Here is an 88,951-nt window from a genome sequence, read left to right as displayed (position 1 = left end):
AGCTATCAGCTATCAGCTATCAGCTATCAGCTATCAGCTATCAGCTATCAGCTATCAGCTATCAGCTATCAGCTATCAGCTATCAGCTAGAAATTTTGCTCATATTAACTTACGTGTCAAGACGAGCTTCTCTTAAACTGACGGCTGACGGCTGACGGCTATAAAAACAAAAAACCCAAGCCGAGGCCTGGGTTTTTAAACAGTTAACTAAAAGAGTTTACTTCTTCTTTTTAACTGCTTTTTTGTTTGGTAAATCCGTGATTGAACCTTCAAAAATTTCAGCTGCAAGGCCAATAGACTCGTTCAATGTTGGGTGAGCATGAATAGTAAGTGCTAAATCTTCACCGTCTGCGCCCATTTCAACTGCTAAGCCGATTTCGCCAAGCATTTCGCCTGCGTTAATACCCACCATAGCACCACCGATTACACGGCCACTGTCTTTATCAAAGATAAGCTTAGTAGAACCTTCAGTACGTGCAGATGCAATTGCGCGACCTGATGCAGCCCACGGGAATACCGCAGTTTCAATGCTTAAGCCTTGCTCTTTTGCTTCTTTCTCAGTCACACCTACCCATGCGATTTCTGGATCAGTGTAGGCAATTGAAGGAATACATTTAGGGTCGAAGAAGTGCTTCTGACCAGAGATAACCTCTGCTGCAACATGGCCTTCGTGTACCGCTTTATGCGCAAGCATAGGTTGGCCAACTAAATCACCAATTGCGAAGATGTGGTTTACGTTAGTACGTAATTGCTTATCAACATTAATAAAGCCACGCTCATCTACATTAACACCTGCCTTATCAGCATCAAGTAAGTTACCGTTAGGCGTACGGCCTACAGCAACAAGTACTTTGTCGTAACGTACTGGCTCAGCTGGTGCGTTTTTGCCTTCAAAAGTAACGTATAAGCCATCATCTTTCGCTTCAACGCCAACAACTTTAGTTGAAAGCATAACATTGAATTTTTTGCTTACGTATTTTTGGTAAATCTTGATGATATCTTTATCCGCAGCCGGAACTAACTGGTCTGCAAACTCAACAACATCAATGTCAGAACCCAATGCGCGGTAAACAGTACCCATTTCAAGACCGATAATACCACCGCCTAAAACAAGTAGCTTCTCTGGAATGTCTTTAAGCTCTAATGCGCCCGTTGAATCAATTACACGGTCATCTTCTGGGATGAACGGTAAGCTTACAGGTTTAGAACCCGCAGCAATAATTGCATTATCAAATGTAATAGTTGTTGTGCCGTCAGCACCTTCAACGTCTAAAGTGTTGCTGCCAGTAAACTTACCGTAACCTGGTACAACTTTAACTTTACGCATCTTAGCCATGCCGTCTAAGCCACCAGTAAGCTGGCCAACAACCGACTCTTTCCAAGAGCGAATTTTGTCTAAATCAATTTGCGGAGCGCCAAAAGTAACACCGTGAGATGACATTTCTGCAGCGTCATCAATCACTTTAGCTACGTGTAAAAGTGCTTTTGAAGGAATACAACCAACATTAAGACATACACCACCTAATGTTTCACGCGATTCTACTAATGTAACTTCTAAGCCCAAGTCAGCAGCGCGGAAAGCCGCAGAGTAACCACCAGGACCACCGCCTAGTACAACAACTTGAGTTTTTAATTCGTTGCTCATGCTATTACCTTAATTGTTTGAACGGGACACTGCCCTAAAATTTAACTGCCATGTTTCTGCATGGGCAGAAAATCAGAGCAATTCACAAATAGTGCAAAGATTGTATCATTGCATATAGTAAAAATCCCAGCTAAAAACAACTGGCTGGGATTTGATTTTGTTCATATTGTAGTGATTACATCACTAATTGACGTATGTCGCTCATGTAGCTAGCAAGCGTTGCGGTAAAGCGTGCAGCTAGAGCACCGTCAATCACACGGTGATCGTACGACATAGAAAGCGGAACCATTAATTTAGGTTCAAAGTCTTTACCATTCCACTTAGGTTTCATTTCAGATTTAGATACACCTAAAATAGCCACCTCTGGTGCATTAACAATCGGCGTAAATGCCGTACCGCCAATACCGCCTAAGCTTGAAATAGTAAAACAACCGCCTTGCATATCAGATGACGTTAACTTACCTTCACGCGCCTTTTTAGAAATATCCATCAGCTCGCGAGATAATTCAATAATGCCTTTTTTGTCCACATCTTTAAATACTGGAACAACTAAGCCATTTGGCGTATCTACTGCAACACCAATATTGATGTACTTTTTAAGGATAAGGCTTTCACCGTCTTCAGACAATGACGAGTTAAACGTTGGGAACTCAGCAAGTACTTTCGCTACCGCTTTCATCACAAACACAAGTGGTGTGATTTTAACGCCAAGTTTTTTCTTCTCGCTTAACACGTTTTGTTCTTTACGGAACACTTCAAGGCTGGTGATATCAGCTTCGTCAAACTGTGTAACATGTGGGATTTGCACCCAGTTACGGTGTAGGTTTTTACCCGACAGCTTTTGAATACGCGATAGTTTTTTCTCTTCAATTTCACCAAATTTAGCAAAATCTACTTTAGGCCACGGAATTAAGCCAAGCTCACCACCGCCCGCATTGCCTTTACCAGCTGGTAATTGGCCTGATTCAACTTGCTTAACTAGGTTTTTAACATAGTTTTGCACGTCTTCTTTTACTACGCGGTTTTTACGCCCTGAGCCTTTAACGTTTGCTAAGTTAATACCAAACTCACGCGCTAAGCGGCGAACAACTGGCGATGCATGGGCATATGCGCTGTTGTTTTCAAAGCTTTCGTTGCTTGCTTTAGCCGCAGGTGCAGCTTGAGCTGGCGCAGACTCGGTTTTTGCTGGTGCAGCCGCTGGCTTTTGCTCAGCCGGGGCTACTGCTTTTGCTGGCGCACTGCCTGCAACTTCAAAAACAAACACAAGTGAGCCAGTTTTGACTTTATCGCCAGCGGCCACTTTAATTTCTTTAACGGTACCTGCAAACGGGGCTGGTACTTCCATTGCCGCTTTGTCGCCTTCAACGTTTAAGATAGATTGCTCTTCTTCAACCGTATCGCCAACAGCAACCATGATTTCAGTTACTTCAACTTCATCATCGCCAATATCAGGCACGTTTACTTCTTTTGTGCTTGGCTCGGCGCTTTGAGTAGTCTCTGCTGGCGCAGATTCTTGCTTTGGCGCATCTGATGCAGGTGCACTTGAGCCAGCAACTTCAAAAACAAACACTAAAGAGCCTGTTTTTACTTTGTCGCCTTCGGCTACTTTAATTTCTTTTACAGTACCGGCAAAAGGAGCTGGTACTTCCATAGATGCTTTATCGCCTTCAACACTTAAAATTGACTGCTCTTCATCTACGCTGTCACCAACAGCGACCATGATTTCTGTTACTTCAACTTCGTCGTCACCAATATCTGGTACAGTTACTTCTTTAGTTGAAGAACCTGAAGCTTCTGCAGGTGCAGATGCCTCAGTTTTAGCTGGCGCTTCTGGCTCACTTTGTGAGCCTGACTCTTCGCCTTCAAAAATCATGATTAACGACCCTGTTGTTACCGTGTCGCCTTCGCTTACTTTAATTTCTTTGACTGTACCTGCTTGCGCAGCAGGTACTTCCATTGATGCTTTATCGCCTTCAACGGTTAGTAGCGATTGATCAACATCTACTTTGTCGCCAACGCTTACTAAGATTTCGGTTACTTCTACGTCATCGCCACCGATATCTGGTACATTAATTTCAATACTCATTGCAAACCTCTTATGCGTACAGTGGATTTAGTTTGTTTGTGTCAATGTCGAACTTTTTAATTGCTTCAACAACCACTGACTTTTCAACATCACCACGTTTAGCAAGTTCAGATAACGTAGCAACAACCACGTAGCTTGCATTAACTTCAAAGTGACGACGTAAGTTTTCACGGCTATCAGAGCGTCCGTAACCATCTGTACCAAGCACTTTATAGTTGCTGCTTGGAATAAATGAACGCGCTTGCTCTGCGTAGTTTTTCATGTAGTCGGTCGCAGCAACAGTCACTGAATCGTTTAATACGCTAGTGATGTAAGGCGTTTTTTGCTCGCTTTCTGGGTTAAGCATGTTGAAACGCTCAACGTCTTGACCGTCACGGGTAAGCTCATTGAATGATGTTACTGAGTAAACATCTGAAGCAATACCGTACTCTTCGCTTAAAATGGCTGCAGCTTTGCGCACTTCAGTCATAATAGTACCTGAGCTTAATAGCTGTACGTTGGCTTTTTTACCTTCGTAGCTTTCAAGCTTGTAAATACCTTTACGAATACCTTCTTCAGCGCCTTCTGGCATTGCTGGTTGATGGTAGTTTTCGTTCATAAGCGTTAGGTAGTAGTAAATGTTTTCTTGGTTTTCACCGTACATACGACGAATACCATCTTGAATAATTACCGCTACTTCAAATGCGTACGTTGGGTCATAAGAAATACAGTTAGGAACCGTATTTGCAAGAATATGGCTGTGACCATCTTCGTGCTGTAGACCTTCACCATTTAGCGTAGTACGACCTGCTGTTGCACCTAATAAGAAACCACGTGCTTGTTGGTCACCCGCCATCCATGCCATGTCGCCAACACGCTGGAAACCAAACATAGAGTAGTAAATGTAGAATGGGATCATAGGTAAATCGTTAGTGCTGTAAGATGTTGCAGCAGCTACCCATGACGACATTGCACCTAGCTCGTTAATACCCTCTTGAAGTACTTGGCCTGATGTAGCTTCTTTGTAGTAAGAAACAATATCGCGGTCTTGAGGGGTATAGTTTTGGCCATGTGGATTGTAAATACCGATTTGACGGAATAAACCTTCCATACCAAATGTACGTGCTTCATCAGCAATGATTGGCACAATGTTTTTGCCAATGCCTTTGTCTTTTAGTAACACGTTAAGTGCACGTACAAAGCCCATTGTGGTAGAAATATCACGTTTTTGCTCTTCAAGTAGCGGCTTAAACGCGTCTACTTCTGGCAGTTTTAGCTCTTCAGTAAACTTAGGAATACGTGTAGGTGTGTAACCTTTAAGTGCATCACGGCGTGCGTGTAAGTACTTGTATTCTTCCGAACCTTCTTCAAGCGTTAAGTATGGAAGATCTTTAATTTGCTCTTCTGATACTAAATCTTGTAGGCCTAAACGGTCACGTAAGTGTTCAACATGGCTCATGTCCATTTTTTTCACTTGGTGCGCAATGTTTTTACCTTCAGCCGCTTCACCCATGCCGTAACCTTTTACAGTTTTAGCAAGAATCACGGTAGGACGGTCGTTGGTTTGCTCAGCTTTTTTAAATGCAGCATAAAGTTTTGATGGCTCATGACCACCACGCTTAAGCGCAAAAATTTCGTCATCAGTCATATCTGCAACAAGTGCAGCTGTTTCTGGGTAACGGCCAAAGAAATGCTCACGTACGTACGCGCCATCTTTCGCTTTATATGTTTGGTAATCACCATCAATTGTTTCGTTCATCAACTGTAGTAATTTACCTGATGTATCTTTAGCTAGCAGAATATCCCATCCGCTACCCCATACAACTTTAATTACGTTCCAACCAGCGCCTTTAAATAGGCCTTCTAGTTCTTGAATAATTTTACCATTACCCATTACTGGGCCATCTAAACGCTGTAAGTTACAGTTAATTAAGTAACATAGGTTGTCTAGCTTTTCACGTGCAGCAAAAGAGATTGCGCCGCGTGATTCTGGCTCATCCATTTCACCGTCACCTAAAAACGCGTATACACGTTGGTTTTTAGTGTCTTTTAAGCCACGGCCGTCTAGGTATTTTAAAAAGCGTGCTTGGTAAATAGACGCAATTGGACCTAAGCCCATAGATACCGTTGGGAACTGCCAAAATTCAGGCATTAATTTAGGATGCGGGTATGATGGTAAACCTTTACCATCTACTTCTTGACGGAAGTTATCAAGCTGCTCAGCCGTAAGACGACCTTCAACAAATGCACGCGCATAAATACCCGGAGAAATATGACCTTGGTAGTAAACTAAGTCACCGCCGTCTACCTCATTTGGCGCTTTGAAAAAGTGGTTAAAACACACTTCATAAAACGCAGCTGATGATTGGTAAGACGCCATATGGCCGCCTAAGTCGAGATCTTTTTTCGATGCACGTAATACAATCATGATTGCATTCCAACGAATAATCGAACGAATACGACGCTCAAGGTTTACATCCCCTGGGTACGCCGGTTCTTGATCTACTGGAATAGTATTAACGTAGTTAGTTGTTGTGCCAGTTGGCATATCAACGCCGTCTAAACGGGCTTGCTCTAACACTTGCTCAAGTAAATACTGAGCTCGTTCAACACCTTCTTCGCGCACAACTGATTCAAGAGCTTGTAACCACTCTTGTGTTTCTAGCGCGTCTACGTCAATTTTATTGACTTCAGACATATGGAGGTTTCCTTATGTTTAAAATACGAATGTTGTTAATTTAATACCACGTATACCTAATTTAGTGTGTTCTAAGTACAGCGTATTAGCTTAATTTTGTTTTGTGCGTCTTAAACTACGTTCAATTCGCGAATGCTCTTTACCCGCTTCAAGTAATGCTTCTTCAATAAAGGCTAAATGGGCATTACTTGCTAAACGGGCTTGTTCTGGATTGCCCTCAATTACGGCATCCATTAATAAGCGCCGGTGCTGGGCTAATTGATTGCTAATATCTGGTTTTTTTAATAAAACCGTTAAGTTTTGCAATACATTTTGCTCCAGTAGCGCTTGCATGCCTCGCACTAAGTGAAGTAAAACCACGTTGTGTGAGGCTTCGGCTACACTAAAGTGAAACGCATTAATTGCTTTGGCTTTTAATTGTAAATCGTTATTAACTTGAGCAATTTTATCAAAGCTTTGTTTAACCTTGGTAAAATCGGTGCTGGTACCACGAAGCGCCGCATAATATGCAGCAATCCCTTCAAGCGCATGACGAAATTCAAGTAAATCGAACTGTGATTCAGGATGCTTACTGATCAAATCGAACAGCGGATCAGTGAGCCCTTCTTCAAGCTGATTTTTTACAAACGTGCCACCACCTTGCCTGCGAGTGACCAATCCTTTTGCTTCTAGCTTTTGGATAGCTTCACGCAGTGAGGGGCGAGACACCTCAAACTGTTTTGCTAGTTCGCGCTCTGGCGGCAGTTTTTCACCTGGCGCTAATGAGCCCTCAAGAATCATATTCTCAAGTTGCTGTAAAATAACATCAGATAATTTTGCTGCTTTAATCTTTAAAGACATTAATCAACGTCCACGTTGCATAAATACTAAAAAGCCTAATTTTTAAGGCCTAGAGCTTGACGATTCACCCAAAAGGTAAATTGGTCATACCAAAAATTTTCAATAAGGTATCAAAAAGGCAAATAACTGTCAATTTACGGGTTATTTGAGCAATTAGAGTAGCGTAACGCATTTTGAACGAAGTTCAAACAATGCACAATTGAGGTTGTTTTATTCAAACGTTAACAAGATGAAAACAAATGGTCTGACCAGAGTGAATTAGAATATTCACTCTAGTTGAATTTATTGGAGAAATTAATTTTTGAATTAGAGAAGGTCGTAGCAGTGGGTTTACCCCGCGACTAACACCCTCCCCCGATACTCATCCTAAACGAGGTACACATTGCGCGATGTAAAATCGCGACTACGATAAACCGCCAAATAAAGTAAGCAGTGCAATCAGTACTAAATAAAAAAGCACGTTGCGTTTAACTAATTTAATCATACAAGTGGCTTCAATAGCACATCCGTAATAACGCTGCTCTACTTGCTCAGCCGCAAGCGCTGTACATGTAACTACTTTGCGATTTGGCGTTTTAAAATCCAATACATAATGTAGCCAGCAGCTTGTACCTTTATTAAAGTTACCAATGACTAAATAGCCAAAGCTTGCAACACGTGCTGGCAGCCAATCTAGCCAAAATAATAATTTATGCAGCAGCGTAAAACGATTTGCAAACACCACTTTATGGTTTTCTTTAACTAAATCGGCCAACGTACGCACTATTGCATACAACACGGCACCTGGGGCGCCAAGCATTACAAACCAAAAAATAACGGCGCAATAAAATCTAAAATTAATCCACGCTAAGGTTTGCCCAAATGTTTCTCCGCCCTCTTCATCCTCTAGGTGTTTTTGCCCCATTTGTAGTGCGTATAATGAGGCCGCGGTTTTATCATCCCGCGTTAGTGCATTTAAATACGACTTATATAAAGCGCGGTGCTTAGCACAACCAAAACAAACCAATAAAACCGCAACATTTATAGCTAACTGCCACAGTACAAAGTCAGAGAGTACATATATAAGCGCAACAGCCACTACCGGCAAAACTAACCAAATTAAAAAGCCAATCGCCGAGCCAAACAATCCGTTTTCACCAAGTAATTTACCCGAACGGTTTAAATAACCATTAACGTAATGGCTTATTTGCCAATACTGTGAGCGCGCACCTAAACGCTCAAGTATTAGTGCAATAATTATAGAAACTAAAATCATGATAGCGACTCACTTAATTTGCTTGTTATAGCTTGCTTATATAAGCAGGCCAATTAAAACTTTCCCCAGGATCGGTTTTTCGCCCAGGTGCTATATCGCAATGCCCTACAACTCGCTTAGTGGTTATAAGCGGGTAACGGGTCATAATTGCCTTTGTTAGGTTATTTAAGCTGGTGTACTGCGCCTGAGTGTAAGGTGTGGTATCTGTACCCTCAAGCTCAATACCTATACTAAAGTTATTACATGCGCTTTGCCCTTCATATTCAGATTGCCCGGCATGCCACGCACGTTTATTAAATGGCACATATTGAATAATCTCACCAGTACGTTTTATAAAACAGTGCGCTGACACTCTAAGCCCATTTAAATCACAAAAACTGGGGTGCGCATTACAGTCAATCTCACCCATAAACAGTGCATCAACGTATTCGGTGCCAAATTGCCCAGCCGGCAAGGAAATATTATGAATTACCAACAGCGAAATATCGGTATTTTCAGGGCGCTCATCAAAATGCGTACACGGCCGCTGCGTTATATTAGCGACAACTCCGCTTGAATCTATCTGCATTATTTTAATACCACGGTATACATAAACTTGATGCTAAAGGATTTATATAAAGAATGATAGCCATTGCGGTTAGCTAACATTCAGCTAGTAGCATTACTTTTAGCAGCCACGCTATATATGTAGGTGTAATAACCCATGCTCATTTAAAAGCGCTTCTATTAGTTATTTAAACATAGTAAAATTTGCTTAATTTATTAACACTTATGAGCCTTCATATGTCAATTTCGCACACGCTTATTACTCAACTTGTCACCCTCGCCTTAGATGAAGATCTAAATTATCAATCTGCACAAGACGGCGACATTACCGCGCAGCTTATTCCACAAAACGAGCACGCAAATGCTAAAGTAATTACCCGCGAAGACTGCGTTTTTTGCGGTAAAGACATTATTATAGAAGTGTTTAAGCAAGTAGATCCAAGCGTTGAAGTAAACGTATTAGTAAATGATGGCGACTTTGTGCCAGCAAATAGCACCTTATTTACAGCTAAGGGCTCTGCCCGCGCTATTTTAACTGCGGAGCGTACCGCGCTTAACTTTGTACAAACGCTTTCGGGTACCGCAACTACAACTGCAAATTATGTAAAAGAGCTTAGCGGCACCACAACCCAGCTGCTCGATACCCGTAAAACAATACCAGGACTCAGAGCTCTGCAAAAATACGCTGTAAAATGCGGCGGCGGTGCAAATCACCGTATAGGCTTATTTGATGCGTTTTTAATTAAAGAAAACCATATAGCAGCGTGTGGCGGAATTGATAAAGCAGTCGCGCAAGCCAAGCAAAACCACCCTACAAAACCCATAGAAGTAGAGGTTGAATCGTTAAGTGAACTTGAGCAAGCTATTAATGCAGGCGCCGATATAATCATGCTCGACAATTTTAGCGTTGAACAAATTCAGCAAGCTGTGGTCACTACTAATAAGCGCGCTAAATTAGAGGTTTCTGGCAATATGACACTCGAAACGCTTAAAACTTACTCGCAAGCAGGTGTCGACTTTATATCCAGCGGCGCACTTACAAAAAATTTACAATCAATCGATTTATCGATGCGTTTCGAGCAATTTTAAAACAGTAAATTTACCTTTACTATAGCTAATCAATTGACAATCTAAGAAAAAAGACTTTAAATAAGCCAAAAGAGCTACTTTGTAACATTTTGTTAAATAAAGTATCCTTTTTAGAAAAATATGTGTGCTTTAAGCATAAAAAAAGTGTTAAACTAACCCAGTTGTATTACTTCCTTGAAAAATATAGTAATAAGTAACTGCTTTTTGTTTTAATCTTAAAAAAATACCTAAAAGATTGAAGCAAATGTTCAGTATCTTTCCTATATTTAGTCTACTTTGTGTTTAGGTAGCCTGTGCAAGTTGCAACATAATGAACTCACATTTAGCTTTTGTGTTTCATACCTAAGGCTAAAAGTACGTGAAAATTTATTTTTAAGTAAATCTGTAAAGTTAATCAGGTAAATTAAGTTTGGCACTTTCGCCACTAACCTGACTACCTTACAAAACATTATCCTTTAGGAGAGGAAACATGAAAACAATGACTCAAAAACAACAGGGTTTCACCCTAATCGAATTAATGATTGTTGTAGCAATCATCGGTATTCTTGCTGCGGTGGCATTGCCTCAGTACCAACTTTATACCAAGAAAAGTAAATTCACTGAAGTAGTATTAGCTTCATCGGCATACAAAGCAGGTGTAGAAACATGTGCTATGAAGCTTGATACTCTTACAGGCTGTGACTTAGGATCTAATGGCATACCAAATACTACTGCAACACCGATGGTAGCTAGCGTTGCTGTTGATGATGGTGTAATTGAAGTAACCGGTACTGCTGCAGTTGATAGCGTTGTTATGTCATTAACGCCAACAAGAGCAGCTTCAGGGCAATTGACTTGGGCACAAACTTGTAGTGATGGCCAATACTGTTAATAAATATAAAGCAACTGCTTGAGAAAAGCAGTTGCGCCCCCCTTTTTTCCTATTCTAGAGTTATATTTACTTCATGAAAAAAGATAAGCTCGATATTTTTCTTTGGGTTGGAGTTAGTGCTCGAGGAAAACGGCTAGAAGGAGAGTTAACTGGGAGCAGTATTGCTTTAGTTAAAGCTCAACTCCGGAAGCAGGGCATTACCCCTTCAAAAGTAAAACGCAAAGCTAAACCGCTATTTGGGACACGCCTACAGAAAATTACACCAAAAGATATTGCGCTAGTTACCCGCCAAATTGCAACCATGCTTATGGCCGGCGTACCTTTAATCCAAGCTATCGAAATGATAGGTACAGGATCTACTAATAAAAGCGTTGCCAAGCTAATGGAAACCATTGGCGATGAAGTTAAAGCAGGTCAACCTCTCTCACAAGCACTTAGAAAACACCCTCGCTATTTTGATGATTTGTATTGTGATTTAGTCGCATCGGGCGAGCAATCGGGTGCGCTTGATAAAATATTTGACCGTGTTGCTTTGTACAAAGAAAAATCAGAAGCGCTTAAGTCAAAAATTAAAAAAGCGATGTTTTATCCCATAGCCGTTTTAGTTGTGGCTCTTATAGTTACCTCAATACTTTTAATTTTTGTAGTCCCACAGTTTCAAGATATTTTTAATGGCTTTGGCGCAGAGCTGCCTGCCTTTACCTTGTTTGTAATCGCCATATCTGAATTTATGCAAGCCTATTGGTGGGTCGCACTTATAATTGTTGTTGCCGCAGGCTACATATTTAAAGAGGCCAGCCTTAGAAGCTTAAAACTAAGAGATGCAACCGATAGAGCTATATTAAAACTCCCTGTAATTGGTATGATTTTAAACAAAGCTGCTGTTGCCCGATACGCTCGTACGCTTTCGACCACCTTTGCTGCGGGTGTACCCCTTGTTGATGCGCTAGATTCTGCAGCAGGTGCATCCGGTAATGCTGTGTATCGCTATGCTATTTTAGATATTAAAGCAGAGGTGAGTTCGGGTAATCAAATGAACTGGGCGATGCGTAACTCTAAAATATTCCCTGATATGGTTATTCAAATGGTGGCCATTGGTGAAGAGTCAGGATCGCTTGATGGTATGCTAGCCAAAGTAGCAACCATTTACGAACAAGAAGTTGATGATGCAGTTGATGGCTTATCTAGCTTATTAGAACCGCTTATTATGGCTGTGCTGGGTGTGCTCGTCGGTGGCTTAATTGTTGCCATGTACTTGCCGATTTTCCAATTAGGCTCTGTAATTTAAAAACATAGCTGTAAGCTGTAAGCTGTAAGCTGTAAGCTGTAAGCTGTAAGCAAAATTGTAAACGCTAATTAATAGCTTGCGAAATAAAATTGGCTTATAAATGGCCTGAAGTTAGGTATTTTAATGGAAAATCTTTTTTTTGATATAACCACTGCGATGCAAAGTCAGCAGTGGTTTTATTTTTTGACCGTGGGCTTAGTAAGCCTGTGTGTTGGTAGTTTTTTAAATGTAGTTATTTACCGATTGCCACTGATGATGCAGCGAGAATGGCAAAGTGAATGCCGGTTATTATTAGAAGATGAACTTACAACTAAATCTTCAAAAGCTAGCTCCAACGAGCCATTTAATTTAGTAAAACCTAATTCTACCTGCCCTAAATGCAAAACCGCGATTAAGCCTTGGCAAAATATTCCTATTATTAGTTGGATCATGCTTAAAGGTAAATGTGCTAATTGCAGTAACCCAATATCAGCGCGTTACCCGATAGTTGAAGCTATTACCGCACTATTAAGTTTAGTTATTGCCTACAGCTTTGGCGCTACTGAGCACGCCCTTTTATATATTTTTGTTACCTGGATTTTAGTAGCGCTCACTTTTATTGATATTGACCACATGCTACTGCCCGATCAGCTCACTTTACCTTTAGTATGGCTTGCACTTATAGCCGCTGTAATGGGTTTAACAATAAGCCCAAGCGATGCGATAGTGGGGGCAGCCTGCGGCTATTTAAGCCTGTGGAGTGTATTTTGGCTATTTAAGCTATTAACCGGTAAAGAAGGCATGGGCTATGGCGATTTTAAGTTACTGGCCGTATTTGGCGCACTGCTTGGGTGGCAGTCACTATTAACCATTATTTTGCTTTCAAGCGTGGTGGGCGCCATTATTGGTATTGCCCTTTTAAGTATTCAAGGTAAAGACAAAGCAACCCCTATTCCATTTGGCCCCTACTTAGCCATAGCGGGTTGGATAACGCTGCTGTGGGGCGCTCAAATTCAAGCTGCATATTTTAATTTAATTGGCTATTAGTATGAATAAGCCAGCAACTAAAACAAACAATTGGGTATTGGGTTTAACAGGCGGTATTGGCTGCGGTAAAACGGCTGTTAGTAATATGTTTGAAGAACTGGGTATTTGCGTTGTTGATGCCGATATTATTGCTCGCCAAGTAGTAGCCCCTAACAGCACAGGGCTAAATGCAATCATTGAACACTTTGGCGAGGGTATTTTACTACCCGATGGCACATTAAACAGAGCAGCACTGCGCACTAAAATATTTACCAACAATGATGATAAAGAGTGGCTTAACGCACTATTACACCCGCTTATTCGGGGAAAAATACTTACCGATTTAAATAATGCAAGCAGTGCCTATGTTGTATTAGTTGCACCATTATTGTTTGAAAATAAACTTAATAAATACTGCAACCGTACTTTATTAATTGATGTACCACAACCGGTGCAGATTGAACGTACTATAAAACGCGACAATATTGGCCTTGAGCAGGTAAATAGCATTATAGCGTCACAAATGCCACGTGAAGAAAAACAACAAAAAGCCGATGATATTCTAAATAATGACCGCGATTTATCACTTGTTCATGCAGAACTTGTTGTTCTTCATAAAAATTACCTACAATATGCAGTATAAAATACAACTAATGCCCCTTAATGCGGTCATAACAACATAAACTCGTAATTTGGTTAGCAAAAAAGGTGTTGATAAGCACAGCGAATTTAATCACCTGCTTTTTTCTGATAAATTGTTAACTATTGAAGGACTAAAATAGGTGCGCAATGAATATTAACTCACCGTTATTGAGAAAATTTATAACGCTTGGCCGCATTGATGCCGATACCGTAAAAGCAAAACAGCAAGAGTTTGCCTCAACCGCTGAGCTTATATCTAAATGTGGAAAAATTGACAGCAACGACTTAGCTGAACAATGTATAGACTTATTTCGCGTACCGTATTTTGATTTAAAAGACTTCGACCCTGCACAAATCCCCGAAGACTTAGTTAAAGAAAAGCTAATACGTAAACACCACATTTTACCGCTGGTTCAAAAAGGTAGAAAAGTATACATTGCCGCCTCAGATCCAACTGACTACGGTGCCTTTGAAAACTTTGAATTTAGCACCGGCTTATCGTGCGAAATAGTCGTGGTTGACTATATTCAGCTAGATAACAAAATTGAGCAACTACTTGATGCTGCAGGCAGCTTAGATTTAAGCGCCGATGAATTTAAAGAGTTTGCCGACCTAGATAGTGAAGGCCCTAAAGAAACCACACCTAAAGATGATGATAAAGACGATGCGCCAATCATTGTTTATATCAATAAAATTTTAATGGATGCCATTAAAAAAGGCGCTTCTGATTTACACTTTGAACCTTACGAGCACAAATACCGTATTCGCTTTCGTATTGATGGTATTTTGCATGAAGTTGCCAACCCACCCAATACCTTAGCAAGTAAACTGTCGGCGCGTATCAAAGTAATGTCGAGGCTCGATATTGCTGAAAAACGTAAACCACAAGATGGCCGTATTAAATTAAAAATTACCGAGCGTAAAAGCATCGATTTTCGTGTAAGTACTATGCCTACGTTATGGGGCGAAAAAATAGTAATGCGTATTCTTGATTCATCAAGCGCCATGCTAGGTATTGACGTATTAGGTTACGAAGAGGATCAAAAAAAGCTCTACATGGATGCGCTTGGGCAACCACAAGGCATGATACTAGTTACCGGCCCAACGGGCTCTGGTAAAACCGTATCGCTTTATACCGGTTTAAATATACTTAACCAGCCAGAGCGTAACATTAGTACCGCCGAGGATCCGGTTGAGATAAACCTTGAAGGGGTTAACCAAGTACAAATTAACCCTAAAGCCGAAATGACCTTTGCTAACGCCTTGCGTGCCTTTTTACGTCAAGATCCAGATGTAGTGATGGTAGGTGAAATACGTGACCTAGAAACCGCAGAAATTTCAATTAAAGCGGCGCAAACGGGTCACTTAGTGTTATCTACACTACATACCAACTCAGCGCCCGAAACCATAACGCGTTTATTAAATATGGGCGTGCCTGCGTATAACGTGGCAAGCTCTATAAGTTTGATTATTGCCCAGCGCTTAGCTAGGCGTTTATGCCCTAAGTGTAAAACTCCAGAAACACTGCCAGCAGAAGAATTGGCTCGTCAAGGATTTAGCACAACACAAATTGAAGACATGACACTATACGCACCCAAAGGCTGCGAAAATTGCACCGATGGTTACAAAGGCCGTGTGGGTATTTACGAAGTAATGCAGATTACCCCTGAAATTGCACAAATTATTATGCGCGGTGGCAACTCGCTCGAAATCGCAGAGGTATCACTGCAAGCTGGGTTTAATAACTTGCGATTATCGGGTTTACGCAAAGCCGCAGATGGTTTAACGTCTTTGGCTGAAATAAACCGCGTTACAAATATGTAGAGTTAGTAGTGTTAAGTACATGTGCTTAACGCGTAATTGTAGAGAGTAAAGTATGCCAACAATTGTTAACTGCCCAACCTGTAAAAATAAAGTTGAGTGGTCACAGCAAAGCCCCCATCGTCCTTTTTGTTCTAAGCGCTGTCAGCTTATAGACTTGGGTGAGTGGTCGTTTGAGAACAATAAAATCTCAACGCCTATAACCTCGGCGAGCCAAATTAGCCAAGATATGATTGAAGATATTGAAGAAATGATGGCTAAAAACGATGATGACTTTTTTAAATAAATCTTTTTCATCTTCTTAAACAACAAAAGCCAGCATTAAGCTGGCTTTTTGATGTGTTGAGTAAAAAATATAATTAGTCTCTTTGCTTACGGTGTTTTTTACCCATGCGCTTTTGCATTTTAGCAAACTTTTCTTGCTGCTCAGCGTTAAGCACCTGCATTACTTGGTGCTGTGTTTTTAGTTTAATTAAACCAATTTCAGTGCCTTTTTCGTGGCGTGCATTTAATAGCTCTTTCGCCGCGTTTTCGTCAAATGTTGGAGCGCTAAGTAGTGCATCCATTTTAGCTTTATGCGCTTCGCGCTGTGCTTTACGGGCTTCTTTATCATCGCCGCGTAGTGCTTTCATTTGCGTTTTTTGCGCTTCAAAAATAGCTTCAAGCTTAGTTTGTTGCTCGTCAGTTAAATCAAGCTTGTCGGCACCGCGCTCAGATAATAAAAAACGCGCTTGAGAATGGCCTTGCTTATCGTGCATGCCGCCTTTTGCTAATACGCTACCGGCACCAAGTGTAGCCGTTGCTAGACCACAAATAAGTACTAATTTTGAAAGTGTATTTACTTTAGTCATAATCATCACCTTAATATTGGATGGATTGAATTTGGTTGTGACTGCTAAGCCAGTGAGTTAACTATACCCCTTGCAACGCAAAGTAACGCAAAGCAGTGTAAAGGTTGTGTAAAGATTCACTTTTACATAATTTACGAAGTAAAATAACCATATAGAAACTGCCTAAGGGTTTGAAATGAAGCTATTAATGATTGATGACGACACAGGTTTGTGTGAACTACTTACTGAGTATTTAGCCGCGCAAGGTTTTGAGGTACAAAGCGTTCACGATGGCGAGCAAGGCTTAAAACTTGCCCAAGCAAACGACTACGCGCTGATATTACTAGATGTCATGCTCCCCACCCTTGATGGTTTTGAGGTACTTAAACAGCTTAGGCAAACCAAGTTAACGCCGGTCATCATGCTCACTGCAAAAGGCGAAGACTTTGATCGTATTTTTGGCTTAGAGCTGGGCGCTGACGATTATATCCCCAAACCCTTTAACCACCGTGAGTTGCTTGCTCGCGTAAAAGCGATTACTCGTCGCATAGAGCACATAAATAGCTTAAATGTTGCAACACCCAGTAAAATAACTATAAACGGCATTACGGTTAATTTGGCAGCGCGTGAGGCAATCATTAGCGACCACCCCCTTACACTTACTGGCACAGAGTACGAGGTACTCGTGCTATTAATTAAAAATGCCGGCGAAGTTGTCAGTAAAGAGCAAATAAGCGAGGAAGTACTGGGCAGGCGCTTAGCCTCGTTTGATCGCTCAATTGATATGCACGTTAGCAATATTCGCAAAAAAATAGCCGAGCACATCCCAGGCGAACGAATAAAAACAATGCGAGGTACAGGCTATGTTTTCATCCAAGGGGAGTAATAAGCATTACTTTGCCTGGCTAAAGCATCCTAGGCATTATTTATTTTTTAAAATATTTGCTTGGTTTTGGCTGACGATAACAGGGACTGTAGCAGCGCTTATATTTTTAAGTAACATTACTGCAATCAATGCTGTAAGCACTGAGTCTCTGCGTGGACCAATGAAAAAAAACCTAATTTACACAGCCAAAAGTATTGAGCGAAGTGTAACTAAGCACAAACGAACGCTTGCCGATGTTTTAACGCACCCTAGGCTTTCAAAACGCAAAATTTTATATTTAGCTACAGCGCAACCCGAAGACGCATTAAGTAATAAAGAGATACCCGCCGAAATAGACTTAAATTTACTTAGCTTTAGCCAAAACTTAGCACCACAGATTATTTTTACCGAAAAGTACCAAGCTTTTGGCCCAGTACTAATCACTGTGCCCGAGGGGCAATTTTACCTTTACGAAATCGATATTAACCATCAACCGCCTTTGCTCATGCGCTTTAAGTTAATGCCAAATTGGATGAAAGTCTTGGTGGCTATTTTTGCCTCTTTAGTACTGAGCTTTATATTTAGCCGTAACTTAATTGCCCCAATTAACAGCCTTAAAAAAGCAGCCATAAAACTGTCATCAGGCGACTTATCAGCGCGTGTTGCCATACCTGCTAACAGAAAAGACGAATTAGGGGTGCTTGGCCGCGACTTTAACAGTATGGCCAATCAGCTTGAGCAACTTATTAGTGCCCAAAAGCGTTTGCTTGCTGATATATCTCACGAGTTGCGCTCCCCACTTACGCGTTTAAAAATGGCCACAGGGCTTGCTCAAATGCAAGCCAACGAGGCAAGCCAATCGTATTTATTACGGATAGAAAAAGAAGCGAATCAACTTGATAAAATGATTGCTGATGTACTGCAAGTCTCACGTTTAGAAGCACAAAGCCAAGCACTGTCTCTTCAAAAGCAGTCGTTAAAAGATATAGTAGAACACGTACTAAACGATGCACAGTTTGAAGCTAAACAAAATACTAAAACACTCACATTTAGCGGCAGTGCCGATGTTATGCTCAGTTGCGATGAGTCGTTAATAGCCAGTGCACTCGAAAACTTATTACGCAATGCAATAAAATACGCACACAGCAATATTAGCTTTAACGTACACTATAACAGCAAAATTTATATTGAAATTTGCGACGACGGACCAGGCGTGCCAAATGATCAATTAAGCAAGCTTTGTGAGCCCTTTTTTAGGCAATCTGACGCTCGCGACCGAGTAAGTGGTGGCACGGGGCTTGGCTTAGCCATCGCTAAAAATGCTATTATTGCGCATGGTGGTAGTTTAGCGTTATCAAATAAAGAAAATGGTGGTTTATGTGCCAACATAACCTTACCAATAACTAAAGAGTAACCCATGTTTTATAGCAGTGAAAGTGAGCTTGAAAATAACCAATCTGCAATTGAAGAATTTTTTGAAAACACACTCATTAAATCTAACTTAAAAACCTTGCATGGCACATTATTTTACGCCTATGCAAAACCCGCTAATGCAAAAATGGCGTTAGTTATTAGTTCTGGCAGAGTAGAGGGTACTGATAAATACAAAGAGCTTTTGTGGGAGTTTTATAACAATGATTACGCTATTTTTATAATCGACCATCAAGGACAAGGTCGCTCTTATCGGCATTTAAAAAACAAGCACAAAGGTTATGTTAAAGACTTTCAAGATTACAGTGCAGATCTAAACCAATTTACTGAACAGGTAGTTAATGCTCACTGGCAAGGCAATAAAGCGTTAATAGCGCATTCGATGGGAGGTGCTATTGCGCTGCATTATTTAGCAACCTATACGCATGATTACAAAGGGGTATTTTTGTCAGCTCCCATGTTAAATATTTTTACCAAAAAGGTGCCTCGTTTTTCGACTACTTTGGCCGTCAACATAGCTAAAATTTTAGGCTTTCAATACAGCTATGCCTTTGGGCAAAAAAACTATATTCCCTTAAATTTTGACCTAAACGTGCTAACAAGTAGTGAAATACGTTATAAACAATTTAGGCAAACCTATCATGCTACACCTTCGTTGCAGCTCGGCGGGGTAACCTATGGGTGGTTGCATGCTGTTATTAAGTTTTTGCCATCAGTAGATAAGCTAAATATTACTATTCCAATGTATGTTGCTAAAGCCGAAAAAGATGAAGTAGTTAATAATACGGCACTTGATAAGCTGGCAAACAGTCATGAAAATGCATCAATTGAAAGCTTCAAAGATGCAAAGCACGAACTTTTTTTTGAACGAGACGAAATTCGTAAACCAGCACTCAAAAGTTTATACACATTTTGCGAGTCGATTAATCTTTAATAACAACAGATAGTGGGTCGAGGTGGATAAGTATATCAACCTCAGATTCGAAACAATCAGCAATCATTTTTTCGACTTCGTCAGCCACATTATGAGCTCGAATTAACGATAAATCGTCATCTAACTCTAAGTGCATTTGTATAAACTTGATCTTTCCACCTTGGCGAGTGCGGATGTCGTGTACGCCATAAACATCTTGATGATTATTCGCTATATCGTAAATGCTTTGCTTTTCTTCGTCTGGCAGCTCTTTATCCATTAAATGATCAGCGCTATCACGTGCTATATCCCAGCTGTTGTAAAGTAAATAACCGGCTACACCAATAGCAAATAGTGGATCAGCATATAACACCCCATAGTATGAGAGCAAAATAGCCAGTAATACCGCAGCATTTAAAATTAAATCGCCTTTATAATGCACCGAGTCTGCTTTTATAGCGATAGACTCGGTATGTTTAACTACTTTAGTTTGAAAAAACACAATCACCAACGTACACGCAATAGCAAATACACTTACCCACACGCCAAGCAATGAATGACTTAATACGATGGGGTTGAATAAACGCTCAATGCCATGAAATGCTAATAAGCACCCAGAGCCAGCTATAAATGCAGCTTGACCAAGCCCTGCAAGCGCTTCTGCTTTACCATGGCCAAAACGGTGATCGTCATCGGCTGGACGTAGTGCGTAGCCAAGTACTAAAAAGCTCATAGCAGTGGCTGTAATATCCATTAAAGAGTCGGTCAACGAGCCAAGCATAGAGGCCGAACCCGATGCCAACCAAGCCCAAGCTTTGGCCGCTATCATTAAGCTCACCATAACCATGGTCACTATACTTGATGTTTTAACCCAAAATTCGTAACTGCGGTGATGCACGTCAATATTCACTATTTACGGTATTCAATGGCGCGAGTATATCATTTTTTTTAACGGTTTCGTGTATACTGCCAAACGTCAAATTATAGATTAATAGAAAGGCGCATTATGCTGGATATCGTGTTATATCAACCTGAAATTCCGCCAAATACAGGCAATATTATACGCTTGTGTGCAAACACAGGTTACTCCCTACATTTAATTGAGCCATTAGGTTTTGAATGGGACGATAAACGAGTAAAACGTGCGGGCCTTGATTACCACGAGTTTAGCAATGTTCAGCGACATGCATCGTTTGAGGCATACCTTGAAAAATGCCAACCTAAAAAAGTCTATGCATGTACCACTAAAGGCAGCCAGCTTCATCACGAAGCAAGCTACGAAGCCGGTGACTGCCTAGTATTTGGCCCAGAAACTCGTGGACTACCCGATGAAATGATTCAAGCATTACCTAACAATCAACGTGTACGTATTCCTATGCAGCCGAATAGCCGCAGTATGAATCTATCAAATTCGGTTGCTGTATTTATTTACGAATCTTGGCGACAACTGGGGTTTGTTGGAGGCAAGTAATACCAATTTGCTTAATTAATTGATCTGTTTTGAGGTTAGAAAAACGTGTGGATGGCTAGGCAAAAATTTTCTATTTAATTTAAAAGAAAATTTTTTAACAAAGGTAGCAACACGTTTTGCCCTGCAAAATGGCATAAGTATTATTGCACATTGGTATCATGCTAGGCTCATCAAATTTAAAACCTAACAAAAAGGCCGAGGTTATTCGGCCTTTTGTTCTCGGCCTAATAGGGCCATAGCAGCTTCTTTCATATCTTTACTTTCGTAAAGTACTTTATAGATTTGCTCTGTAATTGGCATTTCTACACCGGCGCGCTGAGCTAATAAATACACTTCTTTTGTATTTCTAAAGCCTTCTACAACTTGCCCGATAGACTCAATAGCAGCGTCTACTCCTTCACCTTTGCCTAATGCTAGGCCAAAGCGTCGGTTACGTGATTGATTATCAGTACAGGTTAAGATTAAATCACCAAGCCCTGCCATCCCCATAAAGGTTTCTTGCTTTGCGCCTAAGGCGCACCCTAGGCGTGTTAATTCAGCCAAGCCACGGGTGATCAGCGCGGTACGCGCATTAGCACCAAAGCCAACCCCATCCGACATACCCGCGCCGATAGCGATTACATTTTTAACCGCTCCACCTAACTGAATGCCAATAAAGTCATCGTTGTTATACACACGGAACGAGCGCCCACAATGGAGTAAACCTGCAAGTTGTTGCGCAAACTCCGTTGAAGTAGACGAGACCGATATTGCGGTAGGTAACCCCATCGCCATTTCTTTAGCAAAAGTGGGACCTGATAAAACCGCAAGCGGTATTGCATCACCCAGTTCTTGCAGGGCAACCTCTTGTAACAAACGCCCAGTGTTTGGCTCAAGCCCTTTAGTTGCCCACGCCACTTGCGCACCTTCAACCAGTGCTGGTTTTATTTGCTGCAAGGTATCGGCAAAGGCATGGCTTGGCACAACCACAAGTACAATAGCACTACTCGCTACGGCTTGTTGTAAATTGGCTTGTAATACAAGAGTGTCAGGGAATGGTACATCAGGAAGGTAACGTTGATTTTTCCGCTCAGCTGCAAGCGTGGCAACGTCGTCGCTATTGCGACCCCAAAGTGTCACTCGGTGACCATTTCGGGCTAAGCAAATAGCAAGAGCGGTGCCGTAAGACCCCGCTCCCAATACAGTAACAGCTGAAGTTGCTGTACTCATAGATTATGCGTCTGCTGAAACCTGCTCAGCTTGCGCAGTACGTTGTTGCATATATTGTGCAAATAACGCATCAAAGTTCACTGGCGCAAGGTTAAGCTGTGGGAAAGTACCACGGTTAACAAGATTAGATACGGCTTCACGCGCGTATGGGAATAACACGTTAGGGCAGTATGCACCTAGCATATGTGCTAGTTGTACTTCTTCAAGCTCACCAACAGTAAAAATACCAGCTTGCTGAATTTCACATAAAAACGCAGTTTCTTCACCAATAGAGGCAGTAACAGTTAATGCTAAAACAACTTCGAACACACCTTCGTCTAATTTATTAGAGCGTGTGTCTAAGTCTAATTTAACTTCTGGCGTCCATTCTTTTTGAAAAATCGCAGGCGAGTTAGGCGTTTCAAACGATACATCTTTAGTGTAAATACGTTGAATCGCAAATTGTGCGCCACCCTCTTGTGCTGCTGCGTTTTGATTTTCTTCGTTCATTGTGCTTCCTACGTGTTAGTTTTTATATTTAAAATTAAGCGTTTAGCTTAGCGTCAAGTTTACCTTGCGCTTCAATAGCCATCATGTCGTCGCAGCCACCGATATGTTCATCATTAATAAAAATTTGCGGTACTGTGCTTGCGCCACCTGCTTTGGTAATCATTTCGTCGCGAAGCTCTGGTTGAACACCAATATCGATATTTGTGTACTCAACGCCTTTACTGTTTAAAAGTGCAAGAGCACGTTGGCAAAATGGACAATACGCTTTGGTGTATAAAACAACATTACTCATAATAAATCCTCTATCGGTACTACTAAACTGATTAGCGACCTGTTGTAGTTGGAAGGCTGGCTGATTGCCACGACCCCATACCACCTGATAATACATAAACCGATTCAAAGCCTGCTTTATGCATTGCATTAGCAACGCCTTGTGCAGTCATGCCCGTGGCACATACTAGTATAATGGGTTTACTCTTGTGCTTTTCAAGGCTAGAAAAGTCAGATTGTTTTGCTTTTTCAGGGCTTAAGTGTTCAGCGCCCGCTATACGACCAGCGTTAAACTCTTTTTGAGCGCGAATATCGACTACTTTGCCATCTTCACGGTTAATAAGAAGTGTTAATTGCTGTGGATTTATTTCTTTCACCGCTGAAAGTTTACTTTTAATCCAACCACTTACAATAAGAAATACAATACCAACCCAAGCTAGGCTTAAAATAGGATGATTTGTAATAAATTCAATATATTGATCCATTCTACTTCCACTATGAAATTATGTTCTAAACCTAGGGCGTGTTGGCCTTTGTGGATTGAAATTTGTTCAATCTAGGGGCGATTAAATCGCGGCGCGAGGTTTGTAACCTAGTGGGCTAAGTAAAAACCGAGCAAAGCTTCCGCGTCCTGCTCACGCCCTTACCTACATCCATGTAGGCAACAAAGAGGTAATAGTCCCTAGAAAGAACCCAACGGGCAGCGCGTGTTTGGTATTTATGCTACGTTATCGCCTATTTATGGGGAATAACCACACTTCATAGGCTCTGCCTTACCTAAAAACCAAACATACTGCTGCAAATTCAGCCACCAAAGCGCAACACGCCCTAATATTCTAGGTATTTTGTACTTTAGCCACGCAAGTATACCCAAACCAAGTTAAAATGCGAGTTTGCTGCAGTTTAAAAACACATAAAGCGCCCCATATAAAATAGTATGTAAAAATTTAATATCTTGTTTTCAGTGCTGATTCTATCGCTAAAACACGGTATGCTAAAACTAACCAGATAACCTTTCGGCGCACAGTACCCATCAACAGGTGCTAATTTTCAGGAGCGATTATGACAGAGCATAAAAAAACACTGGTATTAATGATTTTAGACGGTTGGGGTTACCGCGAAGAAGAGCAAAGTAATGCAATTCTTGCAGCAAACACCCCTGTTTTAGACAACCTATGGGCAACCCGCCCACATACATTAATTTCAGGCTCAGGATTAGATGTAGGCTTACCTGAAGGGCAAATGGGTAACTCAGAAGTAGGCCATGTAAACCTAGGTGCTGGCCGCATTGTTTATCAAGACTTTACCCGTATTACCAAAGCGATTAACGATGGCGAGTTTGACTCAACACCTGCACTTGTTGAAAACATCGACAAAGCAATAAATACAGGTAAAGCAGTACATATTATGGGTTTATTAAGCCCAGGAGGTGTGCACAGCCATGAAGATCATATTGTCGCCAGTATTGAATTAGCAGCTAAGCGTGGTGCAAAAGAAGTGTACTTCCATGGTTTTTTAGATGGCCGTGATACACCACCGCGCAGCGCTAAAGCCTCAATAGAACGTATAGAAGCCCTATTCGCCGATCTAAATTGTGGGCGCTTAGCATCGTTAGTGGGTCGCTATTACGCAATGGACAGAGACAACCGTTGGGACCGCGTAGAAAAAGCCTATAATGTAATGACACTAGGTGAAGGTGAATTTAACTATGCTGATGGCGTATCGGCATTAGAAGCCGCTTATGAGCGCGACGAAAATGATGAGTTTGTAGCACCAACCACAATCACACCACAAGGTACTGAAGCTGCACAAATTAATGACGGTGACACCGTTATTTTTGCTAACTTTAGGGCCGACCGAGCCCGTGAAATTACCCGCGCTTTTGTAGAGCCTGACTTTGACGGGTTTGAAAAGAAAAAATCACCCCAGCTTAGCGCTTTTGTAATGATGACAGAATATGCAGCCGATATTAATGCCCCTGTCGCATTTGGTCCTACACCACTTGTAAACGTATTAGGCGAATGGCTTGAAAAGAATGGTAAAACGCAACTGCGAATATCGGAAACAGAAAAATACGCTCACGTTACTTTTTTCTTTAGTGGCGGACGCGAAGATGAATTTGAAGGCGAATCGCGTGAATTAATTCCTTCTCCACAGGTTGCAACTTACGACCTACAGCCAGAAATGAACTCAGAAATGTTAACCGATAAACTTATTGAAGCCATTAAAAGCGGTAAGTTTGATGCCATTATTTGTAATTACCCGAATGGCGATATGGTTGGCCACTCTGGCGTATTCGAAGCAGCCGTTAAAGCCTGTGAAGCCGTGGATGCTTGTATAGGTCGAGTAGTAGAGGCGCTAGATGAGTTTGGCGGTGAAGCGCTAATAACGGCCGATCACGGTAATGCTGAGCAAATGGCCAGCCCTACAACTGGGCAAGCACATACAGCACACACCAGCGAACCTGTGCCGTTTATTTATGTAGGACGCGATGCAACACCAAGTGAAGGTAAAGCATTAAGTGATGTTGCCCCTACCATGCTACATCTTATGGGTATGGAGCAACCAAGCGAAATGACTGGCACACCAATCATGACGTTGAAATAACACATGAACAAGCCAGTCAATTGGTTTAGTGTTTATACCTTGGTATTGGTTTCGTTAGTGGTTGCACCTGCATCCGCTAACGAAAACCGCACTAAAAAAGACCTATCCGAAGTGCAATCTGCCTTAGAACAAAGCCAAGCAGAATTTAAAGCACAACAAAAGAAAATTGCTGCACTGCAAAAAAACTTAAAAAAACACGAGCTAGAAATAGCTAAAAATGCCAAAGCCCTCAATATGGCTGAGCAATCGGTAAAAGAGACAGAGCAAAAACAACAAATACAGCAACAAAAAGCACAGCAATTAAAATCCCAGCAGGCAAAATTTCAAGCCGTTTTAGCTGCCCAACTAAAAAGTGCTTACATGGCTGGGGGCGACGACTATCCCAAAATGCTGTTAAACCAGCAAGACACAGCTAAATTTGAGCGTACCTTAAGCTATTACAACTATTTAAATAAAGCACGTATAGAGCAAATTGAAGAGCTTAAAGTACTGCAACAACACATTGCAGATAACCAAGCTGCGCTTGAAAAAACCAAACAAAAGTTAGCCGCTTTATTTGAAGAACAAAGAAGGCGCCAAAATGCGCTAGTAAACGCCCAAAGCGAGCGCCAAACTAATCTTAAAAACCTACAAGCACAGCTCAACAACACCAAAAGCTCGATTAATTACTTAAAAGATAACGAACAAACTTTAATCTCTACTATCAAAGAGCTTGAGCAAGAAAAAAGCCAAAAAATTGAATTACTTGGCCTTAATAAAAGTAAGGGCAAGCTTAATTGGCCCAGCAAAGGAAAGCTAAAGCACACCTTTGGCCAACGTAAACATGGCGGTATAGACTGGAAAGGCGTATTAATCGGCGCCAAAGAAGGCACCAATGTCAACAGTATTAACAATGGCCAAGTTGTATTTGCTGATTGGCTAAAAGGTTTTGGCTGGGTAATTGTGGTTGATCACGGCGAAGGCTTTATGAGCCTGTATGGCCATGCACAAACTTTACTAAAGGATGTAGGCGATATGGTCCGCGAAGGCGAAACACTCGCTTTAGTGGGTCAAAGCGGCGGGCAGTCGAGTTCTGGTCTATACTTTGAAATACGCCACAAAGGACGCGCAGTAAATCCTGTTAAATGGTGCAGACGTATTTAAGTGAATAAAGCAGCTGCACCGCATTAGGAGCAGCTGATGACTCATAAAATACTACAAATCCGATTATTTCCCGCTTCTTGTACGCGCTATTCGTTTTTACTGTGTTCACTTGCCTTTATTGCTTTTTTTTGCTTTAGCAATCCGTTACTTGCTGGCTCAGTTAAAGACCTCAAAAGCCAGCAAATTTCTGAAATACTCTTTAATATTAAAGCCTATTATGTTGATGACCTATCGCTTACAAAAAGTGCAGAGGATGCCTTCAATAATCAACAGGTAGAGATGTTATTAAACCAGCTGGACCCTTACTCCAAATACCTTAATGAAAATGACTTAGACGCCTTATTTAACAATACAAATGGTCAATACACCGGCGTGGGCATAGAAGTAAAAGAGGTTGATGATAACATTACTGTTGTGGGGGTGGTTAAAAACTCCCCAGCCAAAAAAGCGGGTATTTTAGCAGGTGATATTATAGTTAATGTAAATGGTACAAGCACACTAACACGCAGTTTAGAGCAAGTGGCTTCGCTCATAAAAGATGATAGTTTCAGTACTGTTAAACTAACTATAAAGCGTGCGCAGTACAAAAAAACGCTAAGCTTTACAGTCGACCGCAGAGAAATAAATTTAGAAAGCGCCTCTAGCCAATTACTCGATTCGGGCACTGGTTATTTAGCTATTAATAACTTTTCTAATCACACCTTACACGAAGTGGCGCTACAGGTAGCTGCACTTAAAAATGATTATCGCACACCACTTAAAGGGTTAGTGATTGATCTACGCGACAACCCCGGTGGTACTTTACAAAGCGCAGTGGCAGTAGCGGATTTATTTTTACAAAGCGGCACTATAGTCACCACTAAAGGGCGTTATTATGATGCTAACCAAGCTTACTACGCTAAACGGGGCGACATACTCAAAGGTATACCTATTGTGGTACTTATTAATGAAAACTCAGCGTCTGCTGCTGAGATACTTGCTGCAGCTTTAAAAGACAACAAGCGCGCTAAAGTGGTTGGTAATCAGTCTTATGGCAAAGGCTCAGTGCAATCCTTAATACCACTTGGTGATGGCAACACGGCACTAAAATTAACAACCGCCAAATACTTTACACCTGCGGGCATATCAATTGAAGGCGTGGGAGTCACGCCAGATGTAGCAATTGCGCAAGCAACCCTTCCACAATCAAATAAAGCCGTTATAATAAAAAATAAACAGAACAAAAATGCACCACAGTTTGAACATGAAATACTGGGCGACTTGCAGTTAGTAAAAGCTAAACAATTACTTAGTATGCAATAGTAAATCTCAATAAACTAAAAAGATAATAAAAACTATAAACGTGAAAATAATAAAATGGCTGCTGTTGGCTACCTGCTTTATATCTAGCACTGCTTGGGCAAAGCAAATAGCCATCGTAATTGATGATATTGGCTATCATCAGCGAGATTTAGAATTTCTTACCTTACCTGGGCAATTGTCATATTCAATTTTGCCCCACACCCCCTACTCTCAAATTTTTGCAAGCCATGCTAGCCAAGCAAATAAAGAGCTGTTATTACATGTACCCATGCAAGCCTTAAACGGTAAAGCACTCGGCCCTGGCGGGCTTACAGTTAATATGGATAAAGAACAGCTACAAAAAACCTTAGGCACGGCACTAGCCAGCCTACCCCAAGTAAAAGGGGTCAATAATCATATGGGTTCGGCGCTAACTCAGCACAGCCAAGCCATGAAGTGGACTATGGAAGTACTAAAAAAACGTAATTTATTCTTTTTAGATAGCCGCACTACCGACCTAAGTCAGGCACAAAATGCAGCAAATTTTATCGGGGTTGAAAATATTGGCCGCCATGTGTTTTTAGACAATATAACAACGCATGACCAGCTACAGCTGAGATTGGATGAACTAAAACACAAAGCAACAAAGCACCACTTTGCTATTGCCATTGCTCATCCGTACCCTGAAACCATCGACTTTTTACGTCAAGCCCTGCCTAAGCTCACTCAGCAGGGTTTTGAGTTAGTGCCGGTATCGCAGTTAGTACACAAAAAGTATATTCAATTAGCCCAAGGTAAAGGGATTAACGCCAGGTAGCTGTGGGTGGTATTTTAAATATATTTAAGCCATACAACCAAGCTGATAAAACAATAAAATTGATTGAAATACTTACAGCCACAAAGCAAAAGCCCCGCAGATAATGCAGGGCTTTTTAAAATTTACTATTTTTACGCTATTAGCTCATAGCACTTTGCAGCTTTTTCATTGCTGTTTTTTCAAGCTGGCGAACACGTTCAGCTGACACACTGTATTTTTCAGCAAGTTCTTGTAGTGTTGCCTTGTCATCAGACAACCAGCGTGCACTAACAATGTCTTGCGAGCGTTCATCTAGCGTTTTAAGCGCGCTGAACAAGCGTGTATGAGATTGCTCTTGCCATTGTTGCTGCTCAATATCGTCAGCTAAATCAGTTGAACCATCTGTTAAGTATTGCACTGGTGAATACGTGCTTGTAGGCGCGTCATCGTTGTCGTCGCCCGTTAAGTCAAAGCCCATGTCTTGGCCGCTCATGCGCGATTCCATTTCACGAACTTCTTTTTCACTCACACCTAGCTCATTGGCTACAGTGCTTACTTCAGCTTGGTTAAACCAACCTAAACGTTTTTTGTTTTTACGAAGATTGAAAAACAATTTACGTTGCGCTTTAGTGGTCGCTACTTTTACGATGCGCCAATTTTTAAGCACAAACTCATGAATCTCTGCTTTAATCCAATGAACAGCAAACGACACTAAACGTACGCCCACACTAGGGTTGAAACGCTTAACCGCTTTCATCAGGCCTATGTTGCCCTCTTGGATCAAGTCTGCTTGTGGTAAACCATAACCCGAGTAGCTTTTAGCAATATGTGCTACAAAGCGTAAATGCGACATAATGAGTTGCTTTGCAGCACTAAGATCGCCTTCTTCTTGAAGTCGTGTTGCTAGCTCTTTCTCTTGCTCAGCTTTAAGCATAGGAATAGTACTAACCGCTTGAAGGTAGCCGTCCATACTTGCGCTTTGTTGCCCAACTGTAAGTGCCATTGCGTATAAATCTTTACTCATTTTTCACCTCGGTGATAAACATTTGAAACCATCTTAGCACTCTTTCTCTAAGAGTGCTAACCCCAATTTAAAACTTTTTTTAAGCGTAAATCAAGCGGTTTTTTAGTGTATGTTAAGTCTACTACATGCGACTGAATAAGTGATGAACTAAGGGATTGCAGAGATTAGCGTAAACATAACAGCACATTTACAACTAATCTCTTTTAAGGATAATAATATACAAAAATGACAATTTTGAGTCAGCCATTAGCAGGCGTTGTTATACTTTGTCTGGCTCAATCTCTTTAATATACCGGTTAACTGATAAATAAGAACCGACAAAGCCTAAGCTGGTTGCTAATAATACCAATGCTCCAAACTCATTAAGTGTTAACCCAATTAACGAAAAACTTGTTTGATACACGCCAGCAACACTACTTACAGCACTTGTTAACCACCACATCATTAGGGCAATACAAATAAAGGCAAATAAACCACCTATTACACCATACCAAATACCCGTCCATAAAAATGGGGCATGTATAAACGTATTGGTAGCCCCTACCAACTTCATTACCTGTATTTCTTCTTTTTTATCCATAATAGATAAACGAATCGTGTTACCAATTATAAGGGTGACAGAGGTAAGAAGTAACAGCGCAATTGTTATAACACTTTCTTTCAATAAGTCTAACAAAGCATTCAGGCGTTCAAGCCATGCAATATCAAGCTTACCAAAATCTACCTCTCGCTCGTTTTCAAGTTTTGTAAGCAGTGCTTTAGCTGCATTGGGCTGGCGATGTCGTTTAGTAGGTGTAACCAATACAACATCGGGAAGTGGATTGCTATCTAGGTATTCTAAAGCTTGCCCAAACCCCGACACGTCTTTAAATTCAGTTAGCGCTTGTTGCTTAGAAATAAATTCAACACTGTCCACCTCGGCGTAAAGTGCTAAACGCTTTACTAAGGTTTGTGTTTCTTGCTCACTCATGCTTTCTTTTACAAAAAGTGATATTTCGCTAGCTTCTTCAAACCCGCTACTGACTTGCTGTACATTTTTTACAACTAAATACAGGGTTGCAGGTAATGTTAAACTTAGGCCAAGTACAGCAATTGTCATTAATGATGCAAGTGGTGTACGCCACATTTCACCTAAACTGTGTACGCCTTGGCGAAAAATATTAATAATAAAAAAATAACCGCCTGCAATCGCTGATTTTTTTTGTTTATCGTTGGAGTTTTGTCGCCCTTTAAATAACAAGCTCACAGTGCTACCTCCGCAAGTGGGTCTTCAAGCATACGGCCATCTTTTAAAGTCAGGCTACGGTATTTCAAACGAGAAACAAGACCAAGATCGTGCGTTGCTATAAGTACGGTGGTACCGTGTTTATTAAAATCTTCAAACAGCCTTAATATTTCCATAGATAATTCTGGGTCAAGGTTACCCGTTGGTTCGTCAGCTAATAAAATAGGCGGAGAATTTACAATCGCCCTGGCAATACCTACCCGCTGCTGCTCACCACCTGAGAGCGTAGAAGGATGGCATTTCACTTTATCTAATAGCCCGACTTTATCTAACGCCCCATGTACCCGCTTAGCAATATACTTATGGTGTGTACCTTCAATGATCAACGGCAATGCAACGTTATCAAAAACGGTGTAGCGTTCTAACAAACGATGATTTTGAAAAATAATTCCAATATCGCGGCGCGCATAAGGAATTTGCCGAGAATTTACTTTATTTAAATCAACACCGTTAATTGAAACGCTTCCAGCAGAAGGGCGTTCCATCAAGCTAATGAGCTTTAATAAGGTGCTTTTACCCGCACCACTGTGACCTGTTAAAAAGGCCAGTTCGCCAGGCTTAATATGAAATGTAACTTTTTCGAGAGCACGATGTCCCCCCGGATAGGTTTTACTTACTTGCTGAAAATTTATCATTTTTATTATGCCAGTCCCAAATTTGTAAAATGGAATTCCTTGCAATTAAAAAGGGAGTAAGCTCCCTTTTATTTATTAAACGTCGTCCTCATCTTGGCTAAATAAAGCATCAATAAAGTCATCGCTTTTAAATGCGCGCAAATCATCAATACCTTCACCCACACCAATGTAACGAATAGGAATATTAAACTTGTCTGCAACAGCAAATATAACCCCACCTTTAGCTGTACCATCAAGTTTTGAAAGGGTAATACCGGTTAAACCAACACACTGATTAAATAGGTTGACTTGGCTGATTGCATTTTGACCTGTACCAGCATCAATAGTTAGCATAACTTCATGCGGCGCATCAGGGTCAATTTTCTTCATTACGCGGGCTATTTTTTCAAGCTCTTGCATAAGGTTATCTTTATTTTGCAACCGCCCTGCTGTATCAGCGATTAACACATCAACATTGCGTGCTTTAGCGGCTTGAAATGCGTCAAACACTACTGAAGCACTATCTGCGCCAGTATGCTGGGCAATCACAGGAATGCTGTTACGCTCTCCCCACACTTGCAGCTGCTCTACTGCTGCTGCACGGAACGTATCACCTGCGGCCAACATAACTGACTTACCTTCATTTTGAAACTGCTTAGCCAACTTACCAATAGTGGTTGTTTTACCTACGCCGTTTACCCCTACCATTAATATAACAAATGGTTTTTTATCTGTGTTTACAACAAGCGGTTGCTCTGCTGTTTTAAGCATGGTGGCCATTTCTTGCTTCATAAGCTCATAAAGCGCATCGCCATCTTTAAGCTGTTTTCGATCGGCGGCATCAGTTAGGCTATCAATCAGCTTCATGGTGGTATCAACACCTAAGTCGGCGGTAAGAAGCTGTGTTTCTAGATCTTCAAATAGATCATCATCTATTTTTTTACCACTAAAAATAGAGGCAAAGCCAGAGCCTATATTTACACGGGTTTTTAATAGCCCTTTTTTAAGACGTGAAAAAAAGCCCTCTTTTTTAGGCTTTTCAGCAAGTTTAGCCTCTTCTTTTGCAAGCTCTGCCGTAATACGTTCTTGCTCTAAGCGCTCAGCTTCGGCCTCTGCAGCAATACGCGCTTGCTCTAAACGCTCAGCCTCTGCTTGTTCTTGTGCAATACGCTGTTGCTCTAAACGTTCAGCTTCGGCCTCTGCATCTATACGCGCTTGCTCTAAGCGCTCAGCCTCTGCTTGCTCTGCTGCAATACGTTCTTGCTCTAAACGCTCAGCTTCGGCCTCTGCAGCTATACGCGCTTGCTCTAAGCGCTCAGCTTCTGCTTGTTCTGCTGCAATACGTTCTTGCTCTGCACGTTTAGCTTCTGCCTGTTCTTGTGCAATACGCTGTTGTTCTAGGCGTTCAGCTTCTACCTGCTCTGCAGCTATACGTTCTTGCTCTAAACGCATTTGCGCTTCTTGCTCTGCTAAACGAGCTTCTTGGGCTTGTTGTTGCGCCTGTGCTTCAGCTTGCTCTTTGGCAAGTAACTCAGCGTTGGCTTTTTCAATTGCTAATTTTTCATCTTGCTCAGCTTGCTCGCGCTCTTGGTTTAGACGTTGCTGCTCTGCGCTTAGAGCAGCTACACGCTCTTGCTCTAAGCGCATTTGCGCTTCTTGCTCTGCTAAACGTGCAGCGTGTGCTTGTTGTTGCGCCTGTGCCTCAGCTTGCTCTTTTGCAAGCAACTCAGCGTTCGCTTTTTCAATAGCCAAACGCTCTTCTTGGGCTTTTTCAGCAGCGATACGCGCTTGTTCTTCACGCTCTGCCTCGGCCTTTTCTGCCGCTAAGCGCTCAGCTTCTTGTTGCTGAGCTAATGCCTGTTGTTTATCAGCTTCTGCTTGTTTTTTATCTGACTTACCAAAACCGAGCCAAGACATGAATTTACTTTTTTTTGCCATACTTGCTAATAACCACTTATAAAAATCTGATAAACTAAAATTTGAAATAGCTTGGTGTGGCTCAGCAACACGTGCCGGCCAATCAACCGTTCAAAACGTAAGTGCTAAATAGTAACACTTTTAATGCGGTTGAAAAATGAAGCTAAACGTAAACTACGTACAATATTATCTGAGCTAGATCCCATATACCATTTTTTAGTGACCTAAATGAGAAAAAAAGCAGCGAAAAATAAAGCAATTAGCAAATCTACTGACGGCTTTATTAGAGTAATTAGCGGGCAGTTTCGTGGCCGTAAACTACCGGTAAAAAATGTAGAAGGGCTTCGCCCAACAACAGACCGTATTAAAGAAACCGTGTTTAATTGGTTAATGCAAGATACACGCGATGCAACTGTGTTAGACTGCTTTGCAGGCTCAGGCGGATTAGGCTTTGAAGCATTGTCTCGATTTGCTAAAAACACGACTTTTATCGAATTAGACGCATTAGCTGCGAAGCAACTTGAACAAAACATTTGCACATTAGACCTTAACAACGCTCAGGTAGTACAAACCAACTCGCTCTCATATTTAGCGCAAAAGAACATAAATCAACCATTCGATTTAGTTTTTGTTGACCCACCATTTCGTAAAAATTTAGCGCAAAGTAGCTGTGATTTATTAGAAAATAACCAATGGCTTAGTCAAGATGCACTTATTTATGTTGAGGTAGAAATAGAGCTAAGCAACTTTTCACCCCCAAATAACTGGTTGTTAATCAAAGAAAAAAAATCTGGGCAAGTGTTCTGCCGGTTATACCAACGCCAGTCAAATTAACAGTATTTAAGCCGCTGCATTTCTGTTAATATTATCCTTTACATATGGTGCTGCTTCGGATTACAATACCGCACCATTTTTGAACCACTTGATCAATGTTTGATCAACTTGAGCAACGCTCATAATTTAGGTAGGTGAATTTTTAATGCCAGTAATTAAAGTAAGAGAGAACGAACCGTTTGACGTAGCACTTCGTCGCTTCAAGCGTTCATGTGAAAAAGCAGGTATCCTTTCAGAAGTTCGTCGTCGCGAGCACTATGAAAAGCCAACAGCTGAGCGTAAGCGTAAAAAAGCTGCAGCGGTTAAGCGTCACATGAAGAAGCTTTCTCGCGATAACGCACGTCGCGTTAAATTATACTAATCGTATTTGGTCTTGTATAAATGAGCCTTTTAATAACGCTAAAAGATGCGCAAAAAGATGCGATGAGAGCAAAAGACAAACAACGTCTTAACCCTATTCGCATGGTGCTTGCCGCAATTAAGCAACGTGAAATTGACGAGCAAATAACACTCGACGACGCAGGTATTACCTCCGTTATAGTGAAGCTTGTTAAACAACGTCGTGACTCTTACACTCAGTACAAAGGTGCTGGGCGTGAAGATTTAGCCGAAATTGAAGCCAATGAGATCGCAGCACTAGAAACTTTTTTACCTCAACAACTGAGTGAAGAAGAAATTGTTGCCCTTATTGATGCGGCTATTGCTGATACTAATGCAGCAGGTATGCAAGACATGGGTAAAGTAATGGGCATAATCAAAAGCAAAGCCGAAGGACGTGCCGATATGGGCAAGCTTTCTGGTTTAATTAAGCAACGATTAACAGCCTAATACCCCCACATACATAAAGTATGATTCAAGTAAACCGAGCCCTGTGCTCGGTTTCTTCGTTTATAGAGCTAGCACTCATTTTAGAGTGAGCAATACTTTAAACACACTATACCTCTTTTATAAATGCACGCATTGTGTTGAAATTACACCTCACCAATTGTTAGGACTACTTACAAAACATGGCTGGAAAGATCCCACGAAATTTTATTGACGATTTACTCGCCAGAACAGATATTGTAGAGCTAATAGACTCTAAGGTTGGTCTTAAAAAAGCAGGCAAAGACTACCAAGCTTGCTGCCCTTTCCATAACGAGAAGTCTCCCTCGTTTACTGTTTCTCAAGATAAACAGTTTTACCACTGCTTTGGCTGTGGTGCTAATGGCAATGCTATTTCGTTTGTTATGGAGTACGACAAGCTTGAGTTTGTTGATGCCATAGAAGAGCTCGCTAGCCTTTTAAATTTAGATGTGCCTCGAGAGAATGGCAACAGCTCAGCCCCAGAGCGCACGGCAGCACAAAAACGCTCAGACTACGATTTAATGTTACACGCAGCACGCTTTTACCAGCACCAATTAAAGCACCATAGCAACTCTGCTACGGTAATTGATTACGTAAAAGGACGTGGTTTAAGCGGCGAAACAGTTAAAAAGTTTATGATTGGTTATGCGCCGAGCGAATGGGAAGCGCTTTGCCAGCAACTTGGCCGAACAAAAGAACAAAAAGAGCAATTAGTTGAGCTTAAGCTTGCCTCTGAAAAGACACCAGGCAGGCAGTTTGATTTTTTCCGCGACCGTTTAATGTTTCCTATTCGTGATAAACGTGGCCGTGTTATCGCCTTTGGTGGGCGTGTTATGCAAGCCGACCAAGGGCCAAAATACCTAAACTCACCAGAGACCCGTATTTTTCATAAGGGTTTTGAGCTCTATGGTCTTTATGAGGCAAAACAGGCGCATAAAAAACTTGAACATGTACTCATTGTAGAAGGTTACATGGATGTAGTTGCGCTTGCTGAGCAAGGAATAGAATACGCAGTGGCAGCTCTTGGTACAGCTACGACAAGCGAGCATATGCATACGCTATTTAGGACCACCGACAAGGTTATTTGTTGTTACGATGGTGACCGAGCGGGCCGCGATGCAGCTTGGCGAGCACTTGAAAACGCCTTGCCCTATTTAAACGATGGCAAAGCCCTGCATTTTGTATTTTTACCCGATGGCGAAGACCCAGATTCACTAGTACAACAAGAAGGTAAAACACAGTTTGAGCAACGCTTAAGCCAAGCAGATGACTTCACTAAAGTGCTGTTTAATAAACTTAGCCAAGAAGTAGACCTAACACTCGACTCTGGGAAAGCTAAATTATTGAGTGCTGCATTGCCGTTAATTGAAAAAATTCCGAGTGAATTTTACCAAGAGAATATTTTAGAGCAGTTAGGTCGTTTAATTGGCCGTACGCGTGAGCAATTAAACAGCCGATTAAAAACCCCTAAACAGCAACAAGCGGTTGAGCGTAAATTTAAAATTACCCCTATGCGACAGGCTATTGGTATTTTAATTCAGCACCCACAGTTAGCTAAAAGTGTGCCTTACTTACCAGAGCTTGCTCAAATGAACATAGCCGGCATAGGTTTGCTACTGCGCTTACAAGAGCGCGCACTGCAAAAAGATAATGCAAACACAGCAGTTTTACTCGAATCATTTAGAGATTCCGAGGATTACGAACCGCTAGTAAAGCTTGCCACATGGCAGCACCAAATTAGTGATGAGCGTTTAGAGACTGTTTTTCAAAATACTTTTAAATTTATTGAAGATCAGTGTTTAAATTATCGACTAGAGACCCTATTAATAAAGGACAAGACACAGGGCTTATCAAGTGATGAAAAACTCGAATGTCATTTACTTATGACAGCGCTAAAAGCGAGTAACGGCTAGTCAGACTTGATTTAAACTGTTATACTGTGCTATTCACTGCGTCACATTATTAAAGTTAGTTAAAGGCTAATTCTATGATGACGCCTGTTGTATCAACTTATCAGAGTGGAAGAAACAATCTCTATGGATCCAACTCCTCAGTCACAATTAAAACTTCTGATTCAAAAAGGTAAAGAGCAAGGCTACTTAACTTTTGCTGAAGTAAATGATCACCTTCCACAAGACATAATCGACTCAGATCAAGTAGAAGATATCATTAGCATGATTAATGACATGGGTATTAAGGTTAGCGAAAATGCGCCTGATGCTGATGAATTAATGATGCAAGAAACCACGACAGACGAAGACGCAGCAGAAGCTGCTGCTGCAGCCCTTGCAACTGTAGAAAAAGAAATTGGCCGTACTACTGACCCAGTGCGCATGTACATGCGTGAAATGGGTACTGTGGAACTCCTTACTCGTGAAGGCGAAATTGTAATCGCTAAACGCATTGAAGAAGGTATCAACCAGGTACAAATTTCTGTTGCCGAATACCCAGAAGCAATCACTTACCTACTCGAGCAGTGGGATAAGTTCGAAGCAGAAGAAATGCGCCTAAGCGACATTATTTCTGGCTTTTTCGATCCTAACGAAGACGAAGCACAAATCTCTGCGACACACATTGGTTCTGAATTAAGTGAAGAGCAACTTGATGAAGACGATGATGAAGATGACAAAGACAGCGATGATGATGAAGACGAAGAAGAAGTAGATACAGGCCCTGATCCAGAGGAAGCCCGTGTTCACTTTGAAAACTTACGTGATTTATACATTAAGGCTCGTACTACATTTGATGAAAAAGGGCGTTCGCACCCAGATTCTCAAGCCGCTATTTTTGAGATTGGCGAGCTTTTCAGAACCTTTAAATTAGTACCAAAACAGTTTGATCGCATGGTAAATAACATGCGAGAAATGATGGACAGAGTGCGTGTTCAAGAACGTCTTATCATGAAACAAGCTGTACAAATAGCTAAGCTACCTAAGAAAACGTTTATTAAGCATTTTGCTAATAACGAGACAGACACAGCATGGCTAGACCTAGAAATTGCTGCTAACGAAAAACACTCAGCTAAACTTGAGCAAGTGAAGCCTGAAATTATTCGTTGCATTCAAAAGCTATGTGTTATTGAAGAAAGCACAGGCTTAAGCATTGAGCGTATTAAAGACATAAACCGTCGTATGAGCATTGGTGAAGCAAAAGCGCGCCGTGCGAAAAAAGAGATGGTTGAAGCTAACTTACGTCTTGTAATCTCAATTGCTAAAAAATACACAAACCGTGGTTTACAATTCTTAGATCTAATCCAAGAAGGTAACATTGGCTTGATGAAAGCGGTAGATAAGTTTGAATACCGCCGTGGTTATAAGTTCTCAACTTACGCTACGTGGTGGATTCGCCAAGCGATTACTCGCTCAATTGCTGACCAAGCAAGAACAATCCGTATTCCGGTACATATGATAGAAACGATTAATAAACTTAACCGTATTTCTCGTCAAATGTTACAAGAAATGGGTCGTGAGCCAAATCCAGAAGAATTAGCAGAACGCATGATGATGCCTGAGGATAAAATCCGTAAGGTACTTAAAATTGCCAAAGAGCCAATTTCAATGGAAACCCCAATCGGTGATGATGAAGATTCGCACTTAGGTGACTTTATCGAAGATACTACTATTGATTCGCCTATCGACTCGGCAACAATGGAGTCTCTTCGTGGCGCGACAAACGATGTGTTAGCGGGCTTAACAGCACGTGAAGCTAAAGTATTACGTATGCGTTTTGGTATTGATATGAATACCGACCACACCTTAGAAGAAGTAGGTAAACAGTTTGACGTAACCCGTGAGCGTATTCGTCAAATAGAAGCGAAAGCACTGCGTAAATTACGCCACCCTTCTCGCTCAGACTTACTAAAAAGCTTTTTAGACGCTAAATAATTTAGCGCTTCTTATAAACTAAAAAGGCCGCTGTAGCGGCCTTTTTTCTATTTAAAGGAAACAACCATGGCTTGGATCCAAATCCGTATCAATGCCAATGCTGCAACCGCAGATGCAGTGAGTGACTTATTAATGGAAGCAGGCAGTGCCTCTGTTACTTTTATTGACGCTAAAGATACACCTATTTATGAGCCTAAAATTGGCACCGTTGAGTTTTGGGCCGATACCACTGTAATTGGTCTTTTTGAAGCCAATCATGATATGAACAGCGTAATTGCACTACTTAAACGTCATGATGAAATTAAAGACACGCTAGTATACAAAATTGAGCAACTTGAAGATAAAGACTGGGAGCGTGAGTGGATGGATAACTTTCACCCCATCCAGTTCGGTGAAAAACTGTGGATATGCCCAAGCTGGCGCGAAATTCCAGACCCAGATGCAGTCAATGTATTGCTCGACCCAGGCCTTGCGTTTGGTACGGGTACACATGCAACAACAGCACTATGCCTAAAATGGCTAGAAAGCCAAGATTTAAGCGGTAAAACAGTGGTTGATTTTGGGTGTGGATCGGGAATCTTAGGCATTGCAGCCATCAAACTTGGTGCAGAGCGCATGATAGGTATTGATATCGACCCGCAAGCGCTTGAAGCAAGCTTAGATAACGCACAACGTAATGGCGTAGCCGATAAGCTTGAGGTATACCTGCCAGAAAACCAGCCTGAGTTTAGTGCTGATATTGTAGTAGCTAATATTTTAGCGCAGCCGCTGCGTGAGCTTCACAGTGTAATTTTGGGTTTACTAAAGCCTGGTGGCAAAATTGCTATGTCGGGCATATTAGAAGAACAAGCTCAATCCGTTGCCGATATTTACGCACCGTTTATTAAGCTTGATGATATTGCACTAGAGGGTGATTGGACCCGTGTAAGCGGTACAAAAAATAGCTAGCCTCATACATTTATAAATTTAGAGTTTTAACTCAAAACTTGCATGTAAAGCCTGTATTTAACAGGCTTTACTATTTTTTTACAGTTAAAAAATTAGCCCGCATCATTTGGCAAAATTATTTTTTGCTTAAATTTCAAACAAATCAACCCGCTTGTCATGCGGTTATCAAAAGTCAATACGAAAAGGGCAAAAAAAAGTCACTTTTGTTCAATTTATAGCCTTTGATTTTTCCTAAAAAAACCGTAAACTTAGCGCCCCTTGAAAAGAGGCCTATTGAATACAGTGCGTATCGGTTCATACCAACTTGAGAATAATGTAATAGTCGCGCCAATGGCAGGTATTACAGACAGACCATTTAGACAGCTTTGCCGCCGCTTAGGCGCAGGCTTGGCCGTGTCTGAAATGTTATCGTCAAACCCGAAGGTTTGGAAGACTGAAAAATCGATGAACCGTATGGATCACAGCGGCGAATCGGGTATACGCGCGGTGCAAATTGCAGGAGCAGATCCTGAGCTTATGGCGCAGGCCGCACAATTCAATGTTGCAAACGGTGCACAGATCATAGATATCAATATGGGGTGCCCAGCAAAAAAAGTGAACAAGAAACTCGCAGGCTCTGCCTTATTACAGTTTCCTGAACTTGTGGAAGAGATAATTGATGCAGTAGTAAATGCTGTTGATATCCCGGTCACACTTAAAATCCGAACAGGATGGGATCAGGATAACCGTAATGGTGTAGAGATTGCGAGAATAGCTGAGCGTTATGGCATTGCATCACTTGCTGTACATGGGCGCACGCGCGCATGTATGTACAAAGGTGAAGCAGAATATGCCACGATTAGGGATATAAAACGCTCAGTGTCGATACCTGTGGTTGCTAATGGTGATATTACATCACCAGAGAAGGCAAAGCAGGTTTTGGACTATACGGGTGCAGATGCCATTATGATTGGCCGAGCCGCCCAAGGTCGCCCTTGGATATTTAGGGAGATAGACCACTATTTGCGAACTGGAGAACACTTACCACCACCTGCTATTTCAGAGGTGCGAAGTATTTTAATGGAGCATTTAGATAACCTCCATGCGTTTTACGGCGAGCCAATGGGAGCGCGAATCGCTCGCAAACATGTATCTTGGTATTTGCAAACCCATGACAGTGACGGTCAGTTTAGGCGAGTATTTAATGCGCTCGACAACCCAAAAGCACAAGTTGACGCATTAACGCAATACTTTAAAACACTAGCAGCTAACTAAGAAAGAAAGAGATTAAATAATGTTCGAACAAAACGTGACTTCTCCATTTATCACAAACCCTCATGTTCAGTCACACGAGAAACCGCAGCCATTGCGTGATGCAGTAAAAAAAGCTGTTCACCACTATTTAAAGCAGCTTAACGGTCAAGATGTGCAAGACGTTTACGACCTTGTTCTTTCAGAGCTAGAAGCGCCATTACTTGAAGAAGTAATGACATACACACGTGGTAACCAAACTCGTGCGGCAATTTTACTAGGTATCAACCGCGGTACTTTACGTAAAAAGCTTAAAAAATACGGCATGAACTAATACCAATGATATTGAAAGCGTAAGCATTCTAACGAGCTAAACAAGCCCATAACGGCGTTAAAAATTTCTTATGTAGAATAACTACACTGTAAAATTTTTGCCTTGTTATAGACTTGTTTTTCTATCGTAATAACTGCTTACTAATCCAATACAATTGGTATCATGCAAAAAAAGCACCTTTGGGTGCTTTTTTTATACCTGCAATTCATTAACCAAATTGCAAAATGCTCACGCTTATTGGCGCTTTATAAGTCGTTTTTTGAGTAGTAATCAGTTAAAATGCCCGCTTCTAAGCTAGCTCATTAACTGAGGAAATCAAACTACAATGGATACTCATCGTCCCATTCGTCGCGCACTTTTAAGTGTGTCTGATAAAACTGGTATTGTTGAATTTGCCCGCGCTCTAGAAGCGCAAGGTGTTGATATTTTATCAACTGGCGGTACCTGCAAACTCCTTGCTGATAACGGCATAAAAGTGACTGAAGTATCAGATCACACAGGTCATCCTGAAATTATGGATGGTCGCGTAAAAACTCTTCACCCTAAAATTCACGGCGGCATATTGGCGCGTCGCGGACAAGATGAAGGTGTAATGGCAGATAACAACATCTCTGCTATCGATATTGTTGTAGTTAACTTATACCCCTTTGCGAATACTGTCGCTCAAGAAAACTGCAGCCTTGAAGATGCCATTGAGAACATTGATATTGGCGGCCCAACTATGGTGCGCGCAGCCGCTAAAAACCACAAAGATGTAACGATTGTGGTAAACGCGAGCGATTACGACCGTGTTATTAGCGAAATGCAAAACAATAATGGTTCAACTACATATAAAACACGTTTTGACTTAGCCATTGCCGCTTATGAGCACACTGCTCAATACGATGGCATGATTGCTAACTACTTTGGCAAAATGGTTCCTGATTACACTGAAGAAGCCGTTGAAGAGACTAAATTCCCACGTACTATCAATATGCAGTTCACTAAAAAGCAAGATATGCGTTACGGTGAAAACTCACACCAAGATGCTGCTTTTTACGTTGAAAACGATGTAAGCGAAGCATCCGTTGCAACCGCTACTCAGCTACAAGGTAAAGCCCTGTCGTTTAATAACATTGCAGATACCGACGCCGCACTTGAGTGTGTTAAAGAATTTGATGTACCTGCATGTGTTATTGTTAAACACGCTAACCCATGTGGCGTTTCAATTGGCGAAGATATTCTTAGTGCTTACGACCGTGCCTTTAAAACAGATCCAACCTCAGCGTTTGGCGGCATTATTGCCTTTAACCGCGAGCTTGATGCAAAAACAGCACAAGCCATTGTTGATCGCCAGTTCGTTGAAGTGATTATTGCCCCTAGCATTTCAAACGAAGCGGCAAAAATTGTTGAAGCGAAAAAGAATGTACGTTTATTAGCGTGTGGACAATGGAGTGGCAAAGCAACAGGCCACGACATTAAACGCGTAAACGGCGGTGTTTTAGTACAAGACCGCGACCTAGGCATGGTTACTCAAGGCGACTTAAAAGTTGTGTCTAAACGTCAGCCTTCTGAGCAAGAACTTAAAGATTTACTGTTTTGCTGGAAAGTGGCTAAGTTTGTTAAATCAAACGCGATTGTATATGCCCGCGACGGAATGACCATTGGCGTAGGCGCAGGTCAAATGAGCCGTGTTTACTCCGCTAAAATAGCAGGTATTAAAGCCGCTGATGAAAACCTAGAAGTACCTGGTTCAGTGATGGCGTCGGATGCATTCTTCCCGTTCCGTGACGGCATAGATGCAGCTGCAGCGGCCGGTATTACAGCCGTAATACAACCAGGTGGCTCAATGCGCGATGAAGAAGTTATCGCCGCTGCTGACGAAGCTGGCATGGCAATGGTATTTACCGGCATGCGCCACTTCCGCCACTAATCACACAAAGGGTTAAACACAGCGTTTAGCCCTTTTTGTTTGCAATCAATTCACGTATTCTGATTCAACACCTATATAAAATGTTAAGGAACAAACGATGAAATTTGCACTAAAGTCACTACTTGTTGCCTCGCTTGCGCTTACATCAACTATGGCACTTAGCCATAACCATGAGTCAAGCCTTAGCCATGCTATTCAATCAAGTGAGCGCAGCGCTAAAAATAGCGCCCGCGATGAATACCGTCACCCTGAGCAAACTCTGGCATTTTTTGGTTTTAAACCAACAATGACCGTGGTTGAAATTGCGCCAGGCGGTGGGTGGTACAGTGAAATATTAGCACCAGCACTTAAAGAGCAAGGCCTATATTACGCTGCGCACTTTCCGAGTGATTCATCGGTGGGATATTACCAACGCTCACTGGCCAACTTTAAGAAAAAAGTGGCCGAAGATGAGCGTTTTAGCAAAGTAAAAATTTCTGAATTTGCTCCTCTAACGCACACTGATATTGCCCCAGCCGGTACTGCCGACATGGTACTAACCTTTCGCAATGTACATAACTGGTACATGGGTAAAGACACTGAAGGTGCATTAAGCGCGTTTAAATCTTTTTATAAAGCGTTAAAACCAGGTGGCGTATTAGGTGTAGTTGAACACCGCTTAGATGAGAGCCGTGCTGATGAGGATCAAAAATCAACTGGCTACATGAAGCAAAGCTACGTCATCGATTTAGCTAAAAAAGCTGGGTTTGAATTAGTTGCAACAAGTGAGATTAACGCGAATCCAAAAGATACAGCCGATCACCCTAAAGGGGTATGGACGCTTCCACCAAGCTTACGCCTTGGCGAGCAAGATGCCGATAAATACAAAGCTATTGGTGAAAGCGACCGTATGACGCTGAAATTTAAAAAACCGCTTTAAATAGGAATATTTCGCCATGAATGTATTAGTCATTGGCAGTGGCGGCCGCGAACACGCACTTGCGTTTAAGGCCGCTCAAAACAGTAAAGTAAACACCGTATTTGTAGCACCAGGTAATGCTGGTACTGCACTTGAGCCAAAATTAGAGAACGTTGCAATTAACGTTGAAGACCTAGATGGCCTATTACACTTTGCGCAACAAAACAATGTAGAACTTACTATTGTGGGCCCTGAAGTTCCGCTTGTACTGGGTGTAGTAGATAAGTTCCGTGAACACGGTCTCGCTATTTTTGGCCCAACAGCCGGCGCAGCACAGCTAGAAGGCTCTAAGTCGTTTACTAAAGACTTTTTAGCTCGCCATGCAATCCCAACCGCTGATTACCAAACGTTTGAACAAATTGACCCTGCCCTTGCTTATTTAAAAGAAAAAGGCGCGCCAATTGTAATAAAAGCAGATGGCCTAGCGGCTGGTAAAGGTGTGATTGTAGCAATGAACGAGCGTGAAGCTGAAGACGCTATTCGCGATATGCTGGCAGGTAATGCGTTTGGCGAAGCTGGCAGCCGTGTTGTAATCGAAGAGTTTTTAGAAGGCGAAGAAGCTTCTTTTATTGTTATGGTTGATGGTAAAAATATTTTGCCATTTGCAACAAGCCAAGATCATAAACGCGCCTACAATGGTGACAAAGGGCCAAATACTGGCGGCATGGGCGCGTACTCACCGGCACCTGTCGTAACCGACGAGATCCACCAGCGTATTATGAACGAAGTTATCGTTCCTACCGTTGAAGGAATGGCAAGCGAAGGCCACCCTTACACTGGTTTTTTATACGCAGGTTTAATGATTGATGCCCAGGGCACACCTAAAGTGATTGAGTACAACTGCCGCTTTGGAGACCCTGAAACACAACCTATGATGCTTCGTCTTAAATCAGACTTAGTTGAGCTTGTTGAAGCGGCTAACCGCGAAGAGCTTGATAAAACAACCATTGAGTTTGACCCGCGCGCAGCCGTAGGTGTTGTACTTGCCGCTAAAGGCTACCCAGGTGATTACCCTAAAGGTGATGCAATATCAGGCCTTAAAGTTAACTACCCTGCCGATGAAAAAGTATTTCATGCAGGTACTAAGCAAGCGGGCGAAAACGTTGTCACCGCAGGTGGACGTGTATTATGTGCAACGGCACTTGGCAATACCGTTACCGAGGCGCAGCAACGTGCATACGAGCTTGTAAAACAAATTAGCTGGGAAGGTATGGAGTACCGCACCGATATAGCTTACAGAGCAATTGCTCGCGAGCAGTAGCCTGTAACTAAATTATTGGTTTAACTTAGAGCTTGCTTATCTTTATAGGTTAAATTTGCAGCAGTATGTTTGGTATTTAGGCAAGGCAGCGCCTATGTAATGTGGTTATTCCCCATAAATGGGCGATAACGAGGAATAAATGCCAAACATGCGCTGCCCAAAGGGTTTGACTTAATCCACTAGGTTACAAACCTCACGCCGCGATTAAATTATCTCTAGGATAAACAAATTTTAATCCTGAAAGGTCAGCAGACCCTAAAAATTTAACTAAAAAAGCGCAGTTTATATGCGCTTTTTTAGTGCTACACTAATTAAAAGAGTTATTACAAGTATACAACGTTGGAAACGAAAACTTTACGTTATCATGCCACGGCCTTAGCCATACTGATTTTCATATTATATATTATTAGCACACTCGCTTCTAACCTAGTAGTGCCGACTCGTTATACCATCGATAAAACCACACCTGTATATTTAGACTTTGCTTACTATATAGATGAGAGTAAATCTCACACGCTAAACGATATTATTTTAAATCCTAATTTGCTCACCCACCAATCGCTGAGCGATATTCCGTGGAGCTTTAAGCAGCAAAACTATTGGCTATTTATAGACCTTGAAAATAAAAGTTTAGATACTCAAGACATTGTTGCTCATTTTGATAACCCCATGGTTGATCACTTAAGCGTGTATCGATTAAATAAAAGAAATGAGCTTATAGAAAGCTATAAATTAGGTGATAAAGTAAAGTCTCTCACGCTTTTCCAATATAGCGTACCGCATATACGTTTTGCACTTGAGAGTAAAACAACAGAGCGCTTAGCCATTAAAATTGATACAACGGGGATTAGCAAAACCCCTATTAATTTGTATCGCCATAAAGAATTTGTTGATTTAGTTCGCTCGCAAACCGGTATTTGGGGCATATTTGCAGGCGTGCTACTAATGGCCGCCCTGTATAATTTAGTGCTTTATTTTGGAATTAAAGACCGCGTTTATTTAGTTTATATAGGCTATATCATTAGTGCGCTGTGTTTAATGGGCATTGTAATGGGCTTTGGCTTTTATTTATGGCCCCTAGAGTGGCAATTGTATCTGCACGAAAAAGTAATTTTTTCAAACTACTCAATGGCCTTCTTTACCCTCGCCTTTTGCACCATGTTTTTACGCTACCACAAAGATAAATGTTGGCGCTATAAAATGAGTAAAGCGCTACTTACTCTAATATTTTTATTAGCATTAATTACATTATTCATACCCGAGTACATTGCAGCGCCGCTGTTTTTTTGTGTGCTAAGCCTGTTGTACATCATGTGCGCTATTTTGATTTACAATAAACTACGCACGGGCTTTAGGTGGGCGAAGTTTTATGTTTTTTCGTGGGTTCCTCTCATTGTTGGCGCAGCAATACAGCCACTAGAGTTAACCGGCTTTTTGGATTATAGTTTTGCGATTCGTCACGCGTTTTTAGTGGCAATTTTGTGTGAAGTTATTTTAATGGCTATGGCGCTTGCCGATAGAGTGCGCTATCAGCGCGAGCGCGCGCTTTATCATGCTACACATACTCAGCAAACTAAATTACTTAACAGTGCCAAATTAAAACAAGCGTTTATGAGCTTACAAGCACAAGGGCGTAATACCACCCTATGCTTGATTAAAATTCGCCACTTTAATTCGCTCAACACAATAATTACCCCATCACAGGGCTACACGTTAATAAAGCACGTGGCTAAGCAAATAGAGTTAGAGCTTAGCCATGAGCGGGAATTTACCAGCCTCGACATAGACTTTAATAACAGTCCCCGCTTAGCCGATCTAGGCAGCGGGATATTTGCCTGCATATCGACTAAGAACCAAAATCAGCAATCTCTTGAAGGGGCTTTAATTAAAGTGATTAATAGCCTGCCAAAGCAATACGAAATTCAAGGGCTAAACTTACAACTGACCTATAACATAGGCATTAGTAATGCTGCCAAAAATGACGATTTTGAATATTGGACAAAACGGGGTTATTTAGCGCTTAAAAAAGCCAAGAGTAGTAACGATTTAGTCGTCAGCGCCTCTAATAACAGTAATATATTAATGGATGTAGCATTAGCGGCTAAATTACAAAAAGCGATTAAAGACAACCAACTAGCGCTATATTACCAACCCCAAATAGGGCTAAAATTCAATCAAGTCAGTGGCGCAGAAGCGTTGCTGCGTTGGCCTAATCCCGCTTTTAAAGGTGTCTCTATAGAGGAGCTAATTACCCTTGCTGAACACACAGGTATAATTAATGAGCTCACCTTATGGGTTATTGAGCAGGCCTGTAAAGATATTATTAAACTAACGGAGCAAGGCTATAAAGACCACCCTATTAGCGTAAACTTAAGTGCTAAAAACCTGTCAATTAAAAACCTAGCTGAAAAAGTAGAAAACATTCTTATAAAATACCAAGTTCCGCCACAGTTACTTAAGTTTGAGTTAACGGAGTCGGCTCTCGTTGATAGCCACGAAGCGCTTATTTCATTAGTTAATGAACTATCGGATTTAGGGGTACGGGTAGTGCTTGATGACTTTGGCACTGGCTATTCATCATTAAGCTATTTGGTAAATTACCGCTTTACAGAGCTTAAAGTAGATAAATCATTTGTATTTGATTTAACAAATAACACCGCCAATAAAGTGATTGTGCAAACCGCTATAGACATGGCACATAACCTAGGGCTATCTATCACCATGGAAGGCATAGAAACCCAAGATGTACACCACTTATTAAAAGAGATGGGCGCAGACAGAGCACAGGGTTACTTATACGCAAAACCCCTGCCCTATGATGACTATTTACACTTCTTAAAAAGCCAATACAGTTTAAAGATGTTAAACTCCACGTTTTAATATCAACATCTTTAGGGGCCAAGTAAAGATGCAAGGCACTTTGCGTAAACTAAAATCGAGCTTAACAGAACCGGTTCAATATCACCTTCCTGTGGGCGACAACTTAATCGACCTAAACGCACTCATTGGTAAAGAGTTAACGCTTACATTTAGCGGTACTATTTTATGCTCAAACTGTGGCAAAAAAACTAAAAAGAGTTACTCGCAAGGCCACTGTTTTGTGTGTATGCGTAAGCTTGCTAGCTGCGATATGTGTATTATGAAGCCAGAAACCTGCCATTACGATCAAGGCACTTGTCGCGAGCCGCAGTGGGGCGAAGAAAACTGCATGATTCCTCACTACGTTTATTTAGCCAATACCTCTGGCCTTAAAGTAGGTATTACCCGTCATACTCAAATACCGACACGTTGGGTTGATCAGGGTGCCACTCAAGCCTTACCTATTTTTAAAGTACAAACACGTTTGCAATCAGGCTTAGTGGAGGTAGCTTTGGCTGAGTTTATCGCCGACAAAACCAATTGGCGTAATATGCTAAAGGGCCAAAACGAAGAAATTGACTTAAAAGCCGCTGCGGCTGAGCTTATCCCGCAAATTAGCGATAAATTAAATGAGTTAAGCGAGTTATTTGGTGCCACAGCTATAGAGCAACTTGATGAAGACGTGGTTGACTTAAACTTTCCGGTGACAGAGTACCCCACTAAAATTAGCTCGTTTAATTTTGATAAAAACCCAGTAGTAAGCGGTGTGCTCCAAGGTATAAAAGGTCAGTACTTAATTTTTGATACAGGCGTAATTAATGTACGTAAATTTACTTCATATGAGGTAACAGTAGGGTAACTATGCTAAACAGCTTTCCACAGTTATTAATTGTTTATAATGAGCTTGAAATAGCACGCGATAAACAAGAGCAACAAGCGTGTTTGCACAGCGTAACACAAAGTGAGCTTAGTAATGTGCGTGTGCTGAATAAGCAAGGCGAATACGTTGACCTACAAGGCGCTGCATGTAAGCCCCTTAATGAAGAGCAACTTGTGCAGCTGGTAACCACTTATTTGTTAAATGAAGGGCAATGCTGCCTTGGCAAAATTAAAACCCTTAATACCAAGCAGGCGTTTGATTTACTAGGTTTATAACCCTCAGCCTTTGTTATACCAATTCGCGTAATTATTAATTATTTCAAATTGGTATTAGTACTCACTAAGCACTTTTATATGCGCTACAGCACTTCTTCCTAATGCTGATAGCGCATAGCCGCCTTCAAGGTAAGATATAACACCTTTACAGCCACTCTCTTTTGCAACGTCGCATAATTGCTCAGTAAGCCAGCTGTAGTCATCTTCTACAAACTTTAAACTGGCCATGTCATCTTCTAGGTGTGCATCAAACCCTGCACTTATAAATAGCAGCTCTGGCTTAAAGGCTTTTAATTTAGGCAACCACTGAGTATTAAACACCTCTTTTAAATCATCGCCATTACTGGCTATTGGCAAAGGGGAATTAACTATGTGGCTGTTATTTTTTACGGCTGTATTTGGATAAAATGGATATTGAAATAACGAACAAAGTAATACATTGTCGTCATCCAAAAAAATATCTTGTGTACCATTACCGTGGTGTACGTCAAAATCAGCTATGGCTATACGTTTAACGCCTTTGCTTTGAGCATACTTAACCGCTATAGCTAAATTATTAAATACACAAAATCCAGATGAAGCATGTGCATTGGCATGATGCCCAGGCGGGCGTACAGCGCAAAAGGCGGCATCGAGTTTATCTGCGAGTATTTCATCTACAGCCAACAGCCCTGCCCCTACGGCGCGCTCTATTGCTTTTAATGAATCAGGGCATAGCCAAGTGTCGCCATCAAGGTTATTTAACCCCTCATTAGGGAGCAAACGCTCCACAAGATTAACTAACGACTCGTCATGTGCTAACAAGTAATGTTCACGGTGCGCTTTAGGTGCTTGTAAATGCGTTAAGCCGATATCTATACCACTTGCCAGAAGTCTATCGGCAATGGCGTCAAGGCGCTGTGGGCACTCAGGATGATCGTCAATCATTTTATGTTTACGGCAATGGGGGTGTGAAATAACAGCAGTACGCATAAACGCTCCTTTCCTTTGAGTGCTAAATATAACAAAGCCACCTTAAGGTGGCTTTGCGACTTTGGTGTATAGCATTACTACTTAGCTTTTAAATTAAGGTTTCTAAAATCAAAACTAAAGTCTGTTACCGCTGTTGATACCGCACGCATTTTAGCGCTATTTACACGGTTATTTTCGCCCATATCAAAACGAATAAACGCATCGGCCTCAAGTAGTTTTTCATCCCATTTAACAATAAACGTATTACCTGTGTAATGCTCAAGGGTGCCTTTTAAGCGTTTGGTATGGGTAAAATCAATACGTAGTTTGCCATCTAACTGCTCAATAATTACATCGCCATACCAATCGTCATGTAGCGTGCCGGTGTAATTTATATTAGGTAATTGTGGCTGATAATCTGCTGGGGTGTCGGGTTTTGCATTTGCGTAGGCTTTTTGTTTACTCGCAAAATGTTTTTTAGCTAACTCTTCAACCCAGTCTTTATCTTCAAGATCAAGGGCATCTTCTAACACTTCGTGGGTAACCGCAGAAAGCGCACTAAATGCTTGCTGATTAGATAAAATAACAATGCCGAGCTTTTTCTCAGGCAGTAACGTAACTTGCGACACCATGCCTAAAATGCCCCCGCCGTGGCCTAGCTTTTTAAAGCCGTGGTAATCTTCAATACTCCAACCTAGCCCATAGCCTCTAAATTGCTGATGATAGGCCTCATACGCACTTTTAGACGCCATAGAGGTAATATGCGGGTGCCACATTTGCGCTTGCTGTTTTTCACTAAAGAGTTGCTCGCCGCTTGGCATTTTACCGCCAGCTAACTGCGTAAGTAACCATTGGCTCATATCGTTTACACTCGATGCAATAGCCCCTGCGCCTCTAAAGTCCTCTAGGTAGTTAACAAAGAATGGATTAAGCTTGCCATCCATAGGAATATGGCCAATTGCCCAGTTTTTATTGCTTTTAGGAATACGCGAAAAACCCGCACGAGAGTTATCCATGTGCAAAGGCTGTAATATATTTTTTTCGATGTAATCGTTCCAGCTCATACCAGATACACGTGCCACCACTTCGCCTGCGGTTACAAACATTAAGTTGTTATAGGCATACTGGCTGCGAAAGCTGCTGGCTGGCTTTAAATACTGTAGGCCGGCTAAAATATCTGCTATAGATTTATCAGTACTTGGCCAAATCATTAAATCGCCTTGGCCAAGCCCTAAGCCACTGCGATGGCTTAATAAATCACGAACACGCATTTCGCGGGTGACGTAGGAGTCGTACAACCTAAACTCAGGTAAGTGGTCAATTACTCTGTCATCCCAGCTTAACTTACCTTCATCAACCAACTTAGCCAGCGCTGCACTGGTAAATGCTTTTGTGTTTGAGGCAATACCAAAAAGTGTGTCTTTGTTCACTTTTGCATTTGTATTGAGGTTACTTGTGCCAAAGCCTTTAGCAAATACCACTTTATCGTCTTGCACAACCGCTACCGCCATACCCGGTACGTCAAAGCGTGCCATTGAGGTATTAATCACCTCTTCTAAGTGCGTGGTATTAATTTGTGCCCAACTATTAAAAGTGGCACAGGCAAGCAAGGCTAAACTGGCTAATTTGGTGAGTTTCATGATTATCCTTATTATTTTTGGTGTACTGCAAATTCTATTTCAGCACGCGCCTTATTTGTATCGGGCTTGTGCGGCCGATTAAGTATTGCATCACTGTATTCTTTTGGTACGCCCGCCTCAAGCGCGCCGCGATGAACGTGCTGAATATACCAGTCGTATGGCAGCACCTCGTTATCGTGCGTATTGGCTATATAACAATGCGCCTCTATTTGCTCACCATCTAACAGAGTGGGGTTAATAGCAACACAGTCGTAGCCTGGGCCCTCTATGGTGTCTAAAATTGCTTTTTCAGCTTCATCAAGCTCATACACCACGCCGTATACCAGGGCGTTTTTATCATCACTCTTTTGAATACTGCACTTACCCGAGCCATCTTTAAATAACATATTAAACGTAAGCTCGTAGCCTTTTAATACAGCCGTGCCAACTCGCTTTGCTTTTGGTAAACGCGCAAGCAAGCGGTTAGAAGACATATTCGATCCAAACGAAAAATTATAAATAGGCATGACTTCCTCCTAGAGTTAAATGACAACACGAATGGCTAGAGCAATTAAAATAACACCTATCCCTCGGTCAAACCAATAGCCACTTTTTTGAAAAAACGCCCTTACACTGGGTTTTGACAACACTAAAGAAAGCATAGAAAACCACACCCAAGTAGCTAAAGCCATATAAACCCCATACACAACTTGCACGCTGGTAGGTGTAGTTACACTAATAACTAAGGTAAATAACGACATAAAAAAGAGGGTTGCTTTAGGATTAAGTGCATTGGTTAAAAAGCCGCGCCTAAATGCATGCCATACGCTTTCTTGTGGGGCTGTTTTGCTTTCAATGTTATCTGTTTTATTTACCGGTGGTTTGGCAGCCCTTAATGCTTGTACGCCTAAATAGGCTAAATACGCGCCCGCAACGTACTTTAGCGCCATAAATAAAGTAGGCGATTGCGTTAAAATTAGCGCAACCCCTAATACGCAGTATCCTACGTGTAATAAAATAGCCGCGCCTACGCCAGCGCTTGTCCATAGGGCGTTACGCCTGCCCTGCTGTATACTTTGTTTGAGCACCACAGCAAAATCGGGGCCTGGGCTGGCTACAGCAAAAAAATGGGCAATGGCAATTAGTAAAAATTCGTCTAAGTAGTTCACAAGTATCCGGTTTAAGTGGGTGCATAGGCAAGCAATAGTGGATTAGCAGAGTTTTCAACTAATGCTTTGATCTCTTTTTGGGCTTTTTTAAATTGGCTGCGCAAATGTGGCTTTAAATGTTTTTTAGAGACACTGTCGTTTTTAAAATAACTAATTAGCGCGTGCATAAATACAGTATGGGTTTCGCTTAACTTAGCCTCACGATTAGCATACGGGTTATAGCACGAGCCACACCCGCCTTTAAATTGATACACAGTGTTGCTCATCATTACCCCAAACCCTAAAAAACAGGCCAGCGCATCTGCCGCTTGTGGTAAGTAGTCTTTACCGCCTGGCGGTAACACCCCAACATGATGTATTAATACAGTCGCCAGCGTGCCAGCAAAGCTGGCCACTAAATCTTGCGGCTGATTAATTTGATTAGGGTTAAACGAGATATTAATCGTATGGCTTGGGGGTACTATAAGCTGGCTTTGCTCTCCCCTTATATGTTCAGCAAATTCAAAGTGTGGGAATACTTGTGGTTGTAACTGCTGTGGTGCAACCAACTGTATTGGCCACGCATTCATACCTGCGTAATCGCGTACTCGCACAAAAACCTTAGTAGCCATTTCCTCAATGCTCGATACCGAATCAGGAAAGTGCTCAACGGTTGGTAATATTATTTGCGTATGCTTGGTAAAAAATTCGGCATCAAAGTGCTCTACCGCCCAAATAAAGGTATCAATCAGCCACTGCTGCTCAGCTTGTTCTAGCAACGGCTTTGATTTAAATAACGCTAACATAATGTGCTCTTATTTTTGTTCAAGTGCCCAGTTCCAGGCCTGTGTCTTATATAAAGGCACTGTTGAAAGTGCATGGTGATGGCTGCCGCTCGACTCTTTAGTCGAGTACGATAAGTATAATAATGTGCGGTTTTGTGCATCGTAAATACGACGCACTTTTAGCGATTTAAATAAAATACTTTTTGATGACTTAAACACCACCTCGCCTGACTTACTACGGTCTATTGCTTGTAGCATATCGGCTGTAATTGGCCCAGTTTGACGGCACGCAATAGACATATCAGAGGGATCTGAAAAATCTAAGTCGGCCTCAATATGGCTAATATGGCACGTAACCCCTTTTACTAGCGGGTCTTGCTGCGAATTTACCACTACATCTTTAGTAGTAAACAGCCCTAAACTCACCGACGCAACGTCATCTGAGCAGGCACTTAATGTAACCACTGCACCTAAGAGCACAGCTAAACGTTTAAAGCGGTATGGTAATTTCATATTAATCCTTAATTTTGCTTATAAGCGAAGGTTCACGTGACTGTTTTTATACTACCATCAAAAATTAATACAACTAAATTTAGACTATTCAGGGGTTAGCGCGCAGTTCAGGCTTTGGTACAATGACGCGCACGCCCACGTAGTAACTCATAATAGGAAACGCGTAAATGCCGCACATTATTATTGAACACTCTGAAGATCTTCCTGTATTACCGCAAGTGCTTGTTGAAAAAGTACACAACGCGACTTTTCAAAGTGGTTTGTTTGACCTAGAAACCATTAAAACCCGCGCAATTGCTTATCAGCAATATCAGCTAGGTGAAGGAAAAGAAGGGTTTATTCATATTGCGGCGCATATCATGGCTGGGCGCTCGATTGAACAAAAACAAATGTTGAGTGAGAGCTTGCTTGAATGTCTAAAAACCTACTGTCGAGACTCTGATAGTTTAAGCGTTAATATTTACGACATTCAACACGAGATTTACCGAAAGAACTAAGTGTTATAAAACGCGCTGTTACCAAATTACAGCGCGCTTTTCACTGAAACCTATTACTTTGCTAAAGCGTAAACTTACCTAGTAATTCTTTTAATATATTTGACTCTTCATTTAGCCCGCTGCATAACTCCTCTGAGGTTTTCATATTTTGCTTTGTTTGCTGCGCAGAGTCAGAAATCATTACTACATTTTGGCTAATTTCTGAGGTCGCCAATGTTTGCTCGCGGGTGGCTGTAGCCACCGAGCTATTTAGTTCACTTAGCGTAACAATTTCTTGAGAAATACCCGTTAAGGTACTGCCAGTTACTTTTAAGCGCTCAGCATTTTCTAAGGTATTCTTACTCCCCAGCTCTATATCCGACACCGTGCTAGACGCCTTAGAGTTTAACGTGTCTATCATTTCGTTAATTTGCTCGGTCGACTCTGCAGTACGCATAGCAAGGGTTCTTACTTCATCGGCTACAACCGCAAAACCACGGCCGTGTTCACCTGCCCGTGCAGCTTCTATGGCAGCATTGAGCGCCAGTAAGTTAGTTTGCTCCGATATTGCTTTAATAACATCAAGCACCTGTGTAATTGATTTTATTTCCCCTGAAAGCTCAGTTACCGAGGCAACCGAGGTAGCCATGGCGTTTTCTAACTGCTCCATTTGCTTTATCGTACTATTTACAAACTCAACCCCTTTGTGGGTCGCTTCCTCTGTTGAAGAAGCAATGTCAGAGGCATTACTGGCACTATTTGAAATATCTTGTACGGTGACTTCCATCTCGTTAACGGCTGCCGCCACAGTTTGCGTACTAGATGATTGCACCTCGGCCAAATTGGCGGCTCCTTGTACTTGTACTAACACATCCTCTGAAATACTTTTTACGTGAGTTGCTGAGTCCGAAACCTGCTTAAACATGCCATGCAACTGCTCTAAAAATAAATTAAAGTTAGCGGCAAGTTCTGATATTTCGTTGTTATCGTTAGTGGGCAGCCTTACAGTTAAATCGCCGTCTTTTTTAGTTAACGCGCTCACAGCAGCGGTTATATTTTCAATGGGTTTAAATATTTGCGACACTAAAACTCTGGCTAGGGCAAAGCCAATAATGGCAATGATCACACCAAATAATAAATTGCTATTAATGGCACTGTTTATTGGCCCGTATAGCTGCTGCTCGGGTACTTCTGCTACTAAGTGCCAGCCTAATGATTCAATAGGTGTACTCGATACAACATAATCTTCACCGGCCATTGTTTTACTAATAATGGCGCCATTTTTAATATCGTTAATATTAATTTTTTGGCCCATTTTACTTCTATCACTGTGAAGCATTACCTCACCTTTATCAGAAACCAAATACACTACACCGGCCTCGCCAATACGGTATTCATTAATTAAGTTGATCATAGAATCAAGCGAGCGTCCTACGCCCGTAATGGCGGTACGCTCGCCATTAATTTGTAGCGCATAGTTAATAAAAACCACCATGCTATTTGTGGTTTTATCTATGTCCAGTGCTATTTCAAAGGGTCTGTTAGAGGATAAAAACTGATCAAACCATACATCTTCATTTCTATCTATCTTTCTAGATATGCCAGTATCTGTGTAATAGTTGTTACTGTTTTTAGAAATTATATAAGCAATAACTGCGTTGTTATCTTTTTTAATGCTGGCTAAATAATTAATATAATCGGCCCTTGCTTGCTCACTCTCACCGTTACTTAGCCATTGTTTAACAAAGCTGTTTTGCGCAATCTCTTTAGCAACAATAATGGGAGTGGCAAGTTCAAGCTCAATTTTGCTTTTAACTTCACTCAGCGCGGTAGGTAAATCAACCTTTGCGAGCTTTTCATCGGTATGATTTTGAATACTATTTGAAAATAAAAACGTAGAAACCGCTAATGGCACAACAATAGCTAAAATAAGACTAATATAAACTTTTTGTTTAAGTAACATACGATACCTGTAAATGGATAAAGGGCTTAACTAACACCTGCTTAGAATAAATATAGGATCAGCTGAGCAATAAGCCCAATAATTAGAAAAAATAGAACATAAAAGAAGAGCGTATATTTTAATTTAATCCACCGCTGGAAAGCGAATTGAATTTTAAAGGCGCAAGGCTAGCTAAAACTAACCTCACGTAAAGTAAACTAAGGTGAGTCGGGCCACTCTTGCTCGTTGATTATCCCTTGCGCAATCAAGTTTTTTCTTAATTGGCTAATAGTGTGTTTTAACTCATCACGAATAAGTCTAATGGCGGGCGTTATTAGCTGGCGGCTAGGCAGTACTAACCACATTTCAGTTAGGGGGATTTTGTAATCAGGCATTAATCTTTTTAGCCTACCAGTCAATAAGTCTTCTGCTACATCAATGGCCGATTTTTTAGCAATCCCGGTGCCATCAATACACCAACGTCTAACTATATCGCCATCGTTAACAGCGCGGTCGCTGTTCATTTTAACCTTATATTTTTGGTTATCGTTATAAAACTCCCACCCATCATGCACTACCTCATAAAGCTTATATAACAGCGCATTGTGATTCACTAAATCCTCTGGGGCTGAAGGCTCACCATGCTTGTTAATATAATCAGGCGAGGCACACAGCACATGTGCAATGTTACAAATTTTAAACCCATATAAATTTAAATCCTGTGCAGCCTCTTTGGTCAAGGCGCGCAGCGCAACATCAACACCATCGCGGTAAAAGTCTGCGCGGCTGTCGCTTGCTTGCAAGCGCAGCGTCACTTCGCTGTGTTTATCCATCACGTTATTAAGTAACACCCGCATAAGGTTGCGCCCCATTTCGGATGACACGGCGATTCGTACTTCACCACTAATTGATTGCTGCTCTTCATGAATAAGTACTTGCCCTTGCTGCAACAAATCCAGCGCCTGTTGGCAAAGAGGTAAATAGCGCTCCCCTTCAGGTGTAAGGCGTATTTGCCTTGTTGTGCGCACAAATAATTGTGCACCAAGCGACTGCTCTATCCGCTTTAAAGAAACGCTAGCAGCAGATGAGCTCATGTCCAATTGATTTGCAGCAGCAGTAATGGATTGCAGCTCAGCCACTTTCAATAATACCTGTAGATCGGCTATTTTCATCACGCCCTCTTGTTACGTTCACAGCTTGCATAACTATAACGTTATTATCCACGTTTTTGCGAAAGTGTATTTAATATATGCTCATTTATTGACTGAATTTTAGGTCTTACTATATACGGCATACCAATTCAACGGAGCTTTTAATGAAATTATCACTTAATGTATCAACCCTTGCACTGGTTGCCACACTCATATCAACGCCAGCTTTAGCACAGCAAAGCGCATCAAAAGTAGTTGCCGCTAGCAATATTGATTGGGGTTATTTAAACCCACTACGTGGAGATAAAAGCCCAGGCGCTGCAGATTTATGGGGAAATCGCACAACCAATACTGCTACAGGCATGTTAGTACGCTTTAAAAAAGGCTTTGAATCTCCACCACACATTCACAACATTACCTACCGCGGTATCGTTATTGAAGGACAAATGCATAATGACGACCCAACAGCTGAAAAAATGTGGATGCCAGCGGGTTCATTTTGGACACAACCTGCAGGTGAAAACCACACTACAGCAGCTAATAGCAAAACTAACTTAATTTACCTAGAAATAGACTCAGGCCCTTATTTGGTAAAGCCCACAAAAGAGCAGTTTGATAATGGCGAGCGCCCGCTAAACCTACATGCAGACAACATGGTGTGGTTAAACAGCAGCGATTTAAACAACATTAACGCCCAAGGCGTGCAAACAACCTACCTTTGGGGAAATACAGCTGACATGAACGGCTCAATGATTAAACTTCCTGCCGGCTTTAAAGGTGAAATAAAAACAGATGCAAGCGAATTTCGTGCTGTTGTTATAGCCGGCGCCGTTGAGTACAACTCAAGCGAGCAAGATAAAGCGCAAAACCTAAGCGCAGGCAGCTATGTAGAATCAACCGGTAACTTTACCCACTCGCTTGAAAATAACAGCGACAAACCTGCAACTATCTACATTCGTACTAACAGTAAGTACCAAGTTAATTAGAAGCTACTTATAAAAAGTAAATTGCATAAAAAAGCGCACTGTTTAGTGCGCTTTTTCATTTATTAATACTTAAAAGCTATAACGAGCAGTTTTTGAAAAAGCCGCAGGACTTATAATAACAGCTGTCGCTAGCAAGATAACTACCTTCTTGATTGCAGAATATAAAATAGAGGGATAAATCTAAATTACAGTTCTAGCTTGTTGCCTAAAATGCTAAATGATTAGTTATCTTAAAGATATTGGCTAAGTAGCTATAAGCCATTGAATGAAATGTTATTACTATAGGATATTTAAAATGGTGGCCCCTCCCAGACTCGAACTGGGGACCTAACGATTATGAGTCGTGTGCTCTAACCAACTGAGCTAAGGGGCCAACTTTGTATAACTACGCGGTAGTTAATTTTTGAAGCGTTTAGCCACTGAGCGACTAAAGCGGGTTGCAGTATAAAAAGTTTTTTAAGGCTTGTCACTAGCAAAAACCTTTATTTTAACAATCAGTAAGCCGACTGCTTAAATAGTAATCTTTTTGCGTGCGAATAGGCAGGAAATAGTGGGAAAATAAATGCAGAAGTATGCAAGCCGCTTTTTTACAATTTTAATAATTATAAAAAAGTGGCCGGCTCACATTGAACACACCACACATTATTTTTTAGCGATAATGTAAATAGCGTGAATTAAACCAGGGAAGTAACCCAGTAAAGTTAGTAAAATATTTAGCCAAAAGTGCATACCTAAACCAACTTGTAAAAATACACCCAGTGGCGGTAATAAAATCGACAATATTATACGAATGATATCCATAATGTAGCTCCTTTAAAAATGACAAGCAAAAAGCCCAGCTAAGCTGGGCTTTTAGTATAGTGCATTATTCAGCAACGATAGTTAGTTCATCTACTACGTCACGAACGTCTTCAGCATTTTTAGCAATTTTTACTGCTAGCTGCTTTTCAGCTTCAGATTCAACTGAACCTTTAAGCTTTACTATACCGTTGTCGGTATCAACGTCGATATCTGTACCGTCAACCTCTGAGTCAAATAAGAAACGTGTTGTAATTACTGTGGTGATTTTAGCGTCAGTTAAGTCGTTATCGTCATCATCCATAGTGTTACGATCTTTGTCGTCCATATCCATGTTTTTCACAACAGTTAGGTTGTTTTCTACATCAGATACGCCATCTAGGCTAATTACAAGCTCTTCAGCTAGTTCTTTATCAAGGTCGCTGTTTACTTTACCTGTAAGTACTACCTTGCCATTTTTTACATCAGTGTTAATGTCAAAGTTGTTTAGATTAGTGTTCATAAGAAGCACTGTTTCTGCCTTACCATCAATCCAAGCATCTTTACTTTCATTTTCCCACGTGCCCGCTTGAGCACCCATAGCTGTAGTACCTAAAACTAAAGCCGCAATCATAGATTTGTTAAATGTTTTCATAATCTTTCTCCTTTTGATTAAAGACACTTTTATATATGCGAGCTTTAGGCCAACTTTATTTATCAATTAAATTCATACACTTAGACGTTTCATGAGCTATAAATAGAAATACAGCTGAGTAAACATTTACAGGCTATTAGGTAAAACTTTCTTAAGTGGTAAAAATAACGATTATATTGCTGTTTTGGTTAATTTATCGTTAATATAGTAAAACAACGGAACTCGAATAAAGAATAAGTGATTGATATACAATAACTTTAATATTGGTATATGGCTTGCTAATAAAACGATAATGCAAATATAAAAGGATTAATCCCATGTCTGTAAAAATTGAAGACCGCCCAATAGAGCAAGTTCGTGAGCAAGTGATAGATCAACTTATTTATAATTACAGCCATGGTGAGATATCTGCTGAAGCCTTCGAAAGGCGCCTAGACAGCGCTATGGATACAACCGACAACACGGCTCTACTTGGCTTAGTTGAGGATTTAACTCTACATGCCGATACACAGTATACTGCTCAAAAACAAACTCAGTTCGCGCCTAACTACAGTACACAACAAGGCGAAAATGAAAGCCTAACGTTAAAAAGCATTTTGGGCTCAAGCGAACGTAGCGGCCAATGGGTTGTGCCTAAAGATATTTATATCCAAAATTATATGGGGTCAATTGTGCTCGACTTTACCGATGCCATATTCACTCACCAACACGTCACTATTCACGTCAGCTGTTATTTTGGAAGTGAAGAAATATACGTACCAGAGCACGTTAATGTGGTTTCAAAAATGTTTTGTATAATGGGCAGCTTTGAAAATAAAACGGTCTCGCTGAATAAGCGCCAAGGCCCCACAATTCAGATTGAAGGAAGGACTGTATTAGGCTCTGTAGAGGTTAAAGTAAAGCGTACTATAAAAGAAAAGTTTATAAGCTTTGCTAATGACTTAAAAGCGCAGCTTGGCGTGAACAATAAATAGTGCACATAAAGTGTAGGGGATAGAAAAGCCCTATTGAGCGCTTTTCTGTCCTCTTTTTAATACTCTTTTTATAAGTCGTTATTTCGCTCGCTTGGAATGTCACTCATATACTGCACAAACTCAACCTCAAACCCTGCTGGGTCTAAGTAGTATACGTTTTTTCTAAATGGGTTTTCCGCCCCCATTTTATCAGCGCTAAATCCGGCGTTTTTTAAGCGTTGTATAACAGCGTCTAAGTTATTTGTAACGTAGGCAAAATGCGCTAGCCCGACTTGATGCCCTGTCAAATCTCTGTTTTTATGCTCGCCGTTGTCGCTTATAGCCATGTAGTGATTATCGTCACCAAAATGTACCCAGCGCTTAGGTTTGCCATACCACGTGTTGTTACCTTCACTTCTAATTGACCAATACGGAAACGCTGCTCGGTAAAATGTAAGCATTGCGTCTATATCGTTTACTACTAAATGTACGTGTTCTAATTTCATTATTATTTACCTTAGTTAATTGCTTAAAAATAAGATAAAACCTCAAGCTAACTTTAGGTAAAGCACTTTTTTATTTTTTTACCCGTCCCCCGACTAAGATATTTACTAACATAATGAACTATTGTGATGTTTGAATTAATTTTCTTTGGCCAAATATTTACAATGAAAACAAGGCAAATTCACGTATCAAGAGCAGGCCTATTGCAAGTAAAATCAGCACTGTTAGCACTAAAAATAGCAGCTGGAGATAGGTTTATTACCCAAAGCTCAAGTTATTTATAAAATTTTAAATGAATAAATATATAGGTGTTTCAAGGTAGTACAAAAAACACACAAAAGTATTTGGGGTTTATTGTTTACTTTATGGCAAAAGTCGCTAAAATACGCCGGCTTAAATATATAAACGTTCTTTTACAACCCAAAGGTAATACCATGCATCCAATGTTAAACATTGCGGTTCGCGCTGCGCGCAACGCAGGCAAAATTTTACTTCGCGCAAGTGAAGATTTATCAAAAGTTGAAATTCAACAAAAAGGCACTAACGATTTAGTGACCAACATTGATAAAGAAGCCGAAGCCGTAATTCGTGATACAATTTTAAAATCTTACCCAGACCACTGCATTGTTGGTGAGGAGCTAGGTGAGCACAAAGGCAAAGATGCAGATTACCAATGGATTGTTGACCCACTTGATGGCACAACTAACTTCATCAAGGGTATCCCTCATTTCGCGGTTTCTATCGCACTAAAAGTAAAAGGTCGTTTAGACCAAGCTGTAATTTACGATCCAATTCGTGGCGAACTTTTCACTGCATCTCGTGGCCAAGGCGCACAACTAAACAGCAAACGTTTACGGGTGACTAAAACCGTAGAGTTAGCTGGTTCAATTTTAGCAACAGGCTTTCCGTTTAAACAAAAGCATCACTTAGATGCATACTCAGATGCATTTAAAGCTTTATTTGTACACACTGCAGACATTCGCCGTGCAGGCTCTGCTGCCCTTGATATGGCATATGTAGCCGCGGGCCGTGTTGATGGCTTTTTTGAAATTGGTTTAAAACCTTGGGATACAGCAGCTGGCGAGTTACTTGTAAAAGAAGCTGGCGGCATGGTTGTTGATTTTGCAGGTGGTATTAACTACAACCATAGCGGCAACATTATTTGTGGAGCCCCTAAGCTTACTCAAGCAATTATCCGCGAAATTCGCCCGGTATTATCTGAGTCGTTACTTCGCTAATAAAGTGCGGTTAACTGTATAATAAAAGGAGCCTGAGGCTCCTTTTTTGTTTTAAAAGTAAGGGTTATCAAGCTTTAATTCTGTGACGTATCCTTTAGTAAAAGGGAGTGAGTTTATATCTTTTGCAAAATACTCATCAAACAACGCATCAAACTCACCACTGTTTTGCATTTTTTTTAGCCCCCGCTCTATAGCCTGCGCTAAAGCAGGTTTACTACTAACAACAAAGTAATAAATACCCGTGGGGTAACTAATAAATAAATTAGGCACAATAACTAAGTTACTTTGTGCATTAGCAACCAATTCAGAATTAACTTCGATAAATGATCGTGGAAAGTAATCGATTCGTCCCCGGCTGGTAAGCGTAAACATAGCTTGATAGTTACTCAGCGGCCTTACAGGTAAGCCGTTATAGGCCATTATTTTTGTATCTGGCCAATCATGCCCTTGCACTGCAGAGAGCTCCATTAACTGCGCTAAAGTAGTAATACCTTTAAATTTTCCAACATTTTTTTTACTGGTTAGCAAAACGCGCTTACCTATAAACCCTTTAAATAAGGGTATTTTAACCGCTATTGCCCGCGCCTCTCGCTCGGGGCTACTCATGCTCCAATAAATATCTAACCCTGTTTTATCTAACTCAATTAAATCACGTTGTTGCTGCAAGCTCACTGGCTGCATTTTTATATCTACAGGATAATTGGCCCGCTCTAGCGCGCGTGTTAATAGTTCACTTAGGTATTCTTCGCGTGCATTTTGCACACTTTGCTTTTGAGCAACATTAACAACTTCAACCCCATGCGTAAAAAAGCTAATTGCAAATAAAGCAAACCCACCAACGACAATTTTTAATGGCAACATAATAATTACCTATTTTTATACTACCTGTTTATTTTCTGGTGCTAGGCGCACTAGGGCTGGCGCAGGTTTTCTGCGCTTGCATATAAACAAATAACTATGGCGATACCGCTTAGCCTCTTTTTTAGCATCTGTTGCCAACGCTGCAACTTGATGGCTGTTTTTACATTCCTGTAAGTCGGGCTCCACAAGGCCAATTGATAACGTTAGTAAAGGTACAAATTGCTTTTCTCCCTCACGATTTGTAGCCCAGTAACCTTTGCTCTTAATGTGCTCAGGCGTAAAAAAAGTGCGTGATTGCAGTTCAAATTGCTCAATTACGGTATTACAAATATGCACAGCATCTGATTGAGCAAACACCACCATAAAGTCATCACCACCTATATGTCCTACAAAGTTAGCACTGTTTTCGCAGGCTTGCACAATTACATCTGCCAATAACTTGATCACACTATCTCCACTGGCATAGCCGTATAAATCATTAAATTGCTTAAAATGATTAAGATCTATATAAGCCAGCGAAAACGCACTTTGAGAGCGTAGCCGTTGCTCTATTGCCTCATTAATCGCCACATTTCCAGGGAGCATGGTTAACGGATTAGCATGCTGGGCATGACGAATTTTTTCTTCTGTTATGTGTTTTAAAATATCACGTAAGGGGGCAAGCCCAAGGTAACGTCTATCACGCGTGATCACAATGTGGCGACGAATATCAAAGTCTTGCTCTGTAATTTGCTGGCTCACAGCGTCGAGAAGCTGATTTTCATCCACCACTAAAGGCTGTTTATCCATAAAATCGGTGACGGGGCACTTGTCGTAAAGAGCATGGCCATAAGGCGCGGCAAACACTTCTGTAAGCTGATCTTTATGGAGTAATCCAACAGGCTGGCCAGTTTTATTTAACACCGCTAGGCTCATCACAGACTTGTCTTTTTCAAATAGCGTATGGGCATCTTTGCAACGGGTTTCGCTGCCTATTGCTTCTTGTGTAATAGCAAGCCAACCAATCGCCATTGATTGATCAAATGTATTATTTGACTGCTTAAAGTTTAATGAGTGTAATTGCGCTGAGCTGTAATCAAGGCTGGGGGTTGTGTTTGGTTTTTCCAGTAAAAACCCTTGTACATTTGCTATTCCTAAGCTTTTAACATAGGCAAGCTCTTCCACTCTTTCTATGCCTTCGGCTATGACCGCGGTGTTTGTTGCTTTTGCTAGTACCGTAATCGATTTCAAAAATTCTTTTTTAACTTCGCTTTCATCACAATGATCAATAAAGTAACGATCTATTTTTACAAAGTCGGGGCAGAGTTCAGACCATTGCTTTAACCCCGAGTAACCAGCACCTAAGTCATCAATGGCAATGGTAAAACCCAGCTCCCGGTAATGTGCAATTGTTTTTAATAATAAAAAGCCATCGTCGACCTTTTCTTGCTCTGTTACCTCAATTACTACGCGGTTTGCTGCTAAGCCAAATTGCTCTGTTAAGTGAAGAGTTTCACCCTTTGGGTGGCAAGGGTCGAGCAACGTTTTAGGACTTACATTTAAAAATAACTTACCGCTTAAGTTAAGCTTTACAAAATTTTCAATTGCTTTTGAGCGACACAATAGCTCAAGTTCTGAAATTAAAGCGTGCTCGCTGGCTGCTGAAAATAATCGGTTAGGCATTTCTAAAGGGCTGTTTTTGGGCCCACGGCTTAGCGCTTCGTAACCTATAATTGCTTGATTAGCTATATCAAAAATAGGCTGAAATAACGTGGTTATTTCACCATTAATTAAAATATAGTCTAGTACTTTGCGCTGCATTGCCACTGCAAAACCTGATTGTTGTTTAATTGGGGCATTAAAGTAGCAAGCCTGTATGACAATTTTATTGCATGTGTATTAAGTACCACGCAATAAAAAACCGCTCAATTGAGCGGTTTTTTTTAAGCGTTGACTCTATTACGGCAATGCGTCTAGGTCGGCGCCTTCTTTTTCTACCACTTCGGGTATTAAATCTTCTTTACTTACGCCCATGGTAATCGCTACCGAGCTTGCAACGTAAACTGAAGAATAAGTACCAATAAACACACCAAATAACAAGGCAGTAGCAAAACCGTGAATGGTTTGTCCGCCCCACACAAATAGCGCAATCAATACCAAAATGGTGGTGATTGACGTTACAAGTGTACGATTAAGTGTTTGCGTTAACGACATGTCGATAATTTCAATCGTGTCGTCGATGCGTACTTTACGGAAGTTTTCACGAATACGGTCAGATACCACAATAGTATCGTTAAGTGAGTAACCAATTACCGCCAATATGGCCGCTAAAATAGTTAAGTCAAACTCTAACCCTAATACAGAAAACAAGCCAACAGTAATAATTACATCGTGTAGTAATGCCCCCACTGCGCCCACAGCAAAACGCCACTCAAAGCGAAATGCCACGTAAATCAAAATACAAATAAGCGCAGTTAACATGGCAAGGCCACCCTGCTCTTTTAAGTCTTCCCCTACGCTTGGACCTACAAACTCAATACGGCGCATTACTACGCTTTCATCAGCTTGCTTTAAGGCAGTAATCACTTGATTACCAATAACTTCGGCTTTTACTTCACTGCCGCGCGGCGCTAAACGCACCAAAATATCTTGGCTAGAACCAAACAGCTGCACTGAGGCATCGGCAAAACCGTTTTCAGCTAATACTGAGCGTACTTTTTTCAAATCTGCAGGTTGCGAAAAACCAACCTCTACAGCAGTACCGCCAGTAAAATCTAAACCAAAGTTTAAACCTTTGATAAAAATTGAGGCAAACGACGCTAAAATTAATAGCGTAGAAAAACCCATTGCCACTTTACGAAGTGACATGAAACGTAGGGTTTTACCACCCAAACTTAAAATTTGCATGTCCGCTCCTTAAATTGAAAGTTTATCAATGCGCTTACCACCAATAAATAAGTTAATTACCGCACGGGTACCAACTATGGCTGTAAACATTGAAGTTAAAATACCAATTGCCAGCGTTACGGCAAAACCTGCAATTGGGCCGGTGCCCACTGCAAATAATATAATGGCCGCAATTAGTGTGGTGATATTGGCATCAAATATAGTACTAAAGGCGCTATCGTAACCAAAATGAACGGCTTGTTGCGGGCTACGACCATCGGCCAGCTCTTCACGAATACGCTCAAAAATAAGTACGTTAGCATCTACTGCCATACCTACGGTTAATACAATACCGGCAATACCTGGCAGCGTTAATGTAGCACCTGGAATTAACGACATTACACCTACAATAAGTACTAAGTTAGCGGCAAGTGCTATGTTGGCAACTAAACCAAACCCTTTGTAGTAAATAAGCATAAAGGCAAGCACAAACGCAAAACCAAGAGCTACAGCTGTCATACCCGCTTCTATGTTTTCTTGGCCTAGGCTTGGGCCTACTGTGCGCTCTTCAACAATTTGAATTGGCGCAACTAGTGCTCCGGCGCGTAATAGCAAGCTTAAGTTGTGAGCTTCGGCTGGGTTATCAATACCTGTAATACGGAATGAGCGGTCAAGACGAGCTTGAATAGTCGCAACGTTAATAACCTCTTCTACCTTAATAGGTGGAAGTGCTTTACCGTCAGCGTCTTTTTTGCCCGATGGCTTGTACTCTATAAATACCGTGGCCATGCGCTTACCAATAGCGCGTTTGGTAAAGGCATTCATTTTTGCCCCGCCTTTGCTATCTAAGGTAATGCTCACTTGTGGGCGCTGGTATTCATCGTTGCCTGATTGCGCACCTGTGATATGGCTCCCTTCAAGAATGACACGCTTTTTAAGTACCACAGGGTAACCATCGCGACTCATGATCATTTCTGTGCCTGCGGGAATACGCCCTTGAGCAGCCGCACTTGGGTCAGCATTTTCGTCTACTTCACGAAATTCAAGCGTGGCCGTTGCACCTAAAATTTCTTTAGCGCGTGCTGTATCTTGTACACCTGGTAGTTGCACAATAATACGCTCAGCACCTTGGCGCTGTACGTTAGGCTCTGCAACACCAATTTGGTTAATACGATTACGAATAATGGTTTCGTTTTGCTTAATAGCGTAGTCACGTATTTCTTTAAGCTTTTGCTCACTCATAGTGGCAAAAAATGCGCGATCGTTACTGCTATCATCAATGTATACGTTTAGTGGGTAGCGCGATGCTAAGAAGCGTTCAGCCGCCTCTTTATCTTCTTCGGTACGCATTTCTACACGCATACGCTCAGACCCTGCTACACGGCGAACACTACGGTAACGAAGTTTTTCTTCGCGTAGGTCGCTACGAAAATCTTGTTCCATTTGCTCTAGCTGATTATCTACCGCGGTTGCCATGTCGATTTCCATGGTGAAGTGAACACCACCACTTAAATCAAGACCTAGCTTCATCGGGTTACCACCCAATGATTTTAACCATGCTGGTTGAGCGGGTGCCATATTAATAGCAGAAATATAATCGTCGCTAAGAGAATTACGCAGTAAGTCTTGCGCTTTTAGCTGTTCTTCAACATTTTTAAAACGCACTAATACTTGGCCGCCTTCAAGCACGGTAGACTTAGCTGTTACATTATGTTGTTTGAGGGTTGCGTTTACTTTGTCTACTACACTGAGATCGACATCTGCACCTTTTGCCCCCGAAACTTGTATAGCCGGATCGCGGCCATACAAGTTTGGAGAAGCATATAAAAGGCCAATGGCTACCACAGCTAAAACAAGTAAATACTTCCAAATTGGAAACTTGTTTAACACAGGCATGTCCTTTTTATTTTTATAGTGACTTCATTGTGCCTTTAGGCAATACAGCAGATACTGCCGATTTTTGTACTGTAACTTCAGCTTGCTCATTTAAAGAAATCACGATGAAATCTTTATCTTCAGCAATTTTTACGATTTTGCCAACTAAACCGCCTTGGGTAAGTACTTCATCACCTTTAGCCATCGCACTCATTAAGCTTTTATGCTCTTTAACGCGCTTAGCTTGTGGGCGGTAAATTAAAAAGTAAAAAACCAAACCGAAAATAGCTAACATAATTAGCATTTCCCAACCACCACCTGCAGCAGGTTGACCAGCAGCGGCGTGTGCGTTTGAAATAAATAAACTCATAATACTTCCTCTATATTTTTAAATTTTAATTTATATCTGCAAGCTCTGGCACTTCTTGGCCACGGCGAGCATAAAAATCACTAACAAATTCTTCTAGTTTACCTTCACTAATAGCATTGCGTAGGCCTTCCATAACACGCTGATAGTATCGTAAGTTATGGATTGTGTTTAGTCGTGCGCCTAAAATTTCGTTACATTTATCAAGGTGATGTAAATAAGCACGCGAGTAATTTTTACAAGTATGGCAATCACACTCAGGATCAAGCGGACCAGTGTCTGTTTTATGCACTGCGTTACGAATTTTAATTGTGCCTGTAGTAATAAATAAATGACCATTACGTGCATTACGCGTAGGCATTACACAGTCAAACATATCAATACCACGGCGTACAGACTCAACTAAATCCTCAGGTTTACCTACACCCATTAAGTAGCGTGGTTTATCCTCTGGCATTTTGTACGCACAATGATCAAGAATATTCATCATTTCGTTTTTAGGCTCACCCACTGATAGGCCACCTAATGCGTAACCATCAAAGCCAATTTCTTCTAGGCCTTTTTGTGATTGTGCACGTAACTCAGGGTACATACCACCTTGAATAATACCAAATAAAGCTGATGGGTTGTCGCCGTGGCCTTCTTTAGAGCGCTTAGCCCAACGAAGCGATAGCTCCATAGACTCTTTAGCTTCTTTTTCAGTGGCTGGGTATGGCGTACATTCGTCAAAAATCATCACGATGTCTGAGCCTAAATCACGCTGTACTTCCATTGATTTTTCAGGCGACATCATAATTTGGTCACCATTTACCGGCGATTGGAACAACACGCCTTCTTCGGTAATTTTACGCATAGCGCCAAGGCTAAATACTTGGAAACCACCCGAGTCAGTTAAAATTGGAAAGTCCCAATTCATAAAGTCGTGTAAATCACCGTGTTGCTTAATGATTTCAGTACCTGGGCGTAACATTAAATGAAAGGTGTTACCCAAACAAATTTGTGCCCCTGTGGCTTTAACTTCATCTGGGGTCATGCCCTTAACAGTACCGTAAGTACCTACTGGCATAAATGCAGGCGTTTCTATTACACCACGGTCAAAAATCAAGCGGCCGCGGCGCGCTTTTCCGTCGGTGCGGTCTAATTCAAATTTCATATCATCCTCAATGTCGGAAAAACAGTCCAACAAGCTATAATTTAACCGCTCGATTCTACCCTTTTTGCCCCGCTATTACTATTAGCTGCGCTAAATTCACTACGTATTAGCACAGGCAAATAAAAACCCAGCGTGTGCGCTGGGTTTTTAGTAAGTGTACCGATTATAAAGGTGTTTATTTACGCGTTAAAAACATCGCATCACCATAGCTAAAAAAGCGATACTTTTGTTCAATAGCGGTGTTGTACGCACCCATAATGTTATCTTGGCCGCTAAAGGCACTTACTAGCATAATTAGGGTTGATTCAGGCAAGTGAAAATTAGTCACCATGGCATCAACTACATTAAACTGATAACCCGGAAAAATAAAAATATCGGTGTCGCCAAAATAGCTATCTAATTTACCGCCGTGTATTTTTGCTGCCGACTCTAGCGAACGCACTGAAGTTGTTCCCACTGCAATTACACGCCCGCCATTTGCCTTAGTTTGTGCAACAGCCTGTACCACGCTGTCAGGCACCTCAATGTATTCTGAGTGCATTACATGCTCATCTACACTTTCTACACGCACCGGCTGAAACGTACCCGCGCCTACATGTAGCGTAACAAACGCCATGTTTACGCCTTTTTGTTTTAGTGCCGCCATTAACTTATCGTCAAAATGCAGCCCTGCCGTAGGCGCTGCTACGGCTCCAGGTTTTTCACCATAAACGGTTTGATAACGCTCGCGGTCAGCCTCGGTGTCAGGGCGGTCAATATAAGGAGGTAAAGGCATGTGACCAATATCGTTTAGAATATCGAGTACATTTTGACTACGATCGAATTCAAGCTCAAATAACGTATCGTGACGCGCAATCATTGTCGCTTTTGCTTTGCCTTCTAAAATAACTTCGTTACCCGGCTTTAACGACTTACTAGCTCTTACATGGGCAAGTACGCGGTGTTCATCAACTACACGCTCTACAAGCACTTCAACTTTTCCGCCAGAGGCTTTTTGACCAAACATACGGGCAGGAATAACGCGGGTATTATTAAATACTAATAAGTCACCTTCGTTAACTAAATCAAGTAGGTCGCTAAACACTTTGTGTTCAACGTTGCCAGTTGAGCCATCTAGGGTTAGTAAACGGCTGCTGGTTCTGTCTTGTTTAGGAAAACGAGCAATTAATTCATCAGGTAAGTCAAAGCTAAAGTCAGCCACGCGCATAGTCGGTATTCCACATCAATAAAATCGCGCCAAGTGTATATCTATCCTGGGCTAAGCTCAAGATATCTACAACAGTTGAGAGGATTCACCCTATTTTAGATACATTTGAGTAACTACTTTAAATAATCTTGTTCTTATTAGTAAATATCATTATTCTTACTGCCTTTGATAATAATGGTTTAGTTTTGGGGTTATAAAAAAGTGGCAGATAAGCTGAAGTTGCTCATTCTAAACGCAAGTAGCGAAGAACGCCGAACTATACGCGCCACTTTAGAATACTTAAACGTATTTGAATTCATAGAAGCCGCAGATAGCCAAGATGCGCTCACCCTATTAAAAAAACAGCCCGTAAACATGATTATCACTGGTTTAAGCGTAGGGAAAATAGATGGCTGGCGTTTTTCTCGCATGATCCGCTCAGGCTTACTTAAAACACCTAAAAATACCCCTATTTTACTTATTCCGCCAATCTACTGTGAGCGTATAGCAGAAACCACCGCACGGAGTTACGGCATAGACGCTGTACTGCCCTTTGAGCACCAAGACATGTTGCCGCAGGTGTTGGCAAATGTATTATCTACACATTTAGAAAAAAGTAGCCGTCTTAATTTACTCTTACTAGAACCAATAGCGCAAAAAGCCGATGAAATAGCGCAGCAACTTAAGCTCAATTTTGCTATTACCCATGTTACATCAAGCCAAAGTGCTTTAAATGCTTACAACCAACAACAATTTGCTATTGTATTGCTTGATGCAACCGCGTCGCGCGCTGATACTTCAAGTCTTTTAGTCGAAGAAATACTACAACATAACCCTAAACAAGCCATTGTCACTATTATTGACAATAACGATGCAGACTATGCAGAGCAATTACTGTTGTCAGGTGTGACTGACTTTATAAGAGCGCCGTACGACCCGTCGTTTTTAAATAAGGTGTGTGACCATGCTGCGCGCCGTGAAGACTTTATGGTGAGTTATGCTGAGTTTGCACAAAAGGTTGAGCAGCTAAGTATTAGCGAAGTTCGCTACAAGGAGCTGTTTTCGGCGCACCAACGTATTTTACTGCATTTAAACACGGTGGTATTAGAGCTCGACCAACGAGGTAAAATTCGCTTTATAAACCCCGCTTGGGAAACACTAAGTGGCTTTGGGGTTAAATCGTCTTTGCAAAAGTCTTTAATCGACTATTGCTCAGATGAATGCCAAGTAAAACTAAATACGACCATTAACGATATTCTTAATGGCGGCACACAACAGCAGCAAGTTGAAATTCAACTTAATCATAAAAATGGCAATCAGATTTGGGTTGAATGCCGGTTACAGCTAATAAAAAACAGCAGTAATAATGCCACTATTACTGCCACAATCGACAACATACATGAGCGAAAACAAGCCGAGTTAAAACTGCGCCACTTAGCACTGCATGATACGCTCACCGGCTTACATAATCGTTATTATTTTGATCAACAACTTAATAAAATATGCCAAACCAAGCATACCTATGGTGGTGTAGAGCACGCACTTATTTATATCGATTTAGATCATTTTAAAATAATTAACGATAGTAAAGGCCATCAACAAGGCGATATAGTACTAAAAGATGTTGCCCAATTATTTGAAGCGAACATTAGCGCTAAACATTTAGTTTGTAGAATAGGCGGTGACGAATTTGCAGTTATTTTAAAAAATACGCAGTTGCTAGATGCTCACCTAATTGCAGAGAGTATTTGTAGCGCGATTGAACAACACGAGTTTAAATCAGAAGACCAAGTTTACTCAATTAGTTGCTCTATTGGCTTAACGCAAATAACGGCTCAAAATTGTGATCCGAGTGAATGCCTTAAGCAAGCCGACATTGCCCTATATATTGCTAAAAGTTTAGGCCGTAACCTAGTGCATTGCTACTCAAAAGAAGATGCGCAGAATAACACTCTGCAAACAGGACTTGAGTGGGGGCATGAGATCCGACAGGCGCTTCAACAGGACAACGTGGAACTACACTATCAGCCGATATGGGACTTTAAGGCCAATAAAGTGGCTTATTTTGAAGCGTTGCTACGTCTTAAAATAGACGATAAGCTTATTTTTCCTAATCAATTTATTCCCTCCCTTGAGCTACTTAACGATACTTTTTTGATGGACCAATGTGTTATTCGTAATGCTATTGCGAGCGTTGCTGAACACCCAGATTTAAATCAAGTGGCTATTAACCTTTCTGCTCAATCGTTTTTAGATGAACGCTTATTGCCACATATAGAATCGAGCCTAGAAAAATACCACGTACCGCCTTCGCGTATTATTTTTGAAATTACCGAGTCGGCCTCAGTCAACAACTTAAAAGCTACCCGTAAAATGATAGAAAAGCTAAACAGTTTAGGCTGTCATTTTTCTATTGATGACTTTGGTACAGGCTTTAGCACATTTAACTATTTAAAACAGTTACCTGCGCAGCATGTTAAAATAGACGGCTCGTTTGTGCGTGACATGATTAACGACCCAATCGACTTAGCACTCGTTAAGGCTATTAACGATATAAGCCGCTCTCTTGATAAGCGCTCAGTAGCTGAATACGTAGAGAGCGAAGAGATATTTTTTGCCCTAAAAAAGATTGGTGTTGACTACGGACAAGGCTATTTTATTGCCCGACCCGTCCCTGTAGAAAAAGTACAATCGACGCTTAAAATTATTTACCAGAAGAAACCTTTTACCCAACAACAGCCTAGCGTCAGCTAAACATTTTTAAACAGTTTTAAGCATTTTATTACTATCATTATTGCACTTATTGCCTATACTTTACGTACCACTTAGTAAATGTCTTGTTGTTTTGATGATTTAACAATAAAAACATGACATTACCTATAAACATACATGGCTAGCAATTACATAGAGGTTAAAGCTTGTCAGGTTTAAGGAGGAAGGTATGGCGCAGTTGATTATTTTACTTCTCGTAATACATTGTGTAATTGCGTATCAGTGCTATCGATACGCGCAGCTAAAGGGCTACCCAGTAGGCGTATTTGCTACTTTAGGCCTACTCCCGTATTTTAATGTAGTTGTGTGGATTTATTTACTTTTTCTACCCGAGCTAGAACCCTTTGAAAGCCAAACACATAGCAAACAGCAGCCGTTATAGGCTGCTGTTTTTTTGCTTTAATTTACTCTTGAAAGTAATTAGGATTAACCCTCAAAGTCCAGGCTGCATTGGCGAGCTAAAAACACTTCCAACTGCTGGCTGAATAATTTAAAGTCGCGAATTCTTCCAGTGGTTTTTCGCCACAATATGCCTATATCTCGGTAAGCATCACCTTGCGAGGGAGTTGCTATCATATTTTTATCTTTAAGAATGCCCGCATTAATCGCCATTTGCGGTAAAAATGTAACCCCTAGCTGATGCTCTACCATACTGAGTAAAGTATGTAGACTTGCAGCTTCAAACGGATTAATACAGCTTGAACGATTTAAGTGACACGCACTCAAGGCATGCCCTGTCATACAGTGCTCTCGCTCTAATAAAAATACACTCGCCTCAGGTAGTAAATTAAAGTCTTCAACGCCTTTAGCTGGGCTGTAATCTTTGTGGTGCACTAAACTAAAGTGATCTTTAGCCAATACTTGGGTATGAAACTTCTCTGTTTGATAAGGCAGAGCTAACAACGCTAAATCAATATGGCCGTGTTCAAGCTTATCTAATAACTTATCGCTGGTATCTTCAACAAGTACCAGTTCTAAATCACAAAAGGTTTGCTTACAAAAATGATACAAAGGCGCTGCTATGAAGCTTGCAATAGTAGGTATAACCCCTACCACTAACTTGCCACTGAGTGGCGTTAGAAAGCTTTTGGTTAACTCTTTTAAACTAATTGTATCGTTGATAATTTTACGAGAGCGTTCAACAACTTCTTCACCAATACTGGTAAACATGAGGCTACGATTCTCTCGCTCTATTAGCTGACAACCGAGTGTTTCTTCAAGGTTTTGAATTGCACTGCTTAAAGTAGATTGCCCAATAAAGCACGCACTTGCTGCACGGCCAAAATGCTGGTGCTGATGTACAGCTAATAAATACTGCAGCTGTTTAATACTTGGTAGGTTGGTCATTTTTTCTTTCCACAAATAAAAAGACCCCAACACCAAAGGCGTTGAGATCTTTTCAAGCTAAAAGTCTTTGAGTACTTTTTTGTTAAACCCCAAACGCGGTTCTTAGTACGTAGAAAATAACAATAGCAAGGGCAGCGCCAACTGGCAATGTAATTACCCAAGAAACTACAATGTTTCTGATAACACCCATGTTAAGAGCAGCAATACCGCGTGCCATACCTACACCTAATACCGCACCAACTAAGGTTTGTGTAGTAGAGATTGGCATACCAGTACCTGATGCAATAACAACGGTTGATGCAGCCGCAAGTTCTGCAGCAAAGCCACGGCTAGGCGTTAAATGTGTAATACCTTCACCTATTGTTTTAATTACTTTTTTACCTAAAATAGCAAGACCCGCAACAATACCAAAACCACCGAGTGGTAAAATCCACCATGCGATAGCCGCTTTTTTAGCGATTTCACCGTTGCTTTCAACAATGTTCACAACCGCAGCTAGTGGGCCAATTGCATTCGCTACGTCGTTTGAGCCATGCGCAAACGCCATACAACACGCTGTTAATACCATTAATACCGCAAATACTTTTTCTACGTTATTAAATTGCATTTGTTTATCAGCTTTAGGGTCGATATTTAAACGTGAAATCGCAATTTTACCAATAATAGCTACAATCACAGCAATCGCGATAGCAATTAAGTAGCCCTCTGTAGCACCTAGATTAATACCTATATGCTTTAAGCCTTTCTTAATTGTTACTAGCGCCATAATAAAACCCGCTAAACCCATGTACAGAGGTACAAAGCGCTTCGCGTTTTTAAGCGGTGCATCGGTATCAAAAATTAGCTTTTGCGCACTCATAAATATTAAGTAAGCAATAAAGCCTGAAATTGCCGGTGTTATAATCCAACTACCTACAATACCTCCAACTTTATTCCACTGAATAGCCTCTGTACCCACTGCAACTAATGCAAAACCTATGATTGCACCAATAATTGAGTGAGTAGTTGAAACAGGCCAACCTAAAAATGAGGCGATTAATAGCCAAGTACCCGCTGCAAAAAGCGCAGAGATCATACCTAAAACCATTAAATCAGGCAGCGCTGCAAAAGGAGCTGCATCAATAATACCTTTACGAATTGTTGATGTAACCTCACCCCCCGCTAAATAAGCACCAGCAAATTCAAAAACCATCGCAATAATAATTGCTTGTTTTATTGTTAACGCTTTAGAACCTACCGAAGTACCCATCGCATTAGCGACGTCGTTCGCGCCAATACCATAAGCCATAAAAAAGCCGACTGCTGCGGCAATTAAAACTAATACCGTGCCGTAAGATGCAATGATATCCATTGTGTAACCTTAATCTTTCGTTTGAACTGATTTGTATAAATTAACGAGCTAACATCAGCTCAAGACGTGATCCTACGCGCTCTGCAATATCTGCAAGCTCGCCAACCCATTCAATTATTTTGTATAAAAACATAACATCAATTGGGTTTAGCTCGCTTTCTACATCACGCAGTTGGCGGCGTACTTTAATTTGCATTTCATCCGTGTCTTGTTCTATGGCATCCAATTCTACGAGCATTTTTTCAACTAAGGTAACCTCGCGACCTTTAAAACCCGTTTCTAATAACTCTTCTAACTCATTAATTGCTTTTGATGCTTGTTTAGTCGCATCAACACAACGTGTTAGATAAGCTAAAAAGTCTGCCTGCATAGCGCTAGGAATAGTCATTTCACGACCAATTACGCGCCCTGCAATATCTTTTGCTTTATTTGCTATTTTATCTTGTTGAGTTACGAGTTCGAGCAGATCTGTACGCTCTACCGGCATAAATAAACCACGCGGTAATTGTAAGCGTATATCTCTTTTCATATCATCAGCTTCACGCTCTAAATTACGAATAGTTAAACGAAGCTCTTCTGCTTGCTGCCATTCTTCTTTAAATACGTGATTAAAGAAAGGTATCAAAGCTTTGCTTGCTTGATGAACTTTCTTGATGTGTTCTTCCATTGGTTTGATAGGAGATTTTGCAAATACCCCTAAAAACGCGTTTGTAGGCATAACTGACCCTTTAATCAAATTGATATGCTTTGCAGCATGAATTTTACAGTATTAGCCGCGATTGTGAACGCTTTTTATTATTTCACCGCAGCTAACAATGCATGAAGCGGCATTAAGCCGCTTTAATAAAAAAGAATGATAGAAAAAATATTACAACGATTTTTCTATATCCTCTTGAGATGTATGACGAATATCTTTTCCGTTAACAAAATATATAATGTATTCCGCAATATTTTGGCAACGGTCCCCAATACGCTCTAATGAACGTACAGACCATACTAAATCCATAATTTTTGGGATTGAGCGTGGATCTTCCATCATATAAGTCATAATTTGGCGCGTAATTGCTTCATATTCACGGTCAACTTTTGAATCTTCTTTATGTACTTCAAAGGCGCGTTGTACATCCATACGCGCAAATGCATCAAGTACATCATGTAGCATTTTTAATACTTGGCGTCCCATATTTTCAATATTCACTAATAAATCTTGCTGATCTTTAGTAAATGAGTCCAAAGCTACTTTAGCAATACGCTCAGCTTCATCGCCAATACGCTCTAAATCGGCAATTGTTTTAGCAATAGCAACAACCAAGCGCAAATCGCTTGCTGCGGGCTGGCGACGAGCAATAATGCGTGTACACTCATCGTCGATGCTTACTTCCATTGCATTCACTTTGTAATCGTTTTGGCGTACTTTTTGTGCTAGTTCAGCATCGTTACGGCTTACTGCGTCAAGTGCACTGCTTAGCTGTTGCTCAACTAAGCCACCCATGTTTAGTACATGGTTACGAACATTTTCTAGTTCTTGATTAAAGCGACCAGATATATGTTTGTTTATATTATGTTCCATAATTACCTTCTCTTAAATTCGTTCACAATAACCAAGCAAGGACTAGCCGTAACGGCCTGTAATGTAGTCTTCTGTTTTCTTTTTGCTAGGCGTTGTAAATAAGGTATTAGTATCTGAGTATTCGATTAATTCGCCCATGTACATAAAGGCCGTTTGATCAGATACACGTGCAGCTTGTTGCATGTTGTGCGTAACAATGACTACGGTAAATTTATTTTTTAAATCGTTAATTAGCTCTTCAATAACCAATGTAGAAATTGGGTCAAGTGCCGACGTTGGTTCATCAAGTAATAGTACTTCAGGCTCAATTGCAATTGAACGGGCAATAACTAAACGCTGTTGCTGACCACCCGATAGCCCAAATGCGCTATCATGTAATCTGTCTTTTACTTCATCCCATAGTGCCGCACCACGAAGTGATTGCTCTACTACTTCATCTAGCTTACGCTTTTCTTTAATACCCTGTAAGCGTAGGCCATAAACCACATTTTCATAAATCGATTTAGGAAATGGGTTAGGACGTTGAAACACCATACCTACGTTACGACGAAGCGCGGCCACATCGACCTTTTTATCGTAAATGTTTTGACCATGAAGTAATATTTCACCTTCAATACGACACACATCGACTAAATCGTTCATGCGGTTAATGCATCGCAATAGGGTTGATTTACCACAACCCGATGGGCCGATAAACGCGGTTACCTGACCTTTAGGAATATTCATATTCACTTTGCTAAGCGCTTGCTTTTCACCATAGTAAAGATCAAGGTCCTTAATCTCTAACGCTTTTTGGTCATCAGTTAAGTTTTCTAAGTCTAACTTTAAGCCTGTATTAGCTTGGTTTACTTGTGGAGCGACTGTAATCATGTTTGTTACCTATAATTCTTTACTAATTAGTGTTCAAGCGATCTGAATTTTTCACGTAAATGATTACGTATGCCTATCGCTGTTATGTTGAGGGTAATAATCACCGACACCAATAAGAAGGCCGTTGCGTATACCAGCGGGCGCGCCGCTTCAACATTAGGGCTTTGAAAGCCTACATCATAAATATGAAAGCCTAAGTGCATGAACTTTCTATCTAAGTGAAAATATGGGAAGTTACCGTCAAGGGGTAACGTAGGGGCCATTTTTACAACACCTACCAACATTAATGGTGCAACTTCACCGGCCGCTCTCGCAACAGCAAGTATTAAACCTGTCATGATTGCAGGGCTTGCCATAGGAATAATAATTCGCCATAAGGTTTCAACCTTGGTGGCACCAAGCGCTAATGAACCATCGCGTACTGTACTTGGAATACGTGATAAGCCTTCCTCAGTTGATACAATAACAACCGGTAATGTAAGAATAGCTAATGTAAGTGCCGACCACATTACACCGGGTGTACCAAATACTGGTGTTGGTGCGGCTTCGGGGTAGAATAATTGGTCCAGACTTCCCCCAAGCATGTATACAAAAAAGCCCAGTCCAAATACGCCATAAACAATAGACGGGACACCGGCAAGGTTTATTACCGCAATACGAATCATCTTAGTTACTGCATTTTTAGCTGCGTATTCATGCAAGTAAATTGCAGCAACTACGCCAAATGGAGTCACAATAACAGCCATCAGCATTACCATAAATACAGTACCAAATATTGCAGGAAATACGCCGCCTTCGGTGTTAGCTTCACGTGGGTCGTCTGATACAAACTTACCCAATTGAACAAAGTAATGGCCTAGTTTTGAGAAAAAGCCCATGTCGTTCGGCAGCCAAACATCAAGTACTTGATACAGTGGAATGGTGACCACTTCACCGCGCATATCTTTAACTAATACTTGGTCACGCTTGGCTTTTTTACGCAGTGAAAATAGCTCTTTTTCAAGTACTGCGTATTCATTACGTAACTCGGCACGTGCCTGGGCAAGCTCAGCAACACGCTCATCAGTTAGCTCGTCATCAAGTAGGTAGGCTTTTTCTTGTAGGCGTAAACGCTCAAGCTCGTAGTTAATATGACCAATTTCGCCATTTTGTAAATCAAGCGCTTCATCGTTTAAATCAACCGCACGTTCTACTAACTCATGTAAGGTTTCGATTTTATCGCCAGTAACCGGCTTTCCATCTTTAATTACACCTTCGATGTAACCATAAAAGTTACCGTTTTTACTACGCTCAAATACAGCAAGCGTAGCCGGTGTACTTTGCTCAGTAATATCAGTTTCTAATATCCAGCGAAAATCTAAATCTACAAATTCGCGGTTACCTGTTTTTATAAGTAGGCGCTCAACTTCATCTTTATTAAAGCCTGAAACATCAATACCGGTTGCCGCTAAACGTGCCGTAGGTACGAGCTCTCGGTCGTAAACTTCACCAATTATGGTTTGTTTTGAAATAGACCCTTCTAGCTCAAATTGAACCACCTCCGATGGCCAGAAAAAGCTTAACCCTTTCCAAGCTATCATTGCTAATAAACCAAGAACTGAGATTAAGCTGATGCTTACTGCACCGCCTGTCATCCAAATCCAAGGAGAACCAGACTTAAACCACTGCTTTACCATGTCGTGTCTCTCCACTTACATTGAGCTGTATTTTTCACGCAGCTGCTGACGAACAAACTCAGCCACTGTGTTGAAAACAAAGGTGAATATGAATAGTACAAATGCTGCTAAGAATAGTATTCTATAGTGCGAGCTGCCTACTTCTGATTCAGGCATTTCTACCGCAATGTTTGCAGCTAAAGTACGCATACCTTGGAAAATACTCCAATCCATAATCGGCGTATTACCGGTTGCCATTAATACAATCATGGTTTCGCCTACTGCACGGCCAAGGCCCATCATCACAGCAGAGAAAATGCCTGGACTTGCTGTAAGTAGTACAACACGCACTAGCGTTTGCCATTGTGTAGCACCAAGTGCAAGTGAACCATTTGATAAGTGTTTAGGCACACTAAATACGGCATCTTCCGCAATCGAAAAAATAGTAGGAATAACCGCAAAGCCCATCGCAATACCCACAACTAACGAGTTACGTTGGTCAAACGTCATACCAAGTTCATTGGTTAAGTATTGACGTACATTTCCATCAAACATCCAAAGCTCGACTGTTTCGCTCATCGCGAACGACAGCCAGCCAATAAATAACACGACCGGAATTAGCAGAATAGAATGTGACCCTTCAGGGATTTTATGGCGAATACTCGCTGGTAACTTAGTCCAGCCTAGTGCGGTGGCTAATACACCTAATGGCAATAAAATAAGTAAACCAACAATGGCAGGTAAGTGCTCTTCTATAAGTGGCGCTAACCACAGGCCAGCTAAAAATCCGAGTATTACTGTAGGCAGAGCTTCCATAATTTCGACGGTCGGCTTTACCACTCTACGTAGCTCACTCGACATAAAGTATGCGGTGTAAATAGCAGCAGAGAGCGCAATAGGCACTGCAAACAGCATGGCGTACAGCGCAGCTTTTAAGGTACCAAACGAAATAGGAACTAAAGAAAATTTAGACTCAAAGTCATCGCTTGCTGAGGTAGATTGCCAAATGTAGCCTGGCTCTGGGTAACCTTCGTACCATACCTCTTGCCACAGGGCTGACCATGTAACCTCTGGGTGTTCATTATGAATCTCTAATACGGTTAGTTGGTTATCGGCTAAAATTAGCGCTGCATTTGAACGTGGGGCTATAGCAAAGTTTTTAATTTCACCTTCACTGACTTTACCTTGCCAAAGTTTTGCCTCGCTTGTGGTGTAATAAATACCTAACTCACCGTTACTACTTGTTGTAAAGAAAGTACGACGATAAAACTCAGTGAAAATATTCAGCTTACTTTGCTTCGTTGTTTCAAACGAGCGAATTTTTTGATACTCACGACCGCTATCCGTGTTCACCTCAAACCACTGCGAGACTTCACCATTGTCGTTTGCCAACATTAGCGAGTTAGCACCAGCAAGCAGCTGGGCTGATACTATATTAGCGTTTTCTTCATTAGCTGACAGTAACTGGATCTGTTCTACATCATCTGGATAGCGGGTATCGTAAACATAAATTTGATTAGCTGAACGCACAAAAGTTCGGGTGGTATCCGGCGAAATTAATAGCTCGTCTATACGCCCATTTACATCAAGTTCGGTGCGCTCAACTACCCATTCAACTTCACCAGTGAACATGTTTTCCTCAGCCACAAAGCTGCTAAACAACACGCGCTTGTCTTCGGTTAAAGCAACAACAGCTGTTTTATCTTCATAATGGCTAAATGCAAAGCGCTTGATGGCTGCACCTTGATCGTCAACTTCTAATGCCATTTCGCCAAGAGGGTAATCTAGACGCGGTGTTAGCTTTCTTTGATTATTTGGAAAAGTGACTAAAAACTTAGGTGCGACAAGCATCACTGAGCCATTTTCTAAGCCAAACGCATAATGCCCCTGAAACGGCGCACTGTTTGCAAAGCTTGATGCATCACTTGGTAGCTTAGCGCTTAATGTTTTAAGCTTTTGACCAAAGCTGCCATCTTGCACACTATAAAAAATGACCTCGCCTTGCTGGGATAGCAAAAAGGCAACCTCTGTTTGTTCCTCAACACCTAAGCCCACGATTTGATCAGCATTAGTAACGTTAAAGCTGTTACGCTTTTCTACTTTTGCTGACTCAAAAATTGGTTGTACCACATAAAGAAGGTAAAAGAATATTAATAACAATGCTATTAATACCATTACTCCGCCTGCGGAAATACCCCACTTTGCAAACCGGTCTTTAAATAGACGGCTTCGATCCGTATTTAAAGTCGGCTTATTCGGATTGGAAGTCATCAACACACCCTTTAATTCTGTTGTTGCGCGAATTATATTTCATCAAGATGACAGTAATGTTACAGATGTAATAAATACCCGCTGCAAGGCTTTAAAACAGCCCCTTTATTAGGTACTCAATAGCGCGCTTTGCAGTATTTAGCTCATCTATATTTATACGTTTATTACGCATTACCTATTTACACTTTTATGGTTAAACGAAATACGTACTGCTCAAAGCGAGTGAAAACTGGGCGTTCCTGAGCAGAAAGCACAATACGATGACACTTATTATCAAAAGTGCTATAAAATTGTTAATTGATTCAGTGTGGATTTATGTTTTTGTAGGAACTAATTTGTGCTTTTATTGGACAAACAATTTAACGCAGACAATACTAAAACTATGTATAACGAATGAAGACAACAGCGCTTAAGCTAAAAAAATACAACGATAAATATACAAATAAGTAGTAATAAACGAGTAGTTTTCTATGCGTTTATTTTACCCCCTACATTGATAGAAACATTACACATAATTAATGCCTACGCATTTACATTTTCAGGCTTAGAGAGAGCTATTTATGAAGCAGTTGGTGATCACCATTTTAGGGCAAGACCGGCCCGGATTAGTAGAAAGCATTTCATCTGTTATTTTGCAAAATAAGGGAAACTGGCTAAGCAGTAATTTAAGCCACTTACTTGGTCACTTTGCAGGTATTATTCAGGTTGAAGTAGCCCAGGAACACTTTGAAGCATTACAAAATGCATTAAATGCCTTACCTAAACTCGATGTACGTATTGAAACCGGCAACACAGAGGTAGAGCCAAGCAGCAAAGAACAAATAAACTTTGTTATTACCGGCAACGACCGACCTGGTATTGTACAAGAGCTGGCAAGTGTAATACGCCATAAAGGCGCAAGCATCACTCATTTAAACTCAAGACAGCAGAGCGCGCCAAATTGGGGAGTGCCTATTTTTAGTGCTGTCGCCACGGTTACTTTACCCAGCGGTATGAACAAAGAAGAAGTGATTGATGCGCTTGAATCAATTACCAGTGACTTAATTGTAGATATTGAAGAGGCCTAAACTAGCACGCCCTTGACATAAAAATGACACGGCAGTCATTTTTATGTCATCTAACTGGCGTAAATTTAAATAAAAAGGGCTGATTATTACTCGTGTTATCGCTTTTTACATTGCAATTCCCCTAAGCGTATACACAGCCCAAATTAAACTTAAAGCATATCCTAATAATGGAATAGAGATGAATGCCCACATAACTCCCTCTCAAACAACTGAATATTTTGCCAAAGAGCTAAGCTGGCTGTCATTCAACGAGCGTGTGCTTCAAGAAGCTAAAGATAAAAATAACCCAATTATCGAGCGCATGCGTTTTTTAGGTATTTTTTCTAATAACTTAGATGAGTTTTTTAGAGTACGTGTTGCAGAGGTAAAACGCCGAATTTTACTAAATAAACTCCCCGATGCTAACTTTGAAGAAGACGAAATACTACTTAGCGAGATACAAAAAAAAGTGCGTCAGTTAGGTAAAAAGTTTAACCACATTCATCAGCAAGTATTAGTCGACCTAAACCATCATAATATTCACGTGAGCCGCCCTGATGAGCTAAGCGTGTTTCATTTAAACTGGCTAAAAAATTATTTTCATGAGCACGTTCTACAGCACACCTCTCCTATTTTACTAAACGAAAACAAAGATTACTCCGACTATATAAACGACACCATGACCTACCTATTTGTAGAAATGAGTGATGAAAAAAGTTATTACGCCATGCTTGAGGTACCCACCGACAGGGTTGATCGCTTTATAAACCTGCCTCCAGAAAAAACCCGCCGCCATAAAACTATTGTGATGCTTGACGATGTAATCACTTACTTTTTAAATGATGTATTTAGTAGTTTTTTTTCTTATAAAAGCATTGCCGGTTATGCAATAAAATTAACCCGCGATGCCGAGTACAACCTAGATGATGAACTAGAAGCTGGCTTGCTTGATAAAATGTCCAAAGGATTAAAACAACGTATTTATGCCGAGCCGGTAAGGTTAGTTTACGATCAAGCCATGCCTGAAAGCATGCTCAAAGTGATGAAAAAGCGCCTCGGTGTCACGCATCATGATGCGTTAATTCCTGGGGGGCGTTATCGTAATTTTAGAGACTTTATAACGTTCCCTAATGTAGGGCGCCAATATTTAGAAAACAAACCCCTTCCCGCATTGCAAAGTAGTGCATTTAAAAAGCACGCCAGTGTATTTGATGCCATTAGTGAGCAAGATATTTTACTTTATTACCCCTATCATACCTTTAACCATGTGCTTGAATATGTGCGCCAAGCGGCATTTGACCCCAAAGTTACACAAATAAAGGTAAATATCTATCGTGTAGCGAGTAAGTCTAGGTTAATTTCTTCATTAATTAATGCCGCTAAAAACGGAAAATTAGTGACCGTTATGGTCGAGTTAAAAGCACGTTTTGACGAGCAAAATAATATTGAATGGGCAAAGGTGCTAAGCAGTGCAGGTATTAAAGTGATTTTTGGTATACCCGCATTAAAAGTGCACAGCAAATTATGTGTCGTGCACCGTAAAGAAAAAGGCCAAATAGTAAAATACGCTCATATAGGCACAGGCAATTTTCATGAAAAAACAGCCAAAATTTACACTGACTTTAGCTTATTTACTCGCCACACTGGCATTTGTGAAGAAAGCGACAGCGTATTTAGATTTATAGAGAGCAGTTATAAACCCTTTAAATTTGACCACCTGATGCTTTCGCCAATAAATGCCCGTGAAACGCTGCTTAATTTAATCAATAACGAAATTGACCATGTTAATAACAACAAACCGGGCAAAATTACTGTAAAAGTAAACAACCTCGCTGATAAAGAGCTGGTAGATAGGCTTTACCTTGCTGGCAAAATAGGGGTTAAAATTAGAATTATTGTACGTGGCATGTGCTCACTTATTCCTGGGATGCCTCAACTTAGCGACAATATTAAGATAATTAGTATCGTTGACCGCTTTTTAGAGCACCCTCGGGTCATGGTATTTGGAAATAATGGCGATGAAAAAGTATTTATATCCTCTGCTGATTGGATGACACGTAACCTAGATCACCGTGTTGAGGTAGGCGTGCCTATATTAGATGTTAAGTTAAAGCGGCTCATAATTGATATATTAGAGCTACAATTTAAAGACCGTACCAAAGCACGTATTATTGATAGCGAACAAAAAAACGCTTATGTAAGACGGGGTAACCGTAAAAAAATTCGCTCTCAAATAGCCATTTACGATTATCTAAAAAAATGGGAACACACTTATTATAATGAATGATCATCCTTCCATTGCTGCCGTTGATTTAGGTTCCAATAGCTTTCATTTAGTGGTTGCTCGGGAAGTGAACGGCACTTTGCAAATTCTACATAAAGAAAAACAACGCGTTTATTTAGCTGATGGATTAGATGACAAGTTTCGCTTAAGCCAGGCAGCCATCGGTCGTGCTTTAGTGGTGCTAAAGCAATTTGCTAAAACGTTGCACGATTTTCCTGCCAGTAACGTAAAAGTGGCGGCTACATACACCTTTAGGCGAGCTAAAAATATTAATGCCTTTTTAGCACAAGCAAGTAATGTGTTTCCTTTTCATATTGATGTAATTGCAGGCCAAGAAGAAGCACGCTTAATTTATCAGGGCGTTGCACATTATGTTCATAATGAAGAAAACCGCTTAGTGATCGATATTGGCGGTGGCAGTACCGAGCTTATAATAGGGAAACATTTTAAGCATAAGCTTTTATCTAGTCGTAATATGGGCTGCGTTAGCTTTACAAAGCAGTTTTTTAGCGATGGAAAAATAACGGCCAAACGCTTTAACAAAGCGCAAATAAAAGCCGAGCAAGAACTTGAAGCGATTTTTTCTAACTATGTAAGCGAAAATTGGCAAACTGTTATTGGCACTTCAGGCACGATAAAGTCAATTTTAGCGATGATAAGCGCTGCAAATCCGCAACAGCCAAATATTACTTACGATGATTTGCTCACGTTAAAGCAGCAATTTATTAGCGCTAAACATATTGATAACTTAGTTATTGCAGGGCTTACACCTGAGCGCCAACAAAGTATATGTGGCGGCTTAGCAATTTTAATCGCAATATTTACAGAGTTTGCCATTAAAGAGCTTACCTATAGCGACTTTTCATTACGAGAAGGGTTACTGCACGAAATGCAGCAGAAGCTGGCCGACAAGGATATTCGCTCAAACACTATTAATAATTTAAGTGGGCGCTACACCGCTGATAAAACACACGCAGCACGTGTTGCGGATACGGCTATTTGGCTTTATAAACAGCTAAAAAATGTGTGGTATCTAGATAACAACGATGATGTTGCGTTGCTGACGTGGGCAGCAAAATTACATGAAATTGGTTTATCCATTAACTCTTCAGGCATTAACAAACACAGCGCTTATATAGTGGCAAATAGTCAATTACCCGGTTTTACGCAGCAAGAGCAACTTATTTTAAGCTCACTTATACGCTTTTATCGTAAAAAAATTAAACTGACTGAGCTGCCAGAGTTTTTAACTATTTCTCAAAAGCACGTACTTAAGCTTATTGTTATTTTACGCTTAGCTATTTTATTTAATCAAAAACGCCAAGTTAGCTTAAAGCCTGATATGGTAATAAGCGCAAGCAACTTAGGGTTGTTTATTAAATTTAGTAATGGCTACTTGCAAGAGCATACTCTACTTCAAGCGGATCTTGAGCAAGAACAACTCTATTTAAAAAAAGCGGGGATTGAGTTTGAGTGCATTTAGTAATAAAAAGCTCGCTTAAAGCGAGCCTTTACATGTTGGGCTTACATATCCATATGGCGGTTTGAGCTTTGCATCATTTGCTTAATGCCTTGCTTCTCGAGCTCTAAAATTTGCTCGAGCTTTTCTTTACCGTTTTCTGTTTCTGCGCGCTCTAATAAGTACTCGT

The 88,951-nt window shown here is 41.1% G+C and carries 80 protein-coding genes and 1 tRNA gene (1 of these 81 running past the window's edge); 38 read left to right on the top strand and 43 right to left on the bottom strand.

Annotation, left to right across the window (positions count from 1 at the left end):
- Nucleotides 1–217 precede the first annotated feature (217 nt).
- The 6 genes from lpdA to ampD form a co-directional block, all read right to left on the bottom strand.
- Nucleotides 218–1,645: a dihydrolipoyl dehydrogenase gene (gene lpdA, locus AN391_RS07145; protein ID WP_055014755.1), complete on the bottom strand. Its 1,428-nt coding sequence runs from the start codon at nt 1,643–1,645 to the stop codon at nt 218–220.
- A gap of 175 nt (nt 1,646–1,820) precedes the next feature.
- Nucleotides 1,821–3,731, bottom strand: a complete 1,911-nt coding sequence (gene aceF, locus AN391_RS07140) for a pyruvate dehydrogenase complex dihydrolipoyllysine-residue acetyltransferase (RefSeq protein ID WP_055014754.1) — start codon at nt 3,729–3,731, stop codon at nt 1,821–1,823.
- Nucleotides 3,732–3,741: 10 nt separating this feature from the next.
- Entirely contained in the window at nt 3,742–6,408 is a 2,667-nt protein-coding gene (gene aceE, locus AN391_RS07135; RefSeq protein WP_024031395.1) for a pyruvate dehydrogenase (acetyl-transferring), homodimeric type, read from the bottom strand.
- Between the two features lie 90 nt (nt 6,409–6,498).
- Nucleotides 6,499–7,248 (bottom strand): pyruvate dehydrogenase complex transcriptional repressor PdhR, encoded by a 750-nt coding sequence (gene pdhR, locus AN391_RS07130; RefSeq protein WP_004588597.1) that lies wholly within the window; start codon nt 7,246–7,248, stop codon nt 6,499–6,501.
- 403 nt (nt 7,249–7,651) lie between these two features.
- Nucleotides 7,652–8,503 (bottom strand): beta-lactamase regulator AmpE, encoded by an 852-nt coding sequence (ampE, locus tag AN391_RS07125; RefSeq protein WP_055014753.1) that lies wholly within the window; start codon nt 8,501–8,503, stop codon nt 7,652–7,654.
- 25 nt (nt 8,504–8,528) lie between these two features.
- Entirely contained in the window at nt 8,529–9,071 is a 543-nt protein-coding gene (gene ampD, locus AN391_RS07120) for a 1,6-anhydro-N-acetylmuramyl-L-alanine amidase AmpD (protein ID WP_055014752.1), read from the bottom strand.
- Nucleotides 9,072–9,286: 215 nt separating this feature from the next.
- On the opposite strand from ampD, the gene nadC reads away from it, so the two are divergent.
- The 7 genes from nadC (at nt 9,287) to yacG (ending at nt 16,051) form a co-directional block, all read left to right on the top strand.
- The gene (gene nadC, locus AN391_RS07115; protein ID WP_055014751.1) at nt 9,287–10,138 is read left to right on the top strand and encodes a carboxylating nicotinate-nucleotide diphosphorylase; all 852 of its coding nucleotides are present in this window, start codon (nt 9,287–9,289) and stop codon (nt 10,136–10,138) included.
- A gap of 469 nt (nt 10,139–10,607) precedes the next feature.
- Nucleotides 10,608–11,009: a prepilin-type N-terminal cleavage/methylation domain-containing protein gene (locus tag AN391_RS07110; protein ID WP_082429305.1), complete on the top strand. Its 402-nt coding sequence runs from the start codon at nt 10,608–10,610 to the stop codon at nt 11,007–11,009.
- Nucleotides 11,010–11,082: 73 nt separating this feature from the next.
- Nucleotides 11,083–12,297: a type II secretion system F family protein gene (locus AN391_RS07105; RefSeq protein WP_055014750.1), complete on the top strand. Its 1,215-nt coding sequence runs from the start codon at nt 11,083–11,085 to the stop codon at nt 12,295–12,297.
- 123 nt (nt 12,298–12,420) lie between these two features.
- Nucleotides 12,421–13,323 carry an A24 family peptidase gene (locus AN391_RS07100; RefSeq protein ID WP_055014749.1) on the top strand — a complete coding sequence of 301 codons (903 nt, stop codon included), beginning with the start codon at nt 12,421–12,423 and terminating at the stop codon, nt 13,321–13,323.
- Between the two features lies 1 nt (nt 13,324).
- Complete coding sequence (gene coaE / locus AN391_RS07095; protein ID WP_055014748.1) at nt 13,325–13,945, top strand: dephospho-CoA kinase; 621 nt, start codon at nt 13,325–13,327, stop codon at nt 13,943–13,945.
- A 146-nt stretch (nt 13,946–14,091) separates the two neighbouring features.
- Entirely contained in the window at nt 14,092–15,768 is a 1,677-nt protein-coding gene (gene pilB / locus AN391_RS07090) for a type IV-A pilus assembly ATPase PilB (RefSeq protein WP_029773362.1), read from the top strand.
- Nucleotides 15,769–15,820: 52 nt separating this feature from the next.
- Nucleotides 15,821–16,051 carry a DNA gyrase inhibitor YacG gene (gene yacG / locus AN391_RS07085; protein WP_055014747.1) on the top strand — a complete coding sequence of 77 codons (231 nt, stop codon included), beginning with the start codon at nt 15,821–15,823 and terminating at the stop codon, nt 16,049–16,051.
- A 73-nt stretch (nt 16,052–16,124) separates the two neighbouring features.
- Here yacG and AN391_RS07080 read toward each other — a convergent pair whose 3' ends face one another.
- A complete protein-coding gene (locus tag AN391_RS07080) occupies nt 16,125–16,616 on the bottom strand; it encodes a Spy/CpxP family protein refolding chaperone (RefSeq protein WP_055014746.1) in 492 nt (163 codons plus the stop codon).
- 175 nt (nt 16,617–16,791) lie between these two features.
- On the opposite strand from AN391_RS07080, the gene AN391_RS07075 reads away from it, so the two are divergent.
- The 3 genes from AN391_RS07075 to AN391_RS07065 are packed head-to-tail and all read left to right on the top strand — an operon-like array spanning nt 16,792 to nt 19,825.
- On the top strand, nt 16,792–17,481 hold the full coding sequence (locus tag AN391_RS07075; protein ID WP_055014745.1) for a response regulator transcription factor: 690 nt from the start codon (nt 16,792–16,794) through the stop codon (nt 17,479–17,481).
- On the top strand, nt 17,459–18,874 hold the full coding sequence (locus tag AN391_RS07070; protein WP_055014744.1) for an ATP-binding protein: 1,416 nt from the start codon (nt 17,459–17,461) through the stop codon (nt 18,872–18,874). Before AN391_RS07075 ends, AN391_RS07070 begins: the two co-directional genes overlap by 23 nt.
- 3 nt (nt 18,875–18,877) lie before the next feature.
- Nucleotides 18,878–19,825 carry an alpha/beta fold hydrolase gene (locus AN391_RS07065; RefSeq protein WP_055014743.1) on the top strand — a complete coding sequence of 316 codons (948 nt, stop codon included), beginning with the start codon at nt 18,878–18,880 and terminating at the stop codon, nt 19,823–19,825.
- Here the strand turns inward: AN391_RS07065 and AN391_RS07060 are convergent.
- Nucleotides 19,815–20,651, bottom strand: coding sequence for a cation diffusion facilitator family transporter (locus AN391_RS07060; protein ID WP_082429306.1), 837 nt, complete (start codon nt 20,649–20,651; stop codon nt 19,815–19,817). The genes AN391_RS07065 and AN391_RS07060 overlap by 11 nt on opposite strands.
- Before the next feature lie 159 nt (nt 20,652–20,810).
- Between AN391_RS07060 and trmL the strand changes: the two genes are divergently transcribed.
- Entirely contained in the window at nt 20,811–21,275 is a 465-nt protein-coding gene (gene trmL / locus AN391_RS07055; RefSeq protein WP_055014742.1) for a tRNA (uridine(34)/cytosine(34)/5-carboxymethylaminomethyluridine(34)-2'-O)-methyltransferase TrmL, read from the top strand.
- A gap of 201 nt (nt 21,276–21,476) precedes the next feature.
- Here the strand turns inward: trmL and gpsA are convergent, their stop codons facing one another.
- The 4 genes from gpsA to AN391_RS07035 are packed head-to-tail and all read right to left on the bottom strand — an operon-like array spanning nt 21,477 to nt 23,728.
- Entirely contained in the window at nt 21,477–22,484 is a 1,008-nt protein-coding gene (gpsA, locus tag AN391_RS07050; protein WP_055014741.1) for an NAD(P)H-dependent glycerol-3-phosphate dehydrogenase, read from the bottom strand.
- A 3-nt stretch (nt 22,485–22,487) separates the two neighbouring features.
- Nucleotides 22,488–22,973 carry a protein-export chaperone SecB gene (gene secB / locus AN391_RS07045; protein WP_055014740.1) on the bottom strand — a complete coding sequence of 162 codons (486 nt, stop codon included), beginning with the start codon at nt 22,971–22,973 and terminating at the stop codon, nt 22,488–22,490.
- Between the two features lie 34 nt (nt 22,974–23,007).
- Complete coding sequence (gene grxC / locus AN391_RS07040; RefSeq protein WP_055014739.1) at nt 23,008–23,265, bottom strand: glutaredoxin 3; 258 nt, start codon at nt 23,263–23,265, stop codon at nt 23,008–23,010.
- A gap of 31 nt (nt 23,266–23,296) precedes the next feature.
- The gene (locus AN391_RS07035) at nt 23,297–23,728 is read right to left on the bottom strand and encodes a rhodanese-like domain-containing protein (RefSeq protein WP_055014738.1); all 432 of its coding nucleotides are present in this window, start codon (nt 23,726–23,728) and stop codon (nt 23,297–23,299) included.
- A 577-nt stretch (nt 23,729–24,305) separates the two neighbouring features.
- Between AN391_RS07035 and gpmM the strand changes: the two genes are divergently transcribed.
- From gpmM to AN391_RS07015, 4 genes are read left to right on the top strand one after another with little or no spacing between them, the layout of a single operon-like run.
- On the top strand, nt 24,306–25,850 hold the full coding sequence (gpmM, locus tag AN391_RS07030) for a 2,3-bisphosphoglycerate-independent phosphoglycerate mutase (RefSeq protein WP_055014737.1): 1,545 nt from the start codon (nt 24,306–24,308) through the stop codon (nt 25,848–25,850).
- A 3-nt stretch (nt 25,851–25,853) separates the two neighbouring features.
- Nucleotides 25,854–26,993: a murein hydrolase activator EnvC gene (locus tag AN391_RS07025; RefSeq protein WP_055014736.1), complete on the top strand. Its 1,140-nt coding sequence runs from the start codon at nt 25,854–25,856 to the stop codon at nt 26,991–26,993.
- Nucleotides 26,994–27,029: 36 nt separating this feature from the next.
- Entirely contained in the window at nt 27,030–28,295 is a 1,266-nt protein-coding gene (locus AN391_RS07020; protein ID WP_055014735.1) for a S41 family peptidase, read from the top strand.
- A 40-nt stretch (nt 28,296–28,335) separates the two neighbouring features.
- On the top strand, nt 28,336–29,091 hold the full coding sequence (locus AN391_RS07015; RefSeq protein ID WP_055014734.1) for a divergent polysaccharide deacetylase family protein: 756 nt from the start codon (nt 28,336–28,338) through the stop codon (nt 29,089–29,091).
- Between the two features lie 139 nt (nt 29,092–29,230).
- Here AN391_RS07015 and rpoH read toward each other — a convergent pair whose 3' ends face one another.
- The 4 genes from rpoH to ftsY form a co-directional block, all read right to left on the bottom strand.
- Nucleotides 29,231–30,094 (bottom strand): RNA polymerase sigma factor RpoH, encoded by an 864-nt coding sequence (gene rpoH / locus AN391_RS07010; protein WP_055014733.1) that lies wholly within the window; start codon nt 30,092–30,094, stop codon nt 29,231–29,233.
- 259 nt (nt 30,095–30,353) lie between these two features.
- The gene (ftsX, locus tag AN391_RS07005; protein WP_055014732.1) at nt 30,354–31,340 is read right to left on the bottom strand and encodes a permease-like cell division protein FtsX; all 987 of its coding nucleotides are present in this window, start codon (nt 31,338–31,340) and stop codon (nt 30,354–30,356) included.
- Complete coding sequence (gene ftsE, locus AN391_RS07000) at nt 31,337–32,014, bottom strand: cell division ATP-binding protein FtsE (protein WP_055014731.1); 678 nt, start codon at nt 32,012–32,014, stop codon at nt 31,337–31,339. Before ftsE ends, ftsX begins: the two co-directional genes overlap by 4 nt.
- 75 nt (nt 32,015–32,089) lie before the next feature.
- Complete coding sequence (ftsY, locus tag AN391_RS06995; RefSeq protein ID WP_082429303.1) at nt 32,090–33,931, bottom strand: signal recognition particle-docking protein FtsY; 1,842 nt, start codon at nt 33,929–33,931, stop codon at nt 32,090–32,092.
- Between the two features lie 207 nt (nt 33,932–34,138).
- On the opposite strand from ftsY, the gene rsmD reads away from it, so the two are divergent.
- The 14 genes from rsmD to AN391_RS06925 all read left to right on the top strand — a co-directional run bounded on the left by rsmD (nt 34,139) and on the right by AN391_RS06925 (nt 50,131).
- Complete coding sequence (gene rsmD / locus AN391_RS06990; protein ID WP_055014730.1) at nt 34,139–34,744, top strand: 16S rRNA (guanine(966)-N(2))-methyltransferase RsmD; 606 nt, start codon at nt 34,139–34,141, stop codon at nt 34,742–34,744.
- A 145-nt stretch (nt 34,745–34,889) separates the two neighbouring features.
- Nucleotides 34,890–35,105, top strand: coding sequence for a 30S ribosomal protein S21 (gene rpsU / locus AN391_RS06985; RefSeq protein WP_002957797.1), 216 nt, complete (start codon nt 34,890–34,892; stop codon nt 35,103–35,105).
- A 20-nt stretch (nt 35,106–35,125) separates the two neighbouring features.
- Nucleotides 35,126–35,572, top strand: a complete 447-nt coding sequence (locus AN391_RS06980; RefSeq protein WP_055014729.1) for a GatB/YqeY domain-containing protein — start codon at nt 35,126–35,128, stop codon at nt 35,570–35,572.
- 179 nt (nt 35,573–35,751) lie between these two features.
- Complete coding sequence (gene dnaG / locus AN391_RS06975) at nt 35,752–37,503, top strand: DNA primase (protein WP_055014728.1); 1,752 nt, start codon at nt 35,752–35,754, stop codon at nt 37,501–37,503.
- A 123-nt stretch (nt 37,504–37,626) separates the two neighbouring features.
- Entirely contained in the window at nt 37,627–39,474 is a 1,848-nt protein-coding gene (gene rpoD / locus AN391_RS06970; RefSeq protein ID WP_055014727.1) for an RNA polymerase sigma factor RpoD, read from the top strand.
- Nucleotides 39,475–39,540: 66 nt separating this feature from the next.
- Entirely contained in the window at nt 39,541–40,422 is an 882-nt protein-coding gene (gene prmA, locus AN391_RS06965) for a 50S ribosomal protein L11 methyltransferase (RefSeq protein ID WP_055014726.1), read from the top strand.
- Between the two features lie 282 nt (nt 40,423–40,704).
- Entirely contained in the window at nt 40,705–41,676 is a 972-nt protein-coding gene (gene dusB, locus AN391_RS06960; protein WP_171037620.1) for a tRNA dihydrouridine synthase DusB, read from the top strand.
- 19 nt (nt 41,677–41,695) lie between these two features.
- A complete protein-coding gene (fis, locus tag AN391_RS06955) occupies nt 41,696–41,986 on the top strand; it encodes a DNA-binding transcriptional regulator Fis (RefSeq protein ID WP_002957804.1) in 291 nt (96 codons plus the stop codon).
- 325 nt (nt 41,987–42,311) lie between these two features.
- Complete coding sequence (purH, locus tag AN391_RS06950) at nt 42,312–43,898, top strand: bifunctional phosphoribosylaminoimidazolecarboxamide formyltransferase/IMP cyclohydrolase (RefSeq protein ID WP_055014724.1); 1,587 nt, start codon at nt 42,312–42,314, stop codon at nt 43,896–43,898.
- 97 nt (nt 43,899–43,995) lie between these two features.
- Nucleotides 43,996–44,817, top strand: a complete 822-nt coding sequence (locus AN391_RS06945; RefSeq protein ID WP_055014723.1) for a class I SAM-dependent methyltransferase — start codon at nt 43,996–43,998, stop codon at nt 44,815–44,817.
- A gap of 16 nt (nt 44,818–44,833) precedes the next feature.
- A complete protein-coding gene (purD, locus tag AN391_RS06940; RefSeq protein ID WP_055014722.1) occupies nt 44,834–46,117 on the top strand; it encodes a phosphoribosylamine--glycine ligase in 1,284 nt (427 codons plus the stop codon).
- Between the two features lie 339 nt (nt 46,118–46,456).
- Complete coding sequence (locus AN391_RS06935; RefSeq protein ID WP_055014721.1) at nt 46,457–48,997, top strand: EAL domain-containing protein; 2,541 nt, start codon at nt 46,457–46,459, stop codon at nt 48,995–48,997.
- A gap of 28 nt (nt 48,998–49,025) precedes the next feature.
- Nucleotides 49,026–49,835: a DUF2797 domain-containing protein gene (locus tag AN391_RS06930; protein ID WP_055014720.1), complete on the top strand. Its 810-nt coding sequence runs from the start codon at nt 49,026–49,028 to the stop codon at nt 49,833–49,835.
- 2 nt (nt 49,836–49,837) lie between these two features.
- Complete coding sequence (locus tag AN391_RS06925; protein WP_055014719.1) at nt 49,838–50,131, top strand: hypothetical protein; 294 nt, start codon at nt 49,838–49,840, stop codon at nt 50,129–50,131.
- 54 nt (nt 50,132–50,185) lie between these two features.
- Here the strand turns inward: AN391_RS06925 and AN391_RS06920 are convergent, their stop codons facing one another.
- The 6 genes from AN391_RS06920 to AN391_RS06895 form a co-directional block, all read right to left on the bottom strand.
- Complete coding sequence (locus AN391_RS06920; RefSeq protein ID WP_055014718.1) at nt 50,186–51,103, bottom strand: histone deacetylase family protein; 918 nt, start codon at nt 51,101–51,103, stop codon at nt 50,186–50,188.
- 77 nt (nt 51,104–51,180) lie between these two features.
- The gene (locus AN391_RS06915) at nt 51,181–52,722 is read right to left on the bottom strand and encodes a serine hydrolase (protein WP_055014717.1); all 1,542 of its coding nucleotides are present in this window, start codon (nt 52,720–52,722) and stop codon (nt 51,181–51,183) included.
- An 11-nt stretch (nt 52,723–52,733) separates the two neighbouring features.
- Entirely contained in the window at nt 52,734–53,228 is a 495-nt protein-coding gene (locus tag AN391_RS06910; RefSeq protein ID WP_055014716.1) for a gamma-glutamylcyclotransferase family protein, read from the bottom strand.
- Between the two features lie 15 nt (nt 53,229–53,243).
- Nucleotides 53,244–53,870 carry a LysE family translocator gene (locus AN391_RS06905; RefSeq protein WP_055014715.1) on the bottom strand — a complete coding sequence of 209 codons (627 nt, stop codon included), beginning with the start codon at nt 53,868–53,870 and terminating at the stop codon, nt 53,244–53,246.
- 11 nt (nt 53,871–53,881) lie between these two features.
- Nucleotides 53,882–54,655: a hypothetical protein gene (locus tag AN391_RS06900; RefSeq protein WP_055014714.1), complete on the bottom strand. Its 774-nt coding sequence runs from the start codon at nt 54,653–54,655 to the stop codon at nt 53,882–53,884.
- Between the two features lie 9 nt (nt 54,656–54,664).
- Nucleotides 54,665–55,147, bottom strand: a complete 483-nt coding sequence (locus AN391_RS06895) for a CreA family protein (RefSeq protein ID WP_055014713.1) — start codon at nt 55,145–55,147, stop codon at nt 54,665–54,667.
- A gap of 167 nt (nt 55,148–55,314) precedes the next feature.
- Here AN391_RS06895 and AN391_RS06890 point away from each other — a divergent pair, with 167 nt between their 5' ends.
- Nucleotides 55,315–55,644 carry a 5-carboxymethyl-2-hydroxymuconate Delta-isomerase gene (locus AN391_RS06890; RefSeq protein ID WP_004588643.1) on the top strand — a complete coding sequence of 110 codons (330 nt, stop codon included), beginning with the start codon at nt 55,315–55,317 and terminating at the stop codon, nt 55,642–55,644.
- 61 nt (nt 55,645–55,705) lie between these two features.
- Here AN391_RS06890 and AN391_RS06885 read toward each other — a convergent pair whose 3' ends face one another.
- Nucleotides 55,706–57,586 carry a methyl-accepting chemotaxis protein gene (locus AN391_RS06885; protein ID WP_055014712.1) on the bottom strand — a complete coding sequence of 627 codons (1,881 nt, stop codon included), beginning with the start codon at nt 57,584–57,586 and terminating at the stop codon, nt 55,706–55,708.
- A gap of 197 nt (nt 57,587–57,783) precedes the next feature.
- Nucleotides 57,784–58,737, bottom strand: coding sequence for a LysR family transcriptional regulator (locus AN391_RS06880; RefSeq protein WP_055014711.1), 954 nt, complete (start codon nt 58,735–58,737; stop codon nt 57,784–57,786).
- A gap of 143 nt (nt 58,738–58,880) precedes the next feature.
- On the opposite strand from AN391_RS06880, the gene AN391_RS06875 reads away from it, so the two are divergent.
- Complete coding sequence (locus tag AN391_RS06875) at nt 58,881–59,702, top strand: DUF4437 domain-containing protein (protein ID WP_055014710.1); 822 nt, start codon at nt 58,881–58,883, stop codon at nt 59,700–59,702.
- Nucleotides 59,703–59,998: 296 nt separating this feature from the next.
- Here the strand turns inward: AN391_RS06875 and AN391_RS06870 are convergent.
- The 3 genes from AN391_RS06870 to AN391_RS06865 all read right to left on the bottom strand — a co-directional run bounded on the left by AN391_RS06870 (nt 59,999) and on the right by AN391_RS06865 (nt 61,134).
- Nucleotides 59,999–60,075: transfer RNA gene (locus tag AN391_RS06870), tRNA-Ile, on the bottom strand.
- 269 nt (nt 60,076–60,344) lie between these two features.
- Nucleotides 60,345–60,503, bottom strand: coding sequence for a YqaE/Pmp3 family membrane protein (locus AN391_RS20360; RefSeq protein ID WP_004587604.1), 159 nt, complete (start codon nt 60,501–60,503; stop codon nt 60,345–60,347).
- Between the two features lie 64 nt (nt 60,504–60,567).
- On the bottom strand, nt 60,568–61,134 hold the full coding sequence (locus AN391_RS06865) for a BON domain-containing protein (protein ID WP_055014709.1): 567 nt from the start codon (nt 61,132–61,134) through the stop codon (nt 60,568–60,570).
- Between the two features lie 317 nt (nt 61,135–61,451).
- On the opposite strand from AN391_RS06865, the gene AN391_RS06860 reads away from it, so the two are divergent.
- Complete coding sequence (locus tag AN391_RS06860; RefSeq protein WP_055014708.1) at nt 61,452–62,108, top strand: LiaF domain-containing protein; 657 nt, start codon at nt 61,452–61,454, stop codon at nt 62,106–62,108.
- A 68-nt stretch (nt 62,109–62,176) separates the two neighbouring features.
- Here AN391_RS06860 and AN391_RS06855 read toward each other — a convergent pair whose 3' ends face one another.
- Nucleotides 62,177–62,593: a VOC family protein gene (locus AN391_RS06855; RefSeq protein ID WP_055014707.1), complete on the bottom strand. Its 417-nt coding sequence runs from the start codon at nt 62,591–62,593 to the stop codon at nt 62,177–62,179.
- Between the two features lie 432 nt (nt 62,594–63,025).
- Between AN391_RS06855 and suhB the strand changes: the two genes are divergently transcribed.
- Nucleotides 63,026–63,829: an inositol-1-monophosphatase gene (gene suhB, locus AN391_RS06850; protein ID WP_055014760.1), complete on the top strand. Its 804-nt coding sequence runs from the start codon at nt 63,026–63,028 to the stop codon at nt 63,827–63,829.
- Between the two features lie 51 nt (nt 63,830–63,880).
- Here the strand turns inward: suhB and AN391_RS06845 are convergent, their stop codons facing one another.
- The 7 genes from AN391_RS06845 to queA all read right to left on the bottom strand — a co-directional run bounded on the left by AN391_RS06845 (nt 63,881) and on the right by queA (nt 72,157).
- Nucleotides 63,881–64,690: an ABC transporter substrate-binding protein gene (locus AN391_RS06845; RefSeq protein WP_055014706.1), complete on the bottom strand. Its 810-nt coding sequence runs from the start codon at nt 64,688–64,690 to the stop codon at nt 63,881–63,883.
- A gap of 15 nt (nt 64,691–64,705) precedes the next feature.
- Complete coding sequence (locus tag AN391_RS06840; RefSeq protein WP_055014705.1) at nt 64,706–66,490, bottom strand: bifunctional diguanylate cyclase/phosphodiesterase; 1,785 nt, start codon at nt 66,488–66,490, stop codon at nt 64,706–64,708.
- Between the two features lie 138 nt (nt 66,491–66,628).
- On the bottom strand, nt 66,629–67,576 hold the full coding sequence (gene secF / locus AN391_RS06835) for a protein translocase subunit SecF (RefSeq protein ID WP_055014704.1): 948 nt from the start codon (nt 67,574–67,576) through the stop codon (nt 66,629–66,631).
- A 9-nt stretch (nt 67,577–67,585) separates the two neighbouring features.
- Entirely contained in the window at nt 67,586–69,445 is a 1,860-nt protein-coding gene (gene secD / locus AN391_RS06830) for a protein translocase subunit SecD (RefSeq protein ID WP_055014759.1), read from the bottom strand.
- Between the two features lie 19 nt (nt 69,446–69,464).
- Nucleotides 69,465–69,800, bottom strand: coding sequence for a preprotein translocase subunit YajC (yajC, locus tag AN391_RS06825; RefSeq protein ID WP_055014703.1), 336 nt, complete (start codon nt 69,798–69,800; stop codon nt 69,465–69,467).
- Between the two features lie 25 nt (nt 69,801–69,825).
- A complete protein-coding gene (gene tgt, locus AN391_RS06820) occupies nt 69,826–70,950 on the bottom strand; it encodes a tRNA guanosine(34) transglycosylase Tgt (RefSeq protein WP_055014702.1) in 1,125 nt (374 codons plus the stop codon).
- Between the two features lie 175 nt (nt 70,951–71,125).
- Nucleotides 71,126–72,157 (bottom strand): tRNA preQ1(34) S-adenosylmethionine ribosyltransferase-isomerase QueA, encoded by a 1,032-nt coding sequence (queA, locus tag AN391_RS06815; protein WP_055014701.1) that lies wholly within the window; start codon nt 72,155–72,157, stop codon nt 71,126–71,128.
- 201 nt (nt 72,158–72,358) lie between these two features.
- Between queA and AN391_RS06810 the strand changes: the two genes are divergently transcribed.
- Both AN391_RS06810 and AN391_RS06805 read left to right on the top strand, forming a co-directional pair.
- Nucleotides 72,359–74,890 (top strand): EAL domain-containing protein, encoded by a 2,532-nt coding sequence (locus AN391_RS06810; RefSeq protein WP_055014700.1) that lies wholly within the window; start codon nt 72,359–72,361, stop codon nt 74,888–74,890.
- Between the two features lie 187 nt (nt 74,891–75,077).
- A complete protein-coding gene (locus tag AN391_RS06805) occupies nt 75,078–75,290 on the top strand; it encodes a hypothetical protein (RefSeq protein ID WP_024031438.1) in 213 nt (70 codons plus the stop codon).
- A 44-nt stretch (nt 75,291–75,334) separates the two neighbouring features.
- On the opposite strand, the gene AN391_RS06800 is transcribed toward AN391_RS06805, so the two are convergent.
- From AN391_RS06800 to AN391_RS06770, 7 genes are all read right to left on the bottom strand, one after another.
- A complete protein-coding gene (locus AN391_RS06800) occupies nt 75,335–76,255 on the bottom strand; it encodes a hydrogen peroxide-inducible genes activator (protein WP_055014699.1) in 921 nt (306 codons plus the stop codon).
- 82 nt (nt 76,256–76,337) lie between these two features.
- On the bottom strand, nt 76,338–77,606 hold the full coding sequence (locus tag AN391_RS06795) for an inorganic phosphate transporter (RefSeq protein WP_055014698.1): 1,269 nt from the start codon (nt 77,604–77,606) through the stop codon (nt 76,338–76,340).
- Between the two features lie 40 nt (nt 77,607–77,646).
- Complete coding sequence (locus tag AN391_RS06790; protein ID WP_004587620.1) at nt 77,647–78,324, bottom strand: TIGR00153 family protein; 678 nt, start codon at nt 78,322–78,324, stop codon at nt 77,647–77,649.
- Nucleotides 78,325–78,474: 150 nt separating this feature from the next.
- Complete coding sequence (gene phoU, locus AN391_RS06785; RefSeq protein WP_055014697.1) at nt 78,475–79,176, bottom strand: phosphate signaling complex protein PhoU; 702 nt, start codon at nt 79,174–79,176, stop codon at nt 78,475–78,477.
- Nucleotides 79,177–79,218: 42 nt separating this feature from the next.
- Nucleotides 79,219–80,046 (bottom strand): phosphate ABC transporter ATP-binding protein PstB, encoded by an 828-nt coding sequence (gene pstB, locus AN391_RS06780; protein ID WP_055014696.1) that lies wholly within the window; start codon nt 80,044–80,046, stop codon nt 79,219–79,221.
- A gap of 26 nt (nt 80,047–80,072) precedes the next feature.
- Nucleotides 80,073–81,722: a phosphate ABC transporter permease PstA gene (pstA, locus tag AN391_RS06775; RefSeq protein ID WP_055014695.1), complete on the bottom strand. Its 1,650-nt coding sequence runs from the start codon at nt 81,720–81,722 to the stop codon at nt 80,073–80,075.
- 15 nt (nt 81,723–81,737) lie between these two features.
- Nucleotides 81,738–83,972 (bottom strand): ABC transporter permease subunit, encoded by a 2,235-nt coding sequence (locus tag AN391_RS06770; protein ID WP_055014694.1) that lies wholly within the window; start codon nt 83,970–83,972, stop codon nt 81,738–81,740.
- A 560-nt stretch (nt 83,973–84,532) separates the two neighbouring features.
- Between AN391_RS06770 and AN391_RS06765 the strand changes: the two genes are divergently transcribed.
- The 3 genes from AN391_RS06765 (at nt 84,533) to AN391_RS06755 (ending at nt 88,785) form a co-directional block, all read left to right on the top strand.
- Nucleotides 84,533–85,039: a glycine cleavage system protein R gene (locus AN391_RS06765; protein WP_024031441.1), complete on the top strand. Its 507-nt coding sequence runs from the start codon at nt 84,533–84,535 to the stop codon at nt 85,037–85,039.
- A 178-nt stretch (nt 85,040–85,217) separates the two neighbouring features.
- Nucleotides 85,218–87,305 carry a polyphosphate kinase 1 gene (gene ppk1 / locus AN391_RS06760; protein WP_055014693.1) on the top strand — a complete coding sequence of 696 codons (2,088 nt, stop codon included), beginning with the start codon at nt 85,218–85,220 and terminating at the stop codon, nt 87,303–87,305.
- Nucleotides 87,298–88,785: an exopolyphosphatase gene (locus AN391_RS06755; RefSeq protein ID WP_055014692.1), complete on the top strand. Its 1,488-nt coding sequence runs from the start codon at nt 87,298–87,300 to the stop codon at nt 88,783–88,785. The genes ppk1 and AN391_RS06755 overlap by 8 nt, the downstream gene beginning before the upstream one ends.
- A 41-nt stretch (nt 88,786–88,826) precedes the next feature.
- On the opposite strand, the gene AN391_RS06750 is transcribed toward AN391_RS06755, so the two are convergent.
- A protein-coding gene (locus tag AN391_RS06750; protein WP_055014691.1) for a hypothetical protein crosses the window boundary here: on the bottom strand, nt 88,827–88,951 show its end. 331 nt of this gene lie beyond the right edge of the window; 125 of the gene's 456 nt are visible here — the last part of the coding sequence; its start codon lies off the right edge, out of view — the gene reads right to left on this strand; its stop codon occupies nt 88,827–88,829.

Origin of the sequence: Pseudoalteromonas sp. P1-13-1a (genome assembly GCF_001401875.1) — a bacterium.
Lineage (GTDB): Bacteria > Pseudomonadota > Gammaproteobacteria > Enterobacterales > Alteromonadaceae > Pseudoalteromonas.
The sequence above is the reverse complement of the archived record's forward strand: the minus strand, read 5'-3'. Positions and strand labels throughout refer to the sequence as shown.

Coding starts and splice junctions, on each gene's coding strand:
- lpdA (WP_055014755.1), bottom strand. CDS start 1,645: ATGAGCAACGAATTAAAAACTCAAGTTGTTGTACTAGGCGGTGGTCCT.
- aceF (WP_055014754.1), bottom strand. CDS start 3,731: ATGAGTATTGAAATTAATGTACCAGATATCGGTGGCGATGACGTAGAA.
- aceE (WP_024031395.1), bottom strand. CDS start 6,408: ATGTCTGAAGTCAATAAAATTGACGTAGACGCGCTAGAAACACAAGAG.
- pdhR (WP_004588597.1), bottom strand. CDS start 7,248: ATGTCTTTAAAGATTAAAGCAGCAAAATTATCTGATGTTATTTTACAG.
- ampE (WP_055014753.1), bottom strand. CDS start 8,503: ATGATTTTAGTTTCTATAATTATTGCACTAATACTTGAGCGTTTAGGT.
- ampD (WP_055014752.1), bottom strand. CDS start 9,071: ATGCAGATAGATTCAAGCGGAGTTGTCGCTAATATAACGCAGCGGCCG.
- nadC (WP_055014751.1), top strand. CDS start 9,287: ATGTCAATTTCGCACACGCTTATTACTCAACTTGTCACCCTCGCCTTA.
- AN391_RS07110 (WP_082429305.1), top strand. CDS start 10,608: ATGAAAACAATGACTCAAAAACAACAGGGTTTCACCCTAATCGAATTA.
- AN391_RS07105 (WP_055014750.1), top strand. CDS start 11,083: ATGAAAAAAGATAAGCTCGATATTTTTCTTTGGGTTGGAGTTAGTGCT.
- AN391_RS07100 (WP_055014749.1), top strand. CDS start 12,421: ATGGAAAATCTTTTTTTTGATATAACCACTGCGATGCAAAGTCAGCAG.
- coaE (WP_055014748.1), top strand. CDS start 13,325: ATGAATAAGCCAGCAACTAAAACAAACAATTGGGTATTGGGTTTAACA.
- pilB (WP_029773362.1), top strand. CDS start 14,092: ATGAATATTAACTCACCGTTATTGAGAAAATTTATAACGCTTGGCCGC.
- yacG (WP_055014747.1), top strand. CDS start 15,821: ATGCCAACAATTGTTAACTGCCCAACCTGTAAAAATAAAGTTGAGTGG.
- AN391_RS07080 (WP_055014746.1), bottom strand. CDS start 16,616: ATGACTAAAGTAAATACACTTTCAAAATTAGTACTTATTTGTGGTCTA.
- AN391_RS07075 (WP_055014745.1), top strand. CDS start 16,792: ATGAAGCTATTAATGATTGATGACGACACAGGTTTGTGTGAACTACTT.
- AN391_RS07070 (WP_055014744.1), top strand. CDS start 17,459: ATGTTTTCATCCAAGGGGAGTAATAAGCATTACTTTGCCTGGCTAAAG.
- AN391_RS07065 (WP_055014743.1), top strand. CDS start 18,878: ATGTTTTATAGCAGTGAAAGTGAGCTTGAAAATAACCAATCTGCAATT.
- AN391_RS07060 (WP_082429306.1), bottom strand. CDS start 20,651: ATGGTTATGGTGAGCTTAATGATAGCGGCCAAAGCTTGGGCTTGGTTG.
- trmL (WP_055014742.1), top strand. CDS start 20,811: ATGCTGGATATCGTGTTATATCAACCTGAAATTCCGCCAAATACAGGC.
- gpsA (WP_055014741.1), bottom strand. CDS start 22,484: ATGAGTACAGCAACTTCAGCTGTTACTGTATTGGGAGCGGGGTCTTAC.
- secB (WP_055014740.1), bottom strand. CDS start 22,973: ATGAACGAAGAAAATCAAAACGCAGCAGCACAAGAGGGTGGCGCACAA.
- grxC (WP_055014739.1), bottom strand. CDS start 23,265: ATGAGTAATGTTGTTTTATACACCAAAGCGTATTGTCCATTTTGCCAA.
- AN391_RS07035 (WP_055014738.1), bottom strand. CDS start 23,728: ATGGATCAATATATTGAATTTATTACAAATCATCCTATTTTAAGCCTA.
- gpmM (WP_055014737.1), top strand. CDS start 24,306: ATGACAGAGCATAAAAAAACACTGGTATTAATGATTTTAGACGGTTGG.
- AN391_RS07025 (WP_055014736.1), top strand. CDS start 25,854: ATGAACAAGCCAGTCAATTGGTTTAGTGTTTATACCTTGGTATTGGTT.
- AN391_RS07020 (WP_055014735.1), top strand. CDS start 27,030: ATGACTCATAAAATACTACAAATCCGATTATTTCCCGCTTCTTGTACG.
- rpoH (WP_055014733.1), bottom strand. CDS start 30,094: ATGAGTAAAGATTTATACGCAATGGCACTTACAGTTGGGCAACAAAGC.
- ftsE (WP_055014731.1), bottom strand. CDS start 32,014: ATGATAAATTTTCAGCAAGTAAGTAAAACCTATCCGGGGGGACATCGT.
- ftsY (WP_082429303.1), bottom strand. CDS start 33,931: ATGGCAAAAAAAAGTAAATTCATGTCTTGGCTCGGTTTTGGTAAGTCA.
- rsmD (WP_055014730.1), top strand. CDS start 34,139: ATGAGAAAAAAAGCAGCGAAAAATAAAGCAATTAGCAAATCTACTGAC.
- rpsU (WP_002957797.1), top strand. CDS start 34,890: ATGCCAGTAATTAAAGTAAGAGAGAACGAACCGTTTGACGTAGCACTT.
- AN391_RS06980 (WP_055014729.1), top strand. CDS start 35,126: ATGAGCCTTTTAATAACGCTAAAAGATGCGCAAAAAGATGCGATGAGA.
- dnaG (WP_055014728.1), top strand. CDS start 35,752: ATGGCTGGAAAGATCCCACGAAATTTTATTGACGATTTACTCGCCAGA.
- rpoD (WP_055014727.1), top strand. CDS start 37,627: ATGGATCCAACTCCTCAGTCACAATTAAAACTTCTGATTCAAAAAGGT.
- prmA (WP_055014726.1), top strand. CDS start 39,541: ATGGCTTGGATCCAAATCCGTATCAATGCCAATGCTGCAACCGCAGAT.
- fis (WP_002957804.1), top strand. CDS start 41,696: ATGTTCGAACAAAACGTGACTTCTCCATTTATCACAAACCCTCATGTT.
- purH (WP_055014724.1), top strand. CDS start 42,312: ATGGATACTCATCGTCCCATTCGTCGCGCACTTTTAAGTGTGTCTGAT.
- AN391_RS06945 (WP_055014723.1), top strand. CDS start 43,996: ATGAAATTTGCACTAAAGTCACTACTTGTTGCCTCGCTTGCGCTTACA.
- purD (WP_055014722.1), top strand. CDS start 44,834: ATGAATGTATTAGTCATTGGCAGTGGCGGCCGCGAACACGCACTTGCG.
- AN391_RS06930 (WP_055014720.1), top strand. CDS start 49,026: ATGCAAGGCACTTTGCGTAAACTAAAATCGAGCTTAACAGAACCGGTT.
- AN391_RS06925 (WP_055014719.1), top strand. CDS start 49,838: ATGCTAAACAGCTTTCCACAGTTATTAATTGTTTATAATGAGCTTGAA.
- AN391_RS06920 (WP_055014718.1), bottom strand. CDS start 51,103: ATGCGTACTGCTGTTATTTCACACCCCCATTGCCGTAAACATAAAATG.
- AN391_RS06915 (WP_055014717.1), bottom strand. CDS start 52,722: ATGAAACTCACCAAATTAGCCAGTTTAGCCTTGCTTGCCTGTGCCACT.
- AN391_RS06910 (WP_055014716.1), bottom strand. CDS start 53,228: ATGCCTATTTATAATTTTTCGTTTGGATCGAATATGTCTTCTAACCGC.
- AN391_RS06900 (WP_055014714.1), bottom strand. CDS start 54,655: ATGTTAGCGTTATTTAAATCAAAGCCGTTGCTAGAACAAGCTGAGCAG.
- AN391_RS06895 (WP_055014713.1), bottom strand. CDS start 55,147: ATGAAATTACCATACCGCTTTAAACGTTTAGCTGTGCTCTTAGGTGCA.
- AN391_RS06890 (WP_004588643.1), top strand. CDS start 55,315: ATGCCGCACATTATTATTGAACACTCTGAAGATCTTCCTGTATTACCG.
- AN391_RS06885 (WP_055014712.1), bottom strand. CDS start 57,586: ATGTTACTTAAACAAAAAGTTTATATTAGTCTTATTTTAGCTATTGTT.
- AN391_RS06880 (WP_055014711.1), bottom strand. CDS start 58,737: ATGAAAATAGCCGATCTACAGGTATTATTGAAAGTGGCTGAGCTGCAA.
- AN391_RS06875 (WP_055014710.1), top strand. CDS start 58,881: ATGAAATTATCACTTAATGTATCAACCCTTGCACTGGTTGCCACACTC.
- AN391_RS20360 (WP_004587604.1), bottom strand. CDS start 60,503: ATGGATATCATTCGTATAATATTGTCGATTTTATTACCGCCACTGGGT.
- AN391_RS06865 (WP_055014709.1), bottom strand. CDS start 61,134: ATGAAAACATTTAACAAATCTATGATTGCGGCTTTAGTTTTAGGTACT.
- AN391_RS06860 (WP_055014708.1), top strand. CDS start 61,452: ATGTCTGTAAAAATTGAAGACCGCCCAATAGAGCAAGTTCGTGAGCAA.
- AN391_RS06855 (WP_055014707.1), bottom strand. CDS start 62,593: ATGAAATTAGAACACGTACATTTAGTAGTAAACGATATAGACGCAATG.
- suhB (WP_055014760.1), top strand. CDS start 63,026: ATGCATCCAATGTTAAACATTGCGGTTCGCGCTGCGCGCAACGCAGGC.
- AN391_RS06845 (WP_055014706.1), bottom strand. CDS start 64,690: ATGTTGCCATTAAAAATTGTCGTTGGTGGGTTTGCTTTATTTGCAATT.
- AN391_RS06840 (WP_055014705.1), bottom strand. CDS start 66,490: ATGCAGCGCAAAGTACTAGACTATATTTTAATTAATGGTGAAATAACC.
- secF (WP_055014704.1), bottom strand. CDS start 67,576: ATGCAAATTTTAAGTTTGGGTGGTAAAACCCTACGTTTCATGTCACTT.
- yajC (WP_055014703.1), bottom strand. CDS start 69,800: ATGAGTTTATTTATTTCAAACGCACACGCCGCTGCTGGTCAACCTGCT.
- tgt (WP_055014702.1), bottom strand. CDS start 70,950: ATGAAATTTGAATTAGACCGCACCGACGGAAAAGCGCGCCGCGGCCGC.
- queA (WP_055014701.1), bottom strand. CDS start 72,157: ATGCGCGTGGCTGACTTTAGCTTTGACTTACCTGATGAATTAATTGCT.
- AN391_RS06805 (WP_024031438.1), top strand. CDS start 75,078: ATGGCGCAGTTGATTATTTTACTTCTCGTAATACATTGTGTAATTGCG.
- AN391_RS06800 (WP_055014699.1), bottom strand. CDS start 76,255: ATGACCAACCTACCAAGTATTAAACAGCTGCAGTATTTATTAGCTGTA.
- AN391_RS06795 (WP_055014698.1), bottom strand. CDS start 77,606: ATGGATATCATTGCATCTTACGGCACGGTATTAGTTTTAATTGCCGCA.
- AN391_RS06790 (WP_004587620.1), bottom strand. CDS start 78,324: ATGCCTACAAACGCGTTTTTAGGGGTATTTGCAAAATCTCCTATCAAA.
- phoU (WP_055014697.1), bottom strand. CDS start 79,176: ATGGAACATAATATAAACAAACATATATCTGGTCGCTTTAATCAAGAA.
- pstB (WP_055014696.1), bottom strand. CDS start 80,046: ATGATTACAGTCGCTCCACAAGTAAACCAAGCTAATACAGGCTTAAAG.
- pstA (WP_055014695.1), bottom strand. CDS start 81,722: ATGGTAAAGCAGTGGTTTAAGTCTGGTTCTCCTTGGATTTGGATGACA.
- AN391_RS06770 (WP_055014694.1), bottom strand. CDS start 83,972: ATGACTTCCAATCCGAATAAGCCGACTTTAAATACGGATCGAAGCCGT.
- AN391_RS06765 (WP_024031441.1), top strand. CDS start 84,533: ATGAAGCAGTTGGTGATCACCATTTTAGGGCAAGACCGGCCCGGATTA.
- ppk1 (WP_055014693.1), top strand. CDS start 85,218: ATGAATGCCCACATAACTCCCTCTCAAACAACTGAATATTTTGCCAAA.
- AN391_RS06755 (WP_055014692.1), top strand. CDS start 87,298: ATGAATGATCATCCTTCCATTGCTGCCGTTGATTTAGGTTCCAATAGC.